69 protein-coding genes and 5 pseudogenes (1 of these 74 only partly in view) are annotated in these 81,926 nt (G+C 36.1%); 11 read left to right on the top strand and 63 right to left on the bottom strand.

Annotated features, from left to right (window positions below; genetic code table 11):
• Window positions 1–115 precede the first annotated feature (115 nt).
• Window positions 116–976: pseudogene (locus tag B5E95_RS01830) on the top strand (aspartate kinase); the annotation flags it as partial.
• 395 nt (window positions 977–1,371) lie between these two features.
• Here the strand turns inward: B5E95_RS01830 and B5E95_RS01825 are convergent.
• The 10 genes and pseudogenes from B5E95_RS01825 to B5E95_RS01780 all read right to left on the bottom strand — a co-directional run bounded on the left by B5E95_RS01825 (window position 1,372) and on the right by B5E95_RS01780 (window position 9,519).
• Window positions 1,372–2,028, bottom strand: a complete 657-nt coding sequence (locus B5E95_RS01825; RefSeq protein WP_087235471.1) for a putative quinol monooxygenase — start codon at window positions 2,026–2,028, stop codon at window positions 1,372–1,374.
• A 165-nt stretch (window positions 2,029–2,193) separates the two neighbouring features.
• Window positions 2,194–2,739 (bottom strand): hypothetical protein, encoded by a 546-nt coding sequence (locus B5E95_RS01820; protein WP_087235470.1) that lies wholly within the window; start codon window positions 2,737–2,739, stop codon window positions 2,194–2,196.
• Window positions 2,740–2,807: 68 nt separating this feature from the next.
• Entirely contained in the window at window positions 2,808–3,413 is a 606-nt protein-coding gene (locus B5E95_RS01815; RefSeq protein ID WP_087235469.1) for a LysR family transcriptional regulator substrate-binding protein, read from the bottom strand.
• A 2-nt stretch (window positions 3,414–3,415) separates the two neighbouring features.
• The gene (locus B5E95_RS10680) at window positions 3,416–3,577 is read right to left on the bottom strand and encodes a hypothetical protein (RefSeq protein WP_087176048.1); all 162 of its coding nucleotides are present in this window, start codon (window positions 3,575–3,577) and stop codon (window positions 3,416–3,418) included.
• Window positions 3,578–3,595: 18 nt separating this feature from the next.
• Complete coding sequence (locus B5E95_RS01805) at window positions 3,596–4,762, bottom strand: GNAT family N-acetyltransferase (RefSeq protein WP_087235468.1); 1,167 nt, start codon at window positions 4,760–4,762, stop codon at window positions 3,596–3,598.
• 127 nt (window positions 4,763–4,889) lie between these two features.
• Window positions 4,890–5,426 carry a citrate lyase holo-[acyl-carrier protein] synthase gene (gene citX / locus B5E95_RS01800; protein ID WP_025005957.1) on the bottom strand — a complete coding sequence of 179 codons (537 nt, stop codon included), beginning with the start codon at window positions 5,424–5,426 and terminating at the stop codon, window positions 4,890–4,892.
• Between the two features lie 16 nt (window positions 5,427–5,442).
• Window positions 5,443–6,313 (bottom strand): annotated as a pseudogene (locus B5E95_RS01795) (amino acid kinase family protein).
• A gap of 1 nt (window position 6,314) precedes the next feature.
• The gene (gene argF, locus B5E95_RS01790) at window positions 6,315–7,355 is read right to left on the bottom strand and encodes an ornithine carbamoyltransferase (protein ID WP_087235467.1); all 1,041 of its coding nucleotides are present in this window, start codon (window positions 7,353–7,355) and stop codon (window positions 6,315–6,317) included.
• Window positions 7,356–7,366: 11 nt separating this feature from the next.
• Window positions 7,367–8,596, bottom strand: a complete 1,230-nt coding sequence (arcA, locus tag B5E95_RS01785) for an arginine deiminase (protein WP_087235466.1) — start codon at window positions 8,594–8,596, stop codon at window positions 7,367–7,369.
• Between the two features lie 68 nt (window positions 8,597–8,664).
• Window positions 8,665–9,519, bottom strand: coding sequence for a LysR family transcriptional regulator (locus tag B5E95_RS01780; RefSeq protein WP_087176044.1), 855 nt, complete (start codon window positions 9,517–9,519; stop codon window positions 8,665–8,667).
• 125 nt (window positions 9,520–9,644) lie between these two features.
• Between B5E95_RS01780 and B5E95_RS01775 the strand changes: the two genes are divergently transcribed.
• Window positions 9,645–11,918 (top strand): HAD-IC family P-type ATPase, encoded by a 2,274-nt coding sequence (locus B5E95_RS01775; RefSeq protein ID WP_087235465.1) that lies wholly within the window; start codon window positions 9,645–9,647, stop codon window positions 11,916–11,918.
• Between the two features lie 64 nt (window positions 11,919–11,982).
• Here B5E95_RS01775 and B5E95_RS01770 read toward each other — a convergent pair whose 3' ends face one another.
• Window positions 11,983–12,483 (bottom strand): SLAP domain-containing protein, encoded by a 501-nt coding sequence (locus B5E95_RS01770; protein WP_087235464.1) that lies wholly within the window; start codon window positions 12,481–12,483, stop codon window positions 11,983–11,985.
• A 150-nt stretch (window positions 12,484–12,633) separates the two neighbouring features.
• Between B5E95_RS01770 and cls the strand changes: the two genes are divergently transcribed.
• The 3 genes from cls to cysK all read left to right on the top strand — a co-directional run bounded on the left by cls (window position 12,634) and on the right by cysK (window position 15,989).
• Window positions 12,634–14,124: a cardiolipin synthase gene (cls, locus tag B5E95_RS01765; protein ID WP_087176042.1), complete on the top strand. Its 1,491-nt coding sequence runs from the start codon at window positions 12,634–12,636 to the stop codon at window positions 14,122–14,124.
• A 129-nt stretch (window positions 14,125–14,253) separates the two neighbouring features.
• Window positions 14,254–15,045 (top strand): homoserine O-acetyltransferase/O-succinyltransferase family protein, encoded by a 792-nt coding sequence (locus B5E95_RS01760; protein WP_087176041.1) that lies wholly within the window; start codon window positions 14,254–14,256, stop codon window positions 15,043–15,045.
• A gap of 14 nt (window positions 15,046–15,059) precedes the next feature.
• The gene (gene cysK, locus B5E95_RS01755; RefSeq protein ID WP_025005951.1) at window positions 15,060–15,989 is read left to right on the top strand and encodes a cysteine synthase A; all 930 of its coding nucleotides are present in this window, start codon (window positions 15,060–15,062) and stop codon (window positions 15,987–15,989) included.
• Window positions 15,990–16,088: 99 nt separating this feature from the next.
• Here the strand turns inward: cysK and B5E95_RS01750 are convergent, their stop codons facing one another.
• The 26 genes from B5E95_RS01750 to B5E95_RS01625 form a co-directional block, all read right to left on the bottom strand.
• A complete protein-coding gene (locus B5E95_RS01750; RefSeq protein ID WP_025005950.1) occupies window positions 16,089–16,616 on the bottom strand; it encodes an adenine phosphoribosyltransferase in 528 nt (175 codons plus the stop codon).
• Between the two features lie 104 nt (window positions 16,617–16,720).
• Window positions 16,721–18,994 (bottom strand): single-stranded-DNA-specific exonuclease RecJ, encoded by a 2,274-nt coding sequence (gene recJ, locus B5E95_RS01745; RefSeq protein ID WP_087176040.1) that lies wholly within the window; start codon window positions 18,992–18,994, stop codon window positions 16,721–16,723.
• A gap of 119 nt (window positions 18,995–19,113) precedes the next feature.
• The gene (locus B5E95_RS01740; RefSeq protein WP_025005948.1) at window positions 19,114–19,803 is read right to left on the bottom strand and encodes a class A sortase; all 690 of its coding nucleotides are present in this window, start codon (window positions 19,801–19,803) and stop codon (window positions 19,114–19,116) included.
• A 2-nt stretch (window positions 19,804–19,805) separates the two neighbouring features.
• Window positions 19,806–21,644, bottom strand: coding sequence for a translation elongation factor 4 (gene lepA / locus B5E95_RS01735; RefSeq protein WP_025005947.1), 1,839 nt, complete (start codon window positions 21,642–21,644; stop codon window positions 19,806–19,808).
• A gap of 106 nt (window positions 21,645–21,750) precedes the next feature.
• The gene (gene dnaJ, locus B5E95_RS01730) at window positions 21,751–22,905 is read right to left on the bottom strand and encodes a molecular chaperone DnaJ (RefSeq protein WP_025005946.1); all 1,155 of its coding nucleotides are present in this window, start codon (window positions 22,903–22,905) and stop codon (window positions 21,751–21,753) included.
• Window positions 22,906–22,986: 81 nt separating this feature from the next.
• Window positions 22,987–24,846 (bottom strand): molecular chaperone DnaK, encoded by a 1,860-nt coding sequence (dnaK, locus tag B5E95_RS01725; protein ID WP_087176039.1) that lies wholly within the window; start codon window positions 24,844–24,846, stop codon window positions 22,987–22,989.
• Window positions 24,847–24,862: 16 nt separating this feature from the next.
• Window positions 24,863–25,444: a nucleotide exchange factor GrpE gene (gene grpE / locus B5E95_RS01720; protein WP_025005945.1), complete on the bottom strand. Its 582-nt coding sequence runs from the start codon at window positions 25,442–25,444 to the stop codon at window positions 24,863–24,865.
• 15 nt (window positions 25,445–25,459) lie between these two features.
• Window positions 25,460–26,509: a heat-inducible transcriptional repressor HrcA gene (gene hrcA, locus B5E95_RS01715; RefSeq protein ID WP_025005944.1), complete on the bottom strand. Its 1,050-nt coding sequence runs from the start codon at window positions 26,507–26,509 to the stop codon at window positions 25,460–25,462.
• 166 nt (window positions 26,510–26,675) lie between these two features.
• A complete protein-coding gene (gene ribF, locus B5E95_RS01710) occupies window positions 26,676–27,638 on the bottom strand; it encodes a riboflavin biosynthesis protein RibF (protein WP_162606864.1) in 963 nt (320 codons plus the stop codon).
• A gap of 5 nt (window positions 27,639–27,643) precedes the next feature.
• The gene (gene truB, locus B5E95_RS01705) at window positions 27,644–28,537 is read right to left on the bottom strand and encodes a tRNA pseudouridine(55) synthase TruB (protein WP_087235462.1); all 894 of its coding nucleotides are present in this window, start codon (window positions 28,535–28,537) and stop codon (window positions 27,644–27,646) included.
• Window positions 28,538–28,587: 50 nt separating this feature from the next.
• Entirely contained in the window at window positions 28,588–28,953 is a 366-nt protein-coding gene (locus B5E95_RS01700; protein WP_025005941.1) for a ribosome-binding factor A, read from the bottom strand.
• A gap of 19 nt (window positions 28,954–28,972) precedes the next feature.
• Complete coding sequence (infB, locus tag B5E95_RS01695) at window positions 28,973–31,576, bottom strand: translation initiation factor IF-2 (protein ID WP_087176036.1); 2,604 nt, start codon at window positions 31,574–31,576, stop codon at window positions 28,973–28,975.
• 4 nt (window positions 31,577–31,580) lie between these two features.
• Window positions 31,581–31,892 (bottom strand): L7Ae/L30e/S12e/Gadd45 family ribosomal protein, encoded by a 312-nt coding sequence (locus tag B5E95_RS01690; RefSeq protein WP_025005939.1) that lies wholly within the window; start codon window positions 31,890–31,892, stop codon window positions 31,581–31,583.
• Between the two features lie 2 nt (window positions 31,893–31,894).
• Window positions 31,895–32,191 (bottom strand): RNase P modulator RnpM, encoded by a 297-nt coding sequence (gene rnpM / locus B5E95_RS01685; RefSeq protein WP_025005938.1) that lies wholly within the window; start codon window positions 32,189–32,191, stop codon window positions 31,895–31,897.
• Between the two features lie 8 nt (window positions 32,192–32,199).
• Window positions 32,200–33,369, bottom strand: coding sequence for a transcription termination factor NusA (nusA, locus tag B5E95_RS01680; RefSeq protein ID WP_087176090.1), 1,170 nt, complete (start codon window positions 33,367–33,369; stop codon window positions 32,200–32,202).
• 19 nt (window positions 33,370–33,388) lie between these two features.
• Window positions 33,389–33,865 carry a ribosome maturation factor RimP gene (rimP, locus tag B5E95_RS01675; RefSeq protein ID WP_087176035.1) on the bottom strand — a complete coding sequence of 159 codons (477 nt, stop codon included), beginning with the start codon at window positions 33,863–33,865 and terminating at the stop codon, window positions 33,389–33,391.
• Between the two features lie 109 nt (window positions 33,866–33,974).
• The gene (locus B5E95_RS01670; protein ID WP_087176034.1) at window positions 33,975–38,285 is read right to left on the bottom strand and encodes a PolC-type DNA polymerase III; all 4,311 of its coding nucleotides are present in this window, start codon (window positions 38,283–38,285) and stop codon (window positions 33,975–33,977) included.
• A gap of 5 nt (window positions 38,286–38,290) precedes the next feature.
• Window positions 38,291–39,988, bottom strand: coding sequence for a proline--tRNA ligase (locus B5E95_RS01665; protein ID WP_087235461.1), 1,698 nt, complete (start codon window positions 39,986–39,988; stop codon window positions 38,291–38,293).
• 40 nt (window positions 39,989–40,028) lie between these two features.
• Window positions 40,029–41,285 carry an RIP metalloprotease RseP gene (gene rseP / locus B5E95_RS01660; RefSeq protein ID WP_087176032.1) on the bottom strand — a complete coding sequence of 419 codons (1,257 nt, stop codon included), beginning with the start codon at window positions 41,283–41,285 and terminating at the stop codon, window positions 40,029–40,031.
• Window positions 41,286–41,295: 10 nt separating this feature from the next.
• Window positions 41,296–42,111, bottom strand: a complete 816-nt coding sequence (locus B5E95_RS01655) for a phosphatidate cytidylyltransferase (protein WP_056945435.1) — start codon at window positions 42,109–42,111, stop codon at window positions 41,296–41,298.
• 2 nt (window positions 42,112–42,113) lie between these two features.
• Window positions 42,114–42,848 carry an isoprenyl transferase gene (locus B5E95_RS01650; RefSeq protein WP_087176030.1) on the bottom strand — a complete coding sequence of 245 codons (735 nt, stop codon included), beginning with the start codon at window positions 42,846–42,848 and terminating at the stop codon, window positions 42,114–42,116.
• Between the two features lie 2 nt (window positions 42,849–42,850).
• On the bottom strand, window positions 42,851–43,408 hold the full coding sequence (frr, locus tag B5E95_RS01645; RefSeq protein ID WP_025005931.1) for a ribosome recycling factor: 558 nt from the start codon (window positions 43,406–43,408) through the stop codon (window positions 42,851–42,853).
• Complete coding sequence (gene pyrH, locus B5E95_RS01640; protein WP_025005930.1) at window positions 43,408–44,133, bottom strand: UMP kinase; 726 nt, start codon at window positions 44,131–44,133, stop codon at window positions 43,408–43,410. The genes frr and pyrH overlap by 1 nt, the downstream gene beginning before the upstream one ends.
• A 139-nt stretch (window positions 44,134–44,272) precedes the next feature.
• Window positions 44,273–45,298 (bottom strand): translation elongation factor Ts, encoded by a 1,026-nt coding sequence (gene tsf / locus B5E95_RS01635; protein ID WP_056945436.1) that lies wholly within the window; start codon window positions 45,296–45,298, stop codon window positions 44,273–44,275.
• A 33-nt stretch (window positions 45,299–45,331) separates the two neighbouring features.
• The gene (rpsB, locus tag B5E95_RS01630; protein ID WP_056945437.1) at window positions 45,332–46,105 is read right to left on the bottom strand and encodes a 30S ribosomal protein S2; all 774 of its coding nucleotides are present in this window, start codon (window positions 46,103–46,105) and stop codon (window positions 45,332–45,334) included.
• Window positions 46,106–46,267: 162 nt separating this feature from the next.
• The gene (locus B5E95_RS01625; RefSeq protein ID WP_025005928.1) at window positions 46,268–47,299 is read right to left on the bottom strand and encodes a GIY-YIG nuclease family protein; all 1,032 of its coding nucleotides are present in this window, start codon (window positions 47,297–47,299) and stop codon (window positions 46,268–46,270) included.
• Between the two features lie 64 nt (window positions 47,300–47,363).
• Between B5E95_RS01625 and B5E95_RS01620 the strand changes: the two genes are divergently transcribed.
• Together B5E95_RS01620 and B5E95_RS01615 are read left to right on the top strand one after the other, a co-directional pair.
• Window positions 47,364–47,978 carry a lysophospholipid acyltransferase family protein gene (locus B5E95_RS01620; protein WP_087176029.1) on the top strand — a complete coding sequence of 205 codons (615 nt, stop codon included), beginning with the start codon at window positions 47,364–47,366 and terminating at the stop codon, window positions 47,976–47,978.
• Between the two features lie 103 nt (window positions 47,979–48,081).
• Window positions 48,082–49,257: an SAM-dependent methyltransferase gene (locus tag B5E95_RS01615; protein WP_087176028.1), complete on the top strand. Its 1,176-nt coding sequence runs from the start codon at window positions 48,082–48,084 to the stop codon at window positions 49,255–49,257.
• Between the two features lie 101 nt (window positions 49,258–49,358).
• Here the strand turns inward: B5E95_RS01615 and B5E95_RS01610 are convergent.
• Window positions 49,359–50,217, bottom strand: a pseudogene (locus B5E95_RS01610) (IS982 family transposase).
• Between the two features lie 144 nt (window positions 50,218–50,361).
• Between B5E95_RS01610 and B5E95_RS01605 the strand changes: the two are divergent.
• On the top strand, window positions 50,362–51,204 hold the full coding sequence (locus B5E95_RS01605; RefSeq protein ID WP_087176931.1) for an SLAP domain-containing protein: 843 nt from the start codon (window positions 50,362–50,364) through the stop codon (window positions 51,202–51,204).
• 177 nt (window positions 51,205–51,381) lie between these two features.
• On the opposite strand, the pseudogene B5E95_RS11110 reads toward B5E95_RS01605, so the two are convergent.
• Window positions 51,382–51,570 (bottom strand): annotated as a pseudogene (locus B5E95_RS11110) (hypothetical protein); the annotation flags it as partial.
• Between the two features lie 148 nt (window positions 51,571–51,718).
• Here B5E95_RS11110 and B5E95_RS01600 point away from each other — a divergent pair.
• The gene (locus B5E95_RS01600) at window positions 51,719–53,479 is read left to right on the top strand and encodes an oligopeptide ABC transporter substrate-binding protein (RefSeq protein ID WP_087235460.1); all 1,761 of its coding nucleotides are present in this window, start codon (window positions 51,719–51,721) and stop codon (window positions 53,477–53,479) included.
• 447 nt (window positions 53,480–53,926) lie between these two features.
• Here the strand turns inward: B5E95_RS01600 and B5E95_RS01595 are convergent, their stop codons facing one another.
• The 7 genes and pseudogenes from B5E95_RS01595 to B5E95_RS01565 all read right to left on the bottom strand — a co-directional run bounded on the left by B5E95_RS01595 (window position 53,927) and on the right by B5E95_RS01565 (window position 60,913).
• Window positions 53,927–54,394: a Dps family protein gene (locus B5E95_RS01595; protein ID WP_025006478.1), complete on the bottom strand. Its 468-nt coding sequence runs from the start codon at window positions 54,392–54,394 to the stop codon at window positions 53,927–53,929.
• A 22-nt stretch (window positions 54,395–54,416) separates the two neighbouring features.
• A pseudogene (locus B5E95_RS01590) lies at window positions 54,417–54,665 on the bottom strand (FAD-dependent oxidoreductase); the annotation flags it as partial.
• A 35-nt stretch (window positions 54,666–54,700) separates the two neighbouring features.
• A complete protein-coding gene (locus B5E95_RS01585) occupies window positions 54,701–56,644 on the bottom strand; it encodes a M13 family metallopeptidase (protein WP_087235459.1) in 1,944 nt (647 codons plus the stop codon).
• 91 nt (window positions 56,645–56,735) lie between these two features.
• Window positions 56,736–58,523 carry an ABC transporter ATP-binding protein gene (locus B5E95_RS01580; protein WP_162606863.1) on the bottom strand — a complete coding sequence of 596 codons (1,788 nt, stop codon included), beginning with the start codon at window positions 58,521–58,523 and terminating at the stop codon, window positions 56,736–56,738.
• Complete coding sequence (locus tag B5E95_RS01575; RefSeq protein WP_087176748.1) at window positions 58,516–60,282, bottom strand: ABC transporter ATP-binding protein; 1,767 nt, start codon at window positions 60,280–60,282, stop codon at window positions 58,516–58,518. Before B5E95_RS01575 ends, B5E95_RS01580 begins: the two co-directional genes overlap by 8 nt.
• An 83-nt stretch (window positions 60,283–60,365) precedes the next feature.
• The gene (locus B5E95_RS01570) at window positions 60,366–60,584 is read right to left on the bottom strand and encodes a YneF family protein (protein WP_012212011.1); all 219 of its coding nucleotides are present in this window, start codon (window positions 60,582–60,584) and stop codon (window positions 60,366–60,368) included.
• Between the two features lie 65 nt (window positions 60,585–60,649).
• Window positions 60,650–60,913 (bottom strand): DUF896 domain-containing protein, encoded by a 264-nt coding sequence (locus tag B5E95_RS01565; protein ID WP_081776580.1) that lies wholly within the window; start codon window positions 60,911–60,913, stop codon window positions 60,650–60,652.
• 151 nt (window positions 60,914–61,064) lie between these two features.
• Here B5E95_RS01565 and lexA point away from each other — a divergent pair, with 151 nt between their 5' ends.
• A complete protein-coding gene (gene lexA, locus B5E95_RS01560; RefSeq protein ID WP_025006359.1) occupies window positions 61,065–61,691 on the top strand; it encodes a transcriptional repressor LexA in 627 nt (208 codons plus the stop codon).
• A 28-nt stretch (window positions 61,692–61,719) separates the two neighbouring features.
• On the opposite strand, the gene B5E95_RS01555 is transcribed toward lexA, so the two are convergent.
• The 8 genes from B5E95_RS01555 to ylxM form a co-directional block, all read right to left on the bottom strand.
• Entirely contained in the window at window positions 61,720–62,505 is a 786-nt protein-coding gene (locus tag B5E95_RS01555; RefSeq protein ID WP_087176749.1) for an SGNH/GDSL hydrolase family protein, read from the bottom strand.
• On the bottom strand, window positions 62,498–63,157 hold the full coding sequence (locus B5E95_RS01550) for a uracil-DNA glycosylase (RefSeq protein ID WP_087176750.1): 660 nt from the start codon (window positions 63,155–63,157) through the stop codon (window positions 62,498–62,500). The genes B5E95_RS01555 and B5E95_RS01550 overlap by 8 nt, the downstream gene beginning before the upstream one ends.
• A gap of 401 nt (window positions 63,158–63,558) precedes the next feature.
• Entirely contained in the window at window positions 63,559–63,906 is a 348-nt protein-coding gene (gene rplS / locus B5E95_RS01545; RefSeq protein ID WP_003629071.1) for a 50S ribosomal protein L19, read from the bottom strand.
• Between the two features lie 112 nt (window positions 63,907–64,018).
• Window positions 64,019–64,738: a tRNA (guanosine(37)-N1)-methyltransferase TrmD gene (trmD, locus tag B5E95_RS01540; protein ID WP_087176751.1), complete on the bottom strand. Its 720-nt coding sequence runs from the start codon at window positions 64,736–64,738 to the stop codon at window positions 64,019–64,021.
• Window positions 64,728–65,243: a ribosome maturation factor RimM gene (gene rimM, locus B5E95_RS01535; RefSeq protein ID WP_025006363.1), complete on the bottom strand. Its 516-nt coding sequence runs from the start codon at window positions 65,241–65,243 to the stop codon at window positions 64,728–64,730. The genes trmD and rimM overlap by 11 nt, the downstream gene beginning before the upstream one ends.
• 69 nt (window positions 65,244–65,312) lie before the next feature.
• Window positions 65,313–65,585, bottom strand: a complete 273-nt coding sequence (gene rpsP / locus B5E95_RS01530) for a 30S ribosomal protein S16 (protein WP_025006364.1) — start codon at window positions 65,583–65,585, stop codon at window positions 65,313–65,315.
• Between the two features lie 89 nt (window positions 65,586–65,674).
• Entirely contained in the window at window positions 65,675–67,105 is a 1,431-nt protein-coding gene (ffh, locus tag B5E95_RS01525; protein WP_025006365.1) for a signal recognition particle protein, read from the bottom strand.
• 4 nt (window positions 67,106–67,109) lie between these two features.
• Entirely contained in the window at window positions 67,110–67,451 is a 342-nt protein-coding gene (gene ylxM, locus B5E95_RS01520; protein ID WP_087176752.1) for a YlxM family DNA-binding protein, read from the bottom strand.
• Window positions 67,452–67,645: 194 nt separating this feature from the next.
• Between ylxM and B5E95_RS01515 the strand changes: the two genes are divergently transcribed.
• The gene (locus B5E95_RS01515; RefSeq protein WP_087176753.1) at window positions 67,646–69,073 is read left to right on the top strand and encodes an APC family permease; all 1,428 of its coding nucleotides are present in this window, start codon (window positions 67,646–67,648) and stop codon (window positions 69,071–69,073) included.
• A gap of 54 nt (window positions 69,074–69,127) precedes the next feature.
• Here the strand turns inward: B5E95_RS01515 and B5E95_RS01510 are convergent, their stop codons facing one another.
• The 9 genes from B5E95_RS01510 to opp4B form a co-directional block, all read right to left on the bottom strand.
• Complete coding sequence (locus B5E95_RS01510) at window positions 69,128–69,529, bottom strand: MarR family winged helix-turn-helix transcriptional regulator (protein ID WP_162606865.1); 402 nt, start codon at window positions 69,527–69,529, stop codon at window positions 69,128–69,130.
• 89 nt (window positions 69,530–69,618) lie between these two features.
• On the bottom strand, window positions 69,619–71,040 hold the full coding sequence (locus B5E95_RS01505) for a C69 family dipeptidase (protein ID WP_025005827.1): 1,422 nt from the start codon (window positions 71,038–71,040) through the stop codon (window positions 69,619–69,621).
• Window positions 71,041–71,081: 41 nt separating this feature from the next.
• The gene (gene ftsY / locus B5E95_RS01500; RefSeq protein ID WP_087235458.1) at window positions 71,082–72,386 is read right to left on the bottom strand and encodes a signal recognition particle-docking protein FtsY; all 1,305 of its coding nucleotides are present in this window, start codon (window positions 72,384–72,386) and stop codon (window positions 71,082–71,084) included.
• Window positions 72,387–75,956, bottom strand: coding sequence for a chromosome segregation protein SMC (smc, locus tag B5E95_RS01495; RefSeq protein ID WP_087235457.1), 3,570 nt, complete (start codon window positions 75,954–75,956; stop codon window positions 72,387–72,389). It abuts the gene before it with no gap.
• Between the two features lie 14 nt (window positions 75,957–75,970).
• Window positions 75,971–76,657: a ribonuclease III gene (rnc, locus tag B5E95_RS01490; RefSeq protein WP_025005830.1), complete on the bottom strand. Its 687-nt coding sequence runs from the start codon at window positions 76,655–76,657 to the stop codon at window positions 75,971–75,973.
• A 109-nt stretch (window positions 76,658–76,766) separates the two neighbouring features.
• Window positions 76,767–78,530, bottom strand: a complete 1,764-nt coding sequence (locus B5E95_RS01485) for an oligopeptide ABC transporter substrate-binding protein (protein WP_087235456.1) — start codon at window positions 78,528–78,530, stop codon at window positions 76,767–76,769.
• Between the two features lie 204 nt (window positions 78,531–78,734).
• Window positions 78,735–80,504 (bottom strand): oligopeptide ABC transporter substrate-binding protein, encoded by a 1,770-nt coding sequence (locus tag B5E95_RS01480; protein ID WP_087176446.1) that lies wholly within the window; start codon window positions 80,502–80,504, stop codon window positions 78,735–78,737.
• Window positions 80,505–80,722: 218 nt separating this feature from the next.
• The gene (locus tag B5E95_RS01475) at window positions 80,723–81,655 is read right to left on the bottom strand and encodes an ABC transporter permease (RefSeq protein ID WP_087235455.1); all 933 of its coding nucleotides are present in this window, start codon (window positions 81,653–81,655) and stop codon (window positions 80,723–80,725) included.
• A gap of 14 nt (window positions 81,656–81,669) precedes the next feature.
• Window positions 81,670–81,926 carry the 3' end of an oligopeptide ABC transporter permease gene (opp4B, locus tag B5E95_RS01470; RefSeq protein WP_025005833.1) on the bottom strand. 703 nt of this gene lie beyond the right edge of the window, so the window shows 257 of its 960 coding nt (coding positions 704–960); the start codon falls outside the window, past its right edge — the gene reads right to left on this strand; the stop codon is at window positions 81,670–81,672.

Raw genomic sequence — 81,926 nt, 5'->3', positions numbered from 1 at the left:
AAAGAGTCCATTTTGACCTCGTTTCTAAATGTTGTGTGGTAACTACATTCTATCAAACAGGTCCGAATGGACTTTTTATTTTTTATCAAGTGTTCAATTTAATTTTACAATCGGCGAAAGAATTAAATTAAATAAAGACGAGCGAATTATTTTCCCAGGTTTTTATGGTATTACTCCGTCAGCACATATTGCCACATTTTCACGGGGAGGTTCTGACATTACTGGTGCCATTCTAGCTCGTGGATTTAATGCAGATTTATACGAAAACTTTACTGATGTTGATGCCATTTTCTCCGCAAATCCTAATATCATTGACCATCCTAAGCCTATTAAAAAAATGACCTACCAGGAAATGCGAGAATTATCATATGCCGGTTTTTCCGTTTTTCATGACGAAGCTTTGATTCCTGCCATTCAAGGAGAAATTCCAGTTAACGTTAAAAATACAAATGCTCCAGAAAAGCCCGGTACTTTAATTGTACCAGAAGAAGGATTCACAGCTAAAAAGACGATAACCGGCATCGCTGGTGGCAAAAATTTTGCAGCTCTTTATTTAAGAAAATACATGTTGAATAAAGGCGCTGGTTTTACTCTAAAATTAATGGAAATCTTTAATCGACACCACGTCTCTTACGAACATATGCCCTCTGGGATTGATGATTTAACTGTAATTTTTAAGAAGGATGCATTAAATGACCAATTAATTGACGTGATTTGCAATGAAATTCAAACTAGTTTGAATCCAGATCAAATGCAGTGGATTGATGATTATGCTATTACAATGGTCGTTGGTGAAGGGATGAAAGATAAACTAACCCTTTGTGCCAGTCTTCTTTATCCTCTTGGTAAAAAAGATATTTCTATTCAAATGATTAACCAAGGTGCATCACAAATTTCAATTATGATTGGCACTAGACGTAAAGATGAAGAAGCAGTTATTAAAACCATTTACGAAAACTTTATCGCTGAAGATTAGTTTACATAATCATGATTACGTAATTGTATATCAACTTTAAACAAAAAAGCCAATCATTTACTTTTAGTAAATAGATTGACTTCGGGAATAGCATTAGACTTGACTCTAATACAATTTTACTTGGTAAGTTTAATTTTGCATAGTCCTATTCTTAATCATTCTATTAATTTTTCAATATAAATTCTTAAGATTTGATTGTTACATTATAGATAACTTATTGAAAGGAAAATAATATTGATTAAATTAATAATTATTGCAGCTACTTTGGCAACTGCAGGGATTATGGCTATTAGTTCTACATTAGTTAATAAACCTCTTCCCGTTAAAATAAGAAATCATAATAATCGTAGATAATTTAAAAGCAAGCTATTTCAATCAAATAACTTGCTTTTTTGTTATGGTCTATAAAAAATTTCTCCCTGATCTACTATACAGTCAGGCTTAAGCAAATGTAGTCCCTTACTTTCTACGGAATACTTAGTAGCTTCAAGATACTTTTTAAAATGCTTGGTCTTTAGATGCTTTTCATATGCTTCTTCAGTCCGGTATACCTCTAGTGAAAACCATTCATTAGGTTGATTCATAATAGTACCGGCAATCATAGCCAAAATTCCATCTTCTTTTTCAACCGCAGTTTTCATTTCTTTCATTACCGCATTGGCAAATTCATCACCTTTGCCCAATTGTACACCAATTTCGGTTAAATAAACCACGTAATCATTGTCGTGCGTAACAGCTAAATTTTCAGGTTTAGTTGAGATAAATTCAGGATATAATTCAACTTTAACTTGACTAGTCACAATATCTTTCAGATTATGTTCAAATTGTTGAACCTGACTTGTATCTTCGTGTTGTTGATAAGCAGCATCATCTTGGTAGCTTTCGATCAAGTAGTTCTTATATTCTTTTTGATCTTCATGACCACTCTGCATAAACAAGGCATGATCGGCATTTAACATATACTCTTCTACTTTTTGAGTATAATTTTCATGATTTTTTGGATCTATTTCTAATCTAAATAAATTTAAAACAGGTGCTTTTTCTAATTTCATTTTTCTTTCCTACCAATTTTAATTTTTATTGATATTATATGCTATTTTCACAAAAAAGTGACTACCAAAACTAACTTAACATAATTTATTTAATTTGAAGTAAAATACCATTAAAAAATGCTTCAAATCTTTTCGTGATCGAAGCATTTTCTTATTATTCAAATTTTACAAATGATAGTCTACTTTTTTAAACTTATAATTTTTCATTTGTTTAGCTAATTTTTTGCTTCTGTAGTAATTACCACCATCATATCTGCTTGAATATAGCAAAACATTATGTTTTTTACCATTAATTTTTTGCGGCATTACTCTATAAAGGCTCCAATTTTCAAAACTAATCCATGGATTAATTTCATAAAATAGATGATTTTTCATCTTAGTCGTTTGGCCCGACATCCAATTTTTAGTTACATGATCAAAATCGGTTTGATTTTGGATATTACCATTAAAGTAATCACTAATAATCGATTTATCTTGAGTGTAAATAATTTTTCCATTAACCGTATGTGCAGTAAAAGTAATTTTTCTACCATTATGAGCGTTACGGTCATATGAATACCATGTACCTTGCATCTTTTTAGGCACTGTAATAATTGCTCCATTACCATAAGTATTATCAGTGGCATTTACATGAGTTGTTAATACACTCAAGCCTAAAGCCAATACCATTGCAGATAAAGGCAATAACTTTCTTGTTAGCATAAAAATCATCTCCAGTTGTAAAATTATGGATTCGCTTTCATTATTAATTCTACAGTATTTTGTTACTTAAAGATAGATTAATATACTTTTTGAACTAATGAAATGAAATCTTTAATTTTGGCATCTTCATTTGTATAGAAGGCTGCGATTTTTTGCCGCATTTGTTGTCCATTAGACAATAAAAATAATTGCTGCAAAGTATCATTACTGATCAAACCAGCAGTCGCTTCATTCATCAAGAAATATCCTGATCCAGAGGCTACTAATAATGCTGCTTCTTCTACAGAATTTGAAGCAATAAATGGACTTTGAATCTGATAAATATCCTTAAATAAATGAAGTTCTGCGGCCTCTTCTTCTGGTTTAGCGACAATAAAACAAGTTAAATCGACTAAATCATCTTTATTAATCATCTGGATACCGCTAGGATAACTACCCTTCTGTAGAATAGCCATGACAGCTTTTTGACCTAAGATTTGTGAATTAAAATCAACCTGTTCATCCCGCAGATCATTAATTGCTAAATCAACATCTTGCTCAGCTAGTTTATCAAAGACTTCATCATGTCCCATACCAATTAGACTAATTTTTATATCAGGATATTTTTGCGTAAACTGGTCTACAACTCGATCTAAATCTTTTCTACCAAGCTGGTTAAAATATGCTATTTTTAATGTTTTCATAGTTAATCTTCATCCAAGGGAGCATGACCTTCGTCAGCTATCTGCTTTTTATCTTTTCTAATTTGGTACTTATTGAGCATGATCAGCAGCGAAATAACCACATTTATCCCACTAATCACTACGCTTAAAAATTTTAGTAATCTAACTTTCTTTTGCTTACTCATTTTTAATGCCTTCTTTCCTTAAAAATAATCATAAAATGAAACTTTGCCTTTTACAAAATCTAACTTTTTAATACGATAATTTGTTATTAGACCCAATTCAATAGCAGCCTTTAAAGTTAAACGGCCTAAAAGAACTTGGGTCCATGCGGTGATTGGCCCAGAAAAATCAACTAATTCATTTTCTTTACGCTCACACGTAACTTCACGATTGTGATTATTCAATTGCCAAACGCCAATATTCCAAGGACATTGATCATCATAATTAACTTCAATGTTAAAAGTACCTTCTTGCAGTGGCCGCATGCATGACAAAACTTTTTGAAAATCAATAATTCTACTCATCATATATGGATGAAGTTGAATGTCTAATTCATTCTGTTCTGGGAAAAGCTCGGCCAATAATGATTTCTCAGGTAGCATCATACAAAACTCTTTAACTGAACCTATATGAGATGCCATAAAGCCTAATATGCTTGATAATCCTTGAGGGGTAATTGAATATAATTCATCTGCCATAAAGCAATTATCAACTATCCGATAAATCAAGTAACTCATTGGACGACCGGCATTATCAAAATAAACCGCAATATCTCGATGATGGTAGTAACTATCTAATCTATTCCACCACCAAGCTTCTCTAATAATAGTATTTCTCTCGTCATCAGTATGTAATTGACGTTCATATAACTGAATTACGCCATTTTGAACAATCAAATCACCCCATTTTCCGCGAATCACCTTACCCTTACGAGGTAATTTAAAGGAAGCTAAAGCATCCCCAGAAAAGCGATATTCTTTTTGATAAATACTATTGCTAAAGCCATAATGACGATAAAAATCTTCTGAAAAAGGAGCTAAATTTGCCACCGGAATTTTATTTTCATGCAAATCATGAATAACTTCTTCCATTAATTTAGAAATATGGCCCCGTTCTCTACATTCAGGATAGGATGATACATAGCCAATCCCAGCTATTGGAACATGATGACCAAATATTTCACCCTTAAATTGATTTACCATCATATAACTAGTCAATTTTCCTTGATCAAAATATCCATATCCATCACTATGATCATACCGACTCATAAAATTGGCATCTGTAGTTAAATCAGAATCTTTTAAAAAAGCGTATTCAATCAATGAAGCAATTTGTTTTAAATTGTCTTGGTTTTTCTTTAATTTCATAATTTTCCTTATAAAAATATACTGTCTTAATAATCTTACTTATATTTTAGATCATTTTATGTGTTTTTCGTTAGCTTTTCTTAAGATTTAGATGAAAAAACGGGATGAATATACCTGTCATCCCGTTTTACTTATTTACATACTTTGTATATAAACTAGAAATATACTTTTGCATTTCCTGTACTGAATGTCGACGTGATCGTGCACATTCTTTAGCAGGACGATCACATAAGTAGCAACGGCGACTTGCATAATTTAATTCTTTACGTGAAATCGCAGGTCTGCCTTTAACTAGTACGTCGGCATCGAATAATCGACCAACCGAACTATTCTCTTCAAATGAAATAGTCGATAATTTAACCTTCTTGCTAGATTCCTGCAAAATATAAAAATTTTCACATCCAGCATCAATATTCAATGCTTTTACCAATCGATAATTATAATTTTTATCCTGCCACTCTTTTTCTAATTGCTTGATTCCATAATTAAACAGTTCAATCAAATATTGATTATTCTTAATTGGACCCGGAATATTTAAATTAATATCAACTAACGTAGTATCGGGATATTTTTGAAAAATCTTTTGTTGTAAAGCTACACGATAATCCTTTGCAGCTAACACTTGAGCAATATCTTGCGGATTTCCTTCTTGAAAAATATTCATTATTATCTCACCGCAATTAATTATAAACGATTGTACCTACTCCATCATCAAGTTTACTTGCATTTCTTAAAGAAGTAATGATTGCAGTATTTCCTGTTTTCTCTACGAAATTAATGACAGCTTCAATTTTAGGTTTCATGCTACCTGCTGCAAATTGACCAGCTTCTAGATACTTCTTTAGTTGATCTACCTTTACTTTTCCAATAGGAGCTTGATCCGGCTAATTATAGTTCACATAAGCATTATCAACAGTAGTCAAAATAACTAACTCATCTGCTTGAATATCTTCAGCTAATTTTGCGGCACTAAAATCTTTATCAATTACTCCTGCTACCCCTTGCAAATTATTATCCTTTATTACTACAGGGATGCCGCCACCTCCCGCAGCAATTGGGACAAATTTACTCTTCAGTAAAGTATCAATAACTGGTGCATTAATAATCTTGACGGGCTTTGGGGATGAAACTACTTGCCGGTAACCTCGACCTGCATCTTGCTTATAACTATATTCAGGATGATAGATTTTTTGTTTCTGCATTTCATTAAAAGTATAAAACGGGCCAATTGGCTTAGTAGAATTCTTGAAAGCCGGATCATTAGCATCAACTATTATCTGATTGCATCCAATAACCAATACTGCCTTGAGTCATTGCGACTACGGTATCAAGTGGCATTGCAGGATTATCTTTGCTAGAGCCTTTATATTGCTGCAAAAGCAAATTACCAACTTGTGGTCCATTACCATGAACAATCGCTACTTGATCTCCCTTTTCAATCATTTTAGCAACGACTTTTATTGTCTTTTCCACTTGCTTTTCTTGAGCAGCTGCACTATTATCACCTGCTTGAATAGCATTGCCACCCAAAGCTACAACTATTCTTTTCATTTTATTTACTTCCTTCATTAACTGATGGAATAAATAAATTACCTAAAGTAGCGGCCATTATTGCTTTGATAGAATGCAATCTATTTTCCGCTTCAGTAAATTGCCAAGCGTATTGAGAGTTAAAGACTTCATCAGTAACTTCCATTTCACTTAAACCATACTTTTCATAAATTTCTTCGCCAACTTTAGTAGTGCGATCGTGAAATGCTGGTAAACAGTGCATAAAGATCAATTGATCATCTGGAGTTCCCGTCATTTGCATCATTTTCATTGTGACCGTATAAGGCTTTAATAACTTAATTCTCTCGCTCCAGTCATTTTCACCCATTGATACCCAGACATCAGTGTAAATAATATTGGCTCCTTTAACGCCTTTTTCAATGTCATCAGTAATCAAATTCTTAGAACCAGAATCTTGGGCAAAATCCTGCGCAATCTTTTGTACATCTGGATGAGTAAACAAAGGCTTTGGCGTAACTATGTGGACGTTAACTCCCAACATACTTCCAGCTACTAAAAGACTGTCGGCAACGTTATCGCGGCCATCTCCTACATAAGCTAAAGTAAGCCCCTTTAGGTGACCAAACTTTTCTTTAATGGTCATAAAGTCGGCTAACATTTGCGTTGGGTGCCATTTATCGGTCAATCCGTTCCAGACAGGTACACCAGAATACTTGGCCAGGTCTTCTACATCCTTTTGAGCAAAGCCACGATATTCAATACCATCAAACATACTGCCCAAAACTTTTGCAGTATCTTCAATGCTTTCTTTTTTACCTAAGTGAATTTCACCAGCACCCATATATTCAGGATTTACGCCTAAGTCATTGCAAGCAACAACAAAGGCTGAGCGCGTTCTTGTTGAAGATTTTTCAAATAAAAGAGCTATATTCTTGCCCTTTAAATATTCGTGAGGAATATTTTCTTTCTTTAGTTCCTTTAAATGAAGTGCAAAATCAATTAAGTAATTAATCTCTGCTGGAGTATAATCCTTGCATTTTAATAAACTTCTACCTTGAAAAACGTTTTGTAAATATTTCATTTTTCTGCCTCTTACAAATCTTCACGAACAAGTGGACATGACATGCATCTTGGTCCTCCGCGACCACGAGAAAGCTCACTTGAATGAATCTTATGAACTAAAATGCCATGTTTTCTTAACAAATCATTTGATACATAATTACGATCATAAGTAACGACTTCACCTGGTGCAATAGCCAAGGTATTTGAGACGTCATCCCATTGTTCACGAGCAGCCGCAATCGGATCACCATTGCCAGTCAGAATTAAGTCAATCTCTGATACGTGTAAGTATTTCTTTAAAACTTTAACCAAATCATTTTCTGGCGTAATTTTAACCTCACCATGATCGTCTTGCTCTAAAACATAAATATCAATTTTCCCTGCTTTATCTAAAATAAAAGGATGAACGGTGAATTGATCATAATTAATCATTGTAAAGACCGTGTCTAAGTGCATCATAGCATGATTGTGCGGTATTTTGATTGCTAAAATTGTGTCATAACTAGAATGACCAAAAAGACTATGAGCAAGATCGGTAATGGCAGCTGCTGAAGTTCTTTGAGAAATACCAATCGCTAAAACATGATTGTTCAAAACTAATTCATCGCCGCCCTCTAAGCGCCCATGAGTATAACGATCTCGCCAGACAGGAATATTGGCATCTTTAAATTTGGGATGATGCTTCAATATAGCTTCCATAAATAAAGATTCACGTCTTCTAGCTCTAAATGTCATCCTATTAATAGTTATGCCATTAGCAATTGCCGCTTGTTGATCACGGGTAAAATATACATTTGGCATCGGATCTAAGTAAAATGGATAATCTGGATCTTCAGCTAGATCGGCTAATGAAGGTGTTATATTTTGTATTTCATTTTTTCTAATTCCAGCAATTATCTGTTTAACCATGTCATTTACTGGCAAGGCCATTAAATAATCCATTAACAGTTGATGTAATGGATCTTCTTTTTTGATGTTAGATTCTTCTAATAATTGATCTACAAATTTCGTGCGGACATCTTTATTAGTCAAAGATTGTGCTAATAAATCTTCTAAATAAACGACATGAACTCCCTGTTTTTCCAAAGTATGGGCAAAATAATCATGTTCTTTTTGTGCAATTTTCAAATACGGAATATCAGCAATTAACATCCGATTTAAAATATCCGGTGAAAGATTTTCTAATTCTTTTCCTGGTCGATGTAACATAACTGTTTTCAATTTGCCAATTTCGGAATAAACATGAATTAAGTCAGTCATTATATCGTCTCCTGAAATTATGTATTCGCTTACAATAATTAAGGATCAATTAGTTACAAGTTACAATCTTAAAGGCTTAAAGCATCAATTATTCTTTTCATTAATGGCGTAACCTTTTGATCTTTACGCCATGCTAATTGTAAATGTGTTATCCAGTTACTATGCTTAATCGGAATAAGATCACCAGGAGCATATGTAGAGGCAATGGATTCCGGAACAAGAGCCACTCCCATTTTTCGTTTAGCCCAGGTGATCGCTGTTCTGGAATCATCACATTTAACAGCATAAAACGGTTTAATTCCATGATGAGCAAAAGTTTGATTAAAAATCTCTTCAAATCGCCGGTAGATAATAAGAGGCTGCTCATTTAAATCTTTAATTCTTAATTCCGTTTTATCCTTAAATTTAGGATCAACAGTAACTGCCATCATTCTTTCTGTAGTTAAAGTTTTCGCCTTTAAACCGTTACGATTATAGGGAGTACGAACAATACCTAAATCGATTGTTTTCTTTTCCAATTTATCGATAATACCAAAAGTATTGTCCTCATAAATATCAAAGTTAATTTCAGGATAAAATTCAGTTAAGGCTTGAAAATTCTTCATAGGAATAAGACCAGTTGATGAAGAAGCCATTCCAATTGCAACTGTGCCTAATTCGCCAGAAATGGTCTTGTGGACCTGATTCTTAGCACTTTCAGATAGCGATAAGATTTCACTAGCATAGCTCTGTAAAATTTGTCCCGCATCCGTTAATTCGATACCATGAGCAGTCCGCTTGAATAATTGTGCTCCCAATTCTTTTTCCAATTGCTTTAATTGATAACTTAACGGTGGTTGCGCAATATAAAGTCTTTTAGCCGCAGACGTGATTTGTTTTTCTTCGGCTACTACTAAAAAGTAACGTAATTGTTTAATATTCATTGATCTATCCTTTTTATTTTGGTTACAGGTCTTATTAAAATTTTTTATATCTTATATTTTAATTTAGTATTTTCATCTCCACAACATATGTGCTACTTTATTAAGGTAGATTTGGAGGGAATAAAATGTCTGAAAAATTTCACGGCTTAACTCAAGCCGAAGCAGAAAAACGACTTAAAGAAGATGGTCTAAACGAAGTTCCTGAACCTGAATACAACTTCTTTAAGGAATTTTTATCAAAATTATGGAATCTCTCTGCTTGGATTCTTGAAGGTGCATTAATCCTTGAATGTATCCTCGGCAAGTGGATTCAATCATTATTTGTTTTATTCATGCTTCTTTTTGCAGCTTTTAACGGTGCATCAAAGAAGAAGCAATCACGACGGGTATTAAATACCATCTCACACGAATTAACGCCTAAAGTTGCTGTAGAGCGTGATGGTAAGTGGATTAAAATTGACTCTAAGCAATTGGTTAAAGGCGATTTAATTTCACTTCAACGTGGGGATGTTTTAGCTGCTGACGTAAAAATAGTTAGTGGCAACATTGCCTGTGACGAAAGTTCAATTACTGGTGAATCTAAAGCTGTTAAAAAGAATATCGATGATACAGCTTATGCTGGTACCACTGTAGTTGAGGGCGACGGCTTAGCAATCGTTACTGCAACTGGTAAGGATTCTAGAAGTGGTAAAACCATTAATTTGATTAACAACTCAGCTGCACCTGGTCACTTGCAACAACTTTTAACAAAGATTATCTACTACCTTTGCTTACTCGATGGTGTACTTACCTTAGTTATCATCATTGCTTCATTCTTTAAGGGTGGCAATTTCGATACCTTTATTAATATGTTGCCATTCTTGGCTATGATGTTTATTGCTTCAATTCCTGTTGCCATGCCATCAACTTTTGCATTATCCAACTCATTTGAAGCAACTCGCTTAAGTAAAGAAGGCGTCTTAACTGCCGATTTAACCGGTATTCAAGATGCGGCTAACTTAAACTTACTTTTACTTGATAAGACCGGTACAATCACTGAAAATAAAACAGCCGTTGCTAGCTGGAGCGATTTAAGTGATTTACCTGATCAAGACGTTTTAGTTTTAGCTGGTAGTGCAACCGACAAACGTAATGCAGGTATTATTGATATTGCTATTGATGAATACTTAAAAGAAAATGGCATCCCTGTCATGGACGTTGATCACTTCACCCCATTTACTTCTGACACCGGTTATTCTATGGCAGAAGTTGATGGTCATAACGTTAAGTTAGGTTCATTTAAGCAACTTTCCTTAATCGATAAAAATGCTAATGAAGTGGTCGAAGGTATTAACTTTAAGGCTGGACGTTCAGTTGCTGTGTTGATCGATGATAAGCTTGCAGGAGTCTTTATCTTACAAGATAAGGTAAGAAAAGATTCCAAGGCTGCTTTGGCAGAACTTAAAAAGCGTGGCGTACGTCCAATTATGTTAACTGGTGATAACCAAAGAACGGCTGCAGCTGTCGCTGAACAAGTTGATTTAACTGGTAATGTTATCTCTATTCATGACTTCGATGAAAGCACTGATGTTGGTGAATTAGCTGGTATCGCCGATGTTTTGCCTGAAGACAAACTTAAAATGGTTAAATTCTTCCAAGAAAAAGGCTACATCGTTGGTATGACTGGTGATGGTGTTAACGATTCTCCTGCTTTAAAGCAAGCTGAAGTTGGTATTGCTGTTTCTAACGCTGCCGATGTTGCTAAACGTTCAAGTAAGATGGTACTTCTGGATGACGGCTTAAGTTCTATTGTTAAGATTCTTGATGCGGGTCACCGTGTATACCAAAGAATGACTACTTGGTCACTTACTAAACTCGCTAGAACTGCCGAATTAACTATGCTTTTAACCTTTGGTTACCTCTTCTTCAACTATATTCCAATGGCATTAAACGCAATGGTTATTTATACAGTTATGAATAATATGGTAACTATGATGATCGGTACTGACCGGACTCATATTACTTACAAGCCTGAAAACTGGAATATGGCAAGATTAGCTAAAATTGCATTTTCACTTGCTGCAGGTTGGACAATTATCGGTTTCACATTTGTCAGCTACCTAAACTTACATGGCTGGAGTCATAATTCAATTTCTACCATGGTTTATGTTTACTTAGTTCTTAGTGCAATGCTAATTGTATTGATTACTAGAACTCGTAAATACTTCTGGCAAGATTATCCATCTAAATTAGTTGGTATCGTCCAAATTGCTGACGTCGCATTAACATTTATTTTAGCCTTGTGTGGCTTGGCAATGGCTCAAATTAGTTGGCAAAACTTATTAATTACGGTTGTAGTGGCATTGGTTGCTGCAGTCATTATTGATTTGATTTACCAACCTGTAATGAAAAATAGATAATTATAAAATATAAAAAAAGCACTCTGATTACTACATTGTAGTTTCAGAGTGCTTTTTATTTTGACTAATAATTAGAAACTGTAGTCAAGACGTTTAAAGCTTTAACATATTCGCCATCGGCAATTTTAATAAATGGCTTTTCATTAATTTCTTTATGACCTAAGTAATTAACCTTAGCGCCACGCTTCAAAAACTTGCCTGGAATTTTTTCGCCCTTCTCATCATAAATAAAGGAAGGCTTCTTAATTCTATTAACTACCTTTATAGTGGACTTCATATATGGCAAGAATGCTTCTTCTTTAACAAATCTATTCTTACGAATCTTTACATAAGTATCACCATTAATTATCTTTATAGCACGTACTTTGTAAAGTTTTCCCTTTCTCAGATGTCCAACTTTAACACCATGCTTATTATAAACAGTAGCATTTCTAGTTAGATTTAATCTTTTACCTTGTCTAACTGGATTGGTAATGGCTGCGTCAACACTTTGTGTAGTTGCTACGCCCAATCCAATAACTGCCAACATTATACCTGCAACAGAAATAATTTGCTTTCTCATCATAATCCACCCCCGTAGTGTTTATACCATTTTTCACCTTTATTTTATCAAAAATAATTCAATTAGAAGCATTTTTTACTCAACTGTTTTATAACTATTTCTTTAATTCTGCTAAAATTATCTATAACACTACTTACAAGGGAGTAATTACTTATGATTTTAACTTGGGATATAATTCGTAGAACTATTGAAGTACTATGGATTATTAACATTGCATTCGCTGTTTGGACGGTTTTTAGAAGTCGTCGCAGTGTTGTTGCAACTTGGGCATGGATGCTGGTATTAACTGTTTTGCCAGGTATTGGCTTTATTCTCTATCTCTTCTTTGGACGTCAGCTTTCACATGATGAAATTTTTGCTATTCAAGAAGAACAGAAAAAGGTGCAAAGACATTATTTAGCTGAACAGCGCAATATGCTTAAAGAACATGATCTTTTGCCTGAAAAAGAACGACTTCCACGGGTAAGAATGCTTTCAGAATTAAATCTTAACAATGATGATGCAATTTTAACTTTTGACAATCAAGTTAAGGTTTTTACCTCTGGGCCAGAGCTTTTTGATCAAATGATCCTTGATATTAAAAATGCTAAAAAATCTATTAGTTTGGAATTTTATACTTTTTATTCTGATCAATTGGGCAAGCGAGTTTTAAAGGCTCTAGAAGCGGCTGCAGCTAATGGTGCTAAAGTACGGGTGATTTATGATACTTCTGGATCACGTGGCACTAAGCCTGCTTTTTTTGACCATCTGCGTGAATTAGGTGGTGAGGCTCAACCATTCATTTCTACTTCCAAAAAGCACTGGTTTACTACACCTCGACTTAATTATCATTTGCATAGAAAATTGGTCATTATTGATCACCACATTGGTTATATTGGCGGATTTAATATTGGAGATCAATATGTTAATAAATCACCCAAATTTGGTCATTGGCGCGATACTCACTTGCGCGTAATTGGACAATCACCTATTTTAATGGAAGTCCGTTTTGCAATGGATTGGAACACTTCAATCAGAAGAACTAATTTACCTAAATTTGAATTAAAAGAACTCAAATCATTTAGAGTTAACCGCAAGGACATTAATGATAGTAAGAATGTAGCAATGCAGATTGTTTCCTCAGGTCCCGACAACCAACACTATGGAATTAGGCGAGGCTACCAGGGAATCATTGCAGGAGCCAAAAAATATATCTATATTCAAACGCCTTATTTAATTCCTGAAGAATCAATTCTTGAAGCTTTAATTATTGCTGCTAATAGTGGAATTGATGTGCGAATTATGATCCCATGTATGCCTGATCACCCATTTGTTTACCGAGCTACGGAATATTATGCTAAATACTTAGTAGCTCACAATGTTAAAGTTTATAAATATAATGATGGCTTTATTCATGCTAAAACGATGGTGAGTGGCTCTAATATTTCTTCAGTTGGTTCTGCCAATCAAGACTTCCGGAGTTATACATTAAACTTCGAAGTAAATTCATTCAATTATAATCCTGCCCTAACTCAAGAATTAAAAGAAATTTTTGAAAAAGACTTAGATAAATGTACTCTTTTAACTAATGAATACTTCGCCAAACAGTCTTCATGGTTAAAATTCAAACAATACTTTTCAAGATTATTATCACCTATTTTTTAAAACGAAAAATCCTTTATCAGTATATATGATAAGGGATTTTGTTTTCTAAATAATGCAGTTTTATTTCTTTACTTATTTTTTATAGGCTATATAATGGTATTAACTATTAAAAAGTAAGGAGGATAAAACTTGGCTAATAGAGTAAAACTAGGCGTTTTGAATTTAATGCATGATAAGTTAGATACTCAACAAAGATTTGCACATGTTTTACCAGACGCAGACCTGACTTTCTTTTACCCACGTATGCATTATCAAAATCGTCCTGTTCCACCCGAAGTTGCTAAAATTTCTCAACCATTAGATCTTAATCATATCCAAGATTTCGATGGCTTTATTATTACTGGTGCTCCGTTAGATCACCTGGATTTTGAGCAAGTCACCTATATCGAGGAAGTCCGATGTTTGCTTCAGTTATTAGATAAATACAAATTACAGCAATTATATTTTTGCTGGGGCGCAATGGTAGCTTTAGATTACTTTTACGATATTCAAAAAAGAATTTTGGCGGAAAAAATCTTTGGTACTTTTCCTCACTTAATAATCGAACCAAATTCCTTATTAAATGGTCTTAGCCAAGGATTTATTGCTCCACATGCTCGTTACGCTGAAATGGACAAAGCACAGACTATGCAAGATCCACGCTTAACTATTAATTCAGTAGACGACAACGGCCATCTATTTATGGTATCTTCTTTAACAAAATCAGAGCAAAATTTCGTTTTCTCTCACATTGAATATGATCGTGAAGGTTTAAAGAAGGAATATGAAAGAGAAATTGCCGCACATCCAGAGCGACATTACAAAAGGCCTGAAAATTATTCATTATCTGCTCCACTTTTTCAGTGGAAAGATACTCAAAAAATATTCTTTGATAATTGGTTAACCCAGGTCAAAAAAAGCAAATTAGTGTTAGATAAATAAGAGAGGTATACATTATGTCTACAATTTTTAATTCAGTTACAGAACTTATCGGAAACACCCCATTACTTAAGCTAAACCGTGTTGTCCCTGACGATGCGGCAGATGTTTACGTAAAGTTGGAATTTGAAAATCCAGCTGGTTCAATTAAAGATAGAATTGCTTTAGCCATGATTGAAAAAGCAGAACGAGATGGTATTTTAAAGCCAGGCGGTACAATCGTAGAACCAACTTCAGGCAATACTGGTATTGGTTTGGCTATGGTTGCCGCAGCTAAAGGTTATCATATTATCATTGTGATGCCGGAAACTATGAGCGTTGAGCGTCGTAAATTGATGAAGGGCTACGGTGCTGAACTCATTTTGACACCAGGTGCAGACGGTATGAAGGGCTCAATTGCCAAGGCTGAAGAACTCGTTAAAGAAAAAGGTTACTTCATGCCAATGCAATTTAATAATGCTGAAAACCCTAATATTCATGAATTAACTACAGGACCGGAAATTATTGCTGCAATGAACGGAATTGGTAAATCAATTGACGCATTTGTAGCTGGTGTTGGTACTGGTGGTACTTTATCAGGAATTGGACATGCTCTTAAACGTGAAAATTCAGCTACTAAGGTATTTGCATTAGAACCAACTGAATCTCCATTATTAAAAGATGGTAAGACCGGGAAACATGGTATTCAAGGAATTGCCGCTGGTTTCATCCCTAAGAATTTAGATAAGAATATTTACGACGATGTTGTCACTGTTTCTACTGATGAAGCAATGGCTACTGCTCGTGAAGTCGCTAAAAATGAAGGATTCTTACCTGGTATTTCAGCCGGTGCAAATATTCATGGTGCAATTGAAATTGCTAAAAAATTAGGTAAAGGACATACTGTCATTACCGTAGTTCCAGATGGCGGCGATCGTTATCTTTCAACTGCATTATTTAATGATTAAATCTTAATATTATGAAAAATACTCCTAAGGGAATTTCCTCTAGGAGTATTTTTTAATTTCTGTTGATTTTGCATCAATAATTAATGATGCATGATTATTTTATGCACCGTGATATTGAACAAGTGAGTAAATATCAACATCAGGCAACTTTTCTCTACCCTTTAAATCAGGTAATTCAATATAAAATGCGGCACCTACAAGCTTACCACCAAGATTTTCAATTAATTCCTTAGAAGCTCTTAAAGTACCTGCTGTAGCCATTAAATCGTCACAGATAACAACTCTTTGACCAGGCTTAATTGCATCCTTATGCATTTCAAGGCTATTTGAACCGTATTCCAAGTCATATGAAGCACGTTCAACTTCTCTTGGCAACTTGTGTGGCTTTCTTGCTGGGACAAAGCCTAAGCCTAACTCAGTTGCAACAGGACAGCCTACAATAAAGCCACGTGCTTCAGGACCTACGATCACATCTGCCTTTCTACTCTTTGCATATTCTGCTAATTCATGAGTAGCAGCACGATATAAATCACCATCTTGCAAAATAGGTGTAATATCGCGAAAGACAATTCCCTTATTAGGAAAGTCCTTAACACTTGCAATATACTTACTAAAATCAATCGCCATAAGAAGAAAAACCTCCATAATTATCTGTGTTTGTATTCAAACACTTTTGACTTGTATATTTTACCAAAGATTTGTTATAAAAGCACTGAAATCTTGATATTTATCTACTTTTTTACAAAATTATTAACATATGTAATCAATTTTTGAGTAGGCATCGTCCTCAGTTGATTAATAAACTTAATTTGAGATTCCGTCGCCATTAAATATTTAGAAGCAGTCAAGGGTTGCTTTTTTGGATTAGATTCACCGACCAATTTTTGATCATCCAATTTAACAAAGCCTAATTCAAAGAATACTCGTAAAATAAACAACACACTATCATAATCCAAGCCTAAATAAGGTGCTACAGTTCGATAGTCGTCAGGCTTCAATGCAGGATGGGCATATATATACTTTAATACCTTGCCAAAATAACTTTTTGCAGGAATATGCTCTACAGGTAATTGATCCAATAAAAAGCGTAAATAGATTTGTTGATAATCTTTTTCTAAAGCAGTATTCAATTCTACTTGATTGCGTGGTACATCAAGTAAAGCAACTGTTTCACCAGATTGATCATAATCTTGGACCAAGCTAATCTTATCATCATCAATTTGAAGTCGATTTTTAACGATCGGAATATTCTTTTTATCAAACAGCAAATAGCGATCTGCAAAGCCCATGACAAATTTTTCCTGTCTTAAGTCGATCACTGACGTTGGAACTGCTAACTTTGGGGATGCGAATGCTATGCCTTCTATAATGCCTTGCAAAGATACCTGCTTACGATAGGTATTTAAAGACAAAGTAACGAAAATTTTAGCAATAAACGGCAATAGATTATTATTTAAATAGTCTTTATTAAAGCCCACAATTGCTAAACTACCGTCTTTTTTATTAGCCGTTAATTTAACGTGATTCTTATCTTTCCCTATTTTGAAAAAATTAGTAATAGTTGGATCCGAAATACTGAAAATTGGTTGCGGATCTTCAGTGCCAAATGGTCCAACTTGATTAATCTGAGCTAAAGTTTGAGGCGATAAACCATGCATAGGCAATTCTATATCATACTCTTTAGTCTCTAATCCACCTTCAACGTGAAAATCAGCCTCAAACTTTTCTCGCAGAGCACTTACTTTATCTTCTTCCATGGATAAACCACAAGCAAAATCATGACCACCAAATTTAGTCAGCAAACTCTCTTTTAAAGAATTAAGGGTATCAAAAAGATTGAAGCCAGTAAATGAACGACCTGAACCTTTAATCTCCCCTTCATTATTTTTAGTTAAAACGATAGTTGGCTTATGTAATTTTTCCACTATTTTATTAGCGACCAGACCCAAAACGCCCTCATGAAAATCAGGATCATATAAGACCAAAGTATTTTGCTTCTGCCAACTATTTTCACGAATTAATTCCATACAGCGATCATAAACTTCAGTAGTTAGCTTTTTGCGCTTATTATTTAAATCTTCAATCTGATCAGCAATTTTCTGAGCCTCAAGATCATCATCACTAAGCAAAAGTTGTACCGCTAAATTTGCATTAGCTAAGCGCCCCACTGCATTAAGCCGAGGAGCAATATTAAAGCCAACATCTGTTTCATTAATCGTTCCTAGCGTTAATCCAGCATTTTTGATCAGAGCTCTTAAACCAGGTCGCTCGGTTTGATTAAGCACATCTAAACCGCGCTTCACAATAATGTGACCTTCACCCGTCACTTTAACCATATCACCAATGGTGCCAATCATTGCTAAATCTAGCAATTCTGGTACAGGATCCTGCATAAGTTCACGGCAAATTGTGTAAGCCACGCCTGCACCACAATAGTCATCGAAAGGATATTTTTGTCCAGGGTAATTACAATGAACTGTTGCATAGGCATCGGGTTTAGATTCTTGAAAAGTATGGTGATCGGTAACAATCGTATCAACGCCATTATTTTTAGCATATTCAACTTCTTCAATTCCAGTTACGCCGTTGTCTACAGTAATGATTAACTTAGTACCATCAGCCACGATATCCTTATAGCGATCAAGATTTGGGCCATATCCATCTTTAAAACGGTCTGGTATAAAGTAATGAACATCTGCACCTAAAATACTCAGCGTCTCAGTCATAATTGTAGTGGCCGTGATACCATCAGCATCATAATCACCATAAATGGTAATCTTTTCGCCATTATCAATTGCTTGATTAATTCGATCGACCGCTTTATCCATATCATGCATCAAAGTTGGATCGGCTAAGTTTTCTTCGGTTGCGTTAAACCAAAAATCTAATTTTTCATCTGTATTAATACCACGTAATGCAAAAAGCCGTGCTGAGATTGGGCTAAGTTGATATTTTTCTATTAAATCTGGCGCTAATTCTTCAGCTGTTCTTTGTTGCCACTTCATTACTTTCAAAACACCTTACATTTCATAAAAATTAAAAGGCACTCATAATTGAGTGTCTTTATTGAAAAATCTAATTCTTATTCTAACGCAAATTTTGTTTGCATAAAAGTTCGAAGATTTTACTTCATTTTGAAGACTCGAAGATTCTCTGCGTTAGCCTTTTCCGTTTTAATCAAATTACCACGAATAGCCCAACGATTTGCACCACCATCAGCACAAGTAATTAAGGTCACTATCTTTTTCTTAGTATTATTAACTAACCAAACGGCTGATGGATCAACAACTTTTTTCATATAAATTCGGTAAACATAAACCTTCTTTAAATTAGTAAGGTAAATCAATTCACCTTTCTTGACATCCTCTAGTGGTGAGAAAAGAATACCTTTAGCAGTCATATAGTGACCAGCTAATGGATAGTTACCTTCACCCATTTTTTGGTCAGCACGCATTGTACCGCCACCGGTGGACATAGCATCGTCTGACATCCCTAGCATTATTGGTAAATGCATATTTACATCAGGAATAGCTAAAGCACCAATTGCACCTGAAGTCTTTTTTATCTGCGATCTCGTAGCTCGAGCCATATCCATCGACTTTACTTTACTAAAATCATACATTCCTTTTTTACGTTGATTTTTTTCAACTTCTTTTTTAGTCAAGCCGGTTAAAGTCGACTGCTGATTATGACTAATCATGTGATTGCTAATCTGCTTGTTAAAGATGAGAACAAGACCAACAATTAACAAAATGATCGCTAGAATTCTAATGACGATCGTGCTAATACTTGTTTTATGTTTATTTTTTGCCATAATTACTTACCTTTGATATCATCGTCGTTCATCTTAAGTACGGCCATAAAGGCGTCTTGTGGCACTTCTACCCTACCAACTGCCTTCATTCGTTTCTTACCACGCTTCTGTTTTTCCAAAAGCTTGGCACGACGGTCTGGGTCACCGGTATGGATCTTCCAAGTAACATCTTTACGATATGGCTTAATGGTTGCACGCGAAATAATCTTAGCACCAATCGCACCTTGAATATCAACTTCAAAGTTTTGACGTGGAATTAACTTCTTAAGCATAGAAGTCATTTGACGTGCACGGTCTTGTGCTTCAGATCTATGAGCAATGAAACTCAAAGCATCGATTGGCTCTTTATTAAGCAAGATATCAATCTTAACCAAATCAGTTGAACGATATCCGGTAATTTCATAGTCAAGAGAAGCATACCCCTTAGTTGAAGACTTCAAATCATCAAAGAAGTCAAAGATAATTTCAGCTAATGGCATATTGTAAATTACATTAACCCGATACTTATCAAGGTAGTCCATAGTAACAAATTCACCACGTTTGCGTTGGCACAATTCCATTACTGGGCCAACGAAATCATTCGGTACCATGATTTCTGCTTTAACATAAGGTTCTTGTACTTCTTGATATTCACCAGCATCTGGTAAATCAGATGGATTATCAATTACCTTAGTAGATCCATCATTCATAATTGCGTGGTAGTCAACACTTGGAGCAGTCATGATTAACCCTAGATCAAATTCTTGCTCAAGTCGTTCTTGCACAACATCCATATGAAGCAAACCTAAGAAACCACAACGGAATCCAAAACCTAAGGCAGTTGAAGTTTCAGGTTCAAATTCCAAAGCAGCATCATTTAACTGCAACTTTTGCAAAGCTTCCTTTAAATCATCGTAATCTCGGTTGTCAACTGGATACATACCGGAATAAACCATCGGTGGAATCTGACGATAACCTTCTAATGGTTCCTCAGTTTGATTAGTTGCATCAGTAATGGTATCACCAACACGAGTTTCACGAACTGATTTAATATTGGCAGTGATATAACCTACATCCCCGGCAATTAAAAGATCTTTCTTAACTGGATGAGGACTTGAAACACCTACTTCGGTTACTTCATATTCCTTTCCGGTGTTCATAATCTTAATTTTATCGCCAGGCTTAACTACACCGTCTTCAATTTTGACAGACATAACAACACCGCGATAATCATCGTACTTGGAGTCAAAAATCAAGGCTTTAAGTGGTGCTGTAATATCACCAGATGGAGCAGGAATATCCTTTACTACCTTTTCCAGCATATCTTCGATGCCTTGGCCTGTTTTACCTGAAACTTCGGCAGCTTCTGAAGCATCCAAGCCTAACATTTCTTCTATTTCTTCCTTAGTTTTAGGAATATCTGCTGAAGGTAAGTCAATCTTATTAATGACAGGCAAAATTTCCAAGTCATCATCAATAGCCAAATAAGTATTGGCTAAAGTCTGCGCTTGCACACCTTGAGAAGCATCAACAACCATTAAAGCACCTTCACAGGCTGCAAGTGATCTTGAGACTTCGTAAGAGAAGTCTACGTGCCCAGGTGTATCAATTAAGTGGAAAATATAATCTTCTCCATCCTTAGCATGATATTTAACTTCAACGGAGTTCATCTTAATAGTAATACCACGTTGACGTTCAAGTGGCATGTCATCAAGCATTTGATTTTTAAGTTGGCGCTGACTTACTGTATCAGTTAATTCCAGAATTCTATCAGCGATCGTAGATTTACCATGGTCAATATGGGCAACTATGGCAAAATTACGAATATGCTTTTGATAATCTTTTAATTTTTCTAAATCCATAAATTTATTCACCCTTTACTATCCTTAATATTATAGCAAAGGTCCTTAATCTTATAAAACGAATAGATATACAAAAATGACATTGCCTGATGCAATGTCATTTTTCTTAATCTTCACCACTTAATTTGTCTTTAAGTCGTTCAAAAAATCCTTTTTCTTTTGGTGTAATATCTCCGCCACCATCATGAACAAAGTCAGTCAAATCTTGCTTTTGCTTTTCATTGATATGCTTTGGAATCACGATATTAATTGTAATAATTTGATCACCATTACCATTTCCGCGAAGATATGGTACACCCTGTCCGCGAAGAGTAAACTTCTTATTTGGTTGAGTACCAGCTGGAATAGTTAATTTTTGATCACCATGGACAGTTTTAACAGTAATTTCATCACCTAATGTAGCTTGAGCAAATGAAATTGGAACATCAGTATAAATGTTTTGACCACGACGTTGGAAGATCTTAGATGGTTTAATACGGTAATTAATATACAAATCACCGTAAGGTCCGCCGTTTATACCAGCCTCACCTTGGCCTTGATAGCGAAGTTGTTGGCCATTATCAATACCTGCTGGAATATCAACTTCAATAGTATTCTTTCCTTGAACAGTACCTTTACCACCACAAGTCTTACATGGGTGTTCAATGATTACACCGCGACCATGACATTTATCACAGATGGTTTGACGACGAATCATCCCTAACATAGATTGCTGAGTAACAGTCATATAACCTGTACCGTGACATTTATCACAGGTAATTGGGTGAGTGCCTTTTTCACAACCATTGCCGCCACAAGTACCACAGGTTTCACTACGAGTATAGCTAACTTGCGTCTTCTTGCCTTTAATCGCATCCATAAAGTCAATAGTCAAAGTATAGTCTAAATCTTGACCACGTTGTGGAGCAGTCGGATCTACTCTTTGTTGTCTTCCTTGACCAAAGATATCACCAAAAATGTCGCCAAAATCACCAAATCCAGAAGTATCAAATCCAGCACCGCCAAAGCCTTGGCCAGCGCCACCAAAACCACCTTGGCCATTTACACCAGCGGAGCCAAATTGATCATATTGTGCACGCTTTTGCTTATCATGCAAAACTTCATAAGCTTCGTTAACTTGTTTATATTTTTCTTCAGCACCAGGTTCATGGTTCAAATCTGGGTGATATTTTTTAGCTAACTTTCTATATGCTTTACTAATTTCTTGGTCACTGGCGTTACGATCTACGCCAAGCACTTTATAATAATCTTCTTGTGCCATTAATTGAACTCCTTATATTTTCAAAAGAAAAGAACTACTCAATGGGTAGTTCTTTTCTCCTTTTGTTTAATTATAAACCCATTACTTGTTTGGATCTACCTTATGGAATTCACCATCTTGGGCACCACCATTGTTACCACCTTGTGGGCCATTTTGTGGACCTTGAGGACCGGCTTGTGGGCCAGCTTGACCTGCAGCACCTTGTGCTCCACCGTTTTGTTGGTAAAGCTTAACTGCTAAATCTTGTGCAGCCTTTGATAAAGCATCCTTCTTTTCCTTCATTTCGTCCAAGTTGTTGTCCTTTTGAGCCTTCTTCAAAGCTTCAAGAGCATCTTCAACTGGCTTACGGTCACTATCAGAAAGCTTATCCTTAGTGTCCTTCAAAGTCTTATCAGTAGTAAAGATTAATTGATCAACTTCATTTCTAAGATCAACTTCTTCTTTACGCTTCTTGTCTTCTTCAGCATGTTCTTCAGCGTCTTTTTGCATACGCTTGATTTCTTCATCTGACAAACCGGATGAACTCTTAATAGTAATCTTTTGTTCCTTACCAGTACCCATATCCTTAGCAGATACATTTACGATACCGTTCTTATCGATATCGAAGGTAACTTGAATTTGTGGAACACCACGTGGTGCTGGTGGAATATCAGTTAATTCAAAGCGACCAAGGGTCTTATCATCTGCAGCCATTGGACGTTCACCTTGCAATACGTGGACATCTACTGCTGGTTGGTTATCTGCAGCAGTTGAGAAGATTTGACTCTTTGAAGTTGGGATAGTAGTGTTTCTGTCAATTAACTTAGTGAAGACACCACCCATGGTTTCAATACCAAGTGACAATGGAGTAACATCAAGCAAAACGATGTCCTTAACGTCACCTGAAATAACACCACCTTGGATAGCTGCACCTAAAGCAACAGCTTCATCAGGGTTGATTGAGTGGTCAGGTTCTTTACCAGCCCATTCCTTAACGGCCTTTTGAACTGCAGGAATACGGGTTGAACCACCGTTTAAGATAACCTTATCGATATCGTTTACAGTTAAACCAGCATCCTTTAATGCATTGTCAAATGGTACCTTAGTCTTTTCAACTAAGTCACTAGTCAATTCATCAAACTTAGCACGGGTAAGGTCAGCTTCAAGGTGTAATGGACCAGCTTCACCAGCAGAAATGAATGGAAGTGAAATGTGAGTTGAAGATACACCTGACAAGTCTTTCTTAGCCTTTTCAGCAGCATCCTTCAAACGTTGCATAGCCATCTTGTCCTTAGACAAGTCAACGCCATTTTCATCCTTAAAGTTCTTGATCAACCAATCCATGATACGGTTATCAAAGTCATCACCACCAAGGTGAGTATCACCGTTAGTTGATAATACTTGGAAGACACCGTCACCTAATTGAAGAACGGAAACATCGAAAGTACCACCACCAAGGTCGTAAACTAAGACCTTTTCATCTTGGTCTTTGTTTAAACCGAAGGCTAATGCTGAAGCAGTAGGTTCGTTGATAATTCTTTGTACATTCAACCCAGCGATCTTACCAGCATCCTTAGTAGCTTGACGTTGTGCATCGTTAAAGTAAGCAGGAACAGTGATAACTGCATCAGTTACCTTTTCACCTAAGTAATCTTCTGAGAACTTCTTGATGTATTGTAAAATAAATGCAGAAATTTCTTGTGGTGTGTATTCCTTGTCGCCAACCTTAACCTTGTAATCAGCTTCACCCATGTGACGCTTAATTGAAACAATAGTGTTAGGGTTAGTAATAGCTTGACGCTTAGCTACTTCACCAACTTGAATTTCACCATCTTTAAAAGCTACTACAGATGGAGTAGTACGGTTACCTTCTGGGTTAGTAATAATCTTTGGTTCTTTACCTTCAAGAACTGCAACTGCTGAGTTAGTAGTTCCGAGGTCAATACCAATAACTTTTGACATGTATAAACTTCCTCTCCTATTGAGCAACTACAACCATTGCTGGTCTTAGTGTCCGATCTTTATATTGATATCCTTTTTGTAAAACCTGAACAACGTGATCTTTTTGATCATCATTTTCGGCTGCTACAGTTTGAACAGCTTGATGCAATGTCGGATCAAATTTTACGTCTTCAGCTTCAATCTCAACGATGCCATGTTCTTTCAATGCTTTAGTTAATGAATCAAGCGTCATCTTAACGCCCTTCTTCAGTTGCTTGGAAACATCATCATCGGCTTCTACGCTTAAAGCTCTCTCCAAATTGTCTACAGCAGGCAAAATATCTTTAGCTAAGCTTTGAGATTCATACTTAATAAGTTGAGCTCTTTCTTTTGAATAGCGATTTTGCATATTTTGAATTTCTGCTTCGCTACGAAGATACTTATCTTCAAGCTCCTTATTCTTATCTTTTAAATCAGCCAATTCTTTAGCTAATTTTTCATCATGTTTATCATTTTTTGCTTCCTTACCTTCAGTTGCCTTTTTCTTAACATCCTTAGGTGTTGAAGCATTTTCTTTTTCATCTAAATTCTTTTCACTAGGAAACTCTTCTTTACTCACGGCTAACCTCCTCTATTATTGAAATTTACCGTAATAATCAAGTAACTTCTTGGCTAATTCATTTCTGAAGTATTCTAGAAGCCCTATCATTTGAGAATACGGCATATTTGTTGGCCCAAGTAAAGCTATTGTTCCTTTACCATGGGAGCCGACACTATATTCAGCTGTCAGCAAACTATAATTTTTTAATAAATCATTCGGCAATTCAGATCCTAACTTTACCTTAACTGGGTATTTTTCAGTCTTAGGATCAGCCTTAATATTCATCAAATTAGAAAACAAATTATCTCGATCAATTAATTCATAGAGTGAACGTATATCATTTACATTATTCTCAGTTGTATTGTTCAATAGATTAATTTGTCCATCAACATACATCTGCTCACTAGCCGCATCTTTTAACACGTCTTCAACTAAGCTAAATAATTCGTTAGCATGATCACTACCTAATTCGTTTTTAGCAAGTTCACTTAGCAATGAAACATTAATTTCCTTTAAACTCTTGCCAACTAATTGGTCATTAATCATTCGAACCGCTTTTTCAATTTCTTCACCATGAATATTATGTGGTAAAGCATAAACTTGATTTTGGACATTGCCATCACTCGTCACTAGAATTGCCATCACTTGTCTAGAAGACAGGGGAACAATCCTAAAACCTGTAATTTTAACATCCCTACTCTCAGGTCCTTCAGCAAAAGCAGTGTAATTAGTTAAATCAGATAAAATGCGTGCTGCTTCTTGTACGATTTCATTCACCTGATGAAAAGGTCGATCTAATTGTGTCCCAATCGTGTTATAAACAGACTCTGGCAACTGAAGCGGTTCAACTAAATTATCAAGATAATAACGATATCCATCACTTGACGGAATTCTTCCGCTAGAAGAGTGTGTCTTCTCAATTAAGCCTTGATCTTCTAGGACCGCCATTTCATTTCGAATAGTAGCGCTTGATACTTTAATTGGTAACTGCTTCATCACCGTCTTAGAGCCAACAGGCTCATGCGTTTGTGTGAAGTCTGTAATAATTGTTTTTAAAATAAGCTCTTGACGCTCGGTCAACATAATAATCGCCCTCACTTTTAGCACTCGTAATTCTCAGGTGCTAACAATTAATATGATACTATAAATTAGCAGAAAAACAAGAGGAGTGCTAAAATTTCTTCAAATTATTTCAAAAAATAAAAACTGAAGAACTTAGTTCAAAATTGCTAAGTTCTTCAGCTTCTCGTTACGCATTACTTCGTGCTTCTTGTGCAAAATAATGTTCAATTTCTATTTGGTCTTTCTCTAATTGTTTTTTCAATTCTTCAAGGCCGCTAAATTTAATTTCGCCTCTAGTATATTTATACCATTTAATTTTTATTGGCTGATCATAAATATCCTGTTTAAAATTAAATATATGTGATTCAATAAAAATTTGTTCAGGTTGGCCAATCGTTACATTATAACCGACACTAGTCATAGATTCATACCACTTTCCAGCTACCTGCGTTTTAGTGGCATATACTCCTATTTTGGGAATTACCTTATGACTAGCCCAAAGTAAATTAGCTGTTGGGAAGCCTAATTTATGGCCATTTCTTTTACCATGACCAACGATCCCGCTCATCACATAATGGTGACCCATTAATTGAAAAGCTAATTCCATCTTACCTTCCCTAATTGCCTGTCTAATTTCAGTTGAACCTATTTTTTTACCATTAAAAATCTGCTTAGGCATAACGAAAATTTCAAATCTATCCTTCGCAAATTTTGGTAAATTCTTCATATTAGCAGTCTCTTTAGGACCATATGTATAATCAAATCCAGCTACTACTGTATCTGCATTGAGTTTAATTATTACATTATCTACAAAACTCTGTGCATCTATCTCGCTAAACTTTTTAGTAAATGGCATTACGGCTAGATAATCTACACCTAGTTCTGCCATTTTATCTGCCTTTTCATCTAAAGTTTCTAAATACTTAAAGTCTTTTTTGGCAGCATAAATTTCCTTCGGATGACGATCAAAAGTTAATACTACTAATGGTAATTTCTTTTGATCAGCTATTTTTTTGGCTTTATTGATTAAGCGTTGATGACCTAAATGAACGCCGTCAAAAAAACCTAAGGCTAGAATAGTTTTTGAAGATATGGTATTTTCGCTAACTGGATAAGTTAAATGAATGATTTTCACAACTAATCCCTTCATTTCAGTTATTCATTTTGAATCAACATTAAACTTGGGCGATATAATTTTCCCTTATTCTCATAAATCGCCTTGACTTTTTTATTGTACCTTAATGCGACTTTTTTAGCATCTATTTCTAACGAAATACCTGCTCCATTTTTCACTTTAAGCCATTTTCCTTCACTTAGATCAACTTGAGGATAGTCTTTAAAGAAAGCGTCAATTGGTTGAATCAATTCTGCAGCTTTTTCAGGATTCTCTTCAATTTCACTTAACTTAACGGCCTGAGAAATATCAAAACCTGAGCTAGCTACTCTTCTTAAGTAAGTCATAACTGCTGGGCAATTCATTTTCTCGCCCAAATCATTTACTAAGGATCTAACATATGTACCTTTACTACATTTAATTTTAAAATCAAATTCTTCTTGTCCATCTTTTTCATTGAATGTAGGTTTATTGGTTAAATCATATTGTAAAATATCAACTTTACGTTTTGGTCGCTCTACCTCAATACCTTCTCTAGCATACTCATATAAATGCTTACCATTTACCTTTACGGCTGAGTAAATTGGTGGTACTTGTTCTATTTTCCCTAAAAACTCATTCATATGATTCTGAATATCTTCAGAAGTAAATGCCTTGGTTAACTTGGTCTTTTTCAAAACTGTGCCAGTTGAATCATAACTGTCAGTGGCATATCCAAAAAGACCACTACCAATATATTCTTTAGGTCTAGTATGCATAAGTTCAATCAGTTTAGTTGCTTGTCCAATTGCAATAGGTAATACGCCTGTTACCTCGGGGTCAAGTGTACCCGCATGTCCAATTTTTCGGATATGCAGAGCTTTGCGTAAATGATAAACTACATCAGCACTAGTCATCCCTTTATCTTTATCGATAACTAAAATTCCATTTAACATAAATAATCCTTTTCTATCTAAACGAAAAAAGCGCCTAAACGGCGCTTTTTTTATTTACTTGCCCGTTCAGCATCTTGCTTTTTAACTTCTGCAATTAAACGGTCAATTTTACTACCATATTTTACTGAATTGTCTCGTTTAAAAATTAATTCAGGGACTTTATAAACGGTTAAAGTTTGTCCTAATAAGTGACGCATCATACCTTTAGCCTTTTCTAGTCCTTCTTGAACTTCTTTTTCCTTATCGGCATTTTCAGTTAAAAGACTATAGTAAACAGTTGCATATGAAAGATCATTCGTACATTCCACTGCAGTGATAGTTACTTCACTCAAACGAGGATCACGAATATTCTTTTGTAAAATTTTGGTTAATTCACGAAGAATTTCTCCTTCAACACGACCAATTCTATGCTTCATGTTTGCCTCCTAAAAATTATTACTTAGGTTCAACTTGTTGCATTTCGTAAACTTCGAATTCGTCGCCGACTTTAATATCGTTGTAGTCTTTGATAGTTAAACCACAATCGTTACCTTGCTTAACTTCTTTGGCATCATCTTTAAATCTCTTAAGTGAAGCAATTTCACCATCGTATTTAACAATACCATCACGAATAACTCTAATTTTGGCGTTATTCTTAACCAATCCCTTATCAACAAAGGAACCAGCAATAGTACCAACCTTAGATACTTTCCAAGTTTCACGAACAGTAAGGTTACCGATAACCTTTTCTTCGTAAGTTGGTTCAAGCATACCCTTCATGGCTGCAGTCACATCATCAATTGCCTTGTAGATGATACTGTACAAACGAATGTCGACGCCTTCAGTTTCAGCTTGACTCTTAGCAGTTGCAGTTGGACGAACATTAAATCCAATGATAAATGCATTAGAAGCACCGGCTAAGGTTACGTCTGACTCATTAATAGCACCTACACCTGAGTGAATGATGTTAACACGAACGCCTTCAACTTCAATCTTTTCAAGAGATTGTTGCAAAGCTTCAACAGAACCTTGAACATCAGCCTTCAAGACAATGTCAACTTCCTTCATATTCTCCTTCTTCATAGTATCGAAGAGGTTATCGAGAGTGACATGTTGAACATTTTCACGAGACTTTTGCAAAGCTTGTTGTGCTCTAGCTTCACCAACTGAACGTGCTGTCTTTTCATCCTTAAATTCAACTAATTTATCAGCTGATTCTGGAACGTCATTCAAACCAGTAATTTCAACTGGTTCAGATGGAGTAGCCTTTTTAACTTGACGACCACGATCGTTAGTCATAGTACGAACACGGCCAAAAGTATCACCAACAACAATTGGATCACCAACATTTAAAGTACCTTGTTGAATCAAAACGTCGGCCACTGGTCCACGACCACGTGATAAGCGAGCTTCAATTACAGTACCAATTGCCATTTCTGTTGGGTTAGCCTTAAGTTCCATCACATCAGCTTGAAGCAAGATCATTTGTAATAAATCATCAACATTTTGACCAGTCTTAGCTGAGATATTTACAAAGATGGTGTCACCACCGTAATCTTCAGGAATTAAATTATATTTCATCAATTCTTCAGTTACGTGTTGTGGGTTAGCACCTGGCTTATCCATCTTGTTAATTGCTACAATAATTGGAACATTGGCGCTCTTAGCGTGGTCAATAGCTTCAACAGTCTGTGGCATAACACCATCATCGGCTGCAACAACTAAGACAACAATATCAGTAATTTCAGCACCACGTGCACGCATGTTTGAGAAGGCTGCGTGTCCAGGAGTATCTAGGAAAGTAATCAAGCGGTCATCAAGACGAACTTGGTAAGCACCGATCTTCTGGGTAATACCACCAGCTTCATGAGCTGAAACATGGGTATGACGCAAACGGTCAAGCAAAGTAGTTTTACCATGGTCAACGTGCCCCATAATAGTAACTACAGGTGGACGCTTAACTTGATTCTTAGACTTCTTAGAAGCTTCCATTCTCTTGTCATAAAGAGTATCAATATCAGAAATATCTTCATGAACCTTTTGCTTAGCATTAATACCGTATTCAGCTGCTAATAATTCGATGGTATCCTTATCCAAAGATTGGTTTTGGTTAGTCATCACACCAAGCATGAATAATTTCTTAACAATTTCAGCTGGTTCACGGTGAATCAACTTACCAATGTCTTGAGCGTTCATACCTTCTTCATATATTAAAGTTTCTGGTAATGGACGTTCCTTACGCTTAGTAGGTTGCTTCTTTGGCTTTTGTTCTTGTTGACGTTTCTTATTCTTACGACGTTTTCTTTCTGAACGATCAGAATGTCCATTATGATTATTAAAGAATTGGTTCTTACCTTTACGTCCTGGCTTACCCATATTCTTACCGCGACCATTGCCACGTTTTTCATCTTTAGGAGGCTCAGGAATAGAAACCTTCACTGCAGGCTTATCATTTGTTGAAGGTTGATTCTTCTTCAAACGTGCTGGAGATGGTTTCAAAATCTTTGGACCAATAATTTTTTTCTCTACTGATTCTGACTTCTTAGTATTGTTTTCTTTGTTAGTTTTCTTCTTATTATTCACTGGTTGTTCTTTTTTCGGATGTCTCAATTGTTCGTGATATTCTTTTTTAGCTTTTTGTGCTTCTCGATTAAGCAGGCCTTCCTCTGCACGTTGCTTTTGCTTAAATTGTTGCAACAAAGCAGCTGCTTTTGGCTTACCTGAATTTGAGTTATGATCGCGATCATTTCTATTTTTGCGATTGCGATCATTATTATTTTGACGACGCTTATTGTTACGTCTTCTAGGCTTCTTTGAACCTGCATTATCTTCTTGTTTCTTTTCGTTCTTACGAATAGAAGAAACAGAGATCTTTATTTTATTGTTTTTCTCAGCGGGAGCGGAGTTTTGGAAACTACCTTTTAATTTTGCAACTTGTGCATCATCTATTGATGACATATGGTTCTTTATATCGAAGCCCAATTCCTTTGCTTTTTGGACTACAACTTTATTATCGACGCCCACTTCTTTTGCGACTTCATAAATTCTTTTCTTTGCCATCCAATCACACTCCTTCATTTATTTTTTTAATCAATGCCTTGGTAAAACCGACATCGGTTAATCCTAAAACTTTACGTTTTTTGCTGATAGCTTTGGAAATCTCATCAGCTGAAAATAAGTTTATTATAGGAACATTAACTTTTCTGGCAGCACGATCAACTTTTTCAGCGGTGTTGTCTTGAACGTCACACGCCATGATGACCGCGGTGATTTTTCCTTTGTTAAGCTTGGCAATCACAGTTTCTGTCCCAGTAATTAATTTACCAGCTCGCTGTGCTAAACCTAACAAATTAATCGCTTTTTGTCTATTTTGCAAACTTATTTATCACCAAACAATTCTTTTCTTGCTTTTTGATGATCAACATATGAATAAAGCTCGTCATAAAAACTATCTGGAACCTTAGCCCCTAAGCTACGATCTAAAATATGCTTTTCTTTAGCGGCTTTAATCTTGGTTGGATCAAGTGAAACATATGCGCCGCGTCCTGCTTTTTTGCCAGTAGGATCAACAGCAATATTCTTTTCTTTATCGATTACGACACGTACCAACTCTTTTTTAGGTTGCATAGTGTCGGTTAATAAATCCTTCCGCATTGGGATTTTTCTTTTTTTCAAAAAATCACCTATTCTTCAGTATTATCTTCGCTTGAACTTTCTTCTACCCGTGTAGCTGCTTCATCTGTATCAACTGAACTATCCTCATCAGATTCAGTATCAGCAGATTTGGCTGCAGTGTCTGACTCTTCATCAACAAATTCTACTTCAGATTCTGGACGAATATCAATCTTATAGCCTGTTAAGCGAGCAGCAAGACGTACATTTTGTCCCTTCTTACCAATGGCAAGTGACAATTGGTAATCTGGAACAATTACTAACGCACTCTTTTCTTCTTCATTATCACCAAATTGAACAGCAATTACTTCTGCTGGATTCAATGCATTAGCAATAAAGTCAGAAGGATCTTCTTCGTACTTAACGACATCAATATTTTCGCCACCAAGTTCATTAACAACATTTTGAACACGGGCACCCTTTTGACCTACACAAGTACCAACTGGATCAATGTTAGGGTCATTTGACTTAACAGCCATCTTAGTACGGTCGCCAGCTTCACGGGCAATTGATACAATTTCAACAGTTCCATCATAAATTTCAGGAACTTCTTGTTCAAATAATCGCTTGACAACATCAGGTGCAGTTCTTGAAACAACGATTTGTGCACCCTTAGAATCTGAGCCAACATGAGTTACAAGTACACGAATTTGATCTTGTGGGTTGTAAACTTCATTTGGCATTTGGTCACGTTGAGGCATCACAGCTTCAACATTGCCAATATTAACATATACAAAACGATTATCACGTCGTTCAACAGTACCTGTAACTAATTCATCTTCATATTGAGAATATTCGTCAATAATATGACTTCTTTCTGCTTCACGAAGACGTTGCATAATAACTTGCTTAGCAGTTTGAGCAGCAATTCGACCAAAGTTCTTTGGTGTAACTTCAAATCGAATTTCATCCCCAACTTCATAAGCACGATTAATTGCCAAGGCGTCTTTCAAACTAACTTCAAGACGGTCATCTTGTACTTCATCAACGACTGTCTTAACAGCCATTACCTTGAAGTTACCTCTTCTTTCATCGAAGTCAACTTCAACGTTTTGTGCTTGATTATAATTTTTCTTGTATGCAGCTACCAAAGCGGCCTTGATTGCATCAACAATAACATCTTGTTTAATGCCCTTGGTCTTTTCCAAGGTAGCAAACGCTTCTAGCATTTCTTTAGACATAAGTTTTTGATCAACCTTTCTAAAATTCAATTGCAAAACGAATCTTTGCAATTAACTTACGAGGGATAGTTAATTTCTTTCGTCTTGTTTTATCTTTTACTTCTAATACAATCTCATCATTATTATAGGATTTAAGCATACCTTCATACACTTTTTTGTCCTCAATTTTTTGATAAAGACCAATATGAACATAATCATTCAGTGCTCTCTCCCAATCAGCTTCAGTCTTAATAGGGCGTTCAGCACCTGGAGATGATAACTCTAAAACATATGGATCAGGAAGCGGATCAGGATCAATTGTATCAAGTTTTTCAGAAACCAATTCACTCAAAGCCGCAATTTCATCGATATCGATACCATTGGGCTGACGATCAACATAAATTCGTAAATAGTTTTGACCTTTTTCCTTAACGTATTCCATATCAACTAACATGTCGCCATGCTCGTCAATAATTGTTTCGACAACTGGACGAACAAGATCTATAACTTTAGACAAAAAATTTCCTCCGTAATAAAAAGAGTGAGCATTACTGCTCACTCGAATTTACCTATTCGAACTTCTCTATTAGTATACCATGTTTTACATAACAATGTAATAATAACTCCTAGAAAAGTGATAATTGATTTTCATCGGGCATACCTTCCAGTACGCCATTGTCTTCGAAATAATTCATGATTGTTTGTGAAACTTTGCCGCGTTTTGCTAAATCTTCTTTAGATAAGAATTTCTTTTCAGCACGCGCAGCGACAATTTGCTTAGCCGCATTGTCACCTAAACCAGGAACCGCATTAAATGGTGCCAAAATAGTATGCTTATCTAAAATTTTGAAATCCGTAGCTTCTGATTGATCAATATCAACCATTTTAATTTTAATGCCGCGTTCAAGACATTCGTTAGCAATTTCCAAAACTGTCAATAAACTTTTATCTTTGGCTGAAGCATCGTTTCCTTTATCTTGAATTTCTTTCATTGCAGCTTTAACAGTGTTTTTACCATGACTCATTGCAACTAAATCAAATAAATCAGCACGCACTGAGAAATAAGCAGTGTAATAAATTTCTGGGTAATATACTTTAAACCAGGCGATACGTAAAGCCATTAAAATATAAGCAGTGGCGTGAGCTTTAGGGAACATGTACTTAATCTTTAAACAAGAAGGAATATACCAATCAGGAATATTTTTATTCTTCTTCAAAATTGCCATATTTTCATCACTAATACCACGTCCGTGACGAACAGACTCCATAGTTGAAAAGGCAACTTCTGGTTTAACTCCCCAGTGAATCAAGTCCATCATAATGTTATCACGACAACCAATAACATCCTTTAATTTGCAAGTACCGTTATTGACTAAATCTTCTGCATTTCCTAACCATACATCGGTACCATGTGACAAACCAGAAATCTGCAATAATTCCGCAAAAGTTGTTGGTTTAGTTTCTTCAAGCATCCCTCTAACAAAACGTGTACCAAATTCTGGAACACCTAAAGTACCTGTTTCTGATTGGATTTGTTCTGGTGTTACTCCTAGAATTTTAGGACTTGAGAAAAGAGACATAACACCAGGATCATCCGGTGGAATAGTCAATGGATCAATTCCTGAAAGATCCTGCAAGTGACGAATCATGGTTGGATCATCGTGACCCAGAATATCAAACTTCAAAATATTATCGTGAATTGAGTGGAAGTCGTAGTGTGTAATTAACCATGCTGCATTAACATCATCAGCTGGATAAGATACAGGAGTAAAATCATAAATATCCATGTCATCAGGAACTACAACAATACCAGCAGGGTGCTGACCTGTAGTTCTTTTTACTCCACGAATACCACTAGCCAGGCGATCCAATTCCGCATTTCTAGCTTTCAAATCACGCTCTTCATCAAAGTGTTTTGCATAACCATATGCAGTCTTATCTGCAACCGTCGCAATAGTTCCGGCACGATAAGAATTATCTGGACCGAACATTACTCGAATAAAGTTATGCGCAACTGGTTGATAGTCTCCTGAGAAGTTCAAATCGATATCAGGAACTTTATCCCCATGGAAGCCTAGGAAAGTCGCAAACGGAATATCCTGTCCATCTTTAACTAAAGGCGTTCCACATTTTGGACAATCCTTATCAGGTAAGTCAAATCCAGAACCATATTCACCATTTTCAAAGAATTGCGAATATTTACACTTAGGACAACGATAATGTGGTGCAAGTGGATTAACTTCCGTAATTCCTGACATAGTAGCTACCAGACTGGAACCTACAGAACCACGAGAACCTACCAAGTAACCATCTTTATTTGACTTGGCCACCAGACGTTGAGAAATCAAGTAAATAACCGCATATCCATTAGAAATAATAGAATTTAATTCTAGATCAATTCTGTCTTTTACGATTTTAGGCAACGGCTTGCCATAAAGTTCATACGCCTTATCATAAGTTAACTTTTTCATTTCTTCATCAGCGTGTTCAATATGAGGTGGATATAATCCATCCTTAATTGGCTGAATCTCAGAAATTTCATCAGCAATCTTATTTGTATTATCAATAACGATTTCTTTGGCTACATCTTCACCTAAGAAACTAAATGCATCAAGCATTTCCTGAGTTGAATAAAAGTGCAAATCAGGTTGCGGTTTATTTCTATTTGGATTAGATCGTTGCGCTGAAATTAAAATAGTTCGGTAAATAGCATCATGTGGTTCAACATAGTGTGCATCTCCTGTTGCAACAACAGGCTTATTCAATTCTTTACCTAACTTATAAATATTCCCAATAATTTCTTCAAGTTGTGCTTCATCTTTAATTAATCCATCCTCGATTAATTGAGAATAATTTGCAGGAGGTTGTACTTCCAAAAAGTCATAAAACTTAGCTTTTTCTCTAGCCTCGTCATAACCTTTCTGCATCATTGCTACAAAGACATCACCTTGCCAACAACCTGAGCCATAAAACAGACCTTCATGCAAACGAGCTAAATCTGATTTAGGAGTACGCGGAATTCGATAAAAGTCTTTCGTACTTGCTATTGAAACTAGTTTGTATAAATTCTTTAATCCCTTTTGATCTTTAGCCAAAACCGTCATGTGAGATGGTCGAGCTCGCTTATAAACCTCACCATGTGCAGCATAACCATTTAAGTTATTCAAATTATCTTCATTATATTTTTTCTTAAATGCATCTAGCAGCTTATACATTAAGTAACCAGTTGCTTCCGCATCTTGATTAGCTCTATGGTGATGTTCCAAGGAAACATTATATTTTTTGGCTAATGAATCCAAAGTATGACGGTTCTGTTCAGGGTGAAGCAAACGAGAAACTTCTAGTGTATCGACAACTGGTTGTGTGATTTCACTAAGACCAGCTCTTCTTAAAGCGGCATTAACAAAGCCGACATCAAATTGAACATTGTGTCCACATAAAGGACGATCACCATAAAAGTCTTGGAATTGCTTAATAACTACATCTTCATCATCAGCAGCACTAACCATCTCATCCGTAATTGAAGTTAAATTAATGGTTTGTTCACTCAAAGGATGGTGTGGGTTAATGAATTTATCAAAACGTTCAATAACTTCGCCGTTTTTCATCTTAACAGCACCAATTTCAATAATAGTGTCATAAACAGATGAAAGACCAGTAGTTTCAACGTCGAAAATAACAAATTCACGATCTTCATAAGTCATTGGAGCTGGATTGATAACCAATAATGCATGGTCATCTATCATATTCGCTTCAACACCATATAAGATTTTTGTGCCTGTAGCTTTACCTGTACTATAAGCTTCTGGGAAGGACTGAACATCACCATGATCTGTAATAGCGATAGCCTTCTGACCAAATTTTTTAGCAGTTTTAATAAAATCACTTGGTGCATTAGTTGCATCTAATTGACTCATATTAGTGTGCAAATGAAGTTCTACTCTCTTTTGCTCACCCTCATATTTTTCCGTTCGTCCGATATGTTCAACCGTTTCAAAGCTGCTAATGTTGAATACTACATCATGTACCCATTGATCATCGATTGCTGAACCTTGCATTTTAGCCCAAGTACCAGGCTTAATTGCAGCCATTTGCTCAATTTGTTCCTTATTTGAAGCAAATTTCTTAAACGCAATTGAATCACTATAGTCAGTAATTTCACCTGTAAAAATTACTGAACCGTTTTTCAATTCTCTACTTTCAATATTGAAAATATTACCTTCAATTACAACATTTCGAGTACCATCTTCAACATCTTGAATTTGCGTAATCGGAGCATTTTCATCTAGTTTTCGATTGCCATAACTAGTACGCTTGGTTTGGTACTGCTGCTTTGGTTTAGGCTTCGGCTTTTCCGGAGTATTGTTAAAAGCCTCCTGCATACTTTTTTCATGTTCATGCTGAAGCTCTTGCAAACTTTCTAAACTGTTTTGTAAATTAGTTTGATCGACTTCGGTTATAAATTTTAAATTAAAGAAACCAAAGTCACGCATCTCTTCAGCCAAATCATCTAAAGCCTTTTGTTCGATTAATCCATCAATTACATTGTTATCTACTGGAATAACCCAACGACCATTTTCTTTTTTAGGTTTTTGTCCAGCTAAAAATTCTCTAGCGACGGGAGATAAAATATTTGAATTCTGTACCGCATAATGCCAGTAATCTGGCAAGTATTGGTCAGAACCATCACCTGTACCAACAAAAAATCTTACATTTACAAATGCTGAAAAAGTTTCTTCTATTGCTTTTCTTAATGCTACATAAGTGTCATATTTCAAAGGAGTATCAAAAAAAACATGGATATCCCACCTATGTTCTTTAGCGTAAACATCCACGTTTTCAACCTTTCCCTTTTGAAGAAGATCATTATCTTCAAAACTATCAGGGAAATGAACTTGTTTGAGCAATTTTAAGAAAAGATCATTTTTATTTGCCACAAAAATTATCCTAACTCTTGATTTACAAACTTATCTAATTCATCAATTGACATTTCGGTTGCCTTATCATCAGTAGGTCTCTTAACCTCAACGATACCATCAGCAGCCTTCTTACCAACCGTAATTCTAATAGGTGCACCGACTAAATCTGCATCTGCGAACTTAACACCAGCACGTTCCTTACGGTCATCGTATAAAACATCATACTTTTCACTGAACTTCTTTTCAAGTTTTTCAGCTAATTCGGTTTGATCTTCTTTATTCATTTTCATTTGAACAATGTGAATTGCAAATGGTGCAATTTCTTTTGGCCAAGCAACACCGTGTTCAGTCAAGTGTTGTTCTACAGCTGCTGAAAGCATTCTGGTAACACCAATACCATATGAACCCATGATAACAGGCTTAGCCTTACCATTTTGATCCAAGAAATCAGCACCCATAGTCTTAGTGTAATAAGTTCCAAGCTTGAAAATATGACCAACTTCGATTGATGTTGTGAACTTAAGTGGCAAATGATCAACAGGATCTGGTTCGCCTTCGTTTGCTGTTCTAATGTCAGCAAATTCATCAACCTTAAAATCACGATCCAAGTTAGCATTTTCAAATTGGTAATCAGTTTCACCAGCGCCAACGACTACGTTGTAAAGATTCTTAACAGTTTCGTCTGCAATAATCTTGTCAGCCCAATCAGCATTAACAGGACCAACGCCGCCCTTTTCACTACCAGTAATTTCTTTCAAATCAGCAGTGTCTGCTTCATGGACTTCATCAGCGTCAAGAACATGTCCAAGTTTTACTTCATTGATTTGCTTATCGCCACGAATTAAAACCAAAACTTTTTGATCATCCGCAATATAAAGAATACTCTTAACAATTCTAGTTGCTGGAACATTCAAGAACTTAGCTAATTTTTCGATTGTATCACAATCTGGAGTTGCTACTTTAGTAAGTTCCTTTGCATCTTCTGGTTCTTGTTTAAAGGTATCAATACTCTTAGCCATTTCAAGGTTAGCAGCATATGTTCCCTTTTCATTAGTAGCAATAGTATCTTCACCAATAGCAGCTGGTGCTTGGAATTCAGTTGAGTTTTTACCACCCATTGTACCTGAGTCAGCAATTACTGGGTGTACAGTAACACCGGCACGCTTAAAGATTCGCTTATATGCACTCTTTTGATCATCAAATTGCTCATCTAATTGATCACGAGTTGCGGCAAAACTATAACCATCAAGCATGACAAATTCACGACCACGGAGTAAACCGAAACGAGGACGATTTTCATCACGGAATTTAGTTTGAATTTGGTACAAAGCTAATGGCATTTGCTTATAACTCTTAAGGTTCTTAGCAATAATTTCAGTAAAAGTCTCTTCATGGGTAGGTCCAAGCAAACTTTCACGGCCATGGCGATCCTTCAATTTGAACATTTCAGCGCCGTACTTCTTGTAACGACCTGATTCTTGCCATAAAGTAGCTGGTAATAAATGAGGCATGATCATTTCAGGAACATTGATTTTTTCCATTTCATCTTCAATAATTCCTTCAGCCTTACGTAATACACGATAACCTAATGGAAGATAAGCATAAACACCAGCAGTAACCTGACGAATATATCCCCCTCTAATCATCAACTTGTGACTTTCTGCCACAGCATCTGATGGAGCTTCCTTTAAAGTTGGCATAAAAAATTTTGATTGACGCATTACTTTCTCCTAAAGTAAAAACAAAACTAACTATTATTAATTATTTTATAAAATAGCGATAAATGTCATTGCCTGTAACTGCAATAATTAATACTAATAATAAACCAAAGCCAATTAATTCAACAATTGCCTCATGTTCTTCTGAAATTGGTTTACCACGAACTAACTCAATTAAGTTCAATAAAAGTTTACCACCATCTAAACCTGGAATTGGAATTAAATTAACAATTCCCAAATTAATTGAGATCATTGCTAAAAAGGCTAATACATATGTAAAGCCCATTTGTGAAACTTGCGAAGTTTGAGAGTAAATTCCTACAGGACCAGATAATTTATTAAGACTAAAATGTCTAAATAAGTTACCTACTGCATTAAAAATCAAACCGGTTGTAGAAACAGCTGTATCCCAACCTCTTTTTAATTTTACGCCAGCATTTTCATTACTTTTAGCAACAATACCTATTTGATAAATTTTTTGCTTCTGAATTCGATGAGCCTTTGGTTTAACTATTACAGTTTTAGTAGAGCCATCTTTACTTAATTCAAATTTAAGACTCTTACCTTTGCTTTGATTAACTTTTTCAGTTACCTGTTCAAAGCTATTAATCTTTTGACCATTAACCGCTACAATTCGATCACCTGGTTCAATTTTAGCAATCTGAGCAGGTGAACCATTCGTAGTAGATTGAATAGTAGTTGTGGCTGGACCTGGCACCGTAAATGTCCAGATTAAGAACACAACAAAACCTAATAAAATATTCATAAAAGGACCAGCAAAATTAGTTGCTAACTTTTGCCAGACCTTTGCTTCATTAAATTGAGTATCACGAGGTGCAATGATTAATTCGGTACCATTTTTTTCAATGATAGTTGCATCATGATTAACATGGTAAGTTACCGGTTTATTTTCATCGCCATTCTCATAGCCTTCAATTACTAAATTATCTACTAAATCTGCCTTAGTAACTTGAACGGGAATACCCTCTATTGGCATGTCAGATTCAGAAGCATCTATTCTAACCACTTCATTCTGATCATTTAACTGCAAAATTACAGTCATGCCCGGATCTAATTTGCTTTCATCATCAGATCCTGCTAATCGAACATAACCACCAAGTGGTAGCCACCTGATAGTATAAGTAGTAGGATTTCTTCTAATCTGAAATAACTTAGGTCCCATACCAATTGAGAATTCTCGCACAAGTATACCTGATTTTTTGGCTACAATAAAATGTCCAAATTCATGGACAAAAACTAATAAGCCAAAAACGATTAAAAAGATTAGTATACCTTTCAATAAAATTCTCCTAGTGAACAATACCTAAGATAGCAGCTACTACAGGTAAAACAAATAACATACTATCAAATCGGTCTAAAATACCACCATGTCCTGGTAAAATTTTACCAGAGTCTTTAACACCGTAGAAACGCTTATATGCTGACTCAACTAGGTCACCCATTTGACCTACGATTGAAAGGAAGAATGCCAAAATTACCATAGTTAATTCGGAAACTCCAAAAACAATGTTAAAGTGACTCAAAATTGCTAGGTAAATTGCACTACAAATCAATGCACAAATAACGGCACCAATTGATCCTTCCCAAGTTTTATTAGGGCTAATTACTGGCCATAACTTATGTTTACCAATCTTACGACCGATCATGTAAGCACCAATATCAGTTGACCAAACAACTACAAACACGTAACCCAATAAAGCTAAACCATTTTGCGGGTAAGCTCTAATGGCTGCCATGTAGTGGAAGCCAATCCCTATATAAAGTGATGCCAAGATGTAAACACCAACATCATCGAAAGTAGTCTTATTTTTAGAAAGTACTGTCCAGGTTAAGAACAGCATAACAATTCCAAAGAATACTCCGAATTTGGTTATATTAGGTGGGAATGCCTTAAAAAATGCATCCGGCACTGTCCATGTCAAAGTTGCAAGCAATGCTAGCAAGAAATCAAATGAGACCAAAATCTGTTTTTTCATTAAAAAGATCTCACTAATGCCGACTGCAGCAAATAATACAGTCAACCAATCCATCCAAAGGCCACCTGCAAGCACAATTGGAATAAATAAAATCAAGGCAATAACTGCCGTAATTACACGTTGTTTCATATTTAACTATCCGATTCGTCTACCTTACCAAAGCGCCGATTACGGTGCTTAAAATCATTTACAAATTTTCTTAAATCATCTTCATCAAAATCTGGCCAATTTTTATCACTAAAAGCCAACTCTGAATAAGCTAATTGCCACAATAAGAAATTAGATATTCTTTGTTCTCCTGATGTCCTAATTAACAGGTCAGGATCTTGATACTTGCCAAAATTTTTGGTCATCAAGTGCTGGGAGATCATTTTCTCGGTAATTTCTTCACTTTTTAGTGTACCAGCTTCAATCATGCCACCTAATTCTTTCATTGCAGTCGTTATTTCTCTTCTAGAGCCATAATTAAAAGCGAAATTAAGAATTAAGCCAGTATTATGAGCAGTTTCTGACATTGCTCGTTGTACTATTTTATAAGTCTTTTCTGGCAATTCGTCTAAGTAACCCATAATGTTTACTTTAACGTTATTTTCCATCAAAGTCGGCATGTATTTGTCGAAAAAGCGCACGGGAAGATTCATTAAATAAGCTACTTCTTCTTTAGGTCTAGCCCAGTTTTCAGTAGAAAAAGCATATAAAGTTAGCACTTTAATTCCTAACTTATTAGCTGCTAGGGTAATTCGCTCAACATTATCCATGCCTTCACGATGTCCTACAAAACGAGGCTTGTGCCTTTTCTTAGCCCAGCGTCCATTACCATCCATGATAATGGCTAAATGATTTAATTCATTATCCGTCTTGCTCATGCTTAACCTTGAGTAATTTCCTTACGCTTTTCATCAGCAAGTTGATCAATCTTTTTAGTAGAATCATCAGTTACCTTTTGAACTTGCTTTTCTAAATTGCGTTGTTCATCTTCAGTAATATTGCCGTCTTTTTGTTCTTTCTTCAAAGCGTCCATAGCTTCGCGACGAACATTTCTAACGGCGATTTTAGCATCCTCAGCGTATTTTCCAACTTCTTTGGCGATTTCTTCTCTTCTTTCACCAGTAAGTTGAGGAATAACTAATCTAATAACCTTACCATCATTGGCTGGAGTTAAGCCTAAATTAGAAGCTAAAAGAGCATGTTCAATATCATCCAAACTATTTTGATCATATGGAGTAATAAGCAAAACACGTGGTTCTGGAATAGTAATACTTGACATTTGAGTCAATGGAGTAGGTGCACCATAATATTCAACTTGAACATTGTCAAGAAGAGCAGCATTGGCTACACCGGCACGAATTGAAGCTAATCTCTTTTGATAAACCTTAATAGATTTATCCATGTTATCTTGTGCTTTTTTAATAGTTTCGTTATTCATTATTTGTCACCTCTAATAACAGTACCAATATTTTCACCCATAACAACCTTCTTAATGTTGCCTGGAGTATTAACGTTAAATACAATTAATGGAATTTCAGTATCCATTGAAAGTGAACTTGCAGTTCTATCCATAACCTTCAAGTCTTTTGAAATCAAATCAAGTTGAGTTAATTCAGTAAACTTAGTAGCTGTTGGATCAGTCTTAGGATCAGCTGAGTAAACACCATCTACACCATTCTTGGCCATCAAAATTACATCAGCGCCAATTTCAGCAGCACGAAGAGCAGCAGTAGTATCAGTTGAGAAGTATGGGTTACCTGTACCACCACCAAAAATAACTACGCGCCCCTTTTCAAGATGACGGAGTGCTCTTCTTCTAATATAAGGTTCAGCAATTTGTCTCATTTCAATTGAAGTTTGCATTCTAGTAGGAACACCAACTTTTTCAAGACCATCTTGTAATGCTAATCCATTCATAATGGTAGCAAGCATACCCATGTAATCGGCTTGTGCACGTTCCATGCCTAACTTAGCACCGGTTTCACCGCGCCACATATTACCGCCACCACATACGATGCCGATTTCAACACCTAAATCATGAACAGATTTAATTTCTTTAGCTAAATGACCAATTACAGTTGGATTAATTCCATTTCCCTTATCACCTGCTAAAGCTTCACCTGATATTTTTAAAATGATACGTTTATATTTAACTTGACTCATAGTGACCTCCTCTAATAGCTTTAATTATTCTACCATATCTAACTCAACAATGTCTTGATAGTAAAAACAATCATAATAAAAAATAAAAAGGAGAAGCACTTAATGTACTCCTCCTTTCTATCATAATGTAATTTTTAAATTACTTCATTTGTTCGCGAACTTCAGCAGCAAAGTCTTCTTGCTTCTTTTCGATACCTTCACCAACTTCGAAACGTTGGAAAGCAACTAACTTAGCGCCTTTATCCTTCAAGAATTCGCCAACAGTCTTGCTATCATCCATGATGTAGTCTTGTGATAAGACTGCAAATTGCTTATCTACTTGAGTGTTATCATCGATAAAGCGCTGCATCTTACCAGGGATAATTCTGTCCCAGATCTTTTCTGGCTTGCCTTCTTCTTTAAGTTCAGCCTTAATGTCTTCCTTAGCCTTAGCTAAAACATCATCAGTTAATTGCTTTTCTGAACCATAAACAAGGTGTGGCAATGGCTTCTTGTGTACCAATGCACGACTTTCATTGTCTTGATCAATCTTGTGGTTCATTACAGCTAATTGATCAGTAATAAATTGATCATCTAATTCGTCAGGTGAGATAACCTTTGGCTTCATAGCTGCAATGTGCATTGCCAAGTGCTTAGCAGTAGCTGCATCGGCACCTTCTAAAACGGTAATAACACCGATTTGGCCACCATTGTGTTGGTAAGCACCAAATTCTTGATCATCATTCTTCTTTTCCAAAGCGAAGCGACGTAAAACAATCTTTTCACCAATGGTAGCAGTTGCATTAACGAATGCTTGATCTAAAGTTGAACCATCGTCCATCTTTAATTCCTTAGCTGCTTCCATATCAGCAGGTTGACCTTCAGCAATGGTCTTAGTTGCGTCCTTTACTAAGTTAACAAACTTATCATTTGAAGAAACAAAGTCAGTTTCTGAGTTAACTTCGGTAATAGCTGCTACATTGCCATTAACGTAAACACCAGTCAAGCCTTCAGCTGCAACACGGTCAGCCTTCTTAGCAGCCTTAGCCATACCCTTATCACGAAGATATTGGATAGCCTTGTCCATGTCACCTTCAACTTCTACCAATGCCTTCTTAGCGTCCATAACGCCAGCACCAGTACGTTCACGTAATTCTTTAACTAATTTTGCAGTAATTTGTGCCATTAATAGATCCTCCTACGGAACTAACAGTAAAAACTAGTCTTCTGGGTTTTCTTCAGCGCTAACGATTTCTTCTGAACCATCAGCATTTTCCTTAAAGTCAACCTCAACAGATTCGTCATCTTGACCTTGCTTACCTTCAACGATAGCATCAGCCATAGCACCAGCGATTAAGCGGATAGCACGAATAGCGTCATCGTTTGATGGGATAACTACGTCAATTGGATCTGGATCAGTGTTAGTGTCCACCATAGCTACAACTGGGATACCCAAAATGTTTGCTTCGTGAACAGCGATCTTTTCCTTCTTAGGGTCTACTACGAACAATACATCTGGGATTCTTGGCATATCTTCGATACCACCTAAGAATCTTTCAAGCTTGTCCATTTCCTTAGTTAAAAGTGCAACTTCCTTCTTTGGAAGAACATCAAAGGTACCGTCTTGTGACATTTCCTTTAATTGCTTTAATCTCTTAACACGGCTTTGGATAGTAGTCCAGTTAGTCAAAGTACCACCTAACCAACGTTGGTTTACGTAGTATTGACCTGCACGAGTTGCTTCTTCAGCAATTGAGTCTTGAGCTTGCTTCTTAGTACCTACAAATAAGAATACGCCACCGTCTTCGGCAACAGCCTTCATAAAGTTGTAAGCATCATCTAACATCTTGATAGTCTTTTGCAAGTCAATGATGTAGATACCATTTCTTTGAGTGAAAATGTAAGGAGCCATCTTTGGGTTCCATCTTCTAGTTTGGTGACCGAAGTGGACACCAGCTTCAAGCAATTGCTTCATTGTAACAACGTCTGCCATATTTATATTCCTCCTATGGTTTTATATCCTCTCAAGCGTTCATTTCATCATCAAACCACTACCTAGGGCACCACGATGATGATCGCTCTTGATGTGTTTTAAAAATTATATGCTAACACAGCATACTTGCCTATTTTACAAAAAATAATTTTATTTTTCAAGCTAAAAATTAATATTATGCTCTCTTAAAAATTTTTCTTTCCAAGCGCGTGAATGGTGCTTAAACCAATACTCTCTTTTTAAAGCTAATCTTTTATCGTCAAATTGCTCATGGTAAATCATACGAACTGGTCGCCTAGATTTGGTGTATTTAGCGCCTTTGCCAGAATTATGCATTTTCAGGCGATGATCTAAATCATTAGTAAAGCCACCATAAAAACTACCATCATTGCAAAGCAAAACGTAAAAATAGTATTTACCTCGGGCGTCATGTTTAGCTTTATCTTCAGGGGTCTCTCGAACTATTCTTTGAATTAATGGCTTAAATTCATCATTTTTGTCATGAACTTCGATTGCATCCCTAAGTTCAGTTCCATCTGTCCCAGTGTGCTTTACGGCTTCAACGATAATTAAATTTGCATCATCTCCGCGGTGAGACACAAATGGTTGCACTAATTTTACACTCAAATCATGCTTCATGCAGTAGTAACAAATCTCGCCTAATCGCTCAGGTCGATGTACCATAAACATCTTCCCCTTCATTTTTAATAAGCCACTGGCAACTTCAATAATTTGCTCTAAATTAATTAACAATTCATGACGAGCAATTGCTTTTTTTCTATCTGGGTTTACCTCATGCCCTTCAGGGGCCTTAAAGTAAGGTGGGTTAACTGTTACTACATCGTAGCTATCCTTACGCAAAAATTTTGCGGCATTCAGTACATTATCCTTATACACTGCTATACGATTTTCCATTTGATTAAGTTCAATAGAGCGCTTAGCTTGCGAATATATTTCGTCTTGAATCTCAATTGCATCATAGTGCGCACGATTGAAGTAAGCCATATAAATCGTTGCAGCACAATTTCCCGCACATAAATCTGCTACTTTATCGCGATCACGAATTTGATTCTTAGCCCAATAAGCCAAAAGCAATGTATCCATAGAAAAGCTAAAGGCAGTTTTATCTTGGATAATCCGCAAATCATCACTGTACATATAATCAATTCGTTCATTATCTTTAAGTTCTACCATAAAAATATTTGCCTTTCTTGTCTATCTATTTTTATAATATTACAACAATTGGAGGAACAAAAAGATGTTTTATAAAATAATTCGTCCGATTGCCCGCTTTATCGTATGGGTACTAAATGGACACTTACATATTCATCACAAGAATCGTTTACCTAAAGGTAACTATATCTTAGTTGCACCTCACCGTACCTGGTGGGAACCTATCTTGTTTGCCTTAGGTGCTAGTCCAATGGAATTTATGTTCATGGCTAAAATCGAACTATTCAAGAATCCGGTTTTACGTTTTATTTTAGATCATGCTCATGCTTTTCCAGTTGATCGAAAAAATCCCGGACCATCGGCTTTAAAAATTCCAGTTAAAGGTCTTAGAAAAGGAAAACTCTCATTGATTATTTTTCCTTCAGGAACCCGTCATTCAGCTGAATTAAAAGGTGGCGTACTTTTAATTTCTAAAATGTCCAAAAAGCCAATGGTACCCGTCGTTTATCAAGGTCCATTAACTTTTAAAGGACTGCTTAAGCGCAAACCCCTAGAAGTTAACTTTGGTGATTCAATTACAATTGATCGTAAAACTAAATTAACTCATGAAAATGAACAAATTTTATTCAAGCAACTTGAAGATGCCTGGAATAGCTTGGATAAAGAATTAGACCCTAATTTCCATTATGTTGCCAAATAAAACAGCTATTAGCTGTTTTTTATTTTGCTCTCATCCCATTAGCAAATAAAAAGAAAGAAGTGTTAAAATACTTTTAGGTTTTAAATATTGGAGGAAAAAGCAATTGTTAGAAAAAACATTTTACAAAATGATGCTTAGCAAGTCCTTCCCTTTTCCCGTTAAAGTAACCTACTGGGACGGTAAAAGCGAAGTCTACGGTAATGGTACTCCTGAAATCGAAATTGTTTTTAACGAAAAGATCCCTATGGGCGACATTACTAGAAATGCTTCACTCGCACTTGGTGAAGGATACATGGATAAGAAAATTGAAATCCATGGGGATATTCAAAAATTAATTTTTGGTGCTTACGAAAGTGCCGACAGTTTCATGCGTTCCTCAAAGTTCCGCAAATTTTTACCAAAGCAAAAGCACACTGAAAAGCAAAGTGAAGAAGACGTACAAAGCCACTACGATATCGGTAACAACTTCTACAAGTTATGGCTTGATCCTACTATGACTTACTCTTGTGCTTACTTTGAAGATGGCAACGAAAACGATCTTGAACAAGCACAAATTGCTAAAGTTCACCACATTTTAAACAAATTAAACCCACAAAAAGGCAAGACTTTACTCGACATCGGTTGTGGCTGGGGTACATTGATGCTCACTGCTGCTAAGGAATATGGTCTTAAGGTTACCGGTGTTACATTGAGTGAAGAACAATACAAATTAGTACAAAAGCGTATCTACGATAAAAACTTGCAAGATGTAGCTGAAGTTAGACTTGAAGACTACCGTGAACTTGGTGATCAAACCTGGGATTACGTAACTTCAGTTGGTATGTTTGAACACGTAGGTTCAGAGAACTTACCTAAATACTTCCAAGATGTTTACAAGTACTTAAACAAAGATGGTATTGCTTTGATCCACGGTATTACTCGTCAACAAGGCGGTGCTACTAACGCTTGGATCAACAAATACATCTTCCCAGGCGGCTACATTCCAGGTTTGCAAGAAATTGTCGGCGACATCGTTGACAGTGGCTTGCAAATCACTGATATGGAAGCTCTTCGTCGTCACTACCAAAGAACTCTTGAAATTTGGGACAAGAACTTCAATGCTGTTCGTGATCAAGTTGAAGATAAAATGGGCGAACGTTTCACTCGTATGTGGGACATGTACTTGAATGCTTGTGCTGCTTCATTTGAATCAGGCAACATTGATGTCATCCAATACTTGCTTACCAAGGGCCCTTCTGGCAAGAACTTACCAATGACTAGAAATTACATGCTTAAGTAATTAAAACAGAAAAGTAAGCGTCAAAAACTGAAGTATCTTAAAACCCCATCCAGTTCATGCTAAGATGGGGTTGTTTTATATATATTCAAATACGCGTGGTGCTAGTTAAATCGTTCTAGACAATATGCCATATTATAAGCTAAAATGGCAACTTCGAGTCTCTCTTGAAAACCTGCTAAACTTCTAGCTCGATTATTTTCAGCGTTGTAGTAAGACAAAAGCGAAAAATCACTCTCGATGGTCTTTCTGAGTGCCATTAAATAGTGCTTATTGTGCTTTTGAGCATTCTTCATGTTTTTACGATATGGTGTCCAAAACGTATAGCCCATTTGCTCTAAGCGTTGATGCAGGTTTTTGCCCAAATATCCTTCATCGCCCAAAAGGTACCGATTGTCAGGATGAGCGTTAGTAATCAGTTCTACTGTTTCCTTAGCATCATGAACTGAGGCCTTGGTTACGATATAATCTAGCAAGTAGCCGTCGTCGCTAACAATAGCGTGAACCTTAAAACCATAATAATAGATTTTTTTGGTTGCCTTATAGCCAATATCGGCATAGCCGCGAAAGATCTTTGCTCGACGATTGCGAATTGGCTGACAGACTGGCACAGGAAAGCTATCAATAATCAAAATGTCGCCTGACAGATCTACTTCCTCATTAAGGCCATGTCGAATTAAATAGATCAATGGCAAAAGCATGCGTGCTCTGCGATTAAAGCGAGAGTGAGATAAATTAACAAGCTTTTCACAAAATCTTCTTTGAGATTCAACGCCCAATGAAGCCTGCCAAATAAGCAAGGCCAGAATAGAACTGTCAGATATTTTACACCGATTGATATTCCGTCTTTGCTTTAATGCATCTGGGGCATAAAGTTTGTACAAACAGCAACAAATTATATTTAAACGACTAAAACTAACTTGTGTTAGGATGAGAAAAACGCTTAAGCTTAGGGTAGTTCAATCTAGTCAGACTCTTTTCTATTAATATGTTTACAAGTCGAGTCTAACAAGATTGGACTTTTTTTGTTAACTAAAACAATTTAACCAGCACCACGCGTATAATAATAGCAAATAAAATATTGATATTTTCAAGGGAGGAATATCCATGAAACTCATTAAATCAATCAGCTTAGCTGCCGCCGCATTATCTTTAACAGCACCAGCTATTGCACTTGTAAATCCATCAATCACTACTGCTCAAGCTGCTACTAAAAAGTCAACTGGCACAATTACTGTTGGCGATAACAATAGTAGTGTAATCGGTGTCTACAATGCTGCTGGCAAACAAAAGAATCAAAAGATTAGGAACGGCACTACTTTTAAATACTACGGCGCTCCTAAGTTAATCAACAATGAATATACTTATAAGATCGCTAAAGACAAGTACGTTCCGACTTCCGCAATTTCAACATTAAACGGCAAGAGCGTCTTATATATTGCTAATAATTCATATGTTTACGACAAAAATGGTAAGCGCGTAACTAAGAACTCTAAGCGTGTCTTATTGCGTAGATCTCGAATTGTAAACTACACCGGCTCGATTAAAACAGCTGCTAGTGATGCATACCGCTTCTTAGTAAATGATGGCAAAAAGATGGCTTTATCAACTAAGACTATTAAGGGCCACCAATATTACAGCATCGGTAAAAATGCATATATCCGCGTATCTAATGTAAGTTACGTAAATAATGAACCATTATATGCTGCATACCAAACTGTAACTTTAGGTAAGCATAGCAATGAATCTAAAGTCCCTGTTTACGATGCCGAAGGTAAAACAGTTAGCCAAGAATTAACTGCTGGCAGCAAAGTTAATGTTGACCGCACTAAGACTATTAAAAATGGCGACCAAACTTTGATTTTATACGGCATTAAGGGTCAAAAGTCATACATTGATATGAACGACATTGCAACTATGCCAAACTTGGCTGTTGCACCAGAAGAATAAAATTCAAATAATTAATTTAAATTTAAGGCCAGTCGAATTTGATGCGAACGCCAAATTTGGGACATATTTTAGATCACTCTATTTTAAAACCATATTTCGATATTTTATCGGAGTATGGTTTTTCTAATGTCTTGATACTATCACAATTGTAGTAATAAGATGTACGCTTGGTGCTAATTAAAGCTTGTCCATCAATACACCATTATATGTTAATATTGTCATTTCTAAGCGGTTTGAAATCCTACTAAAATGCGTGTTCTATTTTCCGCATTATAATAAGCTAAAAGTGAAAAAATACTTTCATTTATCTTTCCTAATTTTCATCAACTTACGATCGTTATGTTCCCTAGCACTTTGCATATTCTGCTATATAGAGTTCAGGGATCTGACTTATCTCTATTATGTTTTAGGTATCCTAAGATCTAATCTTTTTAATTTTATTTATATTTTTTAATAATCATATAATAAAATTCAAATATAATTTAATAAAATTTCTTTGGAGGTACGCTTTATCATGACTAAAGCAAGAAAATATTTTGGTGCATTAGCACTTATTTCTGGAGCAACTTTAAGTTTAGTTGCATGTGGTAATAACAAACATACAAACAGTAGTAATGCAAATAAAACTAATCATAAGTTTAGCGAAACTGTTCCCGTAAAAAGTATTAAAAAAGGAGGAACTTTAACCTATGCTCTTGAATCAGACAGTCCATTCACTGGTATTTTCTTACCAGAATTATCAGATACTACAATTGATGATAAGGTACAAAGACCAGGTCTAGAATCTTTATTTTCAACAGATGATCAATATAAGATCAATAATAAAGGAGCTACTACTTTTAAACTAAATCGGAAAGCTAAGACTATCACAATCGAAGTGAAAAAAGGAGTTAAGTGGTCAGATGGTAAGCAAGTGAATGCTAAAGACGTTGAATTTGCTTATGAAATTATTGCAAATAAAGACTCTAAATCACAAAGATATACTGAATCTTTAGCTGATATTGTTGGTCTAGCTGAATATCATGAAGGTAAAAGCAAGAAAATTTCTGGAATTGAAATGCCTGATGGTGAAAATGGACGCAAAGTCGTACTCCATTTCAAGCAAATGAAGCCTGGTATGCTTCAATCAGGTAATGGATATTTCTGGGAATATGCTGAGCCCTATCATTACTTAAAGGATGTACCTTTTTCAAAGCTTTTATCTAGTGACAAGGTCAGAAAATCCCCACTATTTTTTGGACCATTCCGTGTATCTAATATTGTTCGTGGTCAATCTGTTTCTTGGGAGCGTAATCCTTATTACTGGCGTGGTACACCAAACTTTGAAAAAGTAACTGCATCTGTTGTCAGCTCCAGTTCTGCTACCCAAGCCATTAAAAATCATAAATTTGATATTGCTGATGTGGTTAATACACAATGGGATCAAACTAAGAATGCAACTGATACTAACTTTATTGGTGAAGTTCCACTTAATTATAACTACTTAGCTTTTAAAGTTGGTAAATGGGATAAGAAGCTAGGAAAGAATGTTGAAAATAAGAATGCCAAGATGAATAATCCAGCATTACGTAAAGCAATGGCCTATGCAATGAATATTGATGCTGTTGCTAAACGCTATTACCAAGGATTAGCATTCCGTGTTAATACTTTGATTCCAGAACAATTTGGTGACTTTTCCGATAGTTCAATTAAAGGTTACCCATATAACTTGAAGAAAGCCAACGAATTACTAGATAAAGCCGGATATAAAAAGAAAGGCGAATTCAGAGTTCAACCTAACGGAAAGAAGCTTACTATTAATTTAGCTGTTAGAAACAATGCTACTACCGCAGAGCCCGTATGGCGTAATTATATCCAACAATGGAAGAAAATCGGTTTGAACGTTAAGTTTGTTGGCGGTCGTCCAATGGAATTTAACAATTGGGTACAAGCAGTTCAATCTGATGATCCAAAAATTGATGTCTTTGAAGGTGGCTGGCAACTTTCAAGTGAACCTTCTCCTAATGATCTTTATAGCGCTGCTGCACCATATAATATGGCACGTTTTGTTTCCCCTGTACAAAGTAAGCTTTTAGCTGATATTGACTCAGAAAAAGCTTTCAACCATAAGTATCGTGTTGACGCATTCAGAAAATGGCAAAAATGGATGTACAATGAGGCCTATGTTGTACCTACCACTAATTCATATTCAATAACCGCTGTTAATAAAAAAGTAACTGGATGGTCAGTTAAACCAAGCGCAACTAACTGGTTTAGTGCAGGGTTTGTAAAATAAACATTACCTAACTGTCTTGCCTAATAAATATCTTTTCTAAAATTTACTTTAATTAATCTAAAAAAATGCTACTAAATCTGACTGATTTGGTAGCATTTTTCTTGTGTATCACTAATAGTGACGTTATTAATGAAGGAATTGACCATCAATTTTTTCGTGTGCGCGTATAGATGTCTAGTCGGGCCAAATGATGGATAAACCTGCAACACAGACAAAGACCTGAAGGAAAGCGTAAAACTAAAGCAGAAGCTATGAAACAATGACACACCCGCGAACAGAGTTCGCAAGTTTCAGAAATAATTAATGTCTCGTTCAGATAATTTAGACATAACAAAAGCCTCGAAATTACAGTCCAAATTTCAGGTGCTTACGTAAATTGTGATAGAGCTTTTTGCCATAAAAAATAGCGAACCACTACAGATTCGCTATTTTCTCTAAATTTACGACTTATGCATCAATATCTGGAGCTTGACCAAGTTCAGCCGTTAACATCCAAAGCCGCTTTTCAAGATCAGTATGGAAACCAGTCAAAATATCATTAGTAGAGTAATCTCCTTCTTTATCAGAAGCTTCAAGCGCTTCTTCATAGAGCTTATCTAAATAACGATAGCCTGAAATGATCTTTTCAAGTCTTTGTGTATTAGTGAAGTCCCAACTCCCCTTTTCACCAGGAATTTTATTTAATTGAACAACTTCCCTTAAAGTGGCAACAGGTGAACCATCGATGGTAATTAGTCTTTCTGCAAGACCATCAATCTGATCATCTAGTTCATCCATTAAGTCATCAAGATATGGGTGCAACTTCAAGAATTGACTGCCGCGCATATACCAATGGTGACGGCGAACAATCATATGCATATGCAATAAATTAATGACTAATTCATTTAACTTTTCTTTTGTTTCTGGATACTTCATATTGAGACCTACTTTCATTAAATTAAAATTTAGCCCAGCCTAAGGTATGTTGGGCCGCCAAGTTAAGTATACTCCATTGACGGTCAAAACTTGGTGAGAAGAAGAAATCTTGTTCTGCAAAATCTTCTAAAGTAAGTCTATGGCTAATAGCTAAACTAAGGACATTTCCTTGACCTGTTAAATCATAAGTAGACATTCCGACCCCACCTAAAATTTGGTGGTTAAGCTTATCAAAGGTCAATGCTACATAACCTAATGGGTTATCTTCATCTTATTCACTTAGGCCAATATAGATTCTTGTTATTTTTACCAGATTGTAATTCTATCTTCTGGATCAAGCCACATACCATCTGTCTTCTTAACGCCAAATGCATCATAGAATTCATTTTGGCATTGAACCGGAATATTTACTCTAGTTGGTTGTGGTGCATGGACATCGGTTTGAACTTCAGTCTTAATTGCCTCTGGACGTTGTTTCTCCATCCAGCTTCTAGCGTAGTTTTCAAACAAATCCTTCAAATCTGCACCATCATTTTTGCCTGCTTGAACGGCGCAAGCTAAACCAGCAAGGTCAGCAATATTTTCAGAAACAACTTGCTTACCATTAATCTTAGCTGGACCATATTGCAAACCATCGAAAATGTCGATCATTTGGCCCACACGCTTGTTAAATTCAGCAAAGTCTTGCTTGGTCCACCAGTTGTTCATATTACCATTTTCATCAAATTTGGCACCGTTGTTGTCAAAGGCGTGAGAAACCTCGTGACCAATAGTAGCACCAATACCACCGTAGTTGGCACCTCTTGATTGGTTAATATCATAGAATGGCTTTTGCAAAATTCCAGCCGGGAAAGTTAAATCGTTTCTTTGTGGATCGTAGCAAGCATTGTTCAAGTTACCTGGCATAAGCCATACAGATCGATCAACCCGCTTAGTTAATTTATCCAGTTCGTACTTGGTACGTACTTTATCCATAGCAGCTTCATTTTCATATAAGCTCTTTTCAGGATCTACTTGTAACAAGTCAAAAATCTTTTCAATTTTTTCTGGGTAACCAATCTTAAGAACCAAAGCATTTAATTTAACAATTGCTTTCTTCTTAGTTTCATCAGAAAGCCAAGTATTATGGTTGATTCTTTCTTCATAAACCTTAAGCATGTTGTGAATCATATCTTCAACGTCATGTTTAGCCTTTTCGCCAAAGTACTTCTTACCATAGAAAATACCAACTACTTCATCAAAGGCACTGTTGGCAATACGATAGGCTTGCTTAATTTGTGATGGCATTTCTGGTGCGCCAGTAATTGCTTGGTTAAATGGAAAGGCTGCTTCTCTAAACTTTTGTGACAAGTACTTAGCTACGCTATTAATGTATTTAACTAGCATCCAGCCTTTGATTTCGTCAAAGTTTTCAGCGTTGATTAATTCTTCTGCATGGTCAAGGAAGCGTGGTTCCATCACAATTACCCGCTTTTGTTTTTCAGGTAAAAGTTCATCTAAGAATTTTGTCATATCGAATGACTTAAACTTAGCAATAAATTTGTCATATGAAACTGGGTTATAAATAGCAGCATCGTCGGCCCACTCTTCAGTAGACTTAACAACCTTGGCAACTTTTGCATCAAAAGCCAATGCATTATCAACGTATACTCTAGCTTCTGTTTTACCAATGCCAGCCATCATTAACAAATTAATGCTTTGATCTTGCAAAATGTCTAATAGCTTCTTAGCATCTTCTGTCTTATAAGTTGTTGTATCTGGCAAGAAGGTACTTGGACCACCGAAGTATAAGACATTGACATCGGTATTCTTCATATCGGCATCGACGCCATAAACGAATGGTAAAATATATGGACCCATGTATAAATCATTTGCTTTTTTACCCAAGTCGGCAAAATCAGTTAATGATAATAACTTTTGCAAGTCATTTTGAATAGGGTTTGCTTCTTCTGCATCCCTCTTCTCAAAATTCTTAGCAATCTTATATAAAGCAATTGCCTTATCAAAATCCTTAATCTCTGGCATCTTTTCCTTGCCTGCAGCAATATCGGCAAAGTCCTTCATCATTCTATTTTCAATCTTAATGTCAAGTTCTGAGTTGACACCAGTTGAAGTACGGTCAGCAGGGATTTCAGCTTTAGAAAGCCAATTTGAATTAACAGCCAAATATAAATTATCTTGTGGCTTAGCATTAACATCTGGTTCTGCAACATCGCCCGCACCACCGCGAACAGCGTAAAATCTTCTCATTTTTCCTCCTATGAATATTAATAATTATTTCATTCTTTTTAATCATTATAACAAAAAGACGTTTGCAATCGTGGAAAACGTCCTTTATTAACTATTCTTTATTCTGCAGAGTATACAAATTGTAGTAGTAACCCTTCTTAGCAAGAAGCTGTTCATGGTTACCACGTTCAATGATTCTCCCCTTGTCTAACACGATAATTTGATCCGCATCGGCAATTGTAGACAAACGGTGAGCAATCGCTAAAGTTGTTCTACCTTTACGTAAACGTTTAAGTCCCTGTTGGATCATAGTTTCAGTTTCGGTATCAACGTTAGCTGTAGCTTCGTCCAATACCAAAACTTTAGGGTCTGTAACCAATGTTCTAGCAAAAGAAATTAATTGACGCTGACCTTGACTTAATTCTTCGCCGCCTTCAATTACCTTTGCGTGATATTTACCTGGCATCTTTTCGATAAATTGATCTGCTTGAACTGCCTTAGCTGCGTCTTTAATTTGTTCATCGGTAATATTCTTATTATATAAACGAATATTAGAAGAAATATCACCATAAAACATGAATGGTTCCTGCAAAACAAGCCCCAGCTTTTTACGCAGTTCTTCTTTAGGGTATTTTTTGATATCTATATCATCAATTAAGATCTCGCCCTTACCAAATTCATAAAAGCGCATCATTACATTGATAATCGAGCTTTTACCAGAGCCAGTATGACCCACAATACCTAAAGTTTCACCTGAATTTACTACGAATGAAATATCATGCAAAATTTCATTTTTACCATCATATGAGAAACTAACGTGCTTGAATTCAATCTTGCCGCGACTGATAGTCAATCCTTCTTGAGCATTTTGCTTTGGCTCATATTGTTCATCATCTAAAATCGCAAAGATTCTCTTACCGGCTACGATACCATCTTGGAAGAAAGTCATCTGGTCCATCATAGTTGAAATTGGATTAAACAATTGTGATAAGTATTGTGAGAAAGCATATACCACACCAGCTGGCACAAATGTTGCCTGCAATGGAAAACCGAAATACATCAACGTTACAGCTAAAGCCAATGAATAAAGCAAACTAGTCAAAGGTGAAAGCAGCAATGAGTTAATACGGATCATGTTGAAACGCGTATTCATCAACCCACCATTTTCACCCTCAAATTGGTTGGTCATTCTCTTTTCTTGGTTAAACTGCTGAATAATCGAGACGCCCTCAATTGACTCATTCAAGTTAGCGTTAATTCTACTCAACCGTTCACGATAGTTACGATAAAGCCGCGAACTCTTTTGCGAATAGAGCCAAATAACAAAGAGCAAAATTGGCACAAACGCTAAAACAATCCAGCCCGCAATCACGTTCGTAGTAAACATTGCGACCAATGCTGTAACCACAGAAAAAGCACCAATTACTACAGTTGAAAGCACAGTCAAGAAGTTGCTAAGAGTCATCGTATCGTTAGTAACTCTTGAAACGATTGAACCGGCAGGAGTTTGGTCAAAATAGCGCATCCCTAACTTATGCAATTTTCGATAAAGCGCTCTTCTAATGCTTTCCAAGGTCTTTTCAGAACCCAAAGCAAAGAAATATTGGTAAGTAAACTGAATGACCGCTTTTAAAATGGAACCTACTGCATAAAGCAAACCCGCAAACAGAATAATTTGGACAGTTGCACTTTGTTTAAGCAAAAAGTTGTCTAAGAAATATTGCAATCCACGCGGAAGCAAAATATTGATAATGCTGACTAAGAAGGCACCAATCAAGGCAATGGTCATTTCAAACTTGAAGTGTTTAACAAAGCCCATCAAACGTTTAAAAATCGCTACCTGCTCTTTAAATGGGATTGCCTTAGACCACACTGATTCTTGCTTTTCTTCATTATTCATCTACATCTTCACCCACCTTTGCTTGCAATTCTTGTCTACGCCACATTTCCGCATACCAGCCATTTTCTTTGAGCAGATCTTGGTGATTGCCTCGTTCAATAATTTGACCGTCTTTTAAGACTAAGATCAAATCGGCATCCATGACCGATGTCAATCTATGTGCCGCAATCATCGTGGTCTTATCTTTTCTTTCATTTCTCAAAGAAGTTAGAATTTCGGTTTCAGTCTTTGCATCAACCGCTGATAAAGCATCATCCAAAATCAAAATTTGGCTATCTTTAAGCAAAGCACGGGCAATGGACATTCTTTGACGTTGACCACCAGAAAGTGAAAGTCCATTTTCACCGACTAAAGTCTCATAGCCATGTGGCATTTGTAAAACATCATCGTGCAAATCACTCTTCTTAGCAGCTACCGCAATCTCATTTTTGCCTGCATCTGCCTCTGAGAAAGCAATATTTCTACCAATACTCGTTGAAAAGAGGAAGTTGTTCTGGGGAACATAAGATATTTGGCTAAGTAAAACTTTAAGCGGAATTTTCTTGATATTGATGCCATTTAAGGTGATTTCACCGTCATATTGGTCGAATTCTCTCAATAGCAGCTGAATGATTGTCGTTTTACCAGCACCTACACGACCTACTAAACCTAAAGTTTGACCAGGTTTTAAGGTGAAATCGATGTCCTTTAACACTGGAATATCCTTTTCATCAGGATAAGCAAACGATTTAATATCAAAATGCAAATCACCTTGTAAGTCTTGAGCCTTAATACTTTGATCAGCGTGGGCATCAGTAATTAACGGTTTTTCATAAAGTAGCTTTTCTACACGGTCGTAGCTCGCACTACCTCTTTCCAAAATATTGAACAAATAACCAATCGCAAACATCGGCCAAACCATGTTGGCAATATAGGCAATGAAGGAAACGAGCTGACCAATCGATAGCACTTTATTTGTAACTAAAAGTCCACCATAAATAATGGTAATTACATAGGTTGCACCGATAATTGCCGTACCCAATGGATCAAATAAGGAGTCCCATACAAACACTTTTTTATTGATATTAATTGTGTCATCGACCATTTTGTCAAAGGCCTGAGTATCTTCTTTTCCTTGACCAAAGGTCTTCAGCACCTTGATGCCTGAAACGGATTCTTGGGTCTTATTATTCAAACGTGAAAAAGCCGCCTGTGACTTATCAAAAGCATCGTGTAAATGACCCCCAAGCTTCCAAGCGCCTAGTGCCAAAAATGGCAGTGGCAATAAGGCAACGATGGTTAGTCGCCAATCAACGAAAATGATCATGGCAATCATAGTTGATAATCCCATGACAAGAGAGTCGACTAAAGTTAAAACGCCATCACCGGCTACGTTTTGAATAGAAGTCACATCGTTAGTTGCATGGGCCATCAAGTCACCGGTTCGGTGGCGCTGATAAAATGTTCTGTCCATGATCATAAAGTGGTCGAACAGTTTAGAACGCATTTGTCGTTCTAGTTCTGCGGCCCCGCCCCAAATTTGCTTACGCCAAAAGTAGCGCAAAATATATAAAACGAAGGCGGCAGCTAACACAGCTAGAACCAACATCCCATATTGCCCCCATGAGATGTGACCTTGATCCAGCTGATCTGCCATCAGTCCTAATACTCTTGGCGGAATTAAGTTGGCTAAAGAGGTTAAAGCAAGAAAAGTAATTCCGATAATATAACGTTTCCTTTCTTGTTTAAAAAACCAACCCAGTTTTTTAAATATGTTCATTTACTCACTCCATTCTTTAAAAAGAACACCAAAAAAGACGAAGGAATAATCCTTCGCCTTAACACCACAAAATAATCTAATAATTACTTTTGTTGATGCTTCATCATGTTCATTACTTGATGAACCTTCTTGTTAGAAGGCTTTTGTCCCATTTGAGACATCATAGCAACGATCATATCTTCACTAATAGGAGGATTTTCCTTAAAATACTTCTTCATGTATGCTCTTGCACCATAGAAACCTGCAACGGCACCAACTAAAAGTGCAATAATAATCAAAAATATTGCTAAACCTAAATTCATATTATATCCTCCATCTAACTAACAATAATATCTTACATAATTTTTCACTTTTTTAAAAGGCTTAATTAATCTTTTCTAAGACCTTTTCTTCTTTGAGCACGTTTTGCTCTTTCTGAGGTTACTTCTTTACCGTTTTTATCGATAATTACCATATTTTCAACGTCTTGCTTAAATGCAGCTCTGAAGTTGGCAAGGAATTTTTTGTGAAGTTCTTTACGTTCTTGTTCCTCTTCGGGAGTTAAGCCTTCCTTTTCTTTCTTATGGTAAAGTTCATTAATTCGATCAGTTACCTTTTTTTCTTCTTCTTTACTCATTGCATCTTTATTCATTTTATATTCACCTCACATTAACAATCTTTAGTCTACCGTATTTTATACAATAAAAAAAGATGCTTTTTATAGAACATTTGTTTGAGATTATGCTATTTATTTGTTAAAATAATCATAAATACTATCTTTTTTACAATAACGGAGAAAAATTATGTCTAAGAAAAACAACGATACTAAACAACTAGAAATTTTACGCTATATTTATGATACTGTAGAACGCCGTGGTTTTCCACCGACAGTGCGAGAGATTTGTGCTGCGGTCAAACTTTCTTCTACATCTACTGTTCACGGTCATCTAGCCCGCTTAGAACGCAAAGGTCTTTTAATCAAGGATGCAACTAAGCCTCGTGCACTTGAAATTACCGATGAAGGTAAAAAGGAATTGGGCATTAAGCCAAAGAAAATCCCAGTTGTTGGTGTGGTCACTGCTGGTCAACCTATCTTAGCAGTTCAAGACATAGATGAATATTTTCCACTTCCACCTGATCTTGAAAACGATGCTGGTGAACTCTTCATGTTAAAAGTTCACGGTGAGAGTATGATTAATGCGGGAATTTTAAACGGTGATAGCGTCATTGTCAGAAAGCAAAATACCGCTAATAACGGCGAAATTGTCGTAGCCATGACTGATGAAAATGAAGCTACAGTTAAACGCTTTTATAAAGAGAACGATCACTACCGTTTACAACCAGAAAACGATACAATGGCACCAATTATCTTATCCAAAGTAAGTATTTTAGGTAAAGTAGTTGGCCTTTACAGAAATAATATCGATTAATATTTAAACCTAAGCAAAAAGCTTGGGTTTATTTTTTCGTCAAAATTTCAGTTAATTTATTTTCAAAAACTGGCAGCCATTTTTCTAAATAACCTGCACGGGTCGGATGAATTTCGTCTGCCATATAAAGAGCAGGTTGGTCTTTAAAATTCGGATCATTATATAAATCCAGAACTTTAATATTCCATTTTTTAGCTAATTGATGTGTTGCTTTTACCATCTGATTATACAAATTACTTTCAAAATAAGGATTTGTATAGATCAAAATTGGACAATGCCATGTAGTCAGAGCTTGACTAATAATATATTCCATCGCACCGATAATTGTTTTTACATCAAAATGGTCATTTTGACTAATTTCTCCCAACTTCTGGTTTGTACGCGCATCATTAGTAGAAAGTTGCAAAACCAACATATCAATTGGTGTTTTAAGATTTTCCTTAAAACGAGCAACATAAGAATCACCATGATAACTGGCATCTTGATCTACCAAAGTAGTGCCATTTTCTGCATCTTTAATAGCAGCAATGCCATCTTTTTTCCATAAGTAGTCTACAAAAGATTCCCCTAATGCACCAAAACCAAATGTGACAGAAGAACCTAAAAATAAGATCTTTTTATTTCTTAATGGGCTATCAATTGTTTTCACACTGTTAAGACTATATTTACGGTTGTTACCCGGTAGATAGGCTAGCTCTGCATAAGCTCTTTGGTGCAAGGGATGCTCATCCAAATCCATTCGCAACTCATTAAGAGCAATATCGGATAAATCATTATTTTGTCTAATAGGGATTAAAAAAGTTTCGTTACTCATTATTTTCTCTTTCTTTATCGATGTAAGGTTTTATTGCTTCCCAATCTTTTACAATATCATCACTTAATTTACGATTATAAAATACAGCCGCAGGATGATATTCTGGAATAACCGTATATTTCTTTTTCGAACAAACATATCCATCTTTAGCTTCATTAAGTTCAAGAATTGGTGTATTCTCAATAACCTTACCATGTTCAGCAGAAATCTTATGACCTGGGCCAAGCAGTCGCTCTAATCCGGTGTTACCTAAAGCAACAATGACTTGTGGATCTGCGTAATGCATTTCATAGTCTAAAAAAGGAGCATGTGCTAACACTTCTTTCTTAGTAGGTTTACGATTTGGTCTTTTAATTACTTCTTTATTTTCTCGTTTACTAAAAACTTTTTTCACACTAAAAGGGCGGCTACGAACAGCACTAGTAATATAAACTTGATCTCGTGATAAACCAATTTGCTTTAGTGATTTATCCAGTTCCTTTCCGGCGTCACCACTAAATGGAATATTATTAACGATTTCATTGCGTCCTGGCGCTTCGCCTACGATCATTAGCAAGGGATGTCTTGGGCCACTTCCTGAATTAATTCCTTCTAAACGCATGCCCTTTGATCTCTCTTTTACTTCTGCCAGTAATTCTTTAGGATAATTCAATCATCTCACCTGTTTCTATTTCTGATATATTAATTATAATATTAGTCAAAATTATTTTACATCTAAATTAAATATAGTATAATGTAATCAATTTAATATCAATTAAAAGCCGCCATTGTGGATAAATGGCGGCTTTCGCTTTAATTCCACACTCAATATCTCTGTTTGTGAAATTTACTTCACAATTCAGATTTATTATATTATCAATGCTATCACTGCATATTAAAGTGACTTTGTGATTTTAATTTGCAGTTTCACATGAGTTCCACGATATTATTATTCACAAACTACGAATATATTATTAAATAATTATCACTTATATATAAATTACTTTAAAAATATTTATCAAAACAAAAAAGCTAGTTCCGTTTGGAACTAGCTTTTCTATATCGACGTTATGATTAACGACGTGCTTCAGCAATTCTTGCTGACTTACCGTGACGTTCACGTAAGTAGTAAAGCTTAGCACGACGCACACGACCATGACGCTTAACTTCAACCTTAGCAACACGTGGGTCGTTAACTGGGAAGGTTCTTTCAACACCAACACCTGAAGCAATCTTACGAACAGTGTAAGTAGCACCGATGCCAGTACCCTTCTTCTTAATTACAACACCTTCGAACAACTGAATACGTTCGTGAGTACCTTCAACAACACGTACGTGAACAGTAACAGTATCACCTGCACGGAAAGCAGGAATATCGTCACGAATTTGTTCTTTAGTCAATTCTTGAATTAATGGATCCATAATATATTTTTCTCCTTCTTCGGCATTCATCCACGCACCAGCGTCAGCGGAACACCCATAACTTTAATTAGTGACATTTGCCACGATGAATAGTTTAACAAATCAAGCCAGCTTAATCAAGCTCTGACTTGATTTCTTCTAGCATTTTATTTTCTTCAATAGTCAACTGACGATCTTTTAACATATCAGGACGATGAAGATAAGTTGCTTTAAGCGCTTCTTTGTGTCGCCACTCAGCTATTTTTTGGTGATTGCCACTAGTTAATACTTCAGGCACTTTTTGACCTTCAAAATCAGCTGGGCGAGTATATTGCGGATATTCTAATAAGCCATGTGAAAAGCTTTCTTCTACTGGACTAGCAGCGTTACCTAAAATACCAGGCAAAAGTCGAACAGTAGCATCAATCATACTCATAGTTGGTAATTCCCCACCAGTTAGCACATAATCTCCAATTGAAACAGTTTCATCGGCTAAGTCATAGACTCTTTGATCAAAGCCTTCATAGTGACCACAAATAAAAGTTAATTCATCTTCTTTTGCCCAGTCTTGTGCCATTTGTTCATTAAAAGTTTTTCCTTGTGGAGCGGTAATAATAACTTTACCAGTAGAAGATAAAGAATTAAGTGCTTTTTTAATTGGCATGATTTGGAGTACCATACCAGCGCCGCCGCCATAAGGAGTATCATCTACGTGGTGATGTACATCTGTTGTGAAATCACGGAAATTAACTAAATTGAGATCCCACTTACCATCTTCTAAACCACGTCCTAACATCGATACTTTCAAAGGTGTAAACATGTCGGGAAAAAGCGTCAATACATTAATCTTCATCTCGTAACCCCTCCATTAATTCTACATAAACTTTTTTGGCAGCTACATCAACTTTTTTAACAACATCGGCAATGTTTGGAATCCAATATTCCTTGCCACTATCTTCACGTACAAGCCAAATATCATTTGCACCTGGAGATTGGATATCAACGATTTTACCGATATTTTTACCAGTTTCTTCATCAATCACATCGCAATCAAAGATGTCTTTATAATAATAAACACCGTCAGGTAATTCGCCACGATCTTCTTCGCTTACTACCAGGATTTGGCCTCGTAATTTTTCTGCTTGATCAATATCTGTAATTTCTTTAAATTGAATTAACCAAAATTGTTTAAATGGACGGCTTTTTTCAATAGTCAATACACGTTTAGTATCGCTTCTAAGTGATAAATGCATCCCTTCAGCAAAACGCTCTTCTGGGAAGTCCGTAATCACGTTAACTTTGACTTCACCATTCAATCCATGAGTTGTTAAAATTCGTGCAACGTCAAAATATTCCATGCATGCTCCTTTTTAAGTAATAAAAAAAGCTTGAAGCACTTGGCATCAAGCTTTTAAATAATCGCAAAATTACTTGTTGTATTTTGCATCGTGCAACTTAGCCATCAAGCCAGCACCTGAAAGAAGTGATCTAACAGTGTCTGAAGGTTGTGCACCCTTTTGTAACCAATCAAAGATCTTGTCTTCATCAAGCTTCAATTCCTTTGGTTGTGAAACTGGGTTGTAGTAACCAACTTGTTCGATGAAACGACCATCACGTGGCATACGTGAGTCTGCAACAACGATTCTGTAGAATGGCTTTCTCTTGGCACCAGCACGGTGCATACGAATTTTAACTGACATAAATTAATTTCCTCCTAAAACTTAACGATTAATAATATACCACCAAAACAAATGGGTGTAAAGTGTTTTTCCTTAACACCTTTATTTTTTTAAGAATGGAATCTCTTAATCTTACGCATACGCTTCTTTTTGTTCTTCTTAAAGTTCTTATTTAAACGACGCATAGCCATCTTGGCCATTGGTGAATCCATCCCTGGCAAGTTGCTTAATCCCTTCATATTGCCCTTAGTCATCTTGCTCATCATTTCCCGCATTTGTTTAAATTGTTTAATCATACGGTTAACTTCGACAACGGGGCGACCAGAACCGGCAGCAATTCTTCTTCTGCGACTTGGATTCAACAAATCTGGATCCTCACGTTCTGCTTCAGTCATTGAATAAACAATGGCAATTGTATGATCAATTTGCTTTTGATCAACATTTAAGTTCTTCAACTGTGGATTATTTGCCATCCCAGGAATCATCTTCATAATTTGATCAAGCGGACCCATTTTTTGCACTTGCTTCATTTGATCAACAAAGTCATTGAAGTCAAAAGTGTTTTCTCGCATCTTTTCAGCGACTTTTTCAGCTTCCTTGGCATCGTAATCTTGTTGTGCCTTCTCAATTAAGGAAAGCATATCACCCATCCCAAGAATTCTGGAAGCCATTCGATCTGGGTGGAAGACATCCAAATCACTTAGTTTTTCACCTTGACCAGTAAATAGAATTGGCTTACCAGTAACTGCACGAATTGAAAGTGCAGCACCACCACGAGTATCACCGTCTAACTTAGTTAAAATTACTCCGGTAACATCAAGTCGCTCATCAAAGCCTTTAGCAACGTCTGTAGCTGCTTGACCAGTCATGGCATCAACTACTAAAAGGATGTTATCTGGCTGTGCAACTTTCTTAACACGTTCCAATTCTTCCATTAATGGTTCGTCTATTTCTAAACGACCAGCAGTATCGATTAAAACATAATCATTCTTGTTTTTATCAGCTTCAGCTAAACCATCCTGTACAATCTTAGCAACATCTTTTTCACCATCTTCGCTAAAGACAGGCACCTTTAATTGATCACCAATTTGCTTTAATTGGTCAACAGCGGCAGGACGATAAATATCTCCAGCAATCAAAAGTGGACGAGCCTTTTGCGTCTTTTGTAAATGATATGCTAATTTACCAACAGTGGTAGTCTTACCAGTACCTTGCAAACCAACCATCATAATAATAGTTGGAATATGCTTAGACTTGTTTAAAGGAACTGCTTCTTCACCCATCATCTTCGTTAATTGTTCATTAACGATTTTAATTACTTGTTGGCCCGGGTTTAAACTTTCTTGAACTTCTTTGCCAAGGGCCTCTTTTTTAATAGTCTTGATAAAGTCCTTAACAACCTTGAAGTTAACATCGGCTTCTAACAATGCAAGTCGAATTTCACGACTAGCCTTATTAATATCCTCTTCTGAAACTTTACCTTTACCAGTTAAATTTTTTAATGCTTTTTGAATTCTTTCACTTAAATTTTCAAAAGCCATGGGTTTACTCTCCCCTCAATTGATTTAATAAATTGGTTATTTCTTTTTTAGCAGTTTGACTATCATTATTATCTATCGACAAAAGTGCATCTGCTAGCACATCTTCAATATGATTATTATCACGCCGCATATGTAATTTGGCTTCATAATTTTTCAAAATTTTAGTGGAGCGTTTTAAATTATCATAAATAGCTTGCCGAGATACATTATGATTAACCGCAATCTCTCCTAATGATAGATCATTATAATAATAATCTTCAAAATAAGATTGCTGTCCTTTAGTTAATAAAGAACCATAATAGGCATATAGGTCGCCTAATTCTTCATTTTTAGTTAATTCATCCATTAATTTTCACCAGTCTTTAGTATATCAAAAAAATGATACTACCAAAAATGTTAATTATCATTTAAATCATGAAGACAAAATCTATCTTTTTTCTCATTAAAAATACGAAATTTGAACTACTTACGGTTGATTTTTTAACGTATTTTTAATTATAATTAAGTAATCTTATTTTTAACATAAAGGGGAATTGTATTGTGAATCTTTGGCAACGAATGAACAAAAAAGAAGATCCACGTGTTTATGAAAATAAAGATGGACACCTGGTTCGATCATTAAAGGTTAAAGATTTCTTAGCCTTAGGGGTTGGGACGATCGTCTCAGCTTCAATCTTTACCTTGCCCGGTGAAGTTGCTGCATTACATACTGGACCAGCGGTTGCAATTTCATTTATTTTAGCTGCAATTGCTGCCGGTTTAGTAGCATTTGCTTATGCCGAAATGGCCGCTGCCATGCCATTTGCAGGATCCGCTTATTCATGGATCAATGTGGTATTCGGCGAATTTTGGGGATGGGTAGCCGGATGGGCTCTTTTAGCTGAATACTTTATTGCTTTAGCATTCGTAGGATCTGGACTTTCTGCTAACTTCAGGGCATTAATTGCACCTATAGGATTAAAATTACCTGCTTCTTTGTCCAACGCTTTTGGTACTAATGGTGGAATTATTGATGCAATTTCACTTGTTTCTATTTTATTAGTTGCTCTTTTAATTGGGCATGGGGTCTCAAGAGCCGCTCGAGTAGAAAATGGATTAGTTTTACTTAAAGTTTTAGCCATCTTGATCTTTATCGTAGTTGGATTAACAGCCATTAAAAGCGCTAACTTTACACCATTTATTCCTAAATATCGTCCTACTGCTCACGGACCATTTGGTGGCTGGCAAGGAATTTATGCTGGTGTATCAATGATTTTCTTATCCTACATCGGTTTTGATTCAATTGCTGCTAATTCGGCAGAAGCTATTAATCCGCAAAAGACAATGCCTCGTGGAATTTTAGGCTCATTAGCAATTGCCGTTACACTTTTTGTAGGTGTTAGTTTGGTATTGATCGGTATGATGCCTTACAAGATGTATGCTAACTCTGCAGAACCTGTTGGTTTGGCTTTACGTTATGCTGGGCACCCAATAGTTGCTGTCGTCGTTCAAACTATTGCTGTTTTAGGTATGTTTACCGCCTTGATCGGTATGGGAATGGCTGGATCTAGATTAATTTACTCATTTGGTCGTGATGGTATGTTACCTAAATGGTTGGGCAAATTAAATTCTGACCGTCGTCCTAACAATGCACTTTGGACTTTGACTATCGGTAGTATTTTGCTTGGTGCTTTCTTCCCATTCTCTATGCTGTCTCAATTAGTTTCAGCTGGTACTTTAATCGCATTCATGTTTGTATCACTTGGTATCTATAAATTACGTCCACGTGAAGGTAAAGATATTGATGATCCATCATTCAAGATGCCATTTTATCCAGTATTGCCTGCTCTAGGCTTCTTAGCTGCATTAATCGTTTTCTTAGGTTTAGATTATCAAGCTAAGCTCTACGCTGGTATTTGGTTTATCTTCGGTTTAATTATTTATTTCTGCTATGGTATTCACCATTCAGTCCTAGATAAGAAAAAATAATTTTTAATAAAAAAGATCAACTGTTGTAAATTGCAGCAGTTGATCTTTTTTTGCCTAATTTTCTTCTTTTTCCAGCATTTTCTTTAAAACATTAACTAAACCTATAGTCTCATCTTTGCTAAGCATCTGAGTAATGGTTTGATCAGTCTCTCTGCGGTGCTTCTCTACTTTCTTGCAAACTTCCTTACCATCTTCAGTAGAAATCACGGTGGCATTATCATCAGTAACTAAATCTTTAGCAACTAAACTTTTTACTAATTCTTCAACTTTATCCTTAGTTACATGAAGCTCCTTGGTTAATTTGTCATATGTCTTGCCATGCTTATGGTGTTCCAATTCAATCAAAATTTCTAATTCATTTGCACTGATATTAAAACTCTTTAAATCAGCATCCATTTGCTTTTCTACTTCATTGCTAATTCTAGTAAAAAATGATCCAATAGTACTTTCTGTCATCATTTCAGATTCTTTCAATTCATTAACTCAATTATACTAGCCGAAGAAAAAACAGCTCAACAATGTTGAACTGTTTTTTGAATTTTAAATTAAAGGTTCTCATCCATGTTGAAGGTTAACTTAGACATGTTAATTGAATCAATCATCATTTGGCCCCAAAGCTTTTCAGTTTCTTCACGAGTATGAGCAACTGTCTTTTGGTTTTCCTTAGTCAAGTAATCAGTTAATTCTTCACCTGATTTGCCATCAGCACCCTTAATAATTTCTTCAACACGATCTCTGAAGTAACGGTTAAGTTCAGTTAAGTATGTAGTGTCAAGTTGAACAAATTGTGGGTAATGACTTTCAACAAGTGCAGCAAATGACTTGTAGTACCACCATGCATCATTCATGTTGTAATCCATTGAAGTATTGTTATATGAAGGATCAGTATCATTCATATTAGCAAAGAATGGAACAAATGGAGTAAAGGTTGGACCACCAATACATAGCCACATAATAGCTGCACGATCTTCTGGCACATCACTTCTAATTTGCAAAATGTGGGCATTTTGGGTACGGTTCAAACCAATTGGACGATAGCGGTGCTTTTCTTCTTCAGTACCTTTGCCAAATGGATCATATGGAGTGTCTTGGTAGTGTGAACCCAAAGCAAATTGAATATCTTCTTTAGTGATCTTTTTAGCAGCCTTACGAATGAATGGAATATCACCATCTTGTGGATCTTGTTCAATCTCTGGGTTAAACAACTTTTGAATGTACCATTGACGATTAGTGTTGTAGTGACGGTCTTGTTCAGTGTAAGTACCAAAAATGTGGCGGAAGTTCCAGCCCTCATGATCAGGATTCAAATGATGTTCTTCAACAAATTCTTGAATTCCTTCACTCCACATGAAGTAATCAGGATTATCAAAATCAACTTGTTCAATTGCCACACGGTTACCAGTAGCTGCATAACAATCATCTGGGATACGTTCTGCAACCCAATGGTGACCAGTAACAATTTCCATGTACCAAATTTCGTCTTTATCACTGAAAAGAACTGAATTACCAGCTGGTGAACCATACTTAGCAATCAACTTACCTAAGTATCTAACACCGTCTCTAGCGGAATGAATATATGGCAAAACTGAAGTTTGCATACAGTCTTCATCCAAACCATCTTTAACAAGTGGATCAAATGCTAAAGTACGTTCATTACCATATGTTGATTCAGTACATGACATAGCAACGTTTTCTTCGTTAATACCACTTTCGTCGTAATAACCGCGATGCTTGTAATCAACGTTTGGAACAGCTGGAACACGTTGAGCGTCTTCTGGTAAATCCATTTCAAACTTGTTAAGCCATGACTTAATGTGTTTCTTTTCACCATGACGAGCCGGTTCGATAATAAACTTTTGTGGGGTGATTGGACGGAATGTATCATCATTACGAGCAATCATAGTAGTACCATCGATTGAGGCTTTTTTACCTACCAAGATAGTAGTACATGCACTATATTCTTTCATAAAATTCTCCTTATAAAACTATATACACTTAAACTTTATCACTAGACTAAGCCATGGAAAAGACCAATTGCATAATTTGCGGCATCAAAATCAGCCAAATCTTCAGCTTTTTCACCAAGTCCAACCAATTTAACCGGTAAGTTCATCTCATTACGGATAGCCAAGACTACCCCACCTTTAGATGAACCATCAAGCTTAGTTAAAACCAGACCCGTTAATTTGGTTGTCTTATCAAAATCTTTAGCTTGGAGCAAGGCATTTTGTCCGGTTGAACCGTCAAGAACCAATAAGGTTTCAGTTGGTTGGTCAGGCAGAAGCTTTTTAATAGTTCTTTGAATCTTTTCTAGCTCAGCCATGAGGTTCTTTTTGTTTTGCAAACGGCCAGCAGTATCAACTAACAAGTAATCAGCTTTTTCATTAATTGCACGTTCAGTTGCATCATAAACAACAGAAGCAGGATCAGCTTTTTCTTTTCCAGTTACTACAGGAACATCAACGCGTTTGCCCCACTCAACTAATTGTTCTACGGCACCGGCTCTGAAGGTATCAGCCGCAGCCATGATAACTGACTTACCTTCATCTTTAAAGCGTTTTGCAAGCTTACCAATAGTAGTAGTTTTACCTGCACCATTGACGCCGACAAAGAGATAAACATTAGGCTTATCTTCGGGGTGATAAATTAACTTTTCATCTTCACTGTTGCCACCCTTGTCATACAAGTCAACCAATTTTTCAACAATAACCTTTTTCAGATCATCACGAGATTTGGCATTTTGCAATTTGGCTTCTTCACGAAGTTCATCGGTTAATTGTTCTGCTGTCTCATAACCTACATCAGATTCAATCAATAAATCTTCCAAATCATCAAAGAAGTCCTCATCAACAGTTCTAAATTTAGCAAAGAATGCATTAAGTCGAGCACCAAAACCTTTATTGGTTTTTTCCAAACCTTTTTCATAAAGTTCTTCTTGTGAGGAATCTTCATCTTCTTCTAGTTCTTCAGGTTCTTCCTCGTCTGTTTCGGTTTCCGACTCTTCAGTAGTTTCAGATTCTTGAGGTTCTGTTTCCTGTTCCTCTTCAATTTCAGCGGTTTCTTCAGATTCAGGCTCTTCTTCATCCTCTGCTACTTCTCCTGAAGCTTCAGACTCGTTATCCTCTTCAATGGGTTCTGTTTCTTCTTGCTTGTCAGATTCAGCAGATTCTTCAGATTGTTCCTCTTGAGCAACTGCTTCACTATCGTCCTGTTTTTGCTCTACTTCTTCTTGTTTTTCCTGCTCTTCTTTTTTCTCTTCTTCGTCATCTTTTTTACCAAAGAGAGACTTTTTAATTCGATCAAATAATCCCAATTATTTCACCCCGTTTTTCTTTTTCATTTCTTTTAATGATACTGACAATACTTGAGATATACCAGATTCTTGCATTACCACACCATACAATTGATCAGCTTGCTTCATTGTTCCTCGTCTATGAGTAATCACAATAAACTGTGTCTTTAAATTATATTTAAGTAAAAATTGAGCAAAACGTGTGACATTTGCATCATCAAGCGCTGCTTCAACCTCATCAAGTAAACAAAATGGTACTGGATTTACCTGCAACATTGCAAATAATAATGTTATCGCAGTTAATGCCCGTTCACCACCAGAGAGCAAACTTAAACGCTGTAACTTCTTGCCAGGTGGCTGAGCGATAATCTCAATTCCTGTTTCTAATAAATTATTTGGTTCAGTTAATTCAAGCTTAGCCTTTCCACCGCCAAAGACAAGTGGGAAAATCCGCTTAAAGCTTTCAGCCACTGCCTCAAATGTTGCTTTAAATCGACTCTTAACCTCTTCATCTAATTCATTCATTGATTTTTCAAGGTCATCACGAGCTTTAAGCAAGTCATTTTGTTGACCATTCAAGAAGTCATAACGCTTTTTAACATCTTCATATTCTTGAATAGAATCCAAATTAACTGGGCCAATGTCTTCAAGTGACATTCGATGCAGTTTAACACTTTTAGCTAATTTTTCTCGAGTTTCTTGATCATTTTGACCTTCAGCTTGAGCAATAGCGGCTTCAAATGTTAATGCATAATCATCACGCAAAGTTTCTAAGCGTTGATCAATCAAACTATTAAACTTTGCAATTTTAACAGAATAATCTTCCTGTTCTATTGCCGCATCCTTACGCAAATCATAGTTTCGGCTAGCAACTTGATCTAACTGATTAATTTGCGCATCAAATTGTCCGAGTTGTGAACTAAGCTCATTTAATTTATTTTGCAGTTGTTCGTTCTTTTGTTTAATTTTTTCCTTCTGCTTCTTTAAATCGGTGTTCTTCTTAACAGAAAGTTCTCCATTTTGATTAAGATCTGTTAATTTCTCCTTTAAATCAGCAGCCTGCTTTTCATTATTATCAATTTGATTGCGTTTATCTTTTTCTTGAACAGCTAGATTTTCTAATTTATTTGCAAAAACTGCGATTTGTGGATCAAGCTTGGATAATTCACTTTGCACACGTTGACTTAAATTATTAAAGTTCTTAATACGTAATTGCAATTCATTCATTTGGCTCTTTTTCTCTTCACCTTGCTTAGATAAAAGAGCCTGCTTATCATTTGCTTCTGCAATCCGCTTTTGCAATTCAACTATATGATCATTCCGCTGCTTCACACGTGATTCATATAAAGTATTAGCATCTTGAAGTCGCTTAACCTCTTTTTCTTGATTTTGGAAAGAAATAGCTGCTTCATTAATCGTTTGATTAATTTCTTGCAAAGAATCATGCAATTTTTGCAACTTATTTTCTACTTTAACGCTTTGATCAACCAAATCTTTTAATTGTGCTTGGTCTTCCTTAAATGATCTAGTTAAACTACTGATTTGCTTTTCTAACTGATTAATTTCAGTTGCCGTCTGCAATGGTGAATTATTGCGCAGGTTCTTTTGTCCACCAGTCATAGAACCGCCCGGTGAAACAACATCCCCATCTAAAGTAACTATTCGATAACGACCAATTCGTTGAGAAATTGCCATTGCGTTTTCGATTGTATCGACAATCACAACACTGCCTAACAAGTAATTAATTGCGGCAGTAATATTATGATCCGTTTTGCTTTCTACTAGTTCACTGGCAATTCCCTTGAATCCATTAAAGGACTTCAAGGTAGTTACTGTAGATTGTGGAATGGTATATTGGCGTAACCCATCTAATGGCAAAAATGTGGCACGACCAGCTCTACTGCGTTTTAACTGATTAATTGCATTTTTAGCACTATTACGGCTATCTGTAATCAAATCTTGAACGCCGCCACCAAGAGCTGTAGTCATCGCTGCTTCAAGTTCAGCTGGGAAAGTAAGCAACTCACCTACGGCACCAATTACGCCAGGAAAATCATTTAAATGATTCAAGACGTTACGGACACCGTAGTAATAACCTTCATGACGTTTTTGAATATTAATTAAAGCTTCATGACGGGCTTCGATCTTTTCCAGTTTATTCCGCTCATCATTAACTGTTTGCTGCAGACGCCTAATTTGATCATTCAAGTCATTACTTTGATCACTGGCTTCAGCAAAAGCCGCATTTTTGTCTTTACGTTTAGCAGTTAGATCTTTACCTTCGGCTCGTAATTTTTCCAGTTCTGCTTTAGCTTCAGATAGTTGTTTACCCACATCATTGCTTTGATAAGTGGTGTCAGCCTTACTACGTTTTAGCTCAGTATTCAAGTTAATTACTTGATTGTTAACCGCAGCTTGATCTTGCAATAATTGAATGTAGTCGTTACGACAATCCTCCAGTTTCTTATTGAGTTCCTCTGGATTTTCACTCAATTCACCTGTAAGCTTATCCCGCTTTTCTTGTAAAACCGCTTGTTGCTTCTTAAGGCTAGCTTGATCTTTTTGTAAACTTTCCAAATGAGCGTTCAGTTGTACCAGGCTCTTCTTCAGCGTTTCAACTTGATTTTTATATTCGATCTTAGTAGCATCATCAAATTGACGTGATTGTTCAGCCATTTGCAAGTTAGCATTCAAATCTGATAATTGCTGACTTAATTTTAATAATTCATTTTGAACTTTTTCTCGTTCATCCCGAATTTTTTGGTACTCTGCTCTTTTTTCTGAGACCGCATTTTGAGATTCTTTAACTTCAGCATCTAATTTTGATAATAAAATCTTATTCTTATCAGCTGATTTTTGAATAGTTTCTTTTTGCTTATTAATATCTTCGATTTCAAATGCTAATAAACTCTTTAGTTCTTTATCTAAACCAGCCTTTTGAAACTTATATTCTTTGGCTAGCGAACTTTGTTCATGCAGCGGCTCTAAGCGGCCCTCAAGTTCTTTTACTAAATCATTAATTCGAATCAAATTATCTTGAGTCTTCTTAAGTTGCCCTTGAGCTGCTTCTTTTTGCTGTTTAAAGTGAAGCACACCCGCAGCTTCTTCAAAAATTACGCGGCGCTGTTCCGGACGTGAATTTAAGATTTGATCAACTCGTCCCTGAGAAATAATGGCTAAGCTATTTTGCGATATACCAGAATCAAGAAAAAGCGTCCGTACATCACGCATGCGGACTTGCTGTCCATTAATCAAAAACTCACTATCGCCAGAACGTAAAATATTTCTAGTAATTGAAACTTCGTCCGTATCAAATGCTAATTCACGTTTGCGATTATCAAAAATTAAGGTAACTTCAGCTTTATTTAATGGCTTACGATATTGACTACCAGCAAAAATGACGTCCTTCATGTTTGTTCCACGAAGAGACTTAGCGCTGGATTCACCCATTACCCAACGAATAGCTTCTGTAATATTACTTTTACCACTACCATTAGGACCAACAATACCAGTTATTCCATCATTAAAATGAATAGTTGTTCTGTCAGCAAATGATTTAAAACCATCGAGCACTAATTCTGTTAATGGCACCTTTTTAAATCCCCTTACTCTAATTTTTGTAAAGCTGCTTTAGCGGCTTGTTGTTCTGCAGCTTTCTTGTTATGACCTTCACCTTGTGCTTGAACTTGATCATTAATCTTTAATTCAACTACAAAATGTGATGGCAATTGTGATTCACTAAGTACCGAATATTCAATATTTACTGGACCATTTTGTTGTAATAACTCCTGCAAATCGGTCTTATAATCACGTGAATCATCAAATTCGCCTTTATCAATCAATGGATAAACAGTTAAATGCAAAAAATGTTCAACTGCTGGCATCCCTTGGTCAAGGAATAAAGCGCCATTGAATGCTTCAAAAACGTCTTCCAACAATGTTTTACGATTACGAGCACCAGCTTTTTCCTCACCATTACCTAAATGAATTTCATTTTGAAAACCACATTCAATCGCAAATTCAGAGAATCCTTCAGTTCTAACAATATTAGATCTTAACCGTGTTAATTCTCCTTCATTTAATTTAGGATAATGACGGTATAAATAATCAGAAACAGCCAATTCAAGAACGGCATCACCTAAAAATTCCAACTTTTCATAATCACGAATTCCATCGTTAGGATGCTCATTTGAATATGAAGAATGCGTAAATGCTTCTTCTAATAGCTTTTCATTATTAAATTCAATATTATATTCATCTTTTAATTTTTTTAGAAATTTTGTACTTACCATAAAATTGCCCCTTTTATACCTTTAAATTATACCAGTTTTAGTGCTATATTTTGAATGCAAAAAAGTCACTTCTAGAATTAGAAGTGACTTTTCGTTTTTAAGCTTAATTTTACTTAGTATAAGCAACATTGTACCAGTTAGGGAAACCATTACCCATTGAGTCAGATGGCTTAAGTGAGTAACCTGAGAGTTTCTTGTTAACTACAGTAATTTCATAACTATTAGATACTGGAAGAACGTATGCTTCGTCGTCCATGTACTTTTGCCATTCGTGGAACTTATCTACACGGTACTTGTGATTAAATGCCTTTTGTGAGTCCATTTCATCAAGAAGTTGAGTATTCTTCTTAGTTACGAAACGAGAATAGTTCATTGGTGACTTTTCACCGTAAAGGTCGTTTGGTGATGGTTCACTTGAAAGTGACCAGGCACCGATAAACATATCTACTGATGGATCATCATGTTGAACCTTATCGTAGAATGAGTTGAATTCAATTAAACGACCACCGGTCAACTTAACATTCAAGCCCATCTTCTTCCATTGTTGAATGTAATTTTGAACGATTGGTTCTTGGTTTGAAGTACCAGTCATAGCTGCAAGACGGATAGTTAAAGGCTTACCATTTGGTTGTACACGATACTTGCCCTTCTTCTTAAAGCCTGCCTTGTCCAAAATTTCGTTACCCTTCTTAAGGTTGTAAGTGTAGCCCTTTACATCCTTATCGAAGTAATCACCAAATTGTTTAGGAATTAAAGTCGGAATTCTAAAGCTTAAGCCGTATGAGTAACGCTTAGCAACTTGGTTTACATTCATACCGTAACCAATTGCTTGACGAAGAGCCTTATTGTTCATCTTAGCATGTGGATTCATGACATTTCTACCATTTTCCCACTTACCTACCTTAAAGCCGAGGTAACTATATGAAAGTGGAACTTGAGCAACAAAGTTTACGCCCTTAGTATTCTTGACATTTGGCCATTGTGAGTTAATAACCTTAATAACATCAAATTTGTTTGACTTAATACTTTGAGCAACTGAGTTAGGATTAATTACACTAGCAGTAATCTTAGTAAGCTTTGGCTTGCCCTTGTAGTAATATTCGTTAGGAACCCAAGTGGTTGATTGACCACGAACAAGTTTTTGTAACTTGTATGGACCAAAGAACAACGGTCTCTTACGAATCTTATCACTAGACATTAAGTCTTTGAATTTAACATCTTTTAAGTAGTGGTATGGTGCAGCTGCTTCCCAAATATAACCATTACCACTAGTGTTCATACCTGGTCTCATAGTCTTAAAGTGAAGAACAACCTTACGACCATTTTCACCATCTGGCATTTCAAGACCTGAAATAGAATCTGCTTTGCCTTCGTGGTATTCTTCCAAACCAACTAAGTCAGCTAAACTTGAAGTGTAACGTTGAGATTTTGATTCTTTGTTAGCAATGATTTCGTAAGCATATTCATAGTCTTTAGCGGTTACTTGCTTACCATCTGACCACTTAACACCCTTCTTAATCTCAATGGTTGCAGTCTTAGCCTTTTGATCAATCTTAATAGTAGCTGCACCCTTATTGTTGAACACATAGTGATCATCGGTACCAAAAAGACTCTCAGCACCATATTGCATAACTTCACTATCAGTATTAGAAGTTGAAAGTTCATCATTAAAAATTCCAGTAAATGGTGTATCAGTTTCAACCGCAACCTTTACTGTACCACCATTTTTAGTGGCTTTAGTTGGAACAGCTTGGCTAAATTTAGCGGCGTTAGAAGCTTCATTGGCATTAGAGCCAGATTTACCACAAGCTGCTAATGTAAGTGCTGCACCTGATAGCAACGTAATACCAGCAAAAAGTTTTGCCTTTTTCATTAGTAAAAATCCTCCATAACTCGAGGCAAGTTGACTTTCTCATCTTAGCACTATTACAAAAAAGTTACAACGGCATTAAAAAACAGGCACCTCATTTTGAGATACCTGTTTTCTTGTGTTAGTTATTAGATTTTATAATATGAAAGTTTATGTAAAGGATTATTTATTGTTTAGAATTTTGGAGATTTTTACTAGTGTGCCTAATTACTTAGCGTAACCTACTTGGTACCATAATTGGTGCCCGTTGTTGTTTTGTGATGGCTTAGTTGAGTAACCGGTGATCTTGTTGTTTACAGCATTGATACTGTATGAGTTGCTGGTTGGGATTACAAAGGCTTCATCGTACATGTACTTTTGCCATTGGTGGAAGACCTTTACGCGGTACTTAGTGTCAAATGACTTCTCTGAGTCCATTTCAGCAAGTAACTTGTTGTTTTCTGGAGTTACGAAACGTTCGTAGTTCATTGGTGAAGTTTCACCGTACATGCTTCCTTGTGATGGTTCAGAAGCTAAGCTCCAACCTGCTTGGAAGAAGTCGATATCCTTAGAATCGTGTTGAACCTTGTCGTAGAATGAGTTGAATTCCATCAAACGACCACCAGTAAGCTTAACGTTCAAACCGATCTTGTGCCATTGTTGTAAGTAGTTTTGAGTAATAGCTTCAGCGTTTGGTGAACCTGACATAGTAGCAAAGTGAAGTACTAATGGCTTACCGTTAGGTTGTACACGCCACTTACCCTTCTTCTTGTAGCCAGCCTTGTCCAATAATTGGTTAGCCTTCTTCAAGTTGTAGTTGTAGCCCTTGATGCTGCTGTCGTGGTATGCACCGAAGCCTGAAGGAATTAAAGTATTAACTCTGAAGCTCAAGCCTTGGGTGTAACGCTTGTTAACGGCATCAATGTTCATTGCGTAACCAATAGCTTGACGCAATGACTTGTTGGCAACCTTGGAGTTCTTATCCATGACATTCTTGCCAGTCTTAGCGTCCCATTTACCCATCTTAAAACCAACGTAGCTGTATGCCAATGGAACTTGAGCAACCCAGTTAACACCCTTGGTGTTCTTAACTTGATCCCATTGTGAGTTAATTACGCCAGTGATATCGAACTTGTGACTCTTAATAGCTTGTGAAGCTGAGTTAGGGTTAACTACTTGGATTACAACCTTGTTTAACTTTGGTTTACCTCTCCAGTAGTACTTGTTTGGTACCCAAGTTACTGATTGACCACGAACAAGCTTATCAAGCTTAAATGGACCAAAGTATAATGGCTTCTTTCTGATTTGGTCACATGATTGAAGCTTGTTAAATGGAATATTCTTTAAGTAGTGGTATGGTGCAGCTGATTCCCAGAAGTAGCCGTTACCTGAGAAGTACATACCTGGTCTCATTTGTTTGTAGTGAATTACAATTGTACGGCCATTTTCACCATCTGGCATTTCAATACCGGAAATAGTCTTAGCCTTGCCTTCGTGGTATTCTTTCATACCTTGAATTGATTCAAGAGTTGAATCGTAACGTTGTGCTTGAGTCTTCTTGTTTGCCAAGATTTCGTATGGATATTCAAGGTCTTTAGCATTTACTTGCTTACCGTCTGACCACTTAACACCCTTCTTAACAGTGATGGTTACTGTCTTGGCCTTACGGTCAAGTTTCATAGTTGCGGCACCTTTATTGTTAATTCTGTAATAATCATCAGTATCGAATAATGATTCTTCACCAGGTGCAGCTACACTTGAGTCAAGTGCGGAGGTTGATAATTCATCTGAAAAGATTCCAGTAAATGGAGTATCAGTTTCCAATGCTACAGAAACGGTACCACCTTGCTTGGTAGCTTTCTTAGGAGTTGAATCTGGAAACTTCTTAGCATCCTTTGCTCCTTGGTTATTACTGCTACCGCTTTGACCACAAGCAGCCAATGCTAATGCGGCTGCGGAAACTACTCCTACAGAACCTAAAATCTTTGCTAATTTCATATAATTATTCCTCCATCTAGGACATCTTTTATGTTTTTTATTAATAATCTTTGAATCAAGTTGATGATTAAATAATACCACGATATATTAGTTTTTCAATAGTTTTATGAAATTAATTTTAATTTTTATTTTATTAGAATTGCATAACTTTATTATTATGCAGACACAAAAACAGCTCTATCAAGCGATAGAGCTGTTTTAATATATTTATTAGATTATTAATTTTCACGTTGTCTTGCGTCACCTGCACGTTGTAAGGCACGACCAACGTAGTTAATACTTAAGGAAATTACCAAAAGTAAGATAGTGGCTGGAAGCCATAACCATGGACGGTTAATAACGTTAACTGGGTCATCAGCAAATCCAATCAAAGTACCAAGTGATGGTGTAGTGGTTGGCAAACCGTAGCCTAAGAAGGACAAACTAGTTTCAATACCGATGTTACCAGCAATAGTCAAAACAACGTCGATGATAATCATTGAAGTGATGTTAGGCAAAACTTCACGGAACATAATTTGGAAGTTAGATGAACCTGAAGTCTTTGATGCCAAAACATAGTCACGGTCACGCTGTGAAAGGATGAATGAACGGTAGTAACGTGCCGTCGTCGTCCATCCAAACATGGCAATCAAGAATACCAAAGTCACAGCGTTGTAGTTAGGAATAACTGTAGTCAAAACAATGATAATTGGCATTTGTGGCAAAATTTGAATGAAGTCAACTATTCTCATGATGATGACATCAACAACACCACCGTAGTAACCAGAAACTAATCCGACTACCAAACCAACAATTTCAGTAATTACAGTAACTGAGATACCGATCATGATTGAGTTACGTCCACCCATGATGAGCAGTTTCAAAATATCACGACCACCATCGTCAGTACCTAGAAGGTGACCCCCTTGGCCCCAACCGTAGTATGCGTCAACGATGTTCATTTCAGTAATTTGTGCTCTGTTCAAAAACAATGAACCACCGAAAGTAAGCAATAAAATTAAAATAATGATAATTAAAGCTGTAAGTGCAGACTTAGAACGTAAAATTTCACGTACAGCCACCCTGAATCCAGAAGGTGGGAGAGTAGCCTTCGGTGTAGCGTCTTTTTTACTTGCTTTCTTTGTAGCAGTATCTTTCTTTTTATCAGCCATTTCTTCTCTCCTCCCTATTGAATTCTAATACGTGGGTCAATAATACTCATGATGATATCTGAGAGCAAGTTACCAATTAGAGTCAAGATACCAAAGATAAGAATCAAAGCAGTTAAAGTGGTGTAGTCACGTTGACTGATTGAGTCAAGGAACAACTTACCCATACCAGGATAACTGAAGACACTTTCAATAATCATTGAACCACTAAGAAGACCAGTAATAGTGTTACCAAGGAAGGCAGCAATTGGCAATAATGAATTTCTCAAAATAT

The sequence above is a fragment of the Lactobacillus gallinarum genome (genome assembly GCF_002160635.1).
In the GTDB taxonomy this organism is placed as follows: Bacteria; Bacillota; Bacilli; order Lactobacillales; family Lactobacillaceae; genus Lactobacillus; species Lactobacillus gallinarum.
The sequence above is the reverse complement of the archived record's forward strand: the minus strand, read 5'-3'. Positions and strand labels throughout refer to the sequence as shown.

Bases quoted from the DNA above. Each gene is read 5' to 3' on its own strand.
- B5E95_RS01575 (WP_087176748.1), bottom strand. From the start codon at position 60,282: ATGAACATATTTAAAAAACTGGGTTGGTTTTTTAAACAAGAAAGGAAA.
- pyrH (WP_025005930.1), bottom strand. From the start codon at position 44,133: ATGAGTCAAGTTAAATATAAACGTATCATTTTAAAAATATCAGGTGAA.
- B5E95_RS01650 (WP_087176030.1), bottom strand. From the start codon at position 42,848: ATGAGCAAGACGGATAATGAATTAAATCATTTAGCCATTATCATGGAT.
- B5E95_RS01820 (WP_087235470.1), bottom strand. From the start codon at position 2,739: ATGATTTTTATGCTAACAAGAAAGTTATTGCCTTTATCTGCAATGGTA.
- hrcA (WP_025005944.1), bottom strand. From the start codon at position 26,509: ATGTTGACCGAGCGTCAAGAGCTTATTTTAAAAACAATTATTACAGAC.
- B5E95_RS01740 (WP_025005948.1), bottom strand. From the start codon at position 19,803: ATGGCAAAAAATAAACATAAAACAAGTATTAGCACGATCGTCATTAGA.
- B5E95_RS01595 (WP_025006478.1), bottom strand. From the start codon at position 54,394: ATGAAGTATCCAGAAACAAAAGAAAAGTTAAATGAATTAGTCATTAAT.
- ffh (WP_025006365.1), bottom strand. From the start codon at position 67,105: ATGGCTTTTGAAAATTTAAGTGAAAGAATTCAAAAAGCATTAAAAAAT.
- B5E95_RS01750 (WP_025005950.1), bottom strand. From the start codon at position 16,616: ATGGCGATTGATTTTAGTAAGTATATTGCAAGTGTTAAGGACTTTCCT.
- B5E95_RS01600 (WP_087235460.1), top strand. From the start codon at position 51,719: ATGACTAAAGCAAGAAAATATTTTGGTGCATTAGCACTTATTTCTGGA.
- B5E95_RS01580 (WP_162606863.1), bottom strand. From the start codon at position 58,523: ATGAATAATGAAGAAAAGCAAGAATCAGTGTGGTCTAAGGCAATCCCA.
- rpsP (WP_025006364.1), bottom strand. From the start codon at position 65,585: ATGTCAGTTAAAATTCGTATGCACCGTGCTGGTGCCAAGAGAAAGCCA.
- citX (WP_025005957.1), bottom strand. From the start codon at position 5,426: ATGAATATTTTTCAAGAAGGAAATCCGCAAGATATTGCTCAAGTGTTA.
- B5E95_RS01665 (WP_087235461.1), bottom strand. From the start codon at position 39,988: ATGCGTCAATCAAAATTTTTTATGCCAACTTTAAAGGAAGCTCCATCA.
- B5E95_RS01700 (WP_025005941.1), bottom strand. From the start codon at position 28,953: ATGAAGCATAGAATTGGTCGTGTTGAAGGAGAAATTCTTCGTGAATTA.
- recJ (WP_087176040.1), bottom strand. From the start codon at position 18,994: ATGAAGTGGCAACAAAGAACAGCTGAAGAATTAGCGCCAGATTTAATA.
- lepA (WP_025005947.1), bottom strand. From the start codon at position 21,644: ATGGATTTAGAAAAATTAAAAGATTATCAAAAGCATATTCGTAATTTT.
- B5E95_RS01510 (WP_162606865.1), bottom strand. From the start codon at position 69,529: ATGACAGAAAGTACTATTGGATCATTTTTTACTAGAATTAGCAATGAA.
- B5E95_RS01825 (WP_087235471.1), bottom strand. From the start codon at position 2,028: ATGAAATTAGAAAAAGCACCTGTTTTAAATTTATTTAGATTAGAAATA.
- B5E95_RS01805 (WP_087235468.1), bottom strand. From the start codon at position 4,762: ATGAAATTAAAGAAAAACCAAGACAATTTAAAACAAATTGCTTCATTG.
- cls (WP_087176042.1), top strand. From the start codon at position 12,634: ATGATTTTAACTTGGGATATAATTCGTAGAACTATTGAAGTACTATGG.
- arcA (WP_087235466.1), bottom strand. From the start codon at position 8,596: ATGACTGACTTAATTCATGTTTATTCCGAAATTGGCAAATTGAAAACA.
- rimM (WP_025006363.1), bottom strand. From the start codon at position 65,243: ATGGAATATTTTGACGTTGCACGAATTTTAACAACTCATGGATTGAAT.
- dnaK (WP_087176039.1), bottom strand. From the start codon at position 24,846: ATGTCAAAAGTTATTGGTATTGACCTCGGAACTACTAACTCAGCAGTT.
- lexA (WP_025006359.1), top strand. From the start codon at position 61,065: ATGTCTAAGAAAAACAACGATACTAAACAACTAGAAATTTTACGCTAT.
- tsf (WP_056945436.1), bottom strand. From the start codon at position 45,298: ATGGCACAAATTACTGCAAAATTAGTTAAAGAATTACGTGAACGTACT.
- B5E95_RS01570 (WP_012212011.1), bottom strand. From the start codon at position 60,584: ATGAATTTAGGTTTAGCAATATTTTTGATTATTATTGCACTTTTAGTT.
- B5E95_RS01815 (WP_087235469.1), bottom strand. From the start codon at position 3,413: ATGAAAACATTAAAAATAGCATATTTTAACCAGCTTGGTAGAAAAGAT.
- trmD (WP_087176751.1), bottom strand. From the start codon at position 64,738: ATGAAGATTAATGTATTGACGCTTTTTCCCGACATGTTTACACCTTTG.
- B5E95_RS01770 (WP_087235464.1), bottom strand. From the start codon at position 12,483: ATGATGAGAAAGCAAATTATTTCTGTTGCAGGTATAATGTTGGCAGTT.
- B5E95_RS01620 (WP_087176029.1), top strand. From the start codon at position 47,364: ATGTTTTATAAAATAATTCGTCCGATTGCCCGCTTTATCGTATGGGTA.
- B5E95_RS01565 (WP_081776580.1), bottom strand. From the start codon at position 60,913: ATGAATAAAGATGCAATGAGTAAAGAAGAAGAAAAAAAGGTAACTGAT.
- ribF (WP_162606864.1), bottom strand. From the start codon at position 27,638: ATGAAGGGATTAGTTGTGAAAATCATTCATTTAACTTATCCAGTTAGC.
- cysK (WP_025005951.1), top strand. From the start codon at position 15,060: ATGTCTACAATTTTTAATTCAGTTACAGAACTTATCGGAAACACCCCA.
- frr (WP_025005931.1), bottom strand. From the start codon at position 43,408: ATGAATAACGAAACTATTAAAAAAGCACAAGATAACATGGATAAATCT.
- B5E95_RS01505 (WP_025005827.1), bottom strand. From the start codon at position 71,040: ATGAAAGAATATAGTGCATGTACTACTATCTTGGTAGGTAAAAAAGCC.
- nusA (WP_087176090.1), bottom strand. From the start codon at position 33,369: ATGTCTAAAGAAATGCTAGAAGCGTTTGCTACCTTGGAAAAGACCAAG.
- B5E95_RS10680 (WP_087176048.1), bottom strand. From the start codon at position 3,577: ATGAGTAAGCAAAAGAAAGTTAGATTACTAAAATTTTTAAGCGTAGTG.
- B5E95_RS01585 (WP_087235459.1), bottom strand. From the start codon at position 56,644: ATGAGAAGATTTTACGCTGTTCGCGGTGGTGCGGGCGATGTTGCAGAA.
- infB (WP_087176036.1), bottom strand. From the start codon at position 31,576: ATGGCAAAGAAAAGAATTTATGAAGTCGCAAAAGAAGTGGGCGTCGAT.
- B5E95_RS01555 (WP_087176749.1), bottom strand. From the start codon at position 62,505: ATGAGTAACGAAACTTTTTTAATCCCTATTAGACAAAATAATGATTTA.
- dnaJ (WP_025005946.1), bottom strand. From the start codon at position 22,905: ATGGCACAAGAAGATTATTATAAAGTGCTTGGCGTAGATCGTAACGCC.
- B5E95_RS01780 (WP_087176044.1), bottom strand. From the start codon at position 9,519: ATGAATATTAAACAATTACGTTACTTTTTAGTAGTAGCCGAAGAAAAA.
- B5E95_RS01475 (WP_087235455.1), bottom strand. From the start codon at position 81,655: ATGGCTGATAAAAAGAAAGATACTGCTACAAAGAAAGCAAGTAAAAAA.
- truB (WP_087235462.1), bottom strand. From the start codon at position 28,537: ATGTTAAATGGAATTTTAGTTATCGATAAAGATAAAGGGATGACTAGT.
- B5E95_RS01480 (WP_087176446.1), bottom strand. From the start codon at position 80,504: ATGAAATTAGCAAAGATTTTAGGTTCTGTAGGAGTAGTTTCCGCAGCC.
- ylxM (WP_087176752.1), bottom strand. From the start codon at position 67,451: ATGGATGAATTAACTAAAAATGAAGAATTAGGCGACCTATATGCCTAT.
- argF (WP_087235467.1), bottom strand. From the start codon at position 7,355: ATGAAATATTTACAAAACGTTTTTCAAGGTAGAAGTTTATTAAAATGC.
- rpsB (WP_056945437.1), bottom strand. From the start codon at position 46,105: ATGGCAGACGTTGTTACAATGAAGCAATTGCTTGAAGCTGGTGTCCAC.
- B5E95_RS01625 (WP_025005928.1), bottom strand. From the start codon at position 47,299: ATGGTAGAACTTAAAGATAATGAACGAATTGATTATATGTACAGTGAT.
- rplS (WP_003629071.1), bottom strand. From the start codon at position 63,906: ATGGATCCATTAATTCAAGAATTGACTAAAGAACAAATTCGTGACGAT.
- B5E95_RS01485 (WP_087235456.1), bottom strand. From the start codon at position 78,530: ATGAAAAAGGCAAAACTTTTTGCTGGTATTACGTTGCTATCAGGTGCA.
- B5E95_RS01655 (WP_056945435.1), bottom strand. From the start codon at position 42,111: ATGAAACAACGTGTAATTACGGCAGTTATTGCCTTGATTTTATTTATT.
- B5E95_RS01775 (WP_087235465.1), top strand. From the start codon at position 9,645: ATGTCTGAAAAATTTCACGGCTTAACTCAAGCCGAAGCAGAAAAACGA.
- B5E95_RS01605 (WP_087176931.1), top strand. From the start codon at position 50,362: ATGAAACTCATTAAATCAATCAGCTTAGCTGCCGCCGCATTATCTTTA.
- rnc (WP_025005830.1), bottom strand. From the start codon at position 76,657: ATGGTAAGTACAAAATTTCTAAAAAAATTAAAAGATGAATATAATATT.